Below are 112287 nucleotides of genomic sequence, written 5' to 3' on the forward strand. Positions count from 1 at the left end.
GCGGGCTTGTTGTGGCAAGCCCGCTCGCCACAATAGAGGCTCGCCCGACGAGCATTAATCTTCGCTGATCGGCAACACGTAGTTCTTGAACTCCGTGTCTTCGCGAAACCCAATCGACTCGTAGGTCTTCTGTGCCACTTCATTGTCGCTGCTGGTCGACACCCGCAGCCGCACCGCATGGGTCTCCTTGGCCATCTTTTTCGCCGTGCGCATCAGGTTGTCCGCCACCAGTTGCCGGCGTGCGTCTTCAGCCACGTAGATGTCATTGAGGATCCACACCCGCTTGAGCGACAACGACGAAAAGCTCGGGTACAGCTGGCAAAAGCCCAGCAGTTTTTTGTCGTCATCATCCGCCAGGGCCAGGTAAATCACCGATTCCTTGCGGCGCAGGCGCTTTTCCAGGAAGTCCCGCGATGAATCCGGGAAGGGCAACGCCCCGTAGAACTCGCGGTATTTGACGAACAACGGGGTCAACAGGTCCAGATGTTCCAGGGTCGCTTGAGTAATCCGCATGCCAGGCCTCAACTTCCAAATGGGGTATGACCACACAAGCGGCCGTGACTCGATGCTGCCTAATGGCGCGAAAAAGCGCAATCATGCAGCGATCAGTCATCCGGTGAACTGAGCAGGAAATTGCCTTTCATCAGGTCCGGATCATCCGACTCGATGGTCTGGACCTGCGCCTCGTCCTTGAGATTGACCCCCGACAGCTGCCGACGACACGCCTCTCGCATCAAGTACAGCAAACGATGGGCCGCCATGCCATAGCTCAGGCCTTCCAGACGCACATTGGAGATGCAATTGCGATAGGCGTCGGTGAGGCCGACCTTGGGGTTGTAGGTGAAATACAGTCCCAGGCTGTCCGGCGAACTGAGCCCCGGCCGTTCGCCGATCAGGATCACCACCATCTTGGCGCCGAGCAATTGCCCGATTTCATCCGCCACCGCCACCCGGCCTTGTTCCACCAGAATGACCGGCGACAACGACCAGCCTTCGGCGTGGGTTTGTTCTTCCATGCGTGTCAGAAACGGCAAGGTGTGTTTATGCACGGCCAGCGCGGATAAACCATCGGCCACCACCACGGCCAAGTCGACGCCGCCGGGATTGGCCGATGCGTGATCGCGCAGCGCTTGGGCGGAGTCATCGCTCAAGCGCCGCCCCAAATCCGGGCGTTGCAGGTAGCTGTGGCGGTCGGCAGCCGCGCTGTGCAGCAACAGCGTGTCACGCCCGCGTTCGGCCAACTGGCTGCTGAGACCCGCATGGTCGAAGGGCAAATGCACCGCGTCCCGCGCCTGGGCGTGGGCAAATTGAAAGTCCAACTGCGCGTTGGTGGGAATGCTGGTGCCGGTTCGGCCCAGGGCAATGCGCGCCGGGGTCAGGCGGCGCAGTTCCAGCCAGGGGTTGTCAGGCAGGTCGAGTTGCACAGGCGGCTCCTTCATCCCAGTTGCGCCAAGGCTTGGCGAAAGGCCGGTGGCAGGCTGTTGCCGAAGTGCACCTTGCCGTCGGCTTGCGTGAAGATGCCCATTTTTGCCAGCCACTGTTCGAATTCCGGCGCCGGTTTTAAACCCAATGTTTGCCGGGCGTAGAGCGCGTCGTGGAATGAAGTGGTCTGGTAATTGAGCATGATGTCGTCGGAACCGGGGATGCCCATGATGAAGTTGATCCCGGCCACGCCCAGCAGGGTCAGCAGGGTGTCCATGTCGTCCTGGTCGGCTTCGGCGTGGTTGGTGTAGCAGATGTCGCAACCCATCGGCACGCCCAGCAGCTTGCCGCAGAAGTGGTCTTCGAGGCCGGCGCGGATGATCTGCTTGCCGTTGTACAGGTACTCCGGCCCGATAAATCCTACGACGGTATTCACCAGAAACGGTTTGAAATGTCGGGCTACCGCGTAGGCGCGGGTCTCGCAGGTTTGCTGGTCGACGCCAAAGTGCGCGTTGGCCGACAAGGCGCTGCCTTGGCCTGTCTCGAAATACATCAAATTCTGGCCCAAGGTGCCGCGATTGAGGCTCAACCCTGCTTCATAACCTTCCTGCAGCACGCTCAGGCTGATGCCGAAACTGGCGTTGGCCGCCTCGGTGCCGGCGATCGACTGGAACACCAGGTCCAGCGGCACGCCACGGTTGATGGCCTCGATGGAGGTGGTGACGTGAGTCAGCACGCAGGCCTGGGTCGGAATCTCGTAGCGCTGGATGATCGCGTCGAGCATCTCCAGCATGGCGCAGATCGAGGCGATGCTGTCGGTGGCCGGGTTGATGCCGATCATGGCGTCGCCATTGCCATACAACAGGCCATCCAGAATGCTCGCGGCGATGCCCGCCGGTTCGTCTGTAGGATGGTTGGGTTGCAGGCGTGTGGATAAACGCCCGCGCAGGCCCATAGTGCCGCGAAATTGCGTGACCACGCGGATCTTCTGCGCCACCAGTACCAGGTCCTGCACGCGCATGATCTTTGACACGGCGGCGGCCATCTCTGGCGTCAGCCCTGGCGCCAAGGCGCGTAGGGAATGTTCGTCGGCCGCATCGCTGAGCAGCCAGTCGCGCAGGCCGCCGACGGTCAGGTGGCTGACGGCGGCAAACGCCTGTTTATCGTGGGTGTCGATGATCAGGCGGGTGACTTCGTCGTTTTCGTAAGGGATCAGCACTTCTTGCAGGAAGTGTTTCAACGGGATATTCGCCAACGCCATCTGCGCCGCCACGCGCTCACCGTCGTTCTGTGCGGCGACGCCGGCGAGGAAGTCCCCGGAACGCGCGGGGCTGGCCTTGGCCATCACGTCCTTGAGACTGTCGAAGCGGTAGGTTTGTGCACCCACCGTGTGGGAAAAGCTTGCCATACAGTGTCTCCTTGGCGACGCGAGCAACTGCCCGCGTCGAGGTTTACGGCAGTTAGTGCAGGGCGGCCTCTGCGGCCTGGATCGCCGCGAATTCCTCTTCGGGCGTGCCTGCTACCAAGTGATGCCGGCTGTAGAAAGCAAAGTAAGCAATTAATACTCCATAGATGATCGCGGCGCCAATCACCACCCGCGGATCCACCAGAAAGCCCGCCACCACGGCCACACAGGCCAGCACCAGCGCAACGCCGGAGGTGAAAATGCCGCCTGGCGTGCGGTACGGACGGTCCATTTTGGGGCGACGGATGCGCAGGGTGATGTGCGCGGCCATCATCAGCACGTAGGAAATGGTTGCACCAAACACTGCCACCAGAATCAGCAGGTCACCCTGGCCGGTCAGCGATAAGCCAAAGCCGATGATGCCGGGGATCACCAAGGCCAACACTGGCGCCTTGCTTTTATTGGTCTGGGACAGTTTGCGCGGCAGGTAGCCGGCGCGGGACAGTGCAAAAATCTGCCGCGAATAGGCGTAGATGATCGAGAAAAAGCTCGCGATCAAACCGGCAAGGCCCACGAGGTTGACGAAGCCGCCCATCCAGGTGGAACCACCGTAGGACAACGCCAACGCTTCAACCAGCGGGTTGCCGGATTTGATCAGCGCATAGGTGCCGGCGCCACCCGGTGCAATAACCAGAATCAACAGGGCAAAACTGGTCAGCACCACAATGGCGCCGATCAGGCCACGCGGCAGGTCGCGTTTCGGGTTCTTGGTTTCTTCGGCGGCCAGGGGCACACCCTCTACGGCCAGGAAGAACCAGATGGCATAAGGAATTGCGGCCCACACACCGACATAGCCAAACGGCAGGAAGGTGCTGGCGCCCTTGGCTTCAGTCACCGGAATATCCAGCAGGTTGGCGACATTGAAGTGCGGCACCATCGCCACCAGGAATACGCCCAAGGCAATTGCAGCCACGGCGGTAATCACGAACATCAACTTCAGGGCTTCACCCACGCCAAAGATGTGGATGCCGATAAAGATGATGTAGAACGCCAGGTAAATCATCCAGCCGCCAATGCCAAACAGCGACTCGCAATACGCGCCGATAAACACTGCAATGGCGGCAGGGGCGATGGCGTATTCGATCAGGATGGCGGTGCCCGTGAGGAAACCGCCCCAAGGGCCAAAGGCGCTGCGGGCAAAGCCGTAGCCGCCGCCAGCGGTGGGAATCATGGAAGACAGTTCGGCCAGGGAAAAACACATGCACAGGTACATGGTGGCCATCAATAAGGTGGCAAGGAACATCCCGCCCCAGCCACCTTGGGCCAGGCCGAAGTTCCAGCCGGCGTAGTCGCCGGAGATCACATAGGCAACGCCAAGGCCGACCAGCAGTACCCAGCCGGCGGCACCTTTTTTCAATTCGCGTTGTTGGAAGTATTGGGAGTCGACTTTTTCGAAGTCGACAGATGAACTTGTAGGTTCGCTAGACATGGAAAAGTACCTTCCGTTGTTATTGTTTTTAACTCGGCCTCTTTGTGCCGAATGCAATTCGCAAGTACTTGTGAAGTTCTAAAACTGTGGAAGCTGGCTTGCCCGCGAAAGCGTTTTGTCAGCTAACACATACTTGGCTGATACACCGCTTTCGCAGGCAAGCCAGCTCCCACACTTGATTGCATTTCAAGTTGGAAACTGGTCGCCTGCTAGAAGGCTTAGTTAGAAGAAGCCCAGCGGATTAATGTCGTAGCTCACCAGCAAGTTCTTGGTCTGCTGGTAGTGATCCAACATCATCTTGTGGGTTTCACGCCCTACACCGGACTTTTTGTAACCGCCAAACGCGGCATGCGCCGGGTACAGGTGGTAGCAGTTGGTCCACACGCGGCCCGCCTTGATTGCGCGGCCCATGCGGTAGGCGCGGTTGATATCGCGGGTCCACACCCCGGCACCCAGGCCGAACTCAGTGTCGTTGGCAATTGCCAGGGCTTCGGCTTCGTCCTTGAAGGTGGTGATGCTCACCACCGGGCCGAAGATTTCTTCCTGGAACACGCGCATTTCATTGGTGCCCTTGAGCAGGGTCGGCTGGATGTAATAGCCGCCGGCCATGTCGCCTTCGAGCTTCTCGACCTTGCCGCCGGTGAGCAGTTGCGCGCCTTCGCCCTTGGCGATTTCCAGGTAGGACAGGATCTTGTCGAACTGCTGCTCGGACGCCTGGGCGCCGACCATGGTGTCGGTGTCCAGCGGGTCGCCGCGTTTGATCGACTCGATTTTCTTCATCACGACTTTCATGAAGTCGTCGTAGATCGACTCTTCCACCAGCGCACGGGAAGGGCAGGTGCACACTTCGCCTTGGTTGAAGAACGCCAGCACCAACCCTTCGGCGGCTTTCTCAATAAAGGACGGCTCGGCTTTCATGATGTCGGCGAAGAAGATGTTCGGCGACTTGCCGCCCAATTCCACGGTCGACGGAATGATGTTCTCGGCCGCCGCATGCATGATGTGCGAGCCCACGGGCGTCGAGCCAGTGAAGGCGATCTTGGCGATGCGCTTGCTGGTGGCCAGGGCTTCGCCGGCTTCTTTACCGAAGCCTTGAACCACGTTCAACACGCCAGGTGGCAACAGGTCACCGATCACCTCCAGCAACACGGTGATGCCCAGCGGAGTTTGCTCGGCGGGCTTGAGCACTACGCAGTTACCGGCGGCCAGGGCCGGGGCGAGTTTCCACGCCGCCATCAGGATCGGGAAGTTCCACGGGATGATCTGGCCGACCACGCCCAGTGGTTCATGGAAGTGGTACGACGCCGTGTGTTCGTTGATTTCGGCGCTGGTGCCTTCCTGGGCGCGGATGCAGCCAGCGAAGTAGCGGAAGTGGTCGGCGGCCAGTGGGATGTCGGCGTTGAGGGTTTCACGCACGGCCTTGCCGTTGTCCCAGGTTTCGGTGATGGCCAGCAGTTCGAGGTTCTGTTCGATGCGGTCGGCGATTTTCAGCAGGACCAGCGAACGGTCCTGGGCCGAGGTCTTGCCCCAGGCGTCGGCGGCGGCATGGGCGGCGTCCAGGGCCTTGTCGATGTCTTTGGCGGTGGAGCGCGGGAATTCGGCAATTGCCTTGCCGTTGACCGGCGAGGTGTTGGTGAAATAGTTGCCATCGACCGGCGCAACGAACTCGCCACCGATGTAGTTGCCGTACTTGGCTTTGAACGAAACGATGGCGCCTTCAGTACCGGGGTGTGCGTAACGCATGGTGGGTATCTCCTGGCTTTTATGTTTATTGGGAGCGCAGCGCAGCAAGCGCTTGATAAAGCGTAGAGCAAAGGTTGGGCCACCGCCTTGCTGGCTAGGCAAATCAAGGGGTTAGGCTTTGTAGCAAGGCGTTGCTGTGGCAGGCTCGATACACCCCGTGTGACAATTTGTGCCACAAACGGTACAGCCTGTGACCGGTGAGTCGCTCCGGGATTGCATTGCCTGGAGGGCTGGGGGATGCTGGTGGTTCTCACGCAGGGAGAATAATAAGAAATGCACAACGATCATTTCAGCCGCCATGCCCAGCAAGTCCTTACCGTGGCGCATGGCCGCGACCCGTCCAGCGATCCGTCCATCGCCCGCTCCTGGCTGCGTTGTCTGGAGGACTACCACCTCGACCCTGCGCAAACCATTGCTCCGACTGTGCTTGAACATGGTCGCTTGCTGGAAAGCCGCGAGCGCCTGCAACAAGTGCTGCACATCGCCGGCAACGAGATGAACAGCCTGCATCAGCAGCTCTCGGGCGCCGGCCATGCGGTGTTGCTCACGGATGCACGCGGCGTGATCCTCAACTGTGTCACCGCGCCGTCCGAGCGCAAGATCTTCGAGCGCGCCGGGTTGTGGCTGGGCGCGGATTGGAGTGAGGCCTGCGAGGGCACCAACGGCATCGGCACCTGCCTGGTGGAACGCCAATCCCTGACCATTCATCGTGACGAACACTTTCGTGGCCGGCATACCGGGCTGACCTGCTCGGCGAGCCCGGTGTTCGATCCCCATGGGGATCTGCTGGCGGTGCTGGATGTGTCCTCCGCGCGGGAAGCGGTGTCGCGCCAGAGCCAGTTTCACACGATGGCGCTGGTGAACCTGTCGGCGAAGATGATCGAGAGTTGCTACTTCCTGCGTCATTTCGAGAACCACTGGCTGCTGCGTTTTCACTTGCAAGCCGAGTCGGTGGGGCTGTTCAGCGAAGGGCTATTGGCGTTCGATGGTGAAGGGCGAATCTGTGCAGTGAACCAAAGTGCCCTGAACCTGCTTGGGCAGCTACGGGGCGGTTTGCTGGGACAGCCTGTGGAAGCGTTTTTCGACTGTTCCCTGGATCAATTACTCGGCCGCGCCAGCGCCAATGCCACGGCCAGTTGGCCGCTGCGCACCCGCGATGGTCGACAACTGTTTGCCGCATTACGTGGGCAAGCGCGCAGCGCACCAGCACCTTTCATTAAGCCTGAGCCTGCTCCGTTGCCAGGCATCTGCCTGGGCGATCCGACGCTGCAACAGGACTTTCGCAAGGCGCTGCGGGTGTTCGAGCGTGATGTGCCGCTGTTGATCAATGGCGAAACCGGTTCCGGCAAAGAGGCCTTCGCCAAGGCGGTGCACCTGGCCAGCCAACGTGCCGACAAGGCATTCGTCGCGCTCAACTGCGCCGCCATCCCGGAAAGCCTGATCGAAAGCGAACTGTTCGGCTATCGCGGCGGCAGCTTTACCGGTGCGCGCAAAGAAGGCATGCAAGGCAAGTTGCAGCAAGCCGACGGCGGCACCCTGTTCCTCGATGAAATCGGCGACATGCCCCTGGCGCTGCAAACCCGACTATTAAGGGTACTGGAGGATCGGCTGGTGGTGCCGCTCGGCGGCGAGCCCCAGGCGGTGAATGTACGAATTATCAGCGCGACCCACCGCAATCTACTGGAGCGCGTGCAGGACGGCAGCTTCCGCGAAGATTTGTACTACCGGCTCAATGGCCTGGAAGTCGGCTTGCCGCCGTTGCGCGAGCGTAGCGATAAGTCCCAGTTATTGGATTTCCTGCTGGCCCAGGAGGCCAATGGCGAGTCGGTGGCTCTCGACCCATCGGCGCGTGGCGCGTTGTTGGCGTTTGCCTGGCCGGGTAACGTCCGCCAGTTGCGCACGGTACTGCGCACCCTGGTGGCGCTGTGTGATGGAGGACGTGTCGGCCTGGAGGATTTGCCCGCGCAGATTCGTCAGGCCCGACCCGTGCCGGTTGCGCAGGCCAAACCGTTGGAATCACCGCTGGAAGACGCCGAGCGCCTGGCCTTGCTCGCCGCGTTGCAGCAGCAGCGCTGGCACATGACGCACACGGCAGAGCAACTGGGCGTCAGCCGCAACACGCTGTATAGGAAGCTGCGCCGGCACGGCATCGCACGTCACACCCTCAGCTAAAGGGTGCGATTTTCGCCCCCCTGCGCTAACCTGCCTCGATGTTTTACGAGGTCGACTATGCACATTCATATTCTCGGTATTTGCGGCACGTTCATGGGCTCGATGGCGGTTCTGGCCAAAGAGCTGGGCCATCACGTGACAGGCTCCGACGCCAACGTCTATCCGCCCATGAGCACGCAACTCGAGGCCCAGGGCATCGAGCTGACCCAAGGCTACGACCCGTCGCAATTCGACCCGGTCCCGGACCTGGTGGTGATCGGCAATGCCATGTCCCGTGGCAATCCGGCGGTCGAATACGTACTCAATAAAGGTTTGCCTTATGTGTCCGGCCCGCAATGGTTGGCTGACCATGTATTGCAAGGCCGTTGGGTACTCGCGGTCGCCGGCACTCACGGCAAAACCACCACCAGCAGCATGCTGGCCTGGGTGTTGGAACATGCGGGCATGAGCCCGGGCTTCCTGATCGGCGGCGTGCCGCAGAATTTCTCGGTGTCGGCGCGCCTCGGCGACACGCCGTTCTTCGTGATCGAGGCGGATGAATACGACAGTGCCTTCTTCGACAAACGCTCCAAGTTCGTTCACTACCGCCCGCGCACAGCGATCCTGAACAACCTGGAATTCGATCACGCTGACATCTTCCCCGATTTGCCGGCTATCGAACGTCAGTTCCACCACCTAGTGCGTACTATCCCAAGCGAAGGCCTGGTGATCCACCCGACCACCGAACCCGCCTTGCAGCGTGTGATCGAGATGGGCTGCTGGACCCCGGTGCAAACCACCGGCGCGGGTGGGCAGTGGCAGGTCAAGCTGCTCAGCGAAGACGGTTCCAGATTTGAAGTGCTGTTCGAAGGTGAGGCCCAAGGCGTCGTCGAGTGGGACATGACCGGCCAGCACAACGTCGCCAACGCCTTGGTCACCCTGGCGGCTGCGCGGCATGTGGGCGTGGTGCCGTCCATGGGCATTGCCGCGTTGAGCGCTTTCAAAAGCGTGAAGCGCCGCATGGAAAAAGTTGCCGACGTGAATGGGATTACCATCTACGACGACTTTGCCCACCACCCGACGGCCATTGCGACTACGTTGGACGGCCTGCGCAAGCGTGTCGGCGATGCGCCGATCATTGCGATTGTCGAGCCGCGCTCCAACTCCATGAAGCTAGGTGCCCACCGCGATGGTCTGCCGGAAAGCGTCAACGATGCCGACCAGGTGGTCTGGTACGCACCGGCCAACCTCGGCTGGGACCTGCCGGGAATCGCAGCGCGGTGCACCGTGCCATCAACCGTGTGCGACTCCATTGACGGCATCATCGAACACGTCAAGCAACAGGCCGAACCCGGTACTCACGTGGTGGTCATGAGCAACGGCGGCTTTGGTGGCCTGCACGGCAAACTGGCCGAGGCGCTGAAATGAGTGGCCCGGAACGCGTCACGCTGGCGATGACCGGCGCCTCCGGTGCGCCTTATGGTTTGCGCCTGCTGGATTGTCTGGTGCGCGAAGACCGTGAGGTGCACTTCCTGATCTCCAAGGCGGCGCAACTGGTGATGGCCACCGAGACCGACGTGGCGCTGCCGCCCAAGGTGCAGACGATGCAGGCCTTCCTCACCGAATACACCGGGGCTGCGGCGGGGCAGATCAAGGTCTACGGCAAAGAGGACTGGATGTCGCCCGTGGCGTCCGGCTCCGGTGCGCCGGCGGCGATGGTGGTGGTGCCGTGTTCCACTGGCACCCTGTCGGCCATTGCCACGGGAGCCTGCAACAACCTGATCGAGCGCGCAGCGGACGTGACCCTGAAGGAGCGCCGCCAGTTGATCCTGGTGCCCCGTGAAGCGCCGTATTCGAGCATTCACCTGGAACACATGCTCAAACTGTCGAACATGGGTGTGACGATTCTGCCGGCCTCGCCGGGTTTCTATCACCAGCCGCAGACCATCGATGACCTGGTGGATTTTGTGGTGGCGCGCATTCTCAACCTGCTGAACATTCCCCAGGACATGCTGCCGCGTTGGGGCGAGCACCATTTGAGCAGCGATGAATAAGGCACTGCTGATCGTGCTGGCGCTGCAACTGACGGGCTGCGCCACGGCGCGCACGTTGGACGCGGCGCAACCTGGCGCGCCGGTGGTGTATGCCGGTACGCGGTTGGATTTATATGCAATGAATGGCGGTTGCTGCGCCAAGGACAGGTTTGGTGCAGAGGCGCCGGCTTATCCCGGTGTGGATCTGCCGGCGAGTGCGTTGCTTGATACCTTGCTGTTGCCGCTGTCGGTGTTGACGGTGTTGGGGGTTGGCTTCAATGCTACAGGCGGCCTATAGAGGTGTATTGCCTGTGCTGGCCTCAACGCAGGCCAGCCAGGTCACCGCAGAATTACTTACCTAACTTGCGCAACTCATCCGACTCCACCACCCGCACCCCGTCCTGCTCTTCCAGCGCCAGTCGCCACATGGCCCGGGCCAGTTCGCACACTTCAATGCCGTGGTATTTGCCCGGAATCAGTCGCGACAACGGCCCGGCCAGTTGCTCCGCCAAACGCGGTTCCAACCGTTCCCCCAATAGCAACGACGGCCGCACGATGGTCAGTTGTGGCCAGCCTTGGGCTTTGAGTGCTTCTTCCATTTCCCCTTTGACCCGGTTGTAGAAGATCGAGGATTTCGGGTCGGCGCCAATTGCACTGATCACGATCAGGTGGCGTGCGCCCATTTCCCGCGCGCGTTTGGCGAAGGCCACGACCATGTCCAGATCGACGGCGCGAAACGCCGCTTCGGAGCCCGCCTGTTTGATGGTGGTGCCCAGGCAGCAGAAGGCCAGGTCCACCTGGCCACTCAGCTGCGGCAGGAACACCGCCGGGTCGCCCACCGGGTTTTCCAGGTGCGGGTGTTCGGCCAGTGGCTTGCGGCTGGGCGCGAGCACGCGGGTCACGGTGGGTTCGTTGAGCAGGCGATCGAGCAGGTGTTCGCCGGTAAGGCCGGTGGCTCCGGCGAGCAAGATATGCTGAGGCGTCAGGTACATGGTGTCTCCCCCTTGTTACACAGTTCAGCTTAGTTGCCTTTGGCTTCCTTGCTATTCATTGAGACGCTTTCGAGCGCCTTTCGTGCCTGCTGTTTGCGTAATAATTGCCAATGGGCGATCACACCCTTGGGGGCCCAGATCTGCGGTTCTGAGGCTTCGAAGCTGTCCGCCTGCTCGCGTTCGGCCACATGCAGCTGTGCCAGCTTGAAGGCTTGCTGCAAGTCGTCGGTCTGGTTGAAGGCTTGGGCGAAGAGGGCGTCGCCGAAGTAGGTGAAGTCGGCTTCTTCGGAGCAGCCGAAGGACACGCGATCGGCACGGGACGCGGTCATGATCAGGGTGCGCTCGTCCTTCAGGGCCGGGATGAAACCACCGGAGTAGCAGGCCGAGATCACCACGATCTTGTCGCGGTTCTTCAGTGGTGCGAGCACGGCGGCGAGTTCATCGGCGGGCAGGTCGGCCAGTTCCATGCGCGGTTGGTCGAGCACCAGTTCGTGTTCGTGGGTGCCGTGGCTGGTCATGTAGATAAACACCAGGTCTTCCGGCCCGGTGCGGTCGGCCAGGGTCTGCACGGCGCGGCGCAGGCTTTCGCGAGTGGCCAGCGGGCGGTCGGCAATGTGGTCGCGGTGGTTGACCAGGCGAATCTGCCCGCGTGCACCGAAACGGGTGGCGAGCATGTTGCTGACGTAATCGGCTTCGCGCAGGAACACGCTCTGCTTGCCATCGCCGGCCACGGCCAGGGTGTACAGCTCCACGGCAGGGGTGGAGGCGGGCACGGCGGCGAGGGCGGCGTCGAGCAGGCGACCCTGGGCCAATACGCCGATTTCCAACGGGTCGGGCAGCAGCTTGCCGTCGGCATCACGCACGCGCATGCCGTTGACCCAGGTGCCGGCCTGCACGGTGCCGTCGGTGAGCACCAGGGTGCCTTTGCCTTGATAGCTGTCGCTGTCGAAACCGCCGATATAGAAGCTGCCGTCGGTGAGGTTCAGGCGACCTTCACCGGTGAAACGCCAATCGCTGAACTGGCCGACATAGTGGCTGCCATCCACGCCGATCAATTCGCCCTTGCCGCTGAGCGCACCCTCCTTGAACTGGCCGATCCACACGTCGCCGTCGGCGTTCTCGTAGCGGCCCTTGCCGTTCAGTTGGTTTTGTTTGAACTGGCCGACATAGATGTCGCCATCGGCGCTGTTGAATGTGCCATTGCCTTCCAGCTGGCCATCGACGAAATGACCGCTGAACTGGTTGCCGCTGTCGTCGTTGCGCTGGCCTTCGCCATTCGGCTTGCCGTGGGCGAACTGGCCTTGGTATTGGCTGCCGTCGGCCAGCTCCAGGCGGCCGAGGCCGGAATACTGGTCGTCCTTGAACTCGCCGCGATAGGTCATCTGCCCCTCTTTGAGGGTGCCTTCGCCATTGCGTCGACCATTTTTGAAGCCGCCGACATAGTGGCTGCCCGCCGTGGTCAAGCTGCCTTGGCCGTCGAACAGGCCCTGTTGGAACTGGCCTTTATAGACTTCGCCGTTGCTGCCATGCCACTCGCCCTGACCGTGCCACTGGCCTTTGTCGAACTGGCCGGCGTACCAGCTGCCGTTGGGGTAGTCCACGCGGCCCTGGCCTTGCAGCAAGCCATCGACCACGTCGCCCCGGTAACGGCCGCCGTCGGGCAGGCGCGCATCGGGCGGCAACAGCGATTCGCCGTCTCCGCAAGCGGTGAGCAACAGGGCAAGGGCGAGGGGGGCGAGTGGGCGCATAGCGGGATCCGGATAATTGAGCGCCGAGTATGCCGCAGCTGCGAGTTTCATACATAAATTTACATACACTGTGGTGAGGTTTATATCCCCACCACAGGCACGGGCTCACACGAAGTAGAGTGACAACGACTCGGCAATGTAAGCCGGTTTTTCCTGGCCTTCGATCTCCAGGGTGGCGGTGGCCTTGAGCAGCCATTGGCCGGGTTTTTTCTCGGTGACGTCATTGAGTGTCACGTTCAGGCGCACTTTTGAATTGACCTTGACCGGCTGGATGAATCGCACGCTGTCCAGGCCATAGTTGACCGCCATTTTCAGGCCTTCGGGCACGATCAGCAGATCTTCCATCAGCTTGGGCATCAGCGACAGCGACAGGAAGCCGTGGGCGATAGTGCTGCCGAACGGGGTTTGCGCGGCCTTGACCGGGTCGACGTGGATGAACTGATGATCGCCCGTGGCCTCGGCGAACAGGTTGATACGCGCCTGGTCGATGGTGAGCCATTCGGAACGTCCCAGTTCCTTGCCGACATAATCTTTGAGCTGCGCTACGGGTACATAGGGCATTGCGTCTCTCCTTGGTTCATCACGCTGTGTACAACGTCTGGTTTTTTATGGGTTACAGAGAACCAATGTAGATCATCATGGCCAATCGGCTCGGTCAACCCACCATGCTTTTGGCGAATGCCGGTGTATAGGGCGGGCGTGCTTATAATGCGGGCGAGTCTTGAGGGGGAAGAACGGATGCTGTTACGTGGCCTGACCTGGCTGGTGCTGTTTCAACTGATCGGCACGGCGATCAATCATTTGCTGTTGCCGGTGCTGCCGGGGCCGATCATCGGCCTGCTGCTGATGCTGGGGTTCCTGATCTGGAAGGGCGAGGTCGGCGAGCCCTTGAGCCTGGCGGCCAGCAGCCTATTACGGTACTTGCCGTTGCTGCTGGTGCCGCCGGCGGTAGGGGTGATGGTGTATGCCAAGGACATTGCCGCGGATTTCTGGGCCATTGTCGGCGCGCTGGTGCTGTCGCTGGTGATTGCCATGGGCTTCGTGGGCGTGTTGATGCAGCAGATGGTCAAGCGCAAGGAGAAGGATCAATGATCGTCGACTGGCAGGGCGCGTGGACGGCAGTCATTCATCACCCGCTATTCGGCATCGGCATCACCCTTGGCGCCTATCAACTGGTACTGGCAGGGTTCGAGAAAACCCGCTGGATCTTCCTGCAGCCGGTGCTGGTGTCCATGCTGCTGGTGATCGGCGTGCTGATCAGTTGTGGCCTGAGCTACGCCGAGTACCGCAAGAGCACCGAGATCATGGGCATCCTGCTCGGCCCGGCAACAGTGGCCCTGGCGGTGCCGCTTTACCTGAACCTGCGGCGCATTCGCCAATTGTTCTGGCCGATTTTTACTACGCTGGTGATAGGTGGGGTCCTCGCCACCGGCCTGTGTGTGCTGCTGGGTTGGTGGTTCGGTGCCGAACACATGATGTTGATGACCATGGCGCCCAAGTCGGTGACCTCGCCAATTGCCATGCTGGTGGCCGAGCAGATCGGCGGCGTGGCGGCATTGGCGGCGGTGTTTGTGCTGATCACCGGGGTGATCGGCGCGATGATCGGCCCGGCGTATTTGTCCAGCCTGGGGGTGCACAGCCCCGAGGCGCGCGGCATGGCGCTGGGCATGACGGCCCACGCCGTCGGCACGTCGGTGGCCCTGCAGGAAAGCGAAGAATGCGGCGCCTTTGCAGCGCTGGCGATGAGTCTGATGGGCGTGGCCACGGCAGTGTTCCTGCCGCTGGCCGTGTCGGTGATCGTTTAAACCAGGTTTAAGGAAACCTTTATGAGTCTGGCGCTGTTCCCGCTCAATACCGTGCTGTTCCCTGGCTGCACCCTCGACCTGCAACTGTTCGAGGCGCGCTACCTGGACATGGTCGCCCGTTGCATGAAAAGGGGCGAAAGCTTCGGCGTGGTGTGCATTCTTGACGGCCAGGAGGTGGGCACGGCGCCGGATGGCTACGCATTGATCGGCTGTGAAGCGCTGATCCGCGACTTCAAGCAACAGGACAATGGCCTGCTGGGGATTCGCGTCGAGGGCGGACGCCGGTTCCGTGTACGCGATGCCGGTGTGCAGAAGGACCAGTTGCTGGTGGCCGAGGTGCAATGGCTCGAAGAGCTGCCGGACCAACCGCTGGAAGAGGAAGACGCCGACTTGCTGGCGCTGCTCCAGGCGTTGGCCGAGCACCCCATGGTGGCCTCGCTGGACATGGACGCCCACGCCGACGGCCAGCAAGCCTTGGGCAATCAGTTGGCGTATCTGCTGCCCTTTACCGAGGCCGACAAGATCGACCTGCTGCAACTCGACGACCCGCAACAGCGCCTGGACGCGATCCAGATGCTGCTCGACGAGTTGCAGGGTGAACTGTTCACTTAATAGGCATAGCGCAGCAGGGCGTGGGGCGTGCCGGTGAGTGCAATGAAGCTCAACACCGCGACCAGCGCCGGCAGCAACAGCCACCAGGTTTTTTGCGACATGGCCGGCAGCGGGCTTCGATACTGGGTGATGCCCAGGCTGAACGCACACACCGTCATCGCCAACAGCGTGCCCGCCAGGATATCGGTAGGCCAGTGGGCCCCAAGGTAGACCCGCGACAGCGCAATGAATGCCGCAGGAATGCAGCCCAGCAGCATCCAGGTCAGGCGCAATCGCACGGGTTGTCCGCGACCGGCCAGGATCGCCAGCGCCAGGAAAAACGCGAACGCACCGGACGCATGGCCGCTGGGCATGCTGAAACTGGTCAGTGGGTCTGTCAGGATTTCCGGGCGGCCGCGTGCGAAAAACAACTTAGTCCCGGTGTTGATCACCGCAGCCCCGGCCAGCGTCGCGCCGACAAACACGGCATGGCGCCATTGTCGCGCCAGCAGTAGCAGGCCAGTGAACACGGCGCTGGCGAAGAACATCTTCTTGAATTCGCCCAACTGGGTGATGCGCACCATGACTTCGTCCAGCCACGGGCTGCGGTGTTCCTGCACCAGGGCGCTCAGGCCCTGGTCGAAGTCATTGAGGTGGGGGTAGCCGATAAACAAGGCGATCAACACGATCAGGCTGGCGCAACCGATCCACAAGGTGGCGCGACGATGGCCGCGCAGGCTGCTGTTCAAACTCAGGCCCACCACCACCGCGATACAGGCGGCAACGATGCCGGCTTCCGGCCAGAAACCTTCGGGCAATGGCAGGCGGAAAGCGGCGCCGGTCGCCCAGCCTGGCAGCAGATACGCCACGGACCAGCCCGCGGCCGCGACGATGCTGACAATCGCAAAGCGCGGGAAGGGCATATCGCACATCCCGGCTACCATCGGCAGCATGGGGCGCAGCGGGCCGATGAAACGGCCGACCAGCAGGCTGGCGATGCCGTACTTGTGGAAGTAGGTTTCGGCGCTGTTCATCCATTCTGGGTGGTGGCGCAAGCCGGGTAAACGCCGGATGTTCTGATGGAAATGTCGGCCCAGGAAGTAGGAAACCGCATCACCCAGCAAACCGCCGAGGAAGCCCAGCAACAACGTTTCGCTGAGTGACAGCGCACCGCTGCCGGCGAGGGCGGCAATGGCAAACAACAACACCGTGCCCGGCACGATCAACCCGGCGATGGCCAGGCACTCCACGCAGGCGACGATAAACACCGCGACCGCCAGCCATTCGGGGTTCAGCGTCAACCAGCCGGTAATGCTATCGAGCCATTGGCCCATACAATTCACTCCCTGCTCAAATCAAAAAATAATCGCGGCCTTCGACCTGGCCCCGGCGCAAGGGGTTCCGCGTGCAATAAGGCGCGTAGCCCGCATCGACGAAGCGGTACATCAGGTGTTCATCACGCCCGCTGGGAATGCCCAGGCGGGTGGTCTGGATGATCTGGGTCGGGGTTTGGCCCACGTCTTCAACGTAGAGCCGTTCCTGATCGAAACGCTTGGCGTCCCACATCGGCACCTTCAACCCCAGGGCTTTGCACAGCAGGGTCTGGCCGGCGCAGAGTTTCTGCGAGGCGCGTGGGCTGCCGTCGGCATTCGGGTTGTTCAACAGCATTTGCGCCAGGCTCGCCGGGCCGGATAATTCATCGACCCACGGATAGGCCGATTTGATCAACACGGCATTGCCCGGCCCATGGGCGCTGAAGTTCAGCGAGTCGCCGCCACGGGCGTAATACATGTAGATATGGCCACCATCCAGAAACAAAGCCTTACGCTTTTCTGTGTAGCCCAATGACGCATGGCTGCCTTTTTCGGCCACGTAATAGGCTTCGGTTTCAATAATTCGCGCCGAAAGCCAGATTTTTCCCACGCGATGACGGATGATTTTTCCGAGCAATGCCTGCGCAAGAATTTGCGCGTCACGGTCGAAGAAGCTGTCGGGCAGGGCGCTGGCGGGGAGTTGGGGCGATGAGCTGGGCATGGCAGTCAGGGGTAAATACGGCTAAATGTGACGGAATCATAACAACTCCCACCTTAATTACCGCTGAACCCCAGGTTTTTACAGTTCATTTCGACCATCCGCCCCTCACCGCTGTCAGTCGAGCGGCGTCACAGCTATAATCTGCCGCTTTCCTCCCTGCCAAGACTCCCTGACCATGACTGAGTCCGTTCTTGACTACATGACCCGCCTGGGTCGCGCTGCCCGTCAGGCCTCGCGGTTGATCGCCCGTGCGAGCACCGCGCAGAAGAACCGCGCCCTGCTGGCCGCCGCCGACGCTCTGGATGCTTCGCGCTCCGAGCTCACTGCCGCCAACGAGCAAGACCTGGCCAACGGCCGCGCCAATGGCCTGGAACCGGCCCTGCTGGACCGCCTGGCGCTGACCCCGGCACGTATCGACGACATGATCGAAGGCCTGCGTCAGGTAGCCAAGCTGCCTGACCCCATCGGTGAAATCCGCGATATGCGTTACCTGCCGTCCGGCATCCAGGTCGGCAAGATGCGCGTGCCGTTGGGCGTGATCGGCATCATTTATGAGTCGCGCCCGAACGTGACCATCGACGCCGCGAGCCTGTGCCTCAAGTCCGGCAATGCCACCATCCTGCGTGGCGGTTCCGAGGCGATCAATTCCAACCGTGCCATCGCCGCGTGCATCCAGCAGGGCCTGGCCGTGGCCGAGTTGCCCGCCGAAGTGGTGCAAGTGGTGGAAACTACCGACCGCGCCGCTGTTGGCGCGTTGATCACCATGCCGGAATTCGTCGACGTGATCGTGCCGCGCGGTGGCAAGAGCCTGATCGAGCGCGTCAGCCGTGATGCCAAGGTGCCGGTGATCAAGCACCTGGACGGCGTGTGCCATGTCTATATCGACATCGCCGCCGACATCGACAAGGCGATCCGCATCGCCGACAACGCCAAGACCCACCGTTACGCCCCGTGCAACACCATGGAAACCCTGCTGGTGCACGCAGGCATTGCCGAGCGCGTGCTGCCGCCGCTGGCTGCCATCTACCGGGACAAAGGGGTTGAGCTACGTGGTTGCGAGCGTACCCGTGCGCTATTGGGCGCGGACGTGATCGAGGCGACCGAGCTGGATTGGTACACCGAATACACGGCGCCGATCCTGTCGATCAAGCTGGTCGACGACCTGGACGAAGCCATCGAACACATCAACACCTACGGCTCCAAGCACACCGACGCCATTGTCTCCGAGCATTTCAGCGATGCCCGGCGCTTCCTCAACGAAGTGGATTCCGCTTCGGTGATGGTCAACGCCTCGACGCGGTTTGCCGACGGCTTCGAGTATGGCCTGGGGGCGGAGATCGGTATTTCCACCGACAAGCTCCACGCCCGTGGCCCGGTTGGCCTGGAAGGCCTGACCAGCGAGAAGTACGTGGTGTTCGGCGATGGTCATGTGCGCACTTGATGGGTAAACGCATCGGGTTGCTCGGCGGTACTTTCGACCCCGTGCACATCGGCCATTTGCGCAGCGCCCTGGAAGTCGCGGATGCCCTGGCGCTGGACGAGTTGCGCGTGATGCCCAACGCTCGGCCGCCCCATCGCGATACGCCGCAAGTGTCGCCGCAGCAGCGCCTGGAAATGGTGCGCCTGGCGGTGGAGGGCATAACGCCGCTGGTGGTGGACGACCACGAGCTCAAGCGTGACAAACCGTCCTACACTGTCGATACCCTGGAAGTGATGCGCGCTGAAATGGCCGCAGATGACCAGTTGTTTCTGCTTTTGGGCTGGGACGCATTTTGCGGCCTGCCCTCTTGGCATCGCTGGGAGGAACTCCTCCAGCATTGCCACATCCTGGTTTTGCAACGCCCGGATGCCGACAGCGAACCGCCGGATGCCTTGCGCAACCTGCTGGCCGCGCGGTCGGTAAGTGACCCCTTGGCCCTGACCGGGCCGAACGGGAATATTGCATTCGTCTGGCAGACCCCGCTTGCGGTGTCCGCCACCCAGATCCGTCAACTGCTGGCCAGCGGTAAGTCGGTACGTTTCCTGGTGCCTGACGCGGTCCTGGCCTACATCGATGCGCACGGGCTTTACCGTGCGTCGAACTGAAAAGGCGCGCTTGAATGCACGAAATGTCGTGCAGCGAGCGCCCGAACATACGAGCAAAACGAGTTTTATATGACGAACAAAGACGTAAGCAAAGTTAAGCGCAAAGGCACCTTCAAAAGCGCCCCGCTGCCGGTAGAAGCCCACGTTGGCCCAGAACTGGCTGGCGAAGAGCTGGTAAAAGTCGCCGTGGCTGCCCTGGAAGACGTTAAAGCCCAGGACATCCAGGTGCTGGACGTGCGCGACAAGCAGAGCATCACCGACTACATGATCATCGCCACCGGTACTTCGAACCGCCAGATCGGCGCGATGCTGGACAAGGTCCGCGAAGCCGTCAAAGCCCAAGGCGTCAAGCCACTGGGTGAAGAAGGCAAGGGCGACAGCGACTGGGTGCTGCTGGACATGGACGACGTGATCGTTCACATGATGACCTCCAACGCCCGTCAGTTCTACGACCTGGAGCGTCTGTGGAAAGGCGCCGAGCAGAGCCGTGCCGCCGATGGCAAGCACCACAGCCCGGAAGTGGGCCACGCGCACTTCGACAAGCTGAACAAAGACCAGGAATAAGGAACGGCTGTGCGCCTGCGTCTGATCGCTGTCGGTTCACGCATGCCCAAGTGGGTGGAAGAAGGCTGGCACGAGTATGCCAAGCGTCTGCCCGCTGAGCTGTCGCTTGAACTGGTGGAAATACCGCTTAACACCCGGGGCAAGAATGCCGATGTGGCGCGCTGTATCCGTCAGGAAGGCGAAGCCATGCTGGCCAAGGTCGGCCCCAACGAGCGCATCGTCACCCTGGAAGTGCACGGAAAACCCTGGAGCACCGAGCAGTTGGCGGTGGAGCTGGATCGCTGGCGCCTGGATTCGCGTACGGTCAACTTCATGGTCGGCGGCCCCGAAGGGTTGGCGCCGGAAGTCTGTGCGCGGGCGGATCAGCGTTGGTCGCTGTCGGCGCTGACGTTGCCGCACCCGTTGGTACGGATTCTGATCGGTGAACAGCTGTATCGCGCCTGGACAGTTCTGTCCGGGCACCCTTACCACAAATAATCTGCGCCCCTCCCGATGACCCAGCCGATCCGCATCAAGGACCACGAGAAAGACGCACGTCTTGTACGCGCTCGCGTGGTGTTTGGCGCAATCATGGTGGTGGCGTTGTTGGGTGTGCTGATCGCGCGCCTGTATTTCCTGCAGGTGATCCAGTACGACTATCACTCCACCTTGTCGGAAAACAACCGGGTGCATGTGCAGCCGATTCCGCCAACTCGTGGGCTGATTTTCGACCGCAATGGCGTGGTGGTGGCGGATAACCGGCCCAGTTTCAGCCTGAGCATGACCCGCGAGCGCTCCGGCGACTGGCAGCAGATCCTCGATGTGATCGTCGAGGTGCTGCAACTGACGCCGGAAGACCGAGTGATCTTCGAGAAACGCATGAAGCAGGGGCGCCGGCCGTTCGAGCCGGTGCCGATCCTCTTTGAGCTGACCGAAGAGCAGATCGCACGGATCGCGGTGAACCAGTTCCGTTTGCCGGGTGTGGAAGTGGTGGCGCAGTTGGTGCGCCATTACCCGCAAGGGCCGCACTTTGCTCACTCCGTCGGCTACATGGGGCGGATCAACGAGAAAGAGCTGAAAACCCTCGATCCGGTCAATTACAGCGGTACCCACCATATCGGCAAGACCGGCATCGAGCGTTTCTACGAGCCGGAGTTGCACGGCCAGGTCGGTTACGAAGAAGTCGAGACCAACGCCCGTGGCCGCGTGCTCCGGGTGCTCAAGCGTACCGACCCGGTGCCGGGCAAGGACATCGTCCTGAGCCTGGACATCAAGTTGCAGGAAGCCGCCGAGATGGCCCTGGGGGGGCGTCGTGGCGCGGTGGTGGCGCTGGACCCGAAGACTGGCGAAGTGCTGGCGATGGTCAGCCAGCCAAGCTTTGACCCCAACCTGTTTGTGACCGGCATCAGCTTCAAGGCCTACGCCGAGTTGCGCGATTCCATCGACCGCCCGCTGTTCAACCGCGTACTGCGCGGCCTGTATCCGCCGGGGTCGACGATCAAACCGGCGGTGGCGATTGCGGGGTTGGACGCGGGTGTGGTCACAGCCTCCAGCCGGGTGTTCGATCCGGGCTATTACATGCTGCCCAACTACGATCACAAATACCGTAACTGGAACCGCACCGGTGACGGCTATGTCGACCTGGACACCGCGATCATGCGCTCCAACGACACCTATTTTTATGACCTGGCGCACAAGCTGGGGATCGACCGCTTGTCCACCTATATGGGCAAGTTCGGCCTCGGCCAGAAAGTCTCCCTGGACATGTTCGAGGAATCCCCCGGCCTGATGCCGTCGCGGGAATGGAAGCGCGCGACCCGTCGCCAGGCGTGGTTCCCGGGTGAAACCCTGATTCTCGGCATCGGCCAAGGCTATATGCAGGCCACACCGCTGCAACTGGCCCAGGCCACGGCGCTGGTGGCCAACAAAGGCATCTGGAACCGTCCGCACCTGGCCAAGACCATCGAAGGTGAAAAACCGGTGGACGACAACCCGATCCCCGACATTGTGCTGCGCGACGCGTCGGACTGGACCAAGGTCAATCACGGTATGCAACAGGTGATGCACGGCGCCCGTGGTACCGCGCGCAAGGCAGCCGTTGGCGCGCAGTACCGTATTGCCGGCAAGAGCGGTACCGCCCAGGTCGTGGCGATCAAGCAGGGCGAGAAATACGACCGCACCAAGGTCCAGGAACGCCACCGAGACCACGCCTTGTTTGTTGGCTTCGCGCCGGCGGATGACCCGAAAATCGTGGTCGCGGTGATGGTCGAGAACGGCGAGTCCGGCTCCGGCGTCGCGGCGCCGGTGGTGCGCCAAGTGATGGACGCTTGGCTGTTGGCCGACGACGGCAGGCTCAAGCCCGAATATGGCGGCCCCCCTTCAAGCACTGAGGTTACGGCCCGTGAAGAGTAATTTTGACCGCATCCTCTCCAGCGAAGATGTGATGCGTCGCCGTGCGACGTTGCTGCAACGCATGCACATTGATGGCCCGTTGCTGATCCTGCTGCTGACCCTGGCGGCCGGCAGCCTGTTCGTCCTGTATTCGGCCAGCGGCAAAAACTGGGACCTGCTGATCAAGCAGGCCTCGTCGTTCGGCCTGGGCTTGTTGTCGATGGTGGTGATCGCTCAGCTTGAGCCACGCTTCATGGCGCGGTGGGTGCCCTTGGGCTATGTGGCAGGCGTATTGCTGCTGGTGGTGGTGGACGTGATGGGCCACAACGCCATGGGCGCGACCCGCTGGATCAACATTCCGGGGGTGATTCGCTTCCAGCCGTCGGAATTCATGAAGATCCTGATGCCGGCGACCATCGCCTGGTATTTGTCCAAGCGCACCTTGCCGCCGCAACTCAAACACGTGGGCGTCAGCCTGATTCTGATCGGCATTCCCTTCATCCTGATCGTGCGCCAGCCGGACCTCGGCACCTCGCTGCTGATCCTGGCGGGCGGTGCGTTCGTGCTGTTCATGGGCGGTCTGCGCTGGCGCTGGATCCTCAGCGTACTGGCCGCCGCCGTGCCCGTGGCGGTCGCCATGTGGTTCTTCTTTATGCACGACTACCAGAAGCAACGGATCCTTACCTTCCTTGACCCGGAAAGCGACCCGCTGGGGACCGGCTGGAACATCATCCAGTCGAAGGCCGCCATCGGTTCCGGCGGAGTATTTGGTAAGGGTTGGTTACTGGGCACCCAGTCGCATCTGGACTTTTTGCCCGAGAGTCACACCGACTTCATCATTGCAGTAATGGGCGAAGAGTTCGGTCTGGTGGGCATTTGCGCGCTGTTGCTGATCTATTTGTTGTTGATTGGTCGCGGCCTGGTGATCACTGCGCAAGCGCAGACACTGTTCGGCAAATTGCTGGCCGGTGCCTTGACCATGACTTTTTTTGTTTACGTTTTCGTCAACATCGGTATGGTCAGTGGCCTGTTGCCGGTGGTGGGGGTGCCGTTGCCGTTCATTAGCTACGGCGGAACTTCGCTGGTGACATTGCTGTCAGCGTTTGGGGTTTTGATGTCGATCCATACGCATCGCAAATGGATCGCGCAGGTTTGAATAAGGTGAAGATGTCAATGCAAGTAATGCGCGGCTGGGCGACTCGGCACGCGTCCTGGATGGGCCTGATTGGCCTGCTGGGCGCAACGCAAGAGGCGCAGGCCGGTGACTACGATGGTTCACCCCAGGTCGCCGAGTTTGTCGGTGAAATGACCCGCGACTATGGTTTCGCCGGTGAACAGCTGATGGGTGTGTTTCGCGAAGCCCAGAAAAAGCAGGCGATCCTCGACGCCATCTCCCGCCCTGCCGAACGGGTGAAGCAGTGGAAGGAATACCGCCCGATGTTCCTCACCGACGCCCGCGTGGCACGGGGTGTGGACTTCTGGCGCCAGCACGAAGCGGTACTGGCCCGTGCCGAACAGGAATACGGCGTACCGGCCCAGGTGATCGTCTCGATCATTGGCATCGAAACCTTTTACGGGCGCAATACCGGTAGCTACCGGGTGATCGACGCCTTGTCGACCCTGGGCTTCGATTACCCGCCACGTGCTGACTTCTTCCGCAAGGAGCTGCGCGAATTCCTGCTGCTGGCCCGCGAAGAGCAGGTCGACCCGCTGACACTCAAAGGCTCCTACGCCGGAGCGATGGGCTTGCCGCAGTTCATGCCGAGCAGCTTCCGCGCTTATGCAGTGGACTTTGACGGCGACGGGCATATCAATATCTGGAGCAACCCCGACGATGCTATTGGCAGCGTGGCCAGCTATTTCAAGCGCCACGGCTGGGTAGCCGGCGAACCGGTGGTAATCCGCGCCGATGTCACCGGTGACCGCGCCGATGAAGGCCTGACCCAGGGCATTGAGCCGGCCAAGACGGTCGGGGAGTTGCGGGCGCTGGGCTGGTCGAGTCAGAATGCGCTGCCGGACGATATGCCAGTCACGGCGTTCCGCCTTGAAGGCGAAAACGGCCCGGAATACTGGATGGGCCTGAAGAATTTCTACGCAATCACGCGTTATAACCGCAGTGTGATGTACGCCATGGCCGTGCATCAGCTGTCAGACATGCTGGTCCAAGCACGGGGCAACAAGTAATGCGGGCATCGCCGTTCAATCAACCGCTCAAGCTGGTGGCGTTCGCCGCGTTGTCCCTGCTGGTCGTCAGTTGCTCCACCAGCCGTGGCCCGGCGCAGAAGTCGGGGGGGGCGGTCGTCCGTTCCCAGCCGGGCCTGGACATCAACCGCGCACACAAAGACGGCGCGCCGTGGTGGGACGTCGACGTGTCGAAGATCCCGGATGCCACGCCGACCCTGCACACCGGTCCATACAAGGCCAACCCCTATACCGTGCTGGGCAAGAGCTACTTCCCGCTGCAGGAATCCAAGACCTACGTGCAGTCGGGCACGGCGTCCTGGTATGGCACCAAATTCCACGGCCAGAACACCGCCAACGGCGAAGTGTATGACCTGTACGGCATGAGCGCCGCGCACAAGACCTTGCCGCTGCCCAGCTATGTCCGTGTGACCAACCTGGACAACAACCGCACAGTGATCCTGCGTGTGAACGACCGTGGCCCGTTCTACTCGGACCGCATCATCGACTTGTCCTACGCTGCCGCGAAGAAACTCGGTTACGCCGAAACCGGCACCGCACGTGTGAAGGTCGAAGGTATCGACCCGGCGCAGTACTGGGCCCAGCGTGGCAAACCCGCGCCGTTGATGCTCAACGAGCCGCAAACCCAACAGCCGCAAGTGACCGCCTCTACCGGCAAGATCGAGCAGTGGACGCCGCCACCGGCACAGCACGCGCCTGACACGGTGGTCGTGCCCCATGCCGCGCCTGGCGCTTCGATGGCCGGCGGGCAATACCTGCAGGTCGGCGCTTTCGCCAACCCGGATGCGGCAGAACTGTTAAGGTCCAAGCTCAGTGGCATGGTCAACGCGCCGGTCTTCATCAGCTCCATCGTGCGTAACCAGCAGACATTGCACCGTGTGCGCATGGGCCCGATCGGCTCGCCGAGCGAGGTGGCACAAGTACAGAACAGCGTACGCATGGCCAACCTGGGGCAACCCAGCGTGGTCACTGCCGAATAATAGAGAATTGATGGTTCAGGCTCGTGCGCGGGCTCGAACCCTGGTTGTTGGCTCGTTGAACAATAAAAACCCAGGGGCAAGGGGTGAGCGGGCAACCGAACACGCGACAGTCTGGCAACGGGCTGTCTGAATAAGTTTTGCCCGCGAGGGCAAGTTTCCATAAGCAATTTCGAGAGACGGATGAACATCACCACCTTAGCCAAACGCACGTGCCTGCTTCTTTCGCTGATCATCACCCCGGCCGCCTGGGCCGTTGAAATGGTGCCGGCTTCCCCGCAACTGGCCGCCAAGTCCTGGGTCCTCATGGATGCCGCCAGTGGCAACGTGCTGGTCGAGAGCAACGGTGACCAGCGCCTGCCGCCGGCCAGCCTGACCAAACTGATGACCGCCTACATCGCGACCCTGGAAATTCGTCGCGGCCAGATCGGCGAAAACGACCCGGTCACCGTCAGCGAAAACGCCTGGCGTACCGGCGGTTCGCGGATGTTCATCAAGGTCGGCTCGCAAGTCACTGTGAGCGACCTGCTGCACGGCATCATCATCCAGTCGGGTAACGACGCCAGTGTCGCCCTGTCCGAGCACATCGCCGGCAGCGAAGACGCGTTCGCCGACATGATGAACAAAACCGTGGCCGACCTGGGCATGACCAACAGCCACTTCATGAACCCGACCGGTCTGCCGAACCCAGAGCACTACTCGTCGGCTCACGACATGGCGATCCTGGCACGCGCGATCATCCGCGTTGACCCGGTGCACTACGCGATCTACTCCCAGAAGGAATTCTTCTGGAACAACATCAAGCAGCCTAACCGCAACCTGCTGCTGTGGCGCGACAAGACCGTCGACGGTCTGAAAACCGGCCACACCGACGAAGCCGGCTACTGCATGGTATCGTCTGCTGTGCGTGACGGCCAACGCCTGATCGCCGTGGTCTTCGGCACCAACAGCGAGCAGGCCCGTGCGGCCGAGACGCAAAAATTGCTGACCTACGGTTTCCGCTTCTTCGAAACCCAGACCTTCTACCAGAAGGGTGCTGAACTGGCGACCGCGCCGGTGTGGAAAGGCGCGACCTCCCAGGTCAAGGCCGGCCTGGCCGAAGACCTGACCCTGACCATGCCTAAAGGCCAGCTGAAAAAGCTCGCGGCCAGCATGACCATGAACCCGCAATTGGTTGCTCCAATCGCCAAGGGTGATGTGATCGGCAAGGTCGAAGTGAAGCTGGACGACAAGGTGGTGCACAGCGCCGACCTGATCGCGCTGGACGCCGTCGACGAAGGTGGTATCTTCCGCCGCGTCTGGGATAGCATCCGTCTATTCTTCTACAGCTTGTTCAACTGATAGTGTGCACCTGCAAAGCCCCGTGTTGATCCGACGCGGGGCTTTGCCCGTCGCCACGGCTTACGCTTACGAGGCCGTTACGCCATGACCGATAAAGAAGTAAAGGCGCCAAAGATCGAATTCCCGGTGGTGGACTATCCCATCAAGGTGATCAGCGATACCGGTGTCGGCCGTAAAGACCTGATCCTCGAGATCGTGCGCAAGCACGCAACGATCAACGACCAGCGCGTGGACGAGCGATCCAGCTCGACCGGCAAATACACCACGATCCAGTTGCACATCGTTGCGATTGATCAAGACCAGCTCTACAACATCAACAGCGAACTGCGGGCCACCGGCTTCGTGCACATGGTGTTGTGATGTCTCAAATCCTGGGCTTTCGCGAGCTCGGCCGGATGGACTATGAGCCCGTCTGGCACGCCATGCAGCGGTTCACCAATGAACGCGGCACGTCGGCCCCCGATGAAATCTGGCTGGTGGAACACCCGCCGGTCTTCACCCAGGGCCAGGCCGGCAAAGCCGAGCATCTGTTGCTGCCGGGGGATATTCCGGTGGTGCAGGTCGACCGAGGTGGCCAAGTGACTTACCATGGCCCCGGACAACTTGTCGCATACCTGTTGCTGGACGTGCGCAAGCTGGGGTTTGGCGTGCGTGACCTCGTCAGCCGCATGGAGGCTTGCCTGATCGAGCTGTTGGCCAGTTACGGCGTGACCGCCGCGGCCAAGCCCGATGCACCGGGTGTGTACGTCGACGGCGCGAAAATCGCTTCCCTGGGGCTGCGGATTCGCCATGGTTGTTCCTTTCATGGCCTGGCCCTGAATGTGGACATGGACCTGGCCCCGTTCCGGCGGATCAACCCGTGTGGCTATGCCGGGTTGGCGATGACGCAACTGAGTGACCATGCTTCACCGATTAAATTTGCCGAGGTGAGTGCCCGGCTGCGTGCGCAGCTCGTCAAACACCTCGACTATGCTGAGCAGACGACCCTTACGGGCGGAATCGACTGATTATGACTACTGATGCAGTGCAAACCATGATCCCGACGGTGGACGTTACCGACCGTCCGGCCCCGGCCCCGCGTGCCAAGGTGGAAGCCGGCGTCAAGCTGCGCGGCGCCGAGAAGGTTGCACGCATCCCGGTGAAGATCATTCCGACCACCGAACTGCCGAAGAAACCCGACTGGATCCGCGTGCGCATCCCGGTTTCGCCGGAAGTCGACCGTATCAAGGCGCTGCTGCGCAAACACAAGCTGCACAGCGTGTGCGAAGAAGCGTCCTGCCCGAACCTGGGCGAGTGCTTCTCCGGCGGCACTGCGACCTTCATGATCATGGGTGACATTTGCACCCGTCGTTGCCCGTTCTGCGACGTCGGCCACGGCCGTCCGAAGCCGCTGGACGTCAACGAACCGGAAAGCCTGGCCATCGCCATCGCCGACCTGCGCCTCAAGTACGTGGTGATTACCTCGGTAGACCGCGACGACCTGCGTGACGGCGGTGCTCAGCACTTTGCCGACTGCATCCGCGAGATCCGCAAGCTGTCGCCGAACGTGATGCTCGAAACCCTGGTGCCGGACTACCGTGGCCGCATGGACGTGGCGCTGGAAATCACCGCCGCCGAGCCGCCGGATGTGTTCAACCACAACCTGGAAACCGTGCCGCGCCTGTACAAGGCCGCACGTCCGGGTTCGGACTACCAGTGGTCGCTGACCCTGCTGCAGAAATTCAAGCAGATGATGCCGCACATCCCGACCAAATCCGGCCTGATGCTGGGCCTGGGGGAGACCGACGAGGAAGTGATCGAAGTCATGAAGCGCATGCGCGAACACGACATCGATATGCTGACCCTGGGCCAGTACCTGCAACCGTCCCGCAGCCACTTGCCGGTGCAGCGTTTCGTGCACCCGGACACCTTCGCCTGGTTCGCCGAGGAAGGTTACAAGATGGGCTTCAAGAACGTGGCGTCGGGCCCGTTGGTACGCTCTTCGTACCATGCGGACGAGCAGGCCAAGCTGGTCAAGGCGAGCCTGGTTTCGTAAACCGTACCGAAATTGAACGTGCATGCGGGCTTGTGTGGGAGCGGGCTTGCTCGCGAAGGCGGTGTTTCAGTCACCTGATTAGTTGACTGACACTCCGTATTCGCGAGCAAGCCCGCTCCCACATTTGGTTCCGCGTCAGCCAAGGAGAGCTGTGGATGAGCATCGCCGTACCTGCCTTGCGATCCGAAGGCACCATCGCCCTGATCGCCCCCGCCGGCCCCGCCACCCTGGACGTGGAAAAAGCCGGTCAATGGATGCGCGCTCGCGGCTACGACCTGCGAATCTTCCCCGGCGTCTATGAGCGCGACGGCTACCTTGCCGGTAGCGATAAAACCCGTCTCAACGACCTGCACAACGCCTTTGCCAACCCTGACATCGACGCCATTTTCTGCCTGCGCGGCGGTTACGGCACGCCACGCCTGCTCGATAGCCTGGACTTCGACCTGCTGCGTGCCAACCCCAAGCCCTTCGTAGGCTACAGCGACATCACCGCGTTGCACCTGGCCATCAGCCGCTATGCCGGTTTTGTGACCTTCCACGGTCCGATGCTCAACGCTGACCTGTTGGGTGACAAGCAACAACCTACCGAGTCTTCATTGTTCAGCATGCTACGCGGTCAACTAGGTACCGGGAGCGTGCTCGCGCACCCGGCAGCCTATCCGCTGACCACCATTGAGCCTGGCATCGCCTGTGGGCGCCTGTTGGGTGGCAACCTGTCGATGATCGCGGCGGTCATGGGCACTCCTTTTGAGATCGACGCTGAAGGCATCATTCTGCTGATCGAAGACGTCAACGAGCCGATCTACCGCATCGACCGCCTGCTGACGCACCTGCGTTTGGCCGGCAAGCTGGCGCAGGTTGCCGGCGTACTGGTGGGGGATGTGGCGGGCGTGGAGGGCGTTGCGCTGGAGCGGCTGCTCAAGCAGACCTTCGAACCGTTGCGCATTCCGGTGTTGTCCGGCTGGCGCAGTGGGCATTGCGATCCGAACCTGACGCTGCCGATGGGCGCGTTGGTGCGGTTGGATGCGGGGGAGCAGCGGTTGGTGTTGGAGCAGGATGTGGTCATCCGCTGAACTTTGTTGGAGCCGGCTTTCCGGCTCCAACAAAAGTTTTGCGTCAGCGGTTCTGCAGCGACTCCAGCAACTTCACCGTCGGATACCCATCCGCCGGCCAGCCCAGCGCTTGCTGCGCCGCACGAATCGCCTTGCGCGTATTGGCGCCGATAATCCCGTCCGGGTTACCCGCGTCGTAGCCATTGGCGCTCAAGGCCGTCTGCAAGTCGATGCGCTGCGAGCGGCTCAATGGCAGCTCATCCTTCGGCCAATCGCCACGAATCACGCCACCACCACCGAAGCGTTCCGACAACAAGCCGACCGCCAGTGCGTAGGACGATGAGTTGTTGTATTTGAGGATCGCGCGGAAGTTATCCAGCACCAGGAACGCCGGGCCACGGTAACCGGCCGGCAATAGCAGGGCGGCGGACAGTTGGTCGACATTTGGCGGCATGCTTGCACCAAAGGGCAACTGGATACCGAGTTTCATCCACTCGGCAACCGTCTTGCGTACACCACCATCGGCCAGGGCGTAATCAAAGTTCGCCGGCAGTTGTTTCACCTCGAAACCCCACGGCTGGCCTTTCTGCCAGCCGGAGCTTTGCAGGTAGTGCGCGGTGGAGGCGAGGGCGTCGGCCGGGCTGTTCCAGATATCGCGGCGACCGTCGCCATCGAAGTCCACGGCGTGGGTGTTGTAGGTGGTCGGGATAAACTGGGTCTGGCCCATGGCGCCCGCCCAGGAGCCTTTCATCTGGTCGGCCTGGATGTCGCCGTGCTGGATGATCTGCAACGCGGCCAGCAATTGCGCCTGGGCGAATGCCGGGCGACGCCCTTCGTAAGCCAGGGTCGCGAGTGAGCGGATCACCGAGTTATTGCCCTGGAACTGGCCGAAGTTGCTCTCCATGCCCCATACCGACACCAATGCCTGGCGGTCGACGCCATAACGTTGTTCGATGCTCTGCAGGATGTCGGCGTACTTGATCAACAGCGCCTGGCCATTACGCACGCGCAGGGGCGAGAGGGCCCCGTCGAGGTATTCCCACACCGGGCGGGAAAACTCCGGCTGGCTGCGGTCCGCGCGGATGACCGCCATGTCCGGGGTGACGTTGGCGAACGCGTTGTCGAACACGGCGGCAGTGATGCCGGCCTGCAGGGCTTGCACACGGAAACCCGCCTGCCATTCGGCGAAGGTCTGGGTCGGTTGGATATCCAGATTGTCCACAGCCAGCGGGGCCACGACAGCGGGCGCTACCACAGGGGCGGTCTGGAGCTTGGGCAGGGGTTGAGCGTCGGCGGCGGTGGGTTTTTCCGCGCAGGCGACGAGCAGAATGAGGCTGGAGGCAGCGATCAATTGGCGAAGGTGCCAACGACGGGAAAGACTAGAGGGCATGCACAGGTCCAGGGATTACAAATCAGGTGCAGACCTTATCATGCCAGAGGGGGGCTTGCCTTCAGGCAGCCAGAAAGTAAGAAGCCTCCCAGCTATTAGACTGGAAGGCTTCGCGGCGGTAGCTGCCTTTGCCCTTGCCGGCGCGTTCTTGACGGCTGCGGAACAGTGGCTGGGCGATGATGGATTTGGCCTTGTTGGGGCCATGCTTGGATGGCTTTTTACTCATGGTCGTTACTCTCGGTAGGTGGGATGAAGCGGTGCAAATCATCTGCCGATGTTGCGCCGCTGTAAAGCCCTTCGAGAGGTAGGACTATTCTGCCGGCAGTGTCAGGCGCTGGCCGGCCATTAACAGCGACAAACGGCTCAGGCTCATCCACGGCGAACCGGCCGCCTGGCCCTTGATCTGCGCGTCAATGCGCTGCGCTTCCAGCAAGAGCTGCGCCCAGCGTTGCGCCGAGTGCCGTTGCAGGGCTTTGCTCATCAGCGGTTTGCGCTTGTCCCACACCGGTGGTCGGGCCTGGCTGAAGCATTTGTCCAACGGCGTGCCCTGGCTGTATTGCAGCGCAATATTAGCCAGGACTCGCAACTCCCGGGCCAGGGCCCAGAGAATGACCGGTGGTTCCACGCCTTCGCCGCGCAGGCCTTCGAGCATGCGCAGGGCGTGGGCGGGTTCGCCATTGAGGATCGCGTCCACCAGCCCGAACACATCAAAGCGCGCGCTATCGGCCACGGCACCTTGGACGGTCTCGACGGTAATCTGCCCGTCTTCGGCCATCAGCTTGAGCTTTTCGATCTCCTGGGCGGCGGCCAGCAAGTTGCCTTCGACCCGGGCGGCGATCAGCTCCACCGCGTCCTGGGTTGCCGACAGCCCCGATTGGGATAGGCGCTGGCGAATCCACTGCGGCAACTGGTTGCTGTCCACTGGCCAGATCTGGATGAACTGGGTTTGCGCCCCTTCCACTAGGGCCTTGCCCCACTTGGTTTTCTGCGCACTGCCGTCAAGCTTGGGCAGGCTGATCAACAACACCGTGTCTTCGGCGGGGCGTGAGCAGTATTCCATCAGGGCGGCGGCGCCTTTGTCCCCAGGCTTGCCCGAAGGCAGGCGCAGTTCCAGCAGGCGCTTTTCGGCAAACAGCGACATGCTCGCGCCGGCTTGCAGCAGCGTGCCCCAGTCGAAACTGGCGTCGGCGCTGAACACCTGGCGTTCGTCAAAGCCTTGCTGGCGTGCAGCGGTGCGGATGGCGTCGGCGGCTTCCTGGCACAGCAACGGGTCATCGCCGCTGACGATATAGACAGGCGCAAGGCCACCTTGCAGGTGTTTGGCGAGTTGGGCGGGAGCGAGTTTCATAGGCAGGGCGAACGGGGCGCTTGGGGCGCCCCGTCTGGCTTACTCGACAGGGACTTCAACAGGCGATTGCTTCGGCGTGTTGTCTTCGTACTCTTTGGCGGCTTTCAGCGCGTCGGCGTCAGCCTTGGCCTTGTTGTCAGCCTGTTGCTGCAAGGTCTCCAGTTGCTCCGGAGTGATCATCGACAGACGCAGCACCATGCGCTGTACCAGTTCGCGACGCATTTCCTTGCGTACCTGGATGATTTCGGAGTCCGAACCCACCAGGTTGTTGCCGTCGTGGCTGACGATTTTCTGTACCTGGATGTTGTCACCCATCAATGGCAGGTGGTCACGGCCCTGGATTTCGAAGCTGAGTACCGTGCTCAATTCGATATCGGACGCGCGGCCAGCACTGGCGTAGCTCAGGTTGCGCTGGTTTTCTTTTTCATTGGCCAGGAACAGCTTATAGGTCGCGCCGGTGTAGACGTGAACGCCGCTGTTTTCCAGGACCTGGCGCAGCTGGGTCACGGTTTCGCTGTAGGCGTCGCGGGCACTGACGTCCAGTTCCTTGATCGCCAGTTCGTTGGTGCCGGTGCCGCGCAGCTGGAAGCCGCAAGCGCTCAGCAGTACGGCAAGGCCCATCACCAGCAAATTGCGTTTGATCATTGTGTTGCTCCCCTTGAAACCATGTGGGCCTTATCGAGGCCCTGAAGGCTTTGTTCGGCGCAGGGTGCGAACCCTGCGCCCGATCCGATTAGCTAGCGACGATATTGACCAGTTTGCCAGGCACCACGATCACTTTGCGGATCGTCAGGCCTTCGGTAAAGCGCAGCACGTTTTCGTTGACGCGGGCAGCCGCCTCGACATCTTCGCGGCTGGCGGTGGCCGGCATGTCGATCTGGCCACGCAGTTTACCGTTGACCTGGATCACCAGTTGCAGCGTGTCCTGTACCAGGGCGCTGTCATCCTGCACCGGCCAGCGTGCGTCGATGACGGCATCGCTGTGGCCCAAACGGTTCCACAGGTCGTGGCTGATGTGCGGCGTGATCGGCGCCAGCAGCAGGGTGACCGTTTCCAGGCCTTCCTGTACCAATGCGCGATCCTGTTCGGTGGCTTGTGGCGCCTTTTCCAGCACGTTCATCAGCGTCATCACCTGGGCGATGGCGGTGTTGAACTTGTGGTTCTGGCCCACGTCCTGGCTGGCTTGCTTGATGGCCAGGTGGGTGCTGCGGCGAATCAGTTTCTGCTCGTCGCTCAAGGCGGCCACGTCCAGCTTGCCCGGCAGGCCCTGGCTGATATGGGCATGCGACAGGCGCCAGACGCGCTTGAGGAAACGGTGCGAACCTTCGACGCCGGAGTCGGACCATTCGGCGCTCATGTCAGGCGGCGAGGCGAACATCATGAACAGGCGGCAAGTGTCGGCGCCGAACTGGTCGATCATCGACTGTGGGTCAACGCCGTTGTTCTTCGACTTGGCCATCTTCTCGGTGCCACCGATTTCCACCGGCAGGCCGTCGGCGATCAGCTTGGCGCTGATGACCTTGGCTTTGCTGTCGCGCTCAAGCTCCACGTCAGCCGGGTTGAACCAGGTGTAGGCACCGTTGGCTTCGCGGCGATAGTAAGTCTCGGCGACCACCATGCCCTGGGTCAGCAGGTTCTTGAACGGCTCATCGGAGCTCACCAGGCCTTCGTCACGCATCAGCTTGTGGAAGAAACGCGCGTACAGCAGGTGAAGAATGGCGTGTTCGATACCGCCGATGTATTGATCCACCGGCAACCAGTGGTCGGCTGCGGATTTTTCCACCAGGCCGCCCTCGTAGTGCGGCGAGGCGTAGCGGGCGTAGTACCAGGAGGACTCGACGAAGGTGTCCATGGTGTCGGTTTCACGCTTGGCAGGCTGGCCGCATTTCGGGCAGCTGCACTCGTAGAACTCAGGCATGCGCGCCAATGGCGAACCGGCGCCGTCCGGCACCACATCTTCCGGCAGGACCACCGGCAGTTGGTCTTCCGGTACTGGCACGTCGCCACAGCTTTCGCAGTGGATGATCGGGATCGGGCAGCCCCAGTAGCGCTGGCGGCTGATGCCCCAGTCGCGCAGGCGGAACTGAGTGCGCGAGGCGCCCAGGTTCTTCTTGATCAGTGCAACTTCGATCGCATCGAAAGCGCCCTGGAAGTCCAGGCCGTCGAACTCGCCGGAATTGATCAATTCACCGTGCTCGCCGTAGGCGTCTTGCCACGGGGCCGGGTTGGTATCGCCCGAGCTGGTGCGCACCACGGATTTGATCGGCAGGCTGTATTTGGTGGCGAACTCGAAATCGCGCTCGTCGTGAGCTGGCACAGCCATTACGGCACCATCGCCGTAGTGCATCAGCACGTAGTTGGCGACCCATACCGGCAGCTTCTCGCCGGTCAGAGGGTGCTCGACAAACAGGCCAGTTGGCAGACCTTTTTTCTCTTGGGTGGCGACGTCGGCTTCGGCCACGCTGCCGCCTTTGCATTCAGCGATGAACGCCTGCAGCTCTGGGTTGTTCTGGGCGGCCTGGGTAGCCAGCGGGTGCTCGGCGGCCACGGCGACGTAAGTCGCTCCCATTAAAGTGTCCGGACGGGTAGTGAAGACTTTGAGCGCGCCCGCTTCGCCGATCGAGTCGACGTTGTAAGGGAACTGCACTTCCATGCCCTTGGATTTGCCGATCCAGTTGCGTTGCATGGTCTTGACCTGTTCAGGCCAGCCCGGCAGGTCGTCGAGGCTCGACAAGAGTTCATCCGCGTAGGCGGTGATCTTGAAGTAGTACATCGGGATTTCGCGCTTTTCGATCAGCGCGCCGGAACGCCAGCCGCGACCGTCGATCACTTGCTCGTTGGCCAGTACGGTCTGGTCCAGCGGGTCCCAGTTCACGGTGCCGCTCTTCTTGTAGATCACGCCTTTTTCGAACAGGCGCGTGAACAGCCATTGTTCCCAGCGGTAGTAGTCCGGCTTGCAAGTGGTCACTTCGCGGGACCAGTCCACCGCCAGGCCCAGGCTGCGCAGCTGGGACTTCATGTAGGCGATGTTTTCGTAGGTCCACTTGGCGGGAGCCACGTTGTTTTTCATCGCGGCGTTTTCCGCCGGCATGCCGAAGGCGTCCCAACCCATGGGTTGCAGGACGTTCTTGCCTTGCATGCGCTGGTAGCGGGAAATCACGTCGCCGATGGTGTAGTTACGCACGTGCCCCATGTGTAGCTTGCCGCTGGGGTAAGGGAACATCGATAGGCAGTAGTAAGTCTCCTTGCCTGGCTGTTCACTGACTTCAAAGGACTTTTGCTCGTCCCAGAAGGTTTGGGCGGCATTTTCTATTTCACGGGGCTGATATTGTTCGTGCATGGCTACTTTTGAACTGAATAGGGGTGGCCTAATCCTCTTCGGTGCAACGTTCAGGTTGATCGACACCAAAAAGCGGCGCGTCCGTGCCCAAACCCTGCGGGAAGTGGAGTTACAGGAAGCGCCGTAGCATACATGACCCCACTCTATCGAGGGAAACCCTGATTGCGCAGGCAGGGCCGTCTGTCGCGGCGCCAGGCGTGCCCGGCCACGAGGACTACGCTGTTTATTGGGGAGCAAGTCTTTCTTCAATGAGGTGAGGGGATGGTTGAATCGCAAAGAATCGTATCGAAACCGGATGTCTACGAAGGACTGATCGACCGCTTGGGTCGTGCATTGGATGCAGCGAGGACAGCGGGCCGATTGCGTGATGAACGGCCTGTGGAGTTGGAACTGCGCGGTCTGAGTCGCGCGGAGCTGGAACTGATCAAGGCGTATCTGGAAAGGAATGGGCGCAGTGCGACTCCTTGGGTGGCAACCCCGCCAATCAAGGAGCCTACGCATTCAGCCAAGGTGGTGTGGCTCAAGGACTTGTCGGCCGGTCGTGGCCCGGAAAAGCTCCGGTCCGCCCGCTACAAGTAATTCATTGCCCCCCTGAACGGCTTCACCACGCCGTTTCACTGTAAGCATGTCACCGTAAAGATTGTCGCTAAACCCCGTTACACCTTAGGCTTCGGGCATCTATGGAGATGCCCGATGCCTATTCGTTATTTCATCAAACAACTGCTTCTGCCGCCCGGCATTCTATTGTTGTTGCTGGCGCTTGCCTGGTGGTTTCGCCGTAGTCGCCCGCGTTTGGCGGCGTGCTGCTTTACCCTGGGTTTTGGGGGCATGTGGCTGATCAGCTTGCCAGTCATGGTGGAGTGGGGCGCTCGGGCCCTGGAAACCGAACCGCCATTGGCCCGGGAAGACTGGTCGACCTTGGCCCAGCGCGCTGACGCCATTGTGGTACTGGGTTCCGGACGCGAGCGCGGTGACCCGGCCTGGGGCACCGACCAGCCCACCGGGATCGGCCTGGAACGCCAGCGCTATGCCGCACGACTGGCCAAGGCTTCCGGGCTGCCGGTGCTGACTACCGGCGGCCTGCATTACGGTACGCCGCCCAGCGAAGCGGAGTTGATGGCGGTGTCGATGCAGGATGACTTCGGCGTAGCGGTGCGCTGGAAGGAAGAGCGCAGCCGTACCACTTGGGAAAATGCGCAGATGAGTGCCGAGATTCTATTGCCGGAGGGCATTAAACGCGTGGTGGTGGTGACCCAGGCCTGGCACATGCCGCGTTCGGTGTGGAGCTTTGAGAAGGCAGGCTTCACCGTGGTGCCAGGACCGGTCGGTTTCCTCGGTGTGGACAACGCCCGGCCATTGGGCGGCTGGATGCCGGAATTCAAATCGATCTGGCAGAGTGGGCAGTTGATCAATGAAGCCGTGGGGCAGTTGGGTTACCGGCTGTTCTACCGATAACCCCGTCGCGAAACCTACAGGGTCTTCGACATCCTGCCCGCCAGCAGCGCCCAGCCAAACAACCCCAGGCACAGAATGATCAACGGCCACGAACGCCATTGCAGGTACGGCGTGAGGTTGTGCATCGGCACCACTTCACCGTAGAGGATGCCGCGCTCGAACTGCGGGATCTGCGCGGTGATCTGCCCGAACGGGTTGATCAAGCCGGTCACCCCATTGTTGGTGGCGCGGATCATCCAGCGCCCGGCTTCCAGTGCACGCATCTGCGCCATTTGCAGGTGCTGCAACGGGCCGATGGAGCGGCCGAACCAGGTGTCGTTGCTGATGGTCAGCAGCAGATCGCTCTGGGCTGACAGGCCGGCAGCGAACTCCGGGTAGACCACTTCGTAGCAGATGAACGGCGCGATCTGATAGCCCTTGGCCTGCAGCATTGCCTGGTCGGCAGGGCCGCGAGCGAAGTCCGACATTGGCAGATCAAAGAACGCAATCAGGCCGCGCAGCATGTCCTGCAGCGGCACGTACTCGCCAAACGGCACCAGCTTCTGCTTGAGGTAGGTGCCGTCGCCTTCGCCGACCACGGTGATGCCGTTGAAGTAGCGCTTCTGGTGATGCACTTCCTGGCGGATCGGTACGCCGGTGATCAGCGCAGTGTGCCGGTCCGCAGCGAACTTGCCCATCATGCCCAGGTAGCCTTCGACAGACTCCTTGAGCACCGGCACGGCGGTTTCCGGCCATACCAGCAGGTCGACGGGCTTGGAGCTGAAGCTCATGTCGCGATACAACGCGAGCTGTGCGTTGAGCTGCTCCGGATCCCACTTCATGCTTTGTTCGACGTTGCCCTGGAGGGCGGCCACGGTCAGTGGCGCACCGGACGGGCTGGTCCAGGCGTGATGCTTGAGCGCCAGGCCGATGGCCCAGGGCGCGACCAGCAGCACCAGGCCTGCGCCGATAAAGGCGTTGCGCTTGCCGGCCAGCAGGCGCGGCAGGTTGCACAGCAGCGCCGCCGTGAGTGCCAGGGCAAAGGAGATCAGCCACATGCCGCCCACGGGGGCCAAGCCAGTCAGCGGGCCGTCAAGCTGGCTGTAGCCGGAGTACAGCCACGGGAAACCAGTGAGGAACCAACCGCGAAACGCTTCCTGGCCCACCCACAACGCGGCAAACGTCAGTGCATCCGCCAACGGCGCCTCATTGCGCCGTAACCAGCGCGCCCACAGCCAGGCGGGCAGGGCGAAGAACCAGGCGATGGCGGCGGTAAACAGCAGCATCAGGAAACCCGCCAGCAGCACCGAAGCACCGCCGAAGTGGTGGATGCTGTAGTAGATCCAACTGGTGCCGGCGCCGAACAGGCCGAAGCCGAAACACCAGCCGCGACCCAATGCCTGGCGCGGGCTCAGGTCCCGCAGCCCGACATAGAACAGGCCGACCGCGACCAGCGCAAACGGCCACAGGTCGAACGGCGCCAGCGCCAGGGTGGTGATGGCGCCGGCCACCACGGCCAGCAAATTACCGGGCCAGCCGGGGCGGGTTAGGCGCTGCATGTCATTCCTTAGCGGGCAATAGGTGTCAGGCGAATCAAGTGAATCCGGCGGCTGTCGGCATTCAGGATGCGAAAGCGATACGCGCCGATCTCGGTGGTCTCGTTACGTTTTGGCAGATGCCCGAACGCACTCATCACCAGGCCGCCCACGGTATCGAACTCGTCATCGGAGAATTCGCTGTCGAAGAACTCATTGAAGTTCTCGATCGGCGTCAGCGCCTTGATCAGGAAGTCACCGCTGGGTAGTGGCTTGATGTAGCTGTCTTCTTCGACGTCGTGTTCGTCTTCGATGTCGCCGACGATCTGTTCCAGCACGTCTTCAATCGTCACCAGGCCGGCCACGCCGCCGTATTCGTCGATCACGATGGCCATGTGATTGTGGTTGGCGCGGAATTCACGCAGCAACACGTTCAGGCGCTTGGACTCGGGCACGAAGGTGGCCGGACGCAGCAGGTCCTTGATGTTGAAGCTGTCGCCGTTCTCCTTGAGGATCAACGGCAGCAGGTCCTTTGCCAGCAGGACGCCCATGACGTCGTCATGGCTTTCACCGATCACCGGGTAGCGCGAGTGCGCCGAGTCGATCACGGCCGGGAGGAATTCCCGTGGGGTCTGGGTCGCCTTGATGCTGATCATCTGCGAGCGCGGGACCATGATGTCGCGTACTTGCAGGTCAGCCACCTGGATGGCGCCTTCGACGATGGCCAGCGCTTCGCTGTCCAGCAACTTGTTCTGATGGGCCTCGCGCAGCAGCTCAAGCAGCTCCTGGCGGTTTTTCGGCTCGTGGGCAAAAGCCTGGGTCAGTTTACCCAGCCATGACTTCTGCCCGTTGCTCGATCGGTCTTCGCTCATAGCGATTACTCTGAATCCTTTATTGTTACAGTTGAGTGTTTTTAAACTTCGTCGTCGGCATACGGGTCCGGATGACCCAATTCTGCTAGCAACGTTTGTTCCAGTGTTTCCATTTCCTCGGCTTCGTCATCGTCTATATGGTCGTAACCCAAGAGATGCAAGCAGCCGTGGATGACTAGATGGGCCCAATGGGCCTCAAGTTCCTTGCCTTGTTCCTTCGCCTCGCGCTCCACCACGGCGACACAGATGACCAGATCGCCCAGCAGCGGGATATCCAGCAGCTCATCCGGTACGTCGGCGGGAAAGGACAGCACGTTGGTCGCGTAGTCCTTCTGGCGCCAGGTGTGATTCAGTTCGCGGCCCTCGGGCTCGTCCACCAGACGAATGGTCAGCTCCGAGTCGGCGGTGCGCTGGCGCAGGGCCAGGGCGCACCATTGGCGGAACTGCGCTTCGCTGGGGGCGGGCGCGTCGGTGGCCAGCTGCAGGTCAAGCTCAAGCATCGCGGCGAACGTCCTTGGACAGCCCGTCATCGCGGTGTTCAAAGCGCTCGTAGGCTTCGACAATGCGCTGCACCAGCGGGTGACGCACCACGTCCTTGGGCGAGAAGTGCGTGAAACTGATGCCCGGCACGTCCTTGAGCACTTCAATCACGTGGCTCAAGCCCGACTTGGTGCCCTTGGGCAGGTCAACCTGGGTAATGTCGCCGGTGATAATGGCCGTGGAGCCGAACCCGATGCGGGTCAGGAACATCTTCATTTGCTCGACCGTCGTGTTCTGGCTTTCGTCGAGGATGATGAAACTGTTGCTCAAGGTGCGGCCGCGCATGTAGGCCAGCGGGGCGATCTCGATCACCTGGCGTTCGATCAGCTTGGCCACGTATTCAAAGCCGAGCATCTCGTACAGCGCGTCGTAGAGCGGGCGCAGGTACGGGTCGATCTTCTGGGCCAGGTCGCCAGGCAGGAAGCCGAGCTTTTCGCCAGCCTCGACCGCTGGGCGCACCAGCAGGATGCGGCGTACTTGCTCGCGTTCCAGCGCGTCGACCGCGCAGGCCACGGCCAGGTAGGTCTTGCCGGTACCGGCGGGGCCGATGCCGAAATTGATGTCGTTACCGAGGATTGCCTTGACGTACTTCTGCTGATTCAAGCCCTTTGGGCGAATCATGCCTTTCTTGGTACGCAGGGCCACGCTGGCTTCAGCGACTGGGTTGTTGGCCAAGTCTTCCACAGCCGATTCCTGCAAATACAGGTGCACGATTTCTGGCGACAGCTCGCTACCCTTGGTTTCGCGGTAGAGACGGCGCAGCAGGTTTTCTGCAGATTTGGTGTGTTGGGCTTCACCAATGAGCTCGAACTGATTGCCGCGGTTGCGGATCTCGATGCCCAGGCGTTGTTCGATCAGGCGCAGGTGCTCGTCGAACTGTCCGCACAGGTTGGCGAAACGGAGAGCCTCAAAGGGCTCGAGAATAAAACGATGGGGTTCTGCTATGGGTGCGTTCAAGGTCGCTTTTAGCCGCCCTTTGGCTGTTGAGGTGAAATAGAGAATAACGCCAGCCGGCTGTGTGCGAAAGCACTTAAACGGCACATGTTGGCTGGCGATAATTCAAAGAGTGATTACGGGATCAACGACCCGCGCAGCGAATGGGGCTGTGCCGCGTCGATGTGCACATCAGCAAACTGGCCGATCAGGGTCGGATTATCGCAACGGAAGTTTACGATTCGGTTGTTCTCGGTACGGCCTTGCAGTTCGCCCGGGTCTTTTTTCGAGTAGTCGGTGACCAGGATGCGCTGGGTGGAACCGACCATTTGTCGGCTGATCTCGAAACCCTGCTGATTCAAGCGGTGTTGCAGCGCGTTGAGGCGCTCTTTTTTCAGCGCTTCCGGGGTTTCATCCGCCAAGTCGGCCGCCGGCGTGCCGGGGCGCTGGCTGTAGACGAATGAGTAGGAGAAGTCGAAGCCGACGTCTTCGATGAGCTTCATGGTCTGCTGGAAGTCTTTCTCGGTTTCACCGGGGAAACCGACGATAAAGTCCGAGCTGATGCAGATACCCGGCACCGCCGCGCGCAATTTGCGCAGTTTGGATTTGTATTCCAGGGCCGTGTGGTTGCGCTTCATCGCCGCGAGGATGCGGTCCGAGCCCGATTGCACGGGCAGGTGCAGGTGCTTGACCAGTTCCGGCACTTCGGCGTGGGCCTGGATCAGGCTGTCGGAGAATTCCAGTGGGTGCGAGGTGGTGTAGCGGATGCGCTCGATACCGTCCACGGCGGCGACCACGCGGATCAACTCCGCCAGGTCAGCGAGGCGGCCATCATGGGTCTGGCCGCGATAGCCATTGACGTTCTGGCCCAGCAGCGTCACTTCGCGCACGCCGTTTTCAGCCAGGTGGATGATTTCCGACAGCACGTCGTCAAATGGCCGGCTGACTTCTTCGCCACGGGTGTAGGGCACCACGCAGAAGGTGCAGTACTTGCTGCAACCTTCCATCACCGACACGTAGGCGCTCGGACCGTCGATGCGTGGCTCGGGCAAATGGTCGAATTTTTCTATTTCAGGGAATGACACGTCGACCTGGGGCAGCTTGGTCAAGCGCGCGGCGTCGATCATTTCCGGCAGACGGTGCAGGGTCTGCGGGCCGAACACCACGTCGACATAGGGCGCGCGGTCGCGAATGGCGGCACCTTCCTGGCTGGCCACGCAACCGCCGACGGCGATCACCATGTCCGGGTTGGCCAGTTTCAATTCGCGCCAGCGGCCCAGCTGGGAGTACACACGGTCCTGGGCCCGCTCGCGGATCGAGCAGGTATTGAGCAGGATCACGTCGGCATCTTCGGCGCGGGCGGTGACTTCCAGGGCCTGGTGTTCACCCAGCAGATCGACCATGCGCGAGCTGTCGTACTCGTTCATCTGGCAACCGTGGGTTTCGATGTAAAGCTTCTTGGCCATGGGAATCGTCAACTGGTGGTAAAGAACCGCGCATTATAGGGGGCATGCCCATTGGTTCCTAGCGTTGTGCATCGGGTGCCATGCTATAGTTCGCGCCCTCTTTTATATCCCCGATGTGTTATTCACCCACCATGACCAAACGTGAAGCTCCAATCTACAAGGTGATTTTCCTCAACCAGGGCCAGGTGTTCGAAATGTACGCCAAGCAGATCTATCAGAGCGATCTGTGGGGTTTCCTGGAGGTGGAAGAGTTCGTCTTTGGCGAGCGCACCCAGTTGGTCGTCGATCCGGGCGAAGAGAAGCTCAAGGCGCAATTCGAAGGCGTGGTGCGCAGCTTTGTGCCGATGCATTCGATTGTGCGCATCGATGAGGTCGAGCGTTTGGGCACGCCGAAGATCAGCGAAGCGCGTGGCACCAGCAATGTGATGCCATTCCCGATGCCGATGCCAGAGAAGTAAAGGCGCTGTCAGGGCAGGGGTGAGAAGGGCGAACGCCCGTCGGCACTCTGCAGTTCCTGAAGGTAATTGCGGAAGATCTGCCCCAGCACCTGGGTCGCTACTTCCAATTCATCGCGCTGCATGTGCTCGGCGACTTCGTCGGCGGTGTCCAGCGCGTCTTCGGCGCCGTTGACCGCGGCCATTTTCAGCACGATATACGCCTGGACATTGTTGGCCGGCACGCCTTCGCCTTTGAAGAACATGGTGCCCAGCTTGAATTGAGCTTCGGCGTGGCCCTGCAGCGAGGCTTTCTCGAAGTAACTCAAGGCCTTGTTGAGGTCGCGGGCGGGGTTTTTGCTGTCGTGGAAGTACTCGCCCAACTCGTATTGCGCCTGCGCATCCCCGCCGTCGGCCTGTTTCTGGCACGCGCTCAGGGCTTCGGCCTGGCTGTCTGGCTGGGTATTGAGGGTGCAACGACCCATCGCTGGGATTAACAACGAGTTGCCGCCTGCTTGTGCGTGTGCCAGCAGCGGCTGAAGGAGCAACAGGCAGCCCAGAACCAGGGTGCGGCCGGTGCGTTTCATGGGAATCGACTTACCTCTGACGGGGCGCGCGGACCCTCGGGGGATCCAATAAGCGCGCATTATGAAATAAGCAGGCCTCTGCTTACAAAGTCTTTACTCGTTTTTCTGCTGCTTGGGCAAGTTATCTGCCGGATTGCAGGTGATTTCTCTAAAAAACGCGGAAATCTCTGTAAGCAAAGTAGCAAATCAGACACCGTTTGCGCGGTGCCTGATTTGTACGACCCATTATTTCAATGCGGCAAACGCGCGTTCGGCGGCATCGAGGGTCAGTTTCAGCTCGGCTTCGCCGTGGGCGATCGAGGTGAAGCCGGCTTCGAAAGCGCTTGGCGCCAGGTACACACCGCCTTCCAACATCAGGTGGAAGAAGCGCTTGAACAGATCGGCGTCACTGCCCATCACGTCATCAAAAGTGACGATATCGTCGGCGCCGCTGAAATACAGGCCGAACATCCCGCCCGCCTGGGTGGTGACAAACGGGATACCGGCGGCATCGGCACGCTGTTGCAGGCCGTCGAGCAGGCGCGTGGTGTAGTCGGTCAGCTCGGCGTGGAAGCCCGGGCGGCTGATCAGGCGCAGGGTGGTCAGGCCGGCGGCCATGGCCAACGGGTTACCCGACAAGGTGCCCGCCTGGTACACCGGACCCAGTGGCGCGATGTGCTGCATGATGTCGCGCTTGCCGCCGAAGCAGCCCACCGGCATGCCACCGCCGATGATCTTGCCGAAGGTGCTCAGGTCCGGCGTGACGCCGTAGTGAGCCTGGGCCCCACCCAGGGCAACGCGGAAACCGGTCATCACTTCGTCGAAAATCAACACCACGCCGTGCTTGTCGCACTGCTCGCGCAGGCCTTCGAGGAAGCCTGGCGCCGGGGGCACGCAATTCATGTTGCCGGCCACCGGCTCGACGATGATGCACGCCACGTCCTGGCCCACTTCATTGAGCATTTGCTCGACGGCGGCGATGTCGTTGAACGGCAGGGTCAGAGTGTGTTTGGCGAACGCCGCCGGCACACCGGCGGAGCTTGGCACGCCTTGGGTCAGCAGGCCGGAACCGGCTTTCACCAGCAAGCTGTCGGAGTGGCCGTGGTAGCAGCCTTCGAACTTGATGATGCTGTCGCGGCCGGTGAAACCACGGGCCAGGCGGATCGCGCTCATGGTGGCTTCGGTGCCGGAGCTGACCATGCGCACCATTTCCATCGACGGCACGATCGAGCAGACCAGATCGGCCATCTCGGTTTCCATGGCGGTCGGCGCGCCGTAGGACAGGCCGTGTTCCAGTTGCTTGCGCACTGCGTCCAGCACGTCCGGATGGCTGTGGCCGAGGATCATCGGGCCCCAGGAACCGACGTAATCCACGTAGCGCTTGTCATCTTCGTCAGTAACGTAGGCGCCTTCGGCGTGCTTGAAGAACAGCGGCGTGCCGCCCACGCTCTTGAACGCACGCACGGGGGAGTTCACACCGCCGGGGATGTGTTTCTGGGCATTGGCAAACAGCGTTTCGGAACGGGACATGATCGGGCTCTCTTGAATCAAATCTGAAAAAGGGCGTTGAACGCACGGGCGCGGCGCGTGACTTCCTGGGTGCTGTCGGCGCCAAACAGGCCATGCACCACTGCCAGCAGGTCGGCGCCGTGGGCCACCAAGGGCTGGGCGTTCTCCAGGGTGATGCCGCCAATCACGCAGATCGGCAGCTGCAAACGTGTACGGGCCTGGGCCAGCATCTCTGTGGTGGCGGCCGGTGCGCCGGGCTTGGTGTTGGAATTGAAGAAGCGGCCGAAGGCGACATAACTGGCGCCTTCCTTGGCGGCCTGCTCGGCCAGTTCGATCTGGCTGTGGCAGGTGGAACCGATGATGGCTTTGGAGCCAAGCAGGGCGCGGGCCGGGGTCAGCGGGCCGTCGGTCTGGCCCAGGTGCACACCGACGCCGAGGCGCGCGGCCAGTTCGGCGTCGTCGTTGATGATCAGCTGGGTCTTGTAGCGCGAGCACAGCTCCCGCAGTTTTTCTGCTTCACGCAGGCGCCGGGCTTCGTCGCTGCTTTTGTCGCGGTATTGCAGCAGGGTCACGCCACCGTCCAACGCGGCTTCGACGTAGGCGAGGAATTTACCGGCCAACAGTTGGCTGTCGGTAATGGCGTAAAGGCCACGTAATTTCATCGGGCAGGCCCCTTGATCTTAAGAGCAGAAATCCAGCGGCAACCGGCGCGGTACGAACTGGCCCTGGCCGAGTTGTTCGGCGTCACGCAGGGTGCGCCAAGTGTAGTCGAGGGCCGATTGAACGGCGCTCACCAAGCCTTCGCCCTGGGCAATCCGACCGGACAACGCACTGGCCAACGTACAGCCCGAGCCGTGATAGCTGCCGGGCAGGCGCTGGCAGGTAAAGGTCTGGCGCGTGCCGTCGCGGCTGTAGAGGCGGTTGTGCACTTCGTGCTCGTCGCCATGGCCGCCGGTGATCAGCAGGTGCTTGATGTACGGCAACAGTTTCTCGGCGCATTCGTCCGCCGTGCCTTCAGGCAGCTCCGCGAGGATGCGCGCTTCCGGCAGGTTGGGCGTGGCGATCAACGACAGCGGGAAAAGCCGCTCGCGCATTGCATAACCGACTTCGTCCTTGCCCAGGCTGCCACCGCCGCCGGCGCGCAGCACCGGGTCGCACACCACTGGCAGGTGCGGATGCGCTTGCAACAGTTCGACGACGGTGTCGACCATCGCGGTGGAGCCGAGCATGCCCAGCTTGACCGCCGCCACTTCGGAATCGCCGAGCACGGCATTGGCCTGGGCCAGTACCCACTCGCGGTCGAGCACGCGGAAATCGCTGACATTGACGGTGTTTTGCACGGTCAAGGCGGTGACGGCCGCAGCGGCATGGCAACCCTGGGCGAGCAGGGCTTCGATATCTGCCTGCAAGCCGGCGCCACCACTGGGGTCATGGCCGGAGAGACAGAGGACAACGGGACGAGAGCTGTAGATATTCATGGTGCGCGAGCTTACCACCAAACGCTTTTGGCGGGGCCGTCTGGCGATGGTTGAATTTTGCCATCGCCGTGACGCTTTTTTGGCGGTTTTACGGTCGATAAAAATCGCTGAAAGCCGCGTTCTAGAGCCTTTCAAAAAATTATTTCAATGGTGCCTAGTGGCCTTTAGCAGCTATGCTAGAGTGGATCCAAACGACTAACTGTATTGCCGGTGTACGTCTTCTCAAAAGGAATGGGGGGCTTTTTGACATAACCGGACAGGCCACGCTGGGGCTCTATGCGCTATTTGCTGATTTTATTGTTGTGCGGGCTGCCGCTGCTCGCCAACGCCATCGAGTTCAACCAGGACACGCGAAGCCTGCCGTTGGGCCGAGCCATGCAAGTGCTCGAAGACCCGACCGATGCCCTCACCATCGCGGATGTCAGTGCGCCGTCCGCCACTGCGCAGTTCAAACCCCACGATAAAGACACCCTGAATGCCGGCTACTCGCGCTCGGTGTTCTGGCTCAAGGTCAACCTGCAGTACCTGCCCACGAATCCCGAAGCGCAGCGCACCTGGTTGCTGGAGCTGGCGTACCCACCGCTCGACCATCTTGACCTCTACCTGCCCGATAACACCGGCACCTACCGCCTGGCCGGGCGCACCGGGGATGCGCTGCCGTTTTCCGCCCGTGAGATCCGCCAGAACAACTACCTGTTCAAGGTCGACTTCACGCCGGGCGAGGCAAAAACCCTGTACCTGCGCCTGCAAAGCGAAGGCTCGATCCAGGCGCCTCTGACGCTCTGGTCCAGCACCGCTTACCTGGAGCAACAGCCGCTGCGCCTGTATGTACTGGGCCTGATCTATGGCGTGTTGCTGGGGATGCTGGTCTACAACCTGTTCATCTACCTCAGCGTGCGCGACACCAGCTACCTCTATTACATCTTCTATATCGCCTCGTTTGGCATGTATCAGCTGTCGGTCAACGGTGCGGCGGTGGAGTATTTCTGGCCGAACAATCCCTGGTGGGCGAATGCCGCGACGCCATTCCTGATCGGCTCGGCGGCGTTGTTCGGCAGCCTGTTTGCGCGCAGCTTTTTGCACACGGCCCAGCACAGTCGCTGGATCAACCGGCTGCTGCTGGCGCTGGTGGCCTGCGGCGGTGTGGTGATGCTGCTGTCGTTGATGACCAGCTACGCCCTGGCGCTGCGCCTGGCCACCGGTTTGGCGCTGGTGTTTACCGTGACTATTTTTGTCGCCGCCATCAAGGCCTGGTACTGCGGCCAGCGCGTGGCGCGCTATTTCATCATCGCCTGGTCGGCGTTCTTGCTGGGTGGGGTAGTGAATACGCTGATGGTGCTGGGTTATCTGCCTAACGTATTCCTGACCATGTACGCCAGCCAGATCGGCTCGGCGATTGAAGTGGCGCTGCTGTCCCTGGCCCTGGCCGACCGCATCAATTCCATGCGCGAGCAACAGGCGCAGATCCTGTTCGATGCCAGTCAGAAGCTTGAAGTGCTCAACCAGCAATTGGCGCGCAGCAACCGTCTCAAGGATGAGTTCCTTGCCACCCTGACCCATGAACTGCGCACGCCCATGAACGGCGTGATCGGCTCCCTCGAGCTGATGCAGACCGTGCCTCTGGACGCGGACCTGGCGCAATACCATCAAACCGCCGCCGGTTCGGCGCGGGACATGATGCGCATGGTCAACGGCATCCTCACCCTCACCGAATTGCAGGCCGGCCGCTTGAGCGCGCAGTCCCAGGTATTCAGCCTGCGCGGCACGCTCGACACTTTGCGCCAGCAGTTCACCGCCAGCGCCCAGAGCAAAGGCCTGGCGTTCTCCATTGATGTGGCGGACGAGTTGCCGGACCGCGTACTGGGCGACGTCGACAAACTGCTGCAGTGCCTGGATTGCCTGCTGGACAACGCCTTCAAGTTCACCCATGAAGGCTCGGTGCGCCTGCGCGTGGTCGGCGTGCCCCAGAGTGACGGTGGCTTGCGCTTGAGCTTTATCGTGACCGATACCGGCATCGGCTTTGCCTTCCTTGACGAGGCGACCCTGTATCAGCGGTTCTTCCAACTGGATGGTTCCATGACGCGCGAGTACGGCGGCCTTGGTATTGGCCTGGCAATCTGCCGGCAACTGATCGAGCTGCTGGGCGGGCGTCTGACCCATCATTCCGAGCCGCGTAAAGGCAGTCGTTTCCAGCTGGAAGTGGAGGTCAGCCCGTTAGCACCTGAATCCAAGCCTGCGCCGGACAAGCAGCGTGCACCTCAGGAGTGTTCGGTATTGTTGGTGGACGACAACAGCGTCGGCCAACTGGTGGTGCGCGGCATGCTGCTCAAGCTCGGATACCGGGTGAAAACCGTGGACACCGGCCCGAACGCGTTGGCCGCCTTGCAAGCAGGAGATTTCGACGCGGTACTGTTGGATATTCCTGAAGGTGGTTTCTCGTTGTGCTGTCAGATCCGTGCTCTGCCTGGCTGCGGTGAGCTGCCGGTGATTGCTTTGAGTGCGTCGCTGAATGTTTCAGAGCGCGAGCACTGTCATGGTATCGGCCTCTCTGAGCGCCTGGCCAAGCCTGTGCGTTTCGAGGCTTTGCAGGCGGTGTTGGCGCGTCGGTTGTTGTGTCCGGTAGAGGGCGAAAGCGCCGGACATTCGGCGGGTATGCCACTTTTTTAAGCGGTATGTCGGTGCTTAACTGAATTTAAGGCCTCAACTGAACGGGGCCTTTTTCCAGGAGGCCCGTCATGAACCTGCATCAGTTTGCCGAAACCCACGACGTCACCAACCAGCCACCGTCCCTGGACGGCACCAACCTGTACCGTATCGATTTACCCCTGCAAGACTGGTCGCGCCGCTTTGGCGCGGGTTGGGCAGAGGCGCGTATCGATGCCTACGGTGCGCTGGCGGGTGGGCCGCTGATGGAAGCGGGGTTCCTGGCGAACCAGAACAAACCGGTGTTCAGCAGCCATGACCGTTATGGTCATCGCATCGACCTGGTGGAGTTTCACCCGGCTTACCACGAACTGATGCGCACCGCCGTCGAACATGGCTTGCCGTCGCTGCCTTGGGCGCATCCGCAGTCCGGCGCCCATGTGGCCCGCGCCGCCATGACCTACCTGCACAGCCAGGCTGAAGCCGGCACCGGTTGCCCGCTGACCATGACCTTCGCCTGTGTCCCGGCCCTGCGCTTGCAACCGGACCTGGCCAAGACCTGGCTGCCGAAAATCCTCAATACCCAATACGACCCGCGCAATGTCGGCATCGCCCACAAGGCGGGCGCCACCATCGGCATGGCCATGACCGAGAAACAGGGCGGTACCGACGTGCGCGCCAACACCACTCGCGCCTACCCGGTGGGCGTCGGCGGTCCGGGCCAGGCGTATGAACTGGTGGGCCACAAGTGGTTCTGCTCGGCGCCGATGTGCGATGCCTTCCTGACCCTGGCGCAAACCGACAAGGGGCTGACCTGCTTCCTGCTGCCCCGGCACCGCCCGGATGACACGCGCAACGAGTTCTACATCCAGCGCCTGAAAAACAAACTCGGCAACTGCTCAAATGCCTCCAGCGAAGTGGAGTTCCGTGGCGCCCTGGCTTGGATGATCGGTGAAGAAGGGCGTGGCGTGCCGACCATCATCGAGATGGTTGCCATGACCCGCTTCGATTGCATGGTCGGTTCCAGTGCATTGATGCGCCAGGCGCTGACCCAGGCCAGCCATCATTGTGCCCACCGTTCGGTGGGGGGCCGGGTACTCAGTGAACAACCCTTGATGCAAAACGTGCTGGCGGACCTGGCGCTGGAAAGCGAATCCGCGCTGGCCCTGAGCATGCGCATGGGCCGCGCATTGGATCATTTGGGCGATGAGCAGGAAGCCAAGTTCGCCAGGCTGGTGACAGCCGTGGGCAAGTATTGGATCTGCAAACGCGCCCCGGCCATGATCAACGAAGCCGCCGAGTGCATGGGCGGTGCCGGGTACGTCGAGGACAGCATCTTGCCGCGCCTGTACCGTGAGGCGCCGGTGAATTCGACGTGGGAAGGTTCCGGCAACGTGCAATGCCTGGACGTGCTGCGCGCGTTGTCAAAAGAGCCGGGCGTGCTGGAAGCGCTGTTTGTCGAGCTGGGGGATGGGCATGGCGACAAGCTACTGGCGCGGCATATCGAGCAATTGAAGTCAGCCTTTATGGACACCCAGGACATCCAATACCGCGCGCGGCAGCTCACCGAAGTCATCGCGGTGGCGTTGCAGGCCAAGCTGTTGCTGGAAGCCGGCAATGCGGCAGTCAGCGATGGGTTTATCGCCAGTCGCTTGGGCGAATCGTCCGGTCGGGTGTATGGCACGTTGCCGCGAGGTGTGGATGTAGCGGCGATTGTCGCCAGGTCCACACCTTGTTGATTGCATTCAAAGTTTGCGTCTGACGGGGATACAGGCAAGATAAAGGCCTGCACGTCAGAACACAGGATGCTTACCGTGACCGAAGCTTTTGTTGTCGTTCAAACCGCCGAAGAAGCCGTGGATCGGCTGGCGGCCCTGCATGAGCGCGCCACGGGCGCGCTCAATCAAGCCCTCAAGCAATACCTCAAGGACCGCGTCGAACCCGACGCCGAGCAACGTGCGCTGTTTCGCTACCCGGAACTGCGCCTGACCTACCACTGCCACGGCGAAGTCCCACAGACCACTCGCGCATATGCCAAGGTTCAGTTGCCGGGAACCTACAGCGTCACCGTCACCCATCCTGCGGCGTTCCGTAAATACCTGCTGGAGCAACTGGTGCCGCTGATGCACGACTTCACCGTGACGGTGGAAGTCGGCGTCAGCCAACAGAACATCCCGTACCCGTACGTGGTGGAGCAGGGCGATGAACTGGCCGGCTCCGGCGTGACCGCAGCGACCCTGGCCCGTGTGTTCCCGAGTACCGATCTGTCTGCCGCCACCGATGGCATTGCCGATGGCCTGTACGACTGGGAAAACACTGACCCACTGCCCCTGGCGCTGTTCGATGCGGCGCGCGTGGACTTTTCCCTGCGCCGCCTGGTGCACTACACCGGCAGCGATTGGCGCCATGTGCAGCCGTGGATCCTGCTGACCAACTACCACCGTTATGTCGACCAGTTCATCCTGCATGGTCTGGAGCAATTGCGCAGCGACCCGCGTTTTATCCGCATGGTGCTGCCGGGCAACGTGGTGATCGACAAGAGCATGGACCACGGCGAGGCCTCCGCCATTGCTGCCGGGGTGGTGTGGCATCGCTACCAGATGCCGGCTTATCACTTGCAAGCCACTGACGGCCACGGCGTGACGTTGGTCAACATTGGCGTCGGTCCGTCCAATGCGAAGAACATCACCGACCACCTGGCCGTGCTGCGTCCGCATTGCTGGCTGATGATCGGTCACTGCGGCGGCCTGCGCCAATCCCAGACCATCGGCGACTATGTACTGGCTCACGCCTACATGCGCCGCGACGGGATTCTCGACCGCGTGGTGCCGCCGAACATCCCGATCCCGGCCCTGGCCGAAGTGCAGATGGCGTTGCAGCAAGCAGCAGCCAACGTTACCGGCGAAAAAGGCGAAGAACTGAAAAAACGCCTGCGCACCGGCACCGTGCTGACCTACGACGACCGCAACTGGGAACTGCGTTGGGCCCAGGAACGGCCGCTGATCAACCTGTCCCGCGCCGTGGCCGTGGACATGGAAAGCGGCACCATCGCCGCCCAGGGTTATCGCTTGCGGGTGCCGTACGGTACTTTGCTATGCGTGTCGGACAAACCGCTGCACAGCGAGATCAAGCTGCCGGGTTCGGCCAACGCGTTCTATGAGCGCGCAGTGAGCCAGCACTTGAAGATCGGCATCGAAGCGGTGGATTTGTTGCGCACCGAACTCAATTCGCTGCACTCGCGCAAACTGCGCAGCTTCGACGAGCCGCCGTTCCGCTAAGCGGTTGGGATGGTCATTTAACGGTCAGGCCACTAGCATTGTCGGTCCTGACTGTTAGATGTACCGAAGCCATGTCCCGTCCCACCCGTCCCGATTCGCGCCGCCCTGGCGTGAAACCTCCGTATTCCGCAGCGCGGCGTGTCGCCAAGGCGCCACCGGCCGAGCCGAAACTGATCCTGTTCAATAAACCCTTTGACGTGCTGACCCAGTTCAGCGACGAAGGCGGACGCGCGACGCTCAAAGATTTCATCGACATTCCCGGCATCTACCCGGCGGGCCGCCTGGACCGCGACAGCGAAGGCTTGTTGCTGCTGACCAACGATGGCCAGTTGCAGGCACGGATTGCCGACCCCAAGCACAAGCTGGCGAAAACCTATTGGGTGCAGGTGGAAGGCGAACCGACCGAAGAGCAACTGCAACGCCTGCGCGATGGCGTCGAGTTGAATGATGGCAAAACCTTACCGGCCGAAGCACGGCAGTTGGATGAGCCCGAGTTATGGCCACGCAACCCGCCGGTGCGCTTTCGCAAAAATATACCGACATACTGGCTTGAATTGGTGATTCGCGAGGGGCGTAACCGCCAGGTACGGCGCATGACCGCTGCCGTGGGGTTGCCTACCTTGCGCCTGGTGCGGGTGCGCATTGGCGAGTGGACGATCGACGGCCTGGATCAAGGCCAGTGGAAGGAAGTACCGGCGCGTTTATAAGGCGCCGGACTCGATCAGGCCGATCACCACGCTCTTGATGATGAACGCGGCCACGCCCAAGCCCAACACGAAGAACAGGATAAACGAGCCAAAACGCCCGGCCTTGGACTTCTTCGCCAGGTCCCAGACGATAAAGCCCATGAAAATGATCAGGATGGTGACCAGGCCGGTCATCATCCATTCTTCAAAGAGGGCGGGGTCGATGTTATTCACGGGGTCTTTTCCGACGGAGTAAGCGGCGAGTATAAGGCAGCGTCACAGGGCGGGAATTGACCTGCGTCGGTCAGTCGCACCTCAAGTACGCAGGTGCGTCAGCGGCAATTCGGTGCTGTTGAGCACCTGGTTCAGCACAAAGCTGGAGCGCACGCTGGTCACGCCTTCAATGCGGGTCAGGTGTCCCAGCAGCAGTTTCTGGTAGTGGTCCATGTCCGGCACCACTACTTTCAGCTGATAGTCCGCATCCATCCCTGTCACCAAACTGCATTCCAGCACCTGGGGCAGGGTGCGGATCGCCGCTTCGAAATTCTCGAAACGTTCGGGCGTGTGGCGGTCCATGCCGATCAATACATAGGCGGTCAGGCTCAGGCCGAGCATCTTGCGGTCGAGCAAGGCGACCTGGCGGGCGATGTAACCGTCGTCCTCCAACTGCTTGACCCGGCGCGAGCACGGCGACGGCGACAAGCCGATGCGTTCGGCCAGCTCCTGGTTGGAGATCCGCGCATCACGTTGCAATTCCGCCAAAATACTCAGGTCGTATCGGTCAAGCTTGCTCATTGGGTTGGCCTTTGTCGTAACTATTGCGGTTAATTATCCATGAAGGGTTAAAAATTGCGCAAGCACTGTTTATTGACGCAATCTTCGCAATCATCTGCCGGGCGCTGGCGGGTATCTTTATCAACAGAATCACCGCCTGGACAACAGTCCAAAGCAGCCCGCCCAATCAGGCCCGCTGCGGCCGCCACCCCAGCAGGGTTGAGCCGGCCTCCAGGCTGCACACTGTCCACAAGACGGCGTGAGGTGAGCCAACGTCAAAAGCGTTGAGCCAGGACGAAGTTCTCAAGGGGTGGCCGACGGGTCACCCCTTTTCTTTTGCCTGCTGATAACCTGTCCGAGAACCGGGCCTGGCTTTTCCAGTCTCATGGACAGGCCCTAATCCGCAGTGAGGAATAGCATGAAGCGCATCTGGCGTTTGGCAGGTGTAGGTTTGCTGGTGGTCACCGTTGGCGCCCAGGCAGTGGCCGACGAACGGGACAACGGGCCGCGCGGTGAGGGCGGTGGTCAGCATGAAAGAGGGCCGGAGGGCGGACGGCCAGGGGGCGGTAATGAACAGCCGCGTCCGCAGAACAATCAGCCACGGCCGGAAAACAACCAGCCACGCCCGCAGAATCAGCATTTTGATCGCGCAGGCCAGAACGGTGGTGGCCAATGGCAAGGGCGTCCGCAAGGCAATGAGCAGGGGCGGCCAGTGCAGCAGCCACAACCCCAGCCTTCAAATAACTTGCCGATCCAAAGCCGTCCGGACACCGTGCGCCAGACCCAGGAACCACGCCAGGGCTATTACCGCGACATCCCTCGACGCAATGACGGCAACCAGCACTGGGAAGCCGGCGGCCCAGGCTCACGTCCCGGTAACAATGGCGGTGGGTACAACAATGGCAATGGTCATCCCGGCGACAACCGCTGGCCCGGTCGCCCCGACGGCCATGGCAACGGCTGGGGCCCTGGCCCGCAACATCGCCCAGGCTACGTGATCGACCGCTTCCCCGACCGCAATTACCGCGTGCCTTACCGTGGGCAGGATTACTTCTACTCCGGCGGCTATTGGTATCGCCCGCAAGGCCCGCGCTATGTGGTGGTGACGCCGCCCTATGGCATCCGTGTGCATTACTTGCCGGACTACGCGCGTGAAGTGTGGATCGGCAGCGCGCTGTTCTTCCTCGCGGCGGGTTCCTACTACACCTACGAAAGCAGCTCCCAGCAGTACGTGGTGGTGCAACCGCCGGCCGCCGTTCCGGCACCGCAGCCCGCGCCGCAAGGCAATGGCTATGACGTGGTGGCGTACCCCGCCAACGGCCAGTCACCGGCCCAGGTGCAGCAGGACGGGTATGACTGTTATCGCTGGGCCGTGCAGCAAAGTGGCTTCGACCCGCAGCAAGTCACCTACGCCCCCGATCCGGCGGTGGTGCAAACCTACCGCCAGGCCCAGGGCAACTGCCTGAGCAGTCGTGGTTATCAGGTGCAGTACTAGGTTTTATTGCCGGTGACCACTTCCCGCGGGTCGGCGTGCACCAGCACTTCGGCGCGCGGGTATGCCTTGTGAATCGCATCGGCGGCCTGGTCGCTGATGCCGTGGGCCACTGACAGCGTCAATTCCCCCGGCAACTCCAGGTGCAATTGCACAAACCAGTGACTGCCGGAAATCCGCGTGCGCAAATCATGCGCGCCCAAGACGCCCGGTACGCCACGGGCCAGTTCCAGCATGTGCTGGCTGACGTCCGGTGGTAGTTCTTCATCCATCAATACCGCAAAGCTTTCACGGGCGATCTGGATGGCGCTCCACAAAATGTAGGCGGCAATGCCCAGGCCGAACCAGGCGTCGACCTGATGGTAGCCAAACCCCGCCAACACCAGCGCCACCAAAATGCTGCCGTTGAGCATCAGGTCAGAGCGGTAGTGCAATGAGTCCGCGCGCACGGCGTTGGAGCCGGTTTCGCGGATCACCCGGTGTTGCAGCATCAGCAACGCCACGGTCAGCACCAGGGAAAACACGATCACACCAATGCTCAACCACGGCGCGCCCACCGGTTCCGGGTGTTGCAGACGCTGATAGGCCTGGAACGCGATCAACACCGCACTGCCACCGATAAACAGCGCCTGGGCCATGCCCGACAGCGACTCCGCCTTGCCGTGCCCATAACGGTGATCGTCATCGGCCGGGCGCAGGGCGTAGTGCACTGCCAGCAGGTTCAGCAGCGAGGTCACGCCGTCCAGCAGCGAGTCGGTCAACCCGGCGAGCATGCTCACCGAGCCGCTGAGCCACCAGGCGATGGCCTTGGTGATGATCAGCGCACAAGCCACGCCCACCGAGGCGCGGGTGGCCAGGCGCAGGAGCCTGGCGTGTTCGGGACTGCTGGTCATAGGCGGCTCGAATCCTTAAGCGGCGGGTTGCAGGCCCAGGCTGGCGAGCTGTTGCACGCTGCCCTTGAACTGGATCATGCGCGGGTCGTCGAGCGGCAGGCTGCGGCCGGTTTCTTTCTGGATGATGCTTTGCAGCTTGGCGTTGTCGACCTTGCCGTCGGCGCCGATGGCTTCGTGAAGTTTTTGCGGGTCGACCTGGGCGGTCTTGCCCGGTTCGAAGTAGATGGCACCGGTGGCGAAGTCCACGCCGAACGCGATCAGGCCGGGGATCACATAGAACAGCAGGCCCACGGCGTCGAGCACGGCAATGGTCGGGTCGATCTTGCCGTCGATCTGGCCACGGCGGTCCGGATAGAAGATCGAACCGCAGGCCGTCAATTGGCTCAGCAGGGTGACGGCGAGGACACCGCCAATGACACGGGAAGCGATACGCATGGAGACTCTCCTGAACACGGTTGATACGGGACTATATAGCAATGGCCTTGAGACCATCGTCGGCACTCGGCAGTTCGCCGTTATACTCGCCGCTCTGCTTTGGAGCCAGTATGAATTCGTTGCCGATTGATGAAGTTTTACCTGCACTGCGTGACGCCTTGGCGAATCGCCATGAAGCCGTGCTCGAAGCGCCCCCCGGCGCCGGTAAAACCACCCGCGTGCCCTTGGCGTTGTTGAACGAGCCCTGGTTGGCCGGGCAGACCATCCTGATGCTCGAACCCCGCCGTCTCGCAGCCCGTGCGGCGGCCGAACGCCTGGCCAGTGAGTTGGGCGAAAAGGTCGGTGAAACTGTCGGCTATCGTATCCGTCTGGACAGCAAAGTCGGCCCCAATACACGCATCGAAGTGGTCACCGAAGGCATCCTCACGCGCCGCCTGCAGGATGACCCGGCGCTGGATGGCGTGGGTTTGCTGATCTTCGACGAGTTCCACGAACGCAGTCTCGACGCCGACCTGGCGCTGGCCCTGAGCCTCAACGGCCGCGAACTCTTTCGCGACGATCAACCGCTGAAAATCCTGCTGATGTCCGCCACCCTTGAAGGCGAGCGCCTGGCCAGTCTGCTCGATGACGCGCCGATCCTGCGCAGCGAAGGCCGCATGTTCCCGGTGCAGATGCGCTGGGGGCGCCCCTATCAACCCGGTGAATTCATCGAACCGCGTGTGGTGCAGACCATTCTCGAAGCCCTGCATGACGAAACCGGCAGCGTGCTGGTGTTCCTGCCGGGGCAGGCGGAGATTCGTCGGGTCAACCAGCAACTGGCCGACGCCCTCGGCGAACGCACCGATGTGCTGCTGTGCCCGCTGCATGGCGAACTGGACCTCAACGCCCAACGCGCCGCCATCGACCCGGCCCCGGCCGGCAAACGCAAAGTGGTGCTGGCGACCAACATTGCCGAGACCAGCCTGACGATCAACGGCGTGCGCGTGGTGATCGACGCCGGGTTGGCGCGGGTGCCGCGTTTCGACCCCGGCAGCGGCATGACCCGCCTCGACACTCAACGCATCTCCCGCGCCAGCGCCACCCAGCGCGCCGGTCGGGCGGGGCGCCTGGAGCCGGGCGTGTGTTATCGCCTGTGGTCCGAAGACCAGCACGAAGGCCTGGCTGCTTATGGCAGTGCGGAAATCCTCGCCGCCGACCTGGCCGGCCTGGCCTTGCAACTGGCGCGCTGGGGCGTCACGCCCAATCAACTGGTGTGGCTGGATGTGCCGCCAACCGCCGCGTATGCCCAGGCCCAGGACTTGCTGGTGCGCCTCGGTGCGTTGAATGAAGACAAACTGACCGCCCATGGGCAGAAAATGGCCGAGCTGCCGGCCCATCCGCGTATCGCCCACCTGCTGCTGCGCGGGCAGGATCTTGGGTTGGCCGCGACGGCCTGTGACGTGGCCGCCTTGCTGGGAGAGCGCGATATCTTGCGCGGTGGTGGTGCGGATTTGCACAGTCGCTTGGCGCTGTTGTCCGGCGAAGAACGCGCACGCGGCACCCAAGGCGGCGTGCAGCGGGCCAAGCAACTGGCGCGACAATATCGTGGTTACTTAAGAGGCCAGGCCACTCAAGCCGTTGCCGACCCCGACCACCCGCGCTGGCTCGGTGCCTTGCTGGCGCTGGCCTACCCGGACCGCGTCGCCCAGCAGCGTCGCCCCGGCGGTGCTGAATATCGCCTGGCCAACGGCCGCGCGGCGCTGTTCGCCGAAGCCGACAGCCTGATGAAACAAGCCTGGCTGGTCATCGCTGACCTGGGCAGCCGCCAGGGCCAGCGTGAAGAGCGCATCTACCTGGCGGCGGATTTTGATCCGGCGCTGTTCGACACGGTGCTGGCCGAGCAAGTGCGTAACGTCGACCAACTCGATTGGGACGAACGCGAAGGCGTCCTGCGCGCCGAACGCCAACGCAAAGTCGGTGAACTGGTGCTCAGCCGCGAACCGCTGACCGGCCTCGATGAGTCCGCCCGCAGCCAGGCACTGGTCAACCTGGTCCGCCGCAAAGGCCTGGAACTGCTGCCGTGGACGCCGGAACTGCGCCAATGGCAGGCCCGCGTCATGTTGCTGCGCCAACTCGACGCCGGTAAAACCAGCGAATGGCCGGATATCAGTGACAAGGCGTTGCTCGCCAGCCTCGAACACTGGCTGATGCCCTACCTGGGCAAAGTCTCGCGCTTGAGCCATTTCGCCAACCTGGATATCTCAAGCTTCCTGCACAACCTACTGCCCTGGCCGCTGCCCCAACGTTTGGACGAACTGGCGCCGCAACATGTGAAAGTGCCGTCGGGTTCGTCAGTGCGTCTGGACTACAGCGAACAGCCGCCGATCCTGGCGGTGCGTTTGCAGGAACTGTTCGGGCTGGCCGACACCCCGCGCATTGCTGGCGGCCGCCAAGTGGTGAAGCTGCATTTGCTATCCCCGGCGCGGCGGCCGGTGCAGGTGACGCAGGATCTGGCGAACTTCTGGCGCAGTACTTATGCCGAGGTGAAGAAGGATTTGAAGGGGCGGTACCCCAAGCTATTCCATAAGTTAGACCCTTGGGTCGAATCGCTTAACAAGAAAGACATTGACAAGAAGCCTTGATTTTTAGCGCTTAACATCTAGGGTTGACTCAGTCCTTTGAGGGTGAGTCATGTCCTACTCAAATCGGCGTTACGAAGGTCGCCTCGTTCTCATCCCTCACGCGCAGAGCGCCTTCGCGACCCTGCATGTCGGTATCCAGCCCGTTGACTCAATTAAATCGGTACTTGAAGGGGCTGAAACCAAACAGCTCTACCAGGTTGAGGAAATCGGCTCTTCGTTTACCTCGGGAGATATCTACAATCTCCCGTTTCTGTTTCATAAGGAAGGTGAGCCTTGGCATGAAGCCAATTCATACCTTTTATCCTTGATTGAAAATAAAACGTTAAGCAATAGGCCTACCGATGATCTGCGCCGTCGAGCCAGCAAATTATTAGACTACTTGATCTACTGTGAAAGCGAAGGACTTAACTGGCTCGACTTTTCGGGGCGTCGCCCTGTGTTGAGACCTACATATAAGTATTTTGCTCATTTGATAAATCATAGTGGGCGTAGTTCGGCAGTCGTAAATCAATACACAGGCGTGGTATTTGATTTCTATAGATTTGTTTGTGCCAATTGGCATGACATTGACTTGCAGCGAGTAGATACAGTCAAGGAGGTAAAATTTTTAATTAAAAATGCTTACGGGGCCGCTAGGGTGATTACGGCTGAAAAGCGTAGTCAAACTAAATCAACGGTTCCAGGAAGGCTGGTATCAATAGGGTATGTGCGAGAGGACAACGAAGATCTTCGTCCTTTGTCTAATGTTGAGCTGGCTGAGTTTTTGAAGGTTATTGAAGGTGAGGAGTGGTCAGCACTAGAACGTCTTATACTGTTGACGGCTTTGATGACTGGCGCCCGTAAGCAGACCGTGCTTACGATGCGGTTAAAGCATCTAAAAGGGTTCATTTCAGAAAGGCTGCAGTTAGATGGCACCTATCTGTTACATGCCGGTCCAGGCACAGGGATGGATACCAAGAAAGACCGTAGCCAACGTTTGCACGTGCCAAAGCAACTTGCTGAGGAGTTACGGGTGCTTGGAGATAGTCCGATGATGAGGCAACGGCGAGATAAGTTTAGAACCGCTCTGTCTTTATATTACCCAAATATACAGATAAAAGACGAGGATATGTACGTCTTTTTATCTGATCAGGGAGGGTGTTATTACATGGCAAAAGATGATCCGCGCTACCCTATTGTCAAATCTAGACCCATTGGCCAAGTCACAGACACAATAAAGCGAAAAATATTGCAAAAGACATCTGATAAGTACCCTCAGGACTTTTCGTATCACTGGTTGCGTGCGACTTTTGGGTTTCAGCTCTATCAAAGATTGCAGGCCCTTATTGTTGTGGGGCTTATGCGTCCAGGAGATGATATTGATTTTATAATGGAGCGAATGCACCACGCCACACGAGAGATGACAGAGCATTACCTTCAACTATTCAAGATGCTTCCTCAGAAAACTGTCGCGCAGGAAAAGTTTGAGGCTAGTCTATTTTTAGGTAGTTATTCAAGTTTTATACTGAGTGCTCAAGATGAATAGTCATGTTGATTGGTCATTTCGTGAAACAAAAGTCATCACGGTAGATGAAATCAGTCAGGAGCATGTGTTTCCGGAGCGCTTGCGTCTAAAGCTTGCCAATGCAAAGGGGTATAAGTCGCCTATCGATATTGGGAGTATCGCATATGCAACGCGAGGCGAAGCTAGATCGAGGGAGTTTGACAATGCCGGTACTATATCGGTTGTCGAGTCATCTCTTGTGGAAAGTAGGCGTGAGCTAGTGGTGAAGCTCCTCGATTCTCTAATAGGTTTGCGCGATAATTCGATAGTAACCCAGTTTAGAGTGTTGCACATTGTCGTGAATTGGTTAAATGCCAATGGTTATGTGGAGGTTTTTACTGATGTAAGTTGTGCATCTAGAGCATACGCTGACTACACATCTTATCTTAATGATTCAATCAGAAAAGGGGATTTTGCTCCTCAGCATGCCGCTAAATGTCAGAAGACCTTACAGTTCATAATTGGACTCCAGTTTTCATCAGTAGTGGATTATGTAGTTCGTAGTGCCGTGCCAATTGCTAGGCAAAGAAAAGCAATAAAGCCGCCTAGAGAATCCGATGTACACTTTTTTACGGACGTATGTATTGCCATTGCGCGTGATTACAGTAATTTTATTCTTGAGCAAGAGCCATTTCCATGCGTAGTCCGGATAAGAAATTATGAAGTTGTTAAGTTTCCTTCTAATGGTGGAATGAATAGTCCTTTTCGACAGGGGCATGATTGTTATAACGTGGCAGAAAGACGTGTTGCAACAGTCGAAGAATACATGTCCAAATATGCTGGAAGAGGTCAGACAATTAGGCTTTGTGAAGCAGAGCGTGCTATAGCAGATGCGCAGGCTAGCGTAGAATTTGCTAATTCTGAATCTCGTAATTATGTCCGGTTGCAAATGGCCGCCTTTGCTGTAAAAGCATATATTTCTCTTTTTATGTTGATGACAGGTGCATCACCTACTGAACTGGAACAGTTTAGTTATGAGGATGCTCTGGGGATTGATAAGTCAGTATTGAAGAAAGAATTAACGGCTGTAAAATTTCGTGCTAGAGGAAAGATGACCGGATATGTCTTAGGGCGAAAAAAAGGGTTAACACTGCTTCGAGAGTATTTTAAGTTGCGTGATTGGATTCTCAATGGAGAATATGTTGATAGATTGTTTTTCAAGATAAAGATTTCTAAAGGCGCTGTTTGTCTATCATTTTCTGATCTTGATGCCGGGGCTGCGGCAACTAGGTTTTACTCATCGATTTCGGGCGTTTTTGTAGATGGCAAATATCCAAAAATAACCTATAACAAGGCGCGTAAGCATAAAAGTTCCGCTCATCACGCGGCTAAGTACTCCCTGGAAACAGTTGCGCGGGCGTTAAATCATTCCAGTGGGGTAAATATTTCGTCGTACTCAGAAGCCACTGTTGAACAGCAGGAAAGTGAGTTTGGTACTTACTGGGATTCAGTGCGTAAAGCTGCTCAAATGGTACGTGAGCGAAGTGTTACAGCGTCAGATAAACTTGACTCAATTGCCGTTGGTCATTGTGACTCGTTCAGGTTTCCAGTTCCCGTCAGCGATACCGAAGCACCGGTGATTCAGCCGAATTGTCGTAATCAGTACGGTTGTTTGTATTGCACTCATTATTTCTGTCACGCCGACGAAGATGATATTCACAAGTTATTAAGTCTCCATTATGTGGTTAACGCTGTACGCAATACTGCTCAGGATAGTGGTCACGCAGAAGTACTCTATAAGGACTTATCCATTCGGGTCGAGTTTATCTTAGAGGCAATTGCAAATCGCTCGGAGTCTGTTTCGCAGTTAGTATCTGCCATGAGGAATAAAGTATTTAATCTTGGGGTGCTAACGCCATTTTGGGAGCGACGCCTGCAACGCTATGAAGCAATGGGGGTTGTATTTTGAGTGCCTCTGCGGTAAGTGGTTTATATGCCGCCATGGGTAATTTGGGTGCCGTTGCTCCTGATGCTGCAATGCTGGATATAAACTTTAAACCCTCATCTGAGTTTGTTCTGTGTCGAAATAAACATGGTACGCCAACGGCAATATATAAAGAGTGGATATGGGACTTTAATCCATATCGACTTGGAGCGACGAGGGTCACGAAGTTTAGATTTGATAAGATTTTAAAGTCGATTGGTCCCGAAAACAAAGCGTTGATCGATGAGGTGAAATACATTATCTATTGTCTTGCATATTTCGCAGGAGGTGGTCGTCTGGGGCGGTTGAGTGCAAAGACATTAGAGCAGCGCTGGGTGGTTTTGCGGAGCGCGGTGTTGTTTTGTTATGAGCAAATCCAAAAGCCTTTAGTTGGTGTGTTGTCCTTGCAACAACTTTTCAGTACCCCGGTCTATTTGGCAGCGTTTATTGCTGAGAGGGCGCAGCCACATTTTCCGCAAATGCTATCAGCTTTGCTTGCCAATTTAATTTCTGTTGGTGATGATCGATTGGGTTATCGCGTTATTAGTTTGCGTGATATTGAATTGCGTCGACATGAGCCTAATCAACATCCGGTTATTCCAACTAGGATCTATTTGGAGCTAATAAACGTTCTCCAAGATATGCTTGATCAGATTCACCGAGGCGTAGAAAGCCTGGAGTGCTTTGTATCTAAGTTTTGCGATGAATTCTATGGGCTCGCTCATGATGTTCAGAAAAGTCTGTTGCCTGGCGGAAAGGCTAATTACAGACCAATTATGACTGAGGTGCTTCAGGCTCATTGTCTGAATGAGGTTTTTTCTGGAGTTTTTTCTTGTTCTCATAAAAGAGGGTTGAGCCCTGCGCTATTGAAAATGCAATACATTGTAAAAAACGTAATTCACTTATACACAGGCATGAGAGAGCAAGAGGTGCTGCGCATGCAGTATGATTGTTTGTCTGATGAGATCTATTTAAAGGAGGTCGTTGATGATAATGGAGTGACTCGCGACTTGGCGAGATCAGTCTCAGTTCTGTCGACGACCACAAAATTTACAGGGTACAAAAAATCAGAATCGTGGTTCGCGCCGAGCGAAGTTGTCAAGGCTGTAAAAATTGCGCAGGCAATTTGTCGAGGACTAGCAAGTATCTATAAAATTGATGTGGATAATGACTGTCCATTATTTCTAAATCCCGCAGTCCTTCGAAAACGCAATACCGATGTTGGTGTGGGGAAGTTAGGGAATTTTTATAATAAAATTCCTCTAATAGAAGGTGTCAGGATTGAGCTTTCTGACATACAGGAGTTGGCGCAAACTGATACGAAGCGTGACTTTTACAGTGAGCCAGAGTTTGCGGTAGGTCGTTCTTGGCCGCTGACAGGTCACCAGTTTCGCCGTTCATTAGCTTTCTATGGTAGCAATAGTGGATTTATTTCGTTGCCCAGTTTGAAGTCGCAATACAAACAAGTGACTCTCGAAATGGCTCGCTATTACAGTAATGGGTTTCAAAATCTAAAGACTATTTTTGGATACTACGATCCGAAAAGTAATGGCTTTGTCTTGCCCAACTCGCATGTTGCGTTGGAGTTTCAGATGGGGATGCCGATGGCTGTTGCGAATCAACTGCTGTCCGATGTGCTGTTCAGGGAAGCACCATTGTTCGGAGGCACGGGGTCTTATATTGAGAAACAGAAAGCTCGTTTGAAGAATGGTGAAGTATGCATTGAGGATGTTAGGGCAGACACTTTGATTCGTGTGAAGAATTGCGAGATTAGCTATCGGCCAACTTTTTTAGGTGGTTGTTCTAAGGTTGGTCGATGTGATTATTTTTTGCTTGGTGATTTCACAGAATGTTTGATATGTGAAGGCGCAATAATACAGCCTGAAAAAGTTGGCCATGCCATTGAGGCTATGACTGAAGAGTTAACGCTATATTCTTATGGTTCGGGAGAATATCAAGTAGCCAATGGGGATCTTGAACGACTCCTGAGCTTTAAGGCGCGCTTTATTGATAAGGATGTGTAGCTATGCGTTCTAATAAAGTAGTTGGTCGTGGTTTGCTTGAGTGTGAAGAGGCGTTGCAGCGCCTTCTCGAAGGCAGGCCAGTTGTGGCGGAGCATGTAGGCTTATCTCGTTCGAAAATCACCGCGAGCATTGTAAGTTTCGAAGCCGGATTTGATCGTGGCTACCTCAAGAAATCTCGTAACGCACATTTGCCCATATTAGCCAGGATTGAGGCTTTTCGTGCAGAGGCAAATCGGGGGGGCAGTCATTCAAACACTAAAAAAATTGACAGTTTGGAAGATAAGCTTGATGCCTTGGCGACTGAATTAGCAACTGTTCGTGCGCAGCGCGACCGGGTCCTCACACAAAATCTACAGCTATGGGAACGCGTAAGGGAGTTAGAGTTGGCGGAGCGCCAAATCAAGCCTTTTCAGGTTAGGTTGCATCCTTAAAGTCAAGGTTTGTCTCTACCTCAATGAGGTTGCTAGGGGGCAATTCCTGACCTTATCAATCGCTAGCATCTTTGGCTGTCGGCAGAAGTGACCCTGGTTCACACCCTAGGCTCAAAGCAATCTGATAAAGCTTCTCGACCGTTATGTTTACCTCTCCACGTTCGATGCGCCCCATATAGCTACGATCAACCTTGCAGACGAGAGCTAGGACGTCTTGGGACAAGCCCTTAGCCTTCCTTGCTTCCCGTATCTTCGTTCCCAAGGCCTTCGCCAATTTCCCCATAGCTGCCTCAACCTGCTTGAGGCAGCACTATCGGGCGTTTGCGGACGAATCAGCCACGGACTATAATCCGTATTTTTGTTCGCGGAACTCTGGGTGCCTGCATGAAACATGATTCATTCGAATTCGACAGGCAGTTGTACGACTTGCTTTGCCAAGAAATACATCAGCGGTTCACGACTCGCCAGCTTCGAGATGCCTATGCAGCGACTCTAGACTTCCCTGGCTATGAGCTGGGCGCAGTTCGGATTTACGTTTATGAGCAAATCCGTCGACTGATTCGTGCCGGCTGGGTTGTGAAGTCGCCGAAACTCAGTAAGCGTGGACAGCTCTTCCATCTGTTGGAAATGCCGGCCCATATAAACCTTGTGCTGGTTGCTTCCCGATTTCAAAGACCTGACAACTCATCCCCTTTTCACTCTGAAAGCGTTGAAGGTCCGTTGGTCGAGCTGCCAACACGATCAGCACAAAATGAATCGGACGACCAAGGCCGTCTTCAAGAAATGCTAAAAGAGACTCGCCTAGACCTCCTGTCCTCAATGGGGGAAACGGAGCGTTACAAACAGCTCTTTGAGGAGATCCCTGTTTTAAGAGCCCGGCTTCAAGGCGAATACCATGAGGTTCGAGACCGCAGCTCTCGGTTGCTGGGGCATCTTCGTGCGCTTGAAAACTCGCTCAAGGCAATTGCCGCGGCATGACAAAATCTCTTCGAGAGTGGCAAAGGGAATGTATAGAAACCGCGCTTGAGCACTATCGCGGTAACCCTCACTTCTTCTGCCAAGCAACACCAGGTTCGGGAAAAACGCGAATGGCAGCAGAGCTAGCCAAGGTGCTGCTCGAGCGCAATGAAATTGATTTGATCCTTTGTTTCGCTCCATCTCGACAAGTGGTAGATGGCTTCCGTCGGACGTTTGCCGAAGTGCTCGGGAGACGGCTTGATGGGTTAATCGGCGCTGTGGGTGCTGTGTGTACCTATCAAGGTATGGAGTATCGGGATGAGGCGTTTTGGAGGCTCTTCGATGACCATCGTATATTCGCCGTATTTGATGAGATACATCACTGTGCAGGCCACGATGCGCTGTTAAGCAATGCTTGGGGCCAACAGATCATTCAGAGAGTTCAAGATCGCGCAGCATGCACGCTTGCACTTTCGGGTACTCCTTGGCGATCTGATCAAAAGGCAATCGCCTTGGCACGCTATTCCACGCCTGAGGCAAATCTTATCTGCGATTATCGATATGGATTGCCAGAGGCAATCGCGGACCAAGTTTGTCGATCGCCTCGGATAGTCATTCTTGACAATCAAATGGTTAGGTTTTCTGAGGCCGTTGCAAGCGAGAATACGGTCACGATTTTCCCAAACATAGCCAGGCTTTTGGCCGACTCTCCTGTGTCCTACGAAGATCTTTTATGTCATGAGGATATTCTCAAGCAGCTACTGCTCTTGGGGTGTAACAAGCTTAATTCGATTCGCGAGGTGAAGCCTGACGCCGGCGGCCTAGTGGTAGCAACGAACATTGAACATGCCCATCAGATCGCGGCTATGCTCCGGCACCAAGGTGAGATGTGCCAAGTCGTAACCAACAAGACTCCCAATGCTCAGCAGGTAATCAACGACTTTCGCTACAGCAGTTGTCCTTGGATAGTCGCTGTTGGGATGATCAGTGAAGGGACGGATATCCCTAGGTTACAGGTGTGCTGTCACCTGAGTCGGATCAGGACCGAATTATACTACCGACAAGTTCTAGGACGGATCCTGCGTCGTTCAACTACGACTGACAACGAAGCATGGCTTTACGTCCTGGCGGAACCAACGCTTCAGCAGTTTTCTGAGCGGGTAGCTGATGACTTGCCAGATTCCCATGCTGTGCTCAGCTTGGTACGGGGGGCGCCGAGTGACTCCGTCAGCTACGAGTTTGGAAGTGGCGATGCTGAGTCGAGGAGCGATCTGGAGATCGGGTTCGGCCTTATGCATCCAGATCAAGCTGGTCATAGCTCTTCAGCGTCTCTTAAAGACTTCGTGATTGGACCTGCATACGAGCTTAGTTTTTCGCAACACTACCGCACGCAGTTACTTCGAGTTTGTTAATCCCCGGCCACTCATCTGGTGCGCGCGAGCGGGTTTTGGCTTATGCGGAAATGGACCTTCACGGGTGTCCTCGTTTCATGGAATGTGGATACGCGGAATTTTGCCCAATCGCGTAGTTGTTGACCCTTTAGTCGCCGGACTCCAGGTGGTGGTATAGATTATCCCGGGGTCGATACTGGTTCAAAACTTGAGGACGGTACGGGGTGAGCTTCAGTTGCCCTGCAGCTTCATACGCTGAAATAGAATGTCTGTGGACGATTTACTTGATGTCGCTGCAGAATTGTTAGAAAAATGTTGCGATCGGTGCCCATTCTTAACTGGACTCGACTCGAAAATGACGATGCTGTTTGTTTTTCTCCGGCTGACCTCGCCTAGTTTTGCCTCACCACCACCGTCCCGAATTATTTTACGAGCGCAGGAACCGCATGCAAGCGGTCCAGTTTAAAAGCTGAAAACCGAAATTGTGGATGGGAGCTTGTCTCGTGATGACGCTCTCCTGGAACAACGCGCTGCATTGCCTTGACGCTACGGCCGGACTCGTTATGTTCCGGTTGAACTTATCGGATGCTGTCAGTCCCCGTCATCGGGTTTGACTGTCAGTGCACATCTACAAGTGAGGTTAAAACATGATTTGGTTTCTCGAAGGGCAGTCTAGCCAGCGCGACATTATTCAAGGTGCGCGTGATGCGCTTCCACCTGAGGTGAAGATTTTCGCCTCGCATCGCGACGATCGCCCTGAAATCACGGCCGGTGCAGATATTAGTTTCACCGAGCCTCGTGGTGCTGAAGAGCGGATCTCGTGGGTGATTTCGACTGCACGCACCTATGGCATCAAAGTAATCCTGGCAGGTCGATTGGGGGGTGTATTTGAGCAGGCCCGGGCTCGATTCGAGGAAGCTGGCCTGGTGCTGGTAACCGGTGGGACATCGATGCGAACCTTCGACCTCGTTGATGACAAGAGCAGGTTTACTGCTGAGGCAGAGCGTGCTGGCTTGGCTTGCGTGCCGGCGATCACTGCTACGAATGCTGAGGATATGTTTGCTGCTTACGAAACTCTTTCGGCGTCGGGTGAGGTCTGCGTAAAACCTGCAGTCGGCATCTATGGCCAAGGCTTTTGGCGTTTCAAAGAGGGTGCTGATCCCTTTCGCTGCTTTGCTGATCCCGATGCACGGGTTGCGAATTTCGCTACATACATGCGTGCTTACAGCGAAAGAGCAACGCCGCCAGCGATGCTTGTGATGCCTTACATGCCCGGGAGCGAGTGTTCGGTCGATATGGTCTGCGAGGCTGGCCGAGCGATCGCGTTCGTGGCCCGGAGGAAGACCGGCGTCCATCAGATTTTTGAAAACGATGGTGCAGCGGTTGAGCTTGCACTCAAAGCGGCCGAGCATTTCCAGTGTGACGGCATTGTGAACGTTCAGACAAAGGATGATGCGCAGGGTATACCCCACTTGTTGGAAATCAACCCGCGCTACTCTGGTGGCGTTGGTTATACCCGGGAGGCTGGCGTCAATTTGGCGGGCATATTTGCTACTCGCCGCCTGAATCTCCCTGAGCCAGCTACCGTTTGGCGGCCAGACGTACGTGTGAAAGGGGTCACCGTTGCAGCTGTAGTGCCAAAATGACATCCTGAGGCATCGAGAAACCTGAAGTTTGGTACCATTGCAGCGCGGTGGTTTTAGCACTCAAGGAGTAATCAAGGAATGATGGTGCTCGCGCCAGGCGTAAACACCGCGGTATCAGGTGCACGGAGTGAATGGACTCTGGAATGCGGAAACTCCTCGGCTTTCGGGGAGTACGCGGCGATTGCCATACTGCCGGTAAATGACAAACGCCAACCCACTGGTGAGGCTGCACTATTCCAGACTACACAGTCATGGATGGAGTGGGGCGGCGACCAAGCGAAGGTTGGTTGTAAGTTGAACCTGTCATCCCTCCCGCCCGGCAGCGATCGGGTGCTTCTTATCGCGTACACATTTTCCGCAGCCGGCCCGGTAAGCGAGCTTCGTTCGTTGCATTTGCTTGTGGACGAACAGATCGAATACCGATTGGACCTTCACGATAACGGTGAAGCGGCGATCATCATCGGCGAGTTCTACATCCGTAATCAGCAATGGAAGTTTCGTGCCCTAGCTGAGGGTTCGGCTTATGGGTTGGCAGCCCTTGGGCGTCGGATTGGCATCGATATCAATGACGCTCATCCCAAAGGGCGCAGTCGTACAGGTGATCCTGATCGATCGCGCACGGGAGCAACCGGTACCGGCTTCGCTGTTTCGCAGAACCATGTGCTCACCTGTGCCCACGTAATCGAGGGTATGAGTGAGATATCTATTTCCTCCTTTGAGGGTCGTTATCGTGCGGAGCCAGTCGTAATCGATCAGCGTAACGACATCGCTCTCCTCAGAGTCATGGAATCCCCCACATTGAAACCAGTGTCCTTCAAAAAGGGCTTTGGCTGTGACCTAGGCGAATCTGTTGTTGCTTTGGGTTTCCCGTTGTCAGGTTTTGCCGGCGGCGGTGTGCACGTTACCCAGGGGGGTGTGTCGGCGTTGTTTGGCCTCCACAACGATTCAAGCCTTTTGCAATTTACCGCGGCCATTCAACCAGGCTCTAGCGGATCTCCCTTGTTTGATTCATCAGGTGCCGTAGTCGGTTTGGTCACGTCGACAATGCCTGATGCTCAAAATATGAATTTTGCGGTTAAGGCGTCGTTGCTCCTCTCCTTTCTGGATGCGTGCCGCGTCGATGCACCTCAAACATCCAACAGCAAGACGTTCACAACTGCTGAATTAGCTCGCTCGGCCCAAGCATCTATGTGGCGCGTCGAAGCCAAGAATTTTTAGCCCCTGTTTTGACTTGAAAGCTGCGGACGAGACGTTAGGTTATCGACCTCACGCTAACCTAGGAATTTGTTTCATGGAAAGTAACGCAGTAACAAAAGCGCTAAGCGTACAACTGATGCGCGGGCGTCTCGATGTCACCGTCGATGCCTCACAGATCGACCCGGGCTCATTGTTCGGTTTCGCCGAGCGCCGTAATCCCAAGCGTGCGTTTCTATTCGTGTCCAAAGTACTGGGCCGCCATATCCCTGTGCGTCCTTCGATCATGAACGCGAGCTTTCACAGTCTCGCGGCGCAAATACCTGAAGATCTGCCAGGGCCTGTGCTCGTTATCGGCATGGCGGAAACAGCAGTTGGCTTGGGTGCCGGCGTACATCGTGCCTTCAGCGCGACCCGCCCTGACACCGTCTACATGGTCAGCACACGTCACCCGACGGGCAATGAATTGTTCGCCCGTTTTGAAGAAGAGCATAGCCACGCCAGCGCTCATCTCATTCATCTGCCTGTCGCTCCCGATGTTCGGGAAATGATGTTGAATGCCCGTTCGCTGGTGCTGGTCGACGACGAAGCCTCCACCGGCAAAACTTTCATCAATCTTCACCGTGCGCTGGTCGATGCCGGCCTGACCCAGGTCGAGCGCGTGGTGACGTGCGTACTGACGGATTGGTCCGGCGATGCTGTTCGCAAAACCATTGGGGACTCAGCACATCAGGTATCGCTGTTGCAGGGTTCGTACACCTTCCACGAGGACGCTGAGGCGCCGCTACCGGAAATGCCGGCCGTTGGTACCATCGAGCCTGGTGAGTGGCCGTTGACGGCGGAGAGTGACTGGGGGCGTCATGGTATTCGCGTCGTAGAAGACACCCTGGCTCTGGACCTGAACGTCAAAGCAGGTGAGCGCGTACTTGTGGTCGGTACCAGTGAATTCGTCTGGCGTCCATTTCTGCTCGCTGAACGCTTAGAGCGTGCTGGCGCAGATGTGCATTTCAGTTCAACCAGTCGCTCGCCAATCGCTCTGGGCCATGCCATCGGTCACGTATTGTCTTTCGCGGACAACTACGGTCTCGGTATCCCCAACTTCCTCTACAACGTGAGCCCCGGACAATTTGATCGCGTCCTGATTTGCTCGGAAACACCTGTGCAGGCTGTGTCCGCCTCGCTGATTGAATCCCTGAACGCGGAGGTGATTGTCGATGGTCAATAAGCGCCCCCTCGCCCTGGTCGATCTCGACGACACCCTGTTCCAGACTGCTCGCAAAATGCCAGAAGGTTTGCCGCGGGTCACTGCGACTCTCGATATCGAGGGTCAACCCAATGGCTACATGAGCACTGTCCAACATTCCCTTGCCCATTGGCTCCTATCCACAACCGACGTGATCCCAGTTACAGCGCGCAGCGTTGAAGCATTCAGTCGTGTGCAACTGCCTTTCATGCACGGTGCCGTCTGCTCCCATGGCGGCGTGATCCTTGGTCCTGATGGAAAGCTTGACGAGGAATGGCAAGCACGCATGAGCGATGTTCTTGCTGACTATCAGGCTCGCTTGCCAGGCCTCAGTGAAGCAACCCTCGCCATTGGTAAGGAGCTTGGCATTTCCTTGCGCGGATGGGTTGTCGAGGAAGAAGGCCTGCGCCACTACGTGGTGACCAAGCACAACGAATCCAACGATGAAGTCCTACAAACGGTACTCGCGGAAGTACAGGCTCGCGGTTTACTGGAAGGGATGCACATCCACGGAAATTCCAACAACCTCGCGTTCTTGCCGCTGGGCCTGTCGAAGGAAGTGGCCGTTCAAGAATTGTTGCGCCGTGATCGTGAGGCCAATGGTGAGCGTCCTGTGCTGGGCTTTGGGGACAGCATCACTGACCTCGGTTTCATGCAGGAGTGTCATATGTGGGCGACCCCTGCGCGTAGCCAATTGGCCAAGCTGGTTGGGGTGAAAATCCATGACTAAGGCCGTTGCGGGTCTGGTTACCGTAGGGAGCGGCAGCTATGCAGCAGATGATGTTCAGTTTCTGCTGCAGGCCGTTCAGATGGAAACCACTGATGTCTTGGAGAAGGAGCGTCTGATTCAGTCGAAGCAGAAGCACTACTCCGAAATGATCAGCCTGGAGAGTGCGCCGACTGACGTGCATAAAGCCCTATACGAGCGCGCACTTGAACAAAACGGTACCCGCATGGCCATGGACGTTCAGTCCCTGGCGCTGGCGCTGAGCGAGGCATGCACGGGTCCGTCAATTGTGCTCGTGTCTTTCGTTCGTGCTGGCCTGCCGCTCGGCGTGTTGTTGCGTCGGGCCCTGCTCGACATGGGTCGAGATGCGCACCACTACGGAATCAGCATCGTTCGGGATCGGGGGATAGATAAGGTCGCCCTCGAAGCCATCATTCAGGCACATGGTGCCGAGAACATCGTCTTCGTCGATGGCTGGACAGGGAAGGGCGCTATCTCTGGTGAGATTCAGCGCAGCCTCAATGGCGACTCACGCTTTCCTGAGGAACCTCGGCTTGTTGTGCTGGCAGATCCCTGCGGCCGGGCGTGGTTGTCCGCGTCGGCTGAAGACTGGGTTATCCCCTCCGGCATCCTTGGTGCGACGGTGTCTGGTCTGGTTTCGCGCTCCATCTGGCCCGCGAATGGAGGCCTGCATGGTTGTGTGGTTTACGACCATCTGCGTGAGCACGATTTAACCCGCGAGTTCATCGAGCAGATCGACGAGAAGCGAAAGGCGCTGGGGGCGGTTCCTCAAGCCTCGCCATGGACCGACACCCAGCGTTTTGAATTGCAGGGTGCAGCTGCGCACGTAGTCAAGTCGCTGGCCTCTCAGTTCGGCATTACTAATCTCAACCGAGTAAAGCCAGGTATTGCCGAAGCAACCCGCGCGGTACTGCGTCGCGTACCGGATCACGTCTTGGTTCGCAGCCGTAGCGACAGCGATGTTCAGTTGCTCATGCACCTGACTGAGGGCGCTGGGGTGGCTGTGGAAGCGGTCGGTGCTGCATTGGGCCCTTACCGGGCGGTTACCATCATTCGGAGTGTGAGCTGATGAAAGTCCTTTCTCCTTATGCCCTGGGGGCAACGCTCTACATGCCGGCCACACGTGCGGATCTGCTGGAAGTGGTTTTCCGCACAAAACTGCCTGAACTGCGTTCTCTGGTTGTTTGCTTGGAGGATGCGGTCGCGGAAATTGACGTCGACACGGCGTTGAAAAATCTGCATGGCCTGTTGACCGCGATCAACGAGCGCGGTGGGCGTCCGTCTGATGGTCCGCTGCTGTTTGTTCGCCCCCGAGACTCGGTGATGGCTGCCGTGCTGAATGAATGGCCAATAATGGCCCACGTCGATGGGTTCGTTGTGCCGAAATTGACCCTGCGCAACCTTGGAGATTGGGAACAGGCCGTTACAAACCCGGCGCTGTACCTCATGCCGACGCTGGAAACTACAGACGTGTTCAACCCAGGTGGAATGGTCGAGTTGGGCCAGGCGCTGAAGGCGAACCTGAATCAGCGAATTATCGCCCTACGTATCGGCGGGAACGACCTGATGGGAAGTCTTGGACTTCGTCGCAATCCCGCAACAACGCTCTACAGCACCCCAATGGGCTACGTGATCCCAATGTTGGCAGGCGTCATGGGGTCTCAAGGTTTCGCACTGACGGCACCGGTGTTCGAACAACTCGCGACACCGCATTTGCTGATGGAGGAGCTGGAACTCGACATCGCCCATGGCTTGGTAGGGAAGACGGCGATTCATCCATCTCAGATCAACACGATCCAGGACGCGTTGCGCGTAAGCCTCGAAGACCTCAACTGCGCCAGGATGATTGTCAGTGAAGTTGCTCCGGCAGTGTTCAAGCACAACGATGCCATGTGCGAGCCTGCGACCCATTACAAATGGGCGGTCAACATCCTTGAAAGAGCAGAGTGGCACGGAGTTCGGCAACCGGATGTAGGACCTATTGAGGCGCCTATCCGTTTGGCCGAGGCCGCGCGATGACAATGGGATTTGACGATGCTGGCGGGCAAAGGCGTCAGGTGCTGTCGGTTTTTGACTTCGACGGCACGCTGACCCGGCACGATAGCTTCATCCCATTCCTGAAGTTTGCCTTCGGACCCCGGGAATTCAATCGACGCATTTTGCGGCTTGCGCTGCCAAGCGTTCGATTCCTGGCTCGGCGTTTGAATCGTGATGAGTTGAAAGCACAGCTGATCAGCACGTTTCTTACAGGCGTAGAAATGAAATGGGTGCAGGAGCAGGCCGTGAAATTCTGCGGGTTGTTTTGGGAACAGCTCATGCGCCCTTCAGGTTTAAAATCTGTCGCCGCCGAAGTAGAGGCAGGTGCAGTAGTTACTCTCTGCTCCGCGTCCCCAGCGTTGGTGCTCCAGCCGTTTGCGGATCGACTTGGCATCAAGTTGATCGGCACCGAGCTTGAGGCGGTAGACGGTCTGTTGACCGGGCGCATGACTGGCAACAACTGCAGATGCGAGAACAAAGTACTCAGACTTGGGGCTGTGTATGGGCCGCTCGGCCAGTACCGGCTTAAAGCATGGGGTGACACCCGCGGTGATTTTGAGTTGTTGGCCGCGGCGCAAGAAGCACACTGGCGACACTTTCACCCCGCATGGCGCCGTCTTCGCCTGCGGGCAGATAGAAGCGGGAATTTGGGTGTGAGCAATGTCGCGCACGCTAACCTGCAAGTGGCGGTCAACCCTGATCGACACGCGAACACTGATGACCAACAAGGAGCGTAACCATGGCACTTACCCTGCAAAAACAGCAATCCATCTCCCTAGCTAAAACGGCCGGCAGTTCGCTGACCAGCATCAGCCTTGGTCTGGGTTGGGACCCAGTCAAGGCGGGCGGTTTCCTCGGCAAGATGTTTGGTGGTGGTTCCGAGATCGACCTCGACGCTTCCTGCATTTTGCTGAACAGCGATTACCAAAAAATCGACCTGGTGTGGTTCCGCCAACTGAAGTCCCAGGACGGTTCGATCAAGCACTCCGGTGACAATCGTACCGGCGATGGCGAAGGCGATGACGAGACCATTAATGTCGACCTGCAGCGCCTGCCCGCCTCCGTTAAGTACTTGATTTTTACCGTTAATTCATTCACGGGCCAGTCTTTTGAGAAGGTCGAAAAGGCCTACTGCCGTATCGTGAATGGCAGCAACAACACCGAGCTGGCACGCTTCAACCTTTCTGAAAAAGGTGGGCACACCGGCATCGTCATGGCGAGCCTGGCTCGCGAAAATGGCGACTGGGAATTCAAGGCGATCGGCACCACCACGAATGGTCGTACTGCTGACGACCTGATCACTCTGGCCGTTCAGGCGTTGCGCTAATGGCTAATCTCGTACCTGGTGGTAATGCGCCGGTTGCCAGCGGCCAGCTTCGCGTTGATATCAATTACTCGCCTATCCCGGGGGCCGACATTGACGTATCGGCCTTCGCACTGGGCGCCTCGGCCAAAGTCCGAGGCGATGGCGACATGTGTTTCTATGGCCAGCCTCAAATTCTGGGTGGCGCTGTTCAGCTGACCGAATCCTCGGCTGGGCGCGCAGTATTTTCACTCGATACGAGTCGTCTTGAGTCTGCAGTTGAGAAAGTGGCGCTCACTGCCACGATCTACGAGAACAAGGCGAGCTTTGAGCGCGTGTCACAACTTTCGGTTGTGGTGACGGGTGGAATTGAAGCTCAAATCCCAACCGGTGGCATGAAGGAAACAGCACTCATCCTCGGCGAATTTTATCGCCGAAATGGTGACTGGAAATTCCGCTGTGTGGCCCAGGGCTTCAATGGCGGCCTTGAGCCGTTGGCCAAGCACTTTGGTGTAGAGGTCGCCGCACCAGCGCCGGCCCCTGCACCTGCACCTGCTCCAGTGGTACAAACGCCGCCGCCTGCTCCGGCCGCTGCACCTAAATCTACGATTAGTCTGAGCAAGGTCACCCTCGATAAAACACGATCGTCTATCAGTCTTGAAAAGACGGCAGCCGGTTTCGGCGAAATCAAGGTGAACTTGAACTGGAACAAAGGCAGCTCGGGCGGCTTCTTCAAGCGAAGTCAATCCGTCGACCTGGACGTTGGTTGCCTGTACGAGCTGCAAGACGGCGAGAAGGGCGTTGTTCAAGCCCTCGGGGAGTCCTTCGGCAGTCTCAATCGGGAACCATACATACAGCTGATGGGCGATGACCGTACTGGCTCTGTTTCCGGTGGCGAGTGGTTGCATATCAATGGCAAACAATGGAGTGAAATTCGCCGCATTTTAGTGTTCGCCTTCATCTATGAGGGCTCGCCTTCTTGGAAAGAAACCGATGGAGTGGTGACTATTTACATTCCTGGTCAGCCTGACATTGAGGTGCGTCTCAATGAAGAGGGTGGCCGTGAACCAATGTGTGCCATAGCGATGCTTGAAAACGTGAACGGTGCCGTTAAGGTCTCTCGGCGGGTGGACTTCCACCGAGGCCACAAACTCATGGACCAGGCTTATGGCTGGGGCATGAGGTGGACTGCAGGGTCCAAATAGAAATCATGGCGGGGTCATACGACCCCGCCCTTGGGGGAACACAACATGTTTGCATGGCTTAAGCAAAACGCAGCAGCAGCGCGTGAAGCACTAACTACCGAAGTTTCGAAGTTCAAGAATCAGAAATTTCTAGATGCGATGACCGCCAATTGCGCTCTCATCTCAGCTGCATCCGGCGGTATCTCTTCTGAGGAAAAACAGAAGATGACCGGCTTCATCCAAAACTCGCCTGAGTTGAAAGTTTTCGACATGGGCGATGTGATCAAGGCGTTCAACGCACACTGTGAAAAGTTCGAGTTCGACTTTCAACTCGGCCAAGCCGAAGCACTGAAGGTCATCGGCAAGATCAAGAACGATGCCGGCGCGTCCCGACTCCTGGTGCGCGTGGGCTGTGCCATCGGTGCGTCGGACGGCGACTTTGACGCCCAAGAAAAAGCGGCCTGCCGTTTGGTCTGCCTTGAGCTGGGCCTTAACCCAGCTGATTTTGAACTCTAAGGAGCGTTACTTTGGACACTCAAATCGGTTTCCCTCCGCTGACCATGGCGGTATTCGTCGGGATCGCGCTCGGCGCGCTTCTCCTCGACATGGTTACTCACCGCGGTGACAAGCCAATTTCCCTGGCTAAGGCTTCGATTTGGTCGATCTTCTGGATCGCTATCTCGTTAGTGTTCGCCGGCTTCTTATACGTACAGCACGGCCCTGAAGTCGCCAGCCTGTTTGTAACTGGCTACGCCCTTGAAAAAGTTCTGAGCGTCGACAACCTGTTCGTGTTCATGGCGATTTTCGCATGGTTCAAAGTGCCAGATGGCATGCGTCACCGAGTCCTGTATTGGGGCATTATCGGCGCCATTGTGTTCCGCGGCATCTTCGTTGCCATTGGTACCGGCCTGTTGGCTTTCGGTCCGTGGGTCGAAATCGTCTTCGCAGTGATCGTGGCTTGGACCGCAGTTATGATGCTGCGCGCCGGCGGTGATGATGAAGAGGAAGAGGACTACTCCAAGCATATGGCTTACCGCTTCGCCCAGAAGTTGTTCCCTGTGTGGCCGAAACTCCATGGCCATAATTTCTTCGTCAGCCGTAAGCAGCTGGAGGTGGAACTCCAGAAGCCTGAGAACAAAGGCATGACACTGGCAGCAAAAGGAACGATTTTTGCGACCCCGTTGTTCCTTTGCCTTGTAGTGGCCGAAGTGTCTGACGTGTTGTTCGCGTTCGACTCTGTGCCGGCGGTGATCGCGGTTAGCCGTGAGCCCCTGATCGTCTACTCTGCCATGCTGTTTGCGATCCTGGGTCTGCGTACCATGTACTTCGTGCTCGAAGCGCTGAAACGCTACCTGGTCCACCTAGAAAAATCTGTAGTCGCGCTGCTGTTCTTCATCGCCATTAAACTCGGCCTGAACGCAACCGACCACATGTTCCACCATGGCTACACAATCGATGCAAACACCAGCCTGCTGATCGTTATGGTTGTACTGGCGATTGGTGTGGTTGCAAGCCTTGTCTTCCCAGGCAAGGAAGAAGCTCAACCTGAAACCGCTGAGTAACAGCCCATACCACAAGGAGTAATACCCATGGCGTTGACCCTACAGAAAGGTGGCAATCTTTCGTTGACCAAAACCGACCCGAGCCTGACCAAAATCTTGGTAGGCCTGGGCTGGGACCCGCGTGCTACTGATGGTGCTGAGTTCGACCTGGACGCCAGTGCGCTATTGCTGGCAGCAAATGGCAAAGTACGCGGCGAAGCCGACTTCATTTTCTACAACCAGCTGAAAAGCGTTGACGGTTCGGTTGAGCACACTGGCGACAACCGCACCGGTGCGGGCGACGGCGACGACGAAGTAATCAAGGTAGACCTGAGCCGCATCCCGGCCGACGTGGACAAAGTGGTCTTCATCGTTACCATCCACGATGCAGAAGTACGCAAGCAAAGCTTCGGTCAGGTCGGCGGCTCCTTCATTCGCATCGTTAACGATACGACCAATGCGGAAGTCGTTCGTTACGACCTGGCAGAAGACGCGTCGACTGAAACTGCGATGGTGTTTGCTGAGTTGTACCGCAACGGCGGCGAGTGGAAATTCCGCGCTGTTGGCCAGGGTTATGCCGGCGGCCTGAAAGCTCTGGCCAATAACTACGGCATGAATTTTTAACGCCTAAGTCGTTAATTTAATTATTTTTTGTTTGCTTGGTCTTGATTTCAAGGCCTTGTTTACCTCACTTAAAGGAATCGAAAATGGCCGTATCTTTGCAGAAAGGCGGGAACGTAAGTTTGTCTAAAGAGGCCCCAGGCCTGACCGAAGTCACTGTAGGTCTGGGTTGGGACGCACGAGTTACCGACGGTTCGAAATTCGACCTCGACGCGTCGATCTTCATCCTGGGTGAAAGCGGCCAAGTCCTCGACGACGCCAGCTTTATCTTCTATAACAACAAAAAATCGGCAGACGGTTCGGTTGAACACCTGGGCGACAACCAGTCCGGTGAAGGCGCTGGTGATGACGAGCAAGCCAACGTCAAGTTGACCGGTCTGGCTGCCGCTGTGAAGAAACTGGTATTCGCTGTGACCATTCACGACGCTGAAGCACGCAAGCAGAGCTTCGGCCAGGTTGCTAACGCTTACATCCGTGTAGTGAACAAGGCTGACGGCAAAGAACTGGCGCGCTACGACCTGAGCGAAGACGCTTCGACCGAAACCGCGATGATCTTCGGCGAGCTGTACCGCAATGGCGACGAGTTCAAGTTCAAGGCGATCGGCCAAGGTTTTGCTGGCGGCCTAGCCCCGCTGGCTAAATCGATGGGCGTGAACATCGGCTAAGCCGCAAGGCTTGAGAAAGCCCCCGCGAAATGGGGGCTTTTTCTTGCCTACAGAAAGACCACGGAGTGGGTCCTGTGGGCGGTATCTACCACTTCTTCACTAGGAGCGACTGCTGGCGATCGCCATGACAGTCCACTGGTTCTCGGTTTCAAAAGGATATTTGGATGGGCATGTTTCGTGGGGTTATAGCTGCAGGTGTTTTGGTGTCCATGTCAGGCTGCGGAGCCTACAACGACTTCAAGGCCAACAATGCAGTTCAAGAATATAGGCAGGCATGCCTTGGAAATTATACGAACGAGTGCGAAAGCAAACTGGTCGACACGAACATTGTCATGCTCGAGCTCGCGCGCAGTAACATCGACAGGGAAAAGGATACGATCGTGCAGGTCGTGGGCAAGGACGGGTTTGATCGCTTCTCAAAAACCGCCAACGAGCTAATTGACCACCTGGTCGATCAACAAGAAAACAAACGTCCCGGTTTTTTTGCGCGATGGTTCCTGGGTGAAGCCCAACCGTTCGGAAATACCCGCAACCAACTCTTCGACATTTCAGACATGCAAGAACTGCGTGCTGCAGTGCTTCAAAAAGTCAGCGCTGGTGTTCAAGCGAGCAAAATATCTGCTAAGCCTGACGAACCAATGACTGAGACCGAGGCAATTTTGTTGGGCAAGGTACCTCAAGCACCGAGTCAAACTCAGGTCACCCCGACTGCCCGGCCGGCGGAGCCAGCGAGCCAGTCGGTTGAGCCAGCAGTTCAGGCAAAAGCATTAGTGCCATCCGACCTTGCTGCATCTGCAGATCGGATGATCTCGAGTGAGATTGATCAGGATGGTGGGGATGAATACAAGGACGGTCGTCAGATCATCTTTGCTGACTTGAATAACGACGGTATCAAGGATGCCGTGGTGCTTTACACGATCGAAGGTCAAGGCGGCGGTAATGGCTACTTCCAAACACTTGCCGCGTTCATTGGCGGTTCGGCAGGCTGGGAGTTCCGTGGGAAAGCTGTAGTCGGCAATGGTGTCCAGGACATCCAGGTGGTTGATCCCCAAACCGTCAGGCTGACTGTTCTCTCCGTCGGTCCGGATGATGCTGATTGCTGCCCGAGTGTTCAGAGCACCGAAAACTACAAGTGGGACGGCACGACATTTCTTCAGGCCCCAACGTCGTAAGTAAGAGCCAGGCATCAGGCACCTAGCCGCGTGCATGCGAGCGCGGTTAGGCAGGGCTCTGGCGAAACGCGGGAGCAAACAAAAAGAAGGAAAAATCTGATATGTCGCGCTTCAACATCGGCTCTGGCCTTTTCGCCATGTTGCTCACCCTGGTATCAGCCCACTCCAACGCCACCAGCTTTGATTGCACCAAAGCTGCAAGCTTTGCTGAGAAATCGATTTGCACAGATTCTGCACTCAGTCGTCTGGATGAGCAGATGAACTCCGAATATGTCCGCGCATTAGACGCAGCGCCGAACAAGGCCCAGGTCCGTCAAGATCAACGAGACTGGTTGCGTCTGCGCGACAACTGCAAGACCGCCAGTTGCTTAACCGCTTCGATGACTGATCGGCTCAGTGTTCTATTACGCACCAAGGTTGATCATCCATCTAAAGCGCCAACCTCCGTTGCCGCTACCCGGGTTGATCAATCTGAAACGAATGTGATTTCAAAGGCCGCTACTTCTCCAATGGTTCCCGCCGCGGTGAAGCCGGCAGCGACGCGAAGTGCAGCGGATGATCATCAAGCGATCCTGAACTTGAAGATTGGCCTGTTCGTGATGGCAATGTTGCTGCTGGTCTGCATTTACCTGCACCGCCGGGGGACCATTACGATCTATCAGGACTACACCGACGCGTTTTGGACAACCTTGACTCCGATCTTGGGGATTGGTGCGTATTTCGTCGCGAGCGCCTGGCTCGAGGTCCCACGCAACTACTCCATCATTGCTGCCTGCGTCCTCGGTGGTCTTATGTCCTTGCAGGTGCTTATCCAAACGTACAGAAGCAACAGCATCTGGTTTTTCCTTCTATCCCTCTTTGCAAAGGTCATTCTGCTGACCTTCTACTTCCTTATGATGGCTCTCCTGCTGTGCGGTGGTGCCCGCACCAAAAGTGAGGCCCGGCGGCGGCGCGGCTGGGCAGTTCTTGCCACGACCGTGTTCGTATTCCTCTCAGGCTGGATGTGCCGCAATCGGCAATTCAGTTCGATCGACGATTACATTTCCGGACGGGCATAAGTGACATATCGGTGGTTGCGCTATTGCCACAGGCGCGACCTCCGATGTAAATGAAAGTCGAGCCTGTCGTAGGGGCCCCAACCGATGCCGGCATTTCAAGCAACAAAGAATCCAGGAATAAGGATCAAGGAGTAGTCATGGGATTTCGTTTCAGCAAGCGAATCACGATTGTGCCTGGCGTACGCCTTAACATCAGCGGAAAGGGGGTCAGTACTTCGATTGGGCCCCGTGGTCTGAGTATGACGATGGGCCGCAACGGCACTTATCTCAATGCGGGTTTACCCGGTACTGGTCTTTCATACCGCGAGAGGATCGACCGGCCCAGTAGATCGAGTAGTTCCCAACCAGGCCCTGCCGGAAGCGAATACTCGGGCCAGGTAAAGGTGAAAGTAAACGACGACGGCACGTTGTTGATTACGGACATGGATGACATCGAGTTGCCGACTGCTGTCATCAAACGTGTCAAATCGGAGATGGCCGATTCCATTCAGGACTTGCTGGCGAAAGCTGCTGATAAGGTCAATCAGGATCTCGAATCCTGCCTAGGTGTGCACCTACTTACGCCTCGGCCGGGTGCCATGCCGGTAATCCCAGCTCCATTCGCCATTGAAGAACCCACGAGGCCCACTCAGCAGACGCCAGGCTTGATGGATCGAATGCTCCTTCGCAGCGCGAAGATTGAGCGTGAGGCTGAGTCGGCGGAAGAGCAGTATCGACAAGACCTCGCGAACTGGCAGTCCACGCGGGACGCCCATGAACTTGAACGCACCGAAATCGAGAAAGCATTCCGGCTGGCGGCAAAGGGCTTCAGTGCTCAGATGGAACGTGCCCTGGACTATGTGTTGAGCGGCATTGCCTGGCCAAAAGAAACCCAAGTGGCCTATGAGTTCTCACAAGACGTTACCGGCGTCGCGCTCGATGTTGATTTACCTGATGAGGGCGATATCCCGCAGCGCAGCGCTGAAGCCCGGGGTAACGGCAAACTAACCTTCAAAAATCGTTCGGATGCCCAGGTACGCAGAGACTTTGTCGCGCTGTGCTATGGCTCTCTGTTTCGAGTTGTAGGAGAGGTATTTGCTCTACTGCCAGCGATCCAGAAGATCCTGGTGTCGGGCTACATTCAGCGTAACAACACCGCAACCGGTGCGGTGGATGATCACTACGTGCTCTCGGTCTTAGTAGGCCGAGATCAGTGGGATGCGATTGATTTTAATCGTCTGGATGCGATCGATCCTGCAGCGACCCTGAACGCGTGTGGCGCAGTGGTAAAGCTGGACCGCTCTGCGCGTTTTGTTGAGGTGACGCCGATGGATATGTTGGTCTTGAACTGAAGACAACCGCGGCGGCTTGAGCCGCCGCGGTGTGAGGCAGGGCAGTGCAGGAGAGGATTAGCGAATGATTCCTTCGCGCTTTGCCTCCAAGATCCACATCGGGAATTCCTGCATCAGCCGGTCGTACAACTGCTCTTCCGTCATGTCGTGAAGGTCATCCAGGGCAAAGAATCCGCAGTTGTCCACGACTCTCCCGGGCATGGTGTCCAGTTTTTCCAGAATGCCGTAATTCCGGCCTGCTAAACCAACGTATTGCCAGAAGATTCCCAGCTTCGCTGCATCCACCATCAGTTGCGTGATCTTGCGGTTTTCAGAAACGCCACCGTCGCTGATGAAAACGACAAACATAGGGGTTTTGTCTTTGGACGCCTGGAAGGATTCGATCACTTTTTGGATCGCTCTCGGTTCATCATTGTAACGCCGACCGACGTCCCACTTGGTCCAGCCATTGTTGTCGGATTCGACAAAGTTCTGGTAGTTGGTAAGCGTCACAGGTGAGAGTCGCAGTGGCCGTTCGGCGAATGTCCAGCACTCAAGTTCGGCATCTGTATCCATGGCTACGGCGATGGGCACAAGACGATTGAGGACTTCCTGTACGCGGCCGGTTTTGTATTGATTTCGCATCGAGTCGGTGACGTCGAGCACGAGCAAAACACGAGCTTTCATCCCAACCAAGCAGGCTTTCTCGAGGCTTACCTGTGCCTTCTTGGCCAGACTGACCAGTTCCGGCGCGACAGCAGCTACACGTTTATCCAGAGAGATTGTGGAGGGAGATGGGGCAGGTGCTGGTGCCGGTGCAGCTTCTTCAGTAACTTCGCCGCCAAAGTGCCTCACGAGAGCGTCCAGGCCCTCAGCAAAACCCTGAAGGTTAGAGGCCAACCGCCACTCCCCATTCTTTCGGTAAAGCTCAACGATCATTACCGCTTTCTCGGTTGTGAACGTGAGCCCTGAGAACGCGCAGGTCGCTCCTATCTCACCAACGGGGCTGATTACTTTGAAGTTGCCATTCCGGATGTCACTCATCGCCCCGGCACCGTCGATGGAGGCAGTGAAGATCAAGCGATCGATAGTGGCGGGCAGGGTGGCTAGATTAATTTCAAACTGGCCACCCGCAGCAAGCTTCACACTGCTGCAAGGCGTAACAGGTTGATTGAAGAAGACCATATAGCGATCATCAGAAAGCTTGCCTTGGTCGTCGACACCGAAACAGACGAAGTCGACTACGCTGGGGCTTTCGATGTTGACCGAGAGAGTGAAGGATAGACCGGGAAGAATATTTGCCAGCGACATGCGCTGGCCTTGGGTGATCTGCATGCATGGTTCCTTTGTGACGATTAGAGCGCCTGATGATGAGATGGCCTTGGTGAAACAGCCGTATCTGCACCGGCGGCTGGTTCATCCGTCGGGTTAAACCTAACGGCGCTCGAAGTTCCTGCAAGTCTTATACGGCCAGTGAGGTCGCCGCGGGAAGTTCCTATGGGAAGAGCTGTTTTGTTCGAGGGCGCGGGGCGATTCAACATGGGTTTATGAGGCCGATGATGCTGGCATACAACCAAAATAGAAATCCCGCGGCGGCCGTGTGCCGTCGCGGGAGTACTGGTCAGGCATGAAGCTGCTTAAAGCGCCTACTAGCACGAAAGCTTAGACGTACTGCTTTTTGCCGCTCCTTTCGATTGGGCGTCCTTTGAATACGTGTGGGCCGTCCATCGTTAGCTCAATTTTGTCTCCCTTCCGAGTCAGCCAGGGGGTGGCTTCACTGCCGGCTTTGGAGGTAACTCCGGATGGACTTAGATGGATACCATCTTGGTCAATTTCGATTTGACCGATTACATAGGTGAACACCATTGAGCTGAAAAACCCGGACTTGAATTCGAATGCGCACTCTACGACCTGGTCGCCGTATTCCATCCGCATCTTTGGTTTCAGCGATGCCACCGAAACCGCACCGTTGTCTACTGCTGAATAAACGCTGCAGACCAGCACTACCTTGCCCCCCATGAGCTGCGAGATTGCCGGATTAATTTCGACGGTTTCAATACCTGGAGCGGAGGCGCTGGCGCAGACTACGTCACCGGTATGGAAAACGAAGGGATCGACGTCAAAAGCCCCACGCTTGTCAGGTGCCTGGATGATGGACATTCGCCCATCAGGACGAAGGATGCCGATCCGCAGATCGAGGTCGTCATTGTCAGATCCGTCGCCGTTATCAACCCACGTTGCGCTGACCCGAATAACCTTTGGAGCGGACGGCCCTTTTTCGAGGGACACCTTGTGGCTGCTGCCAGGTTTGTCCAGTTTAACCACGGTCTTGGCGATGTTGACGGGCTTTGGAGGCGGTGCAGGTGTCGCCGCCGGCGCGGAGGATGCAACGTCTTCAACTTCGATGCCATAAAACCCGCAGAGTCCGGCAAGACCTGAGGCGAAACCTTGCCATACAGAGCGCGCCTTGAGCAGGCCGTTCCGGACGTACAACTCAAGCACGATGATGCCCGTCTCTTGTGAAAAGGGCTCAGGTGCCAGTTCCAGGGTTTGGTCCCCGGCAATGACGATAGCGCGAAGGTCTTTGACTGCTTCGAAGCCGCCGGCGTTGCCGTCTTGCGTCAAAGTGATCGCGATCTTCGTGATATTGGACGGGAGTCGAGACGAGTCGAAGCTGATGCTGTGACTGACCGTGTCGCCATGAGCGATCGGGGGCGCGAATGTCGCCGCGCCTGAAGAGTGCACGGGTGCATTGAAGAAAACCATGCCGCTGTCATCCACCACCTTGCCAGTGTCGGTGACCAAAAACGCAGTAAGGTTTACGTCCAGGTTGTTACCTGCCGCATGGGTAACTTCCACCCGCCCTTGGGAGGAAGAGATCGTTGTGTTCTCGCCGGGTTTGAGTGACTGATTCAATTCATGCCGCCTATTCCATGGGTTTTCGCAATGCATTGTTCATGCGCTGCGCTTTCGTTGTTTGAGCGCGAACGCCGGCCAAGGGGAAAGATCCCCTCATTGGGACTGCTCGCATTGATGCAGTTTAACGGCTTGGCCGCCGGCGACCGCCGAGACATCCATTCTCCATTTACACACCGTCTGAAACCCAGAATTGGAACGTGCGGGAGGGAATGTTGTGCCCGGCATTGAAAGTCCTCTCAGTCCCGTTAAGTTCTGATCGTAGGTAACGAAAACATCTGCACGGCGTTCTGCATCGGAATTCGACGGAGCATTTTGAGTGGTGCCGTCTGCTGCTAGATGGCAATATGCTACATCTATTTGCGCTCCCCCTTATCATCCAGGGCCTGGCGTTTAATTTCTGACAAGGACCCGTTGGATGCTAATCGCACTTGTTGTTTTGAACGCCCTTTATTTGATCTGCAGTCTGCTGTTCAACGCCGAGCTGCTCAACTTCGTTGGCGCTGATATCCCCCTCCGAAAACTCGAAGTCCTTGAGACGTATAGCCAGATCCTGGCGGCTACGAGCATGTGCTTGCTGGTATGGCGAATCTGCTATCGACGTTACCAAGGCAAGGGGAGGGTGCTGTGGGTTTGGCTCGCAGCATCGACACTTGTTGTCACTCCGTTGACTTGGTGGTTTCAGGGGGCCGCTCCGGATTGGATCGCCGAGCAATTCCCCGGCTCGCTGCGGGTTAGCAGCCTCTACGCATACGTCACCAAAAAGGGGTTGCTTTACGACTCCCTGACTATTCCGCAGATACCCTACAAGGCCTACAAGGACCAGGGAGAGGGCAAGGCTTTCATAGCAAACCTCGGCGTTCTGATGAGTGTTCAAGGCTCCTACGTCGAGCGCATCGACAAGAACTTCCAAGGCTTTTCAGCTGCAGTTTTTCGTGGCTACACCGTCCGTAATGGAGACGCGTTATACGAGCGGCTGCAAGAAACTGTCGTGCCCTCCATCAGTGACATCAGCAGGGCGTATGCACAGCTCGAAGGTTTTCGTGCAGGGGGAATTCCGGGGAGTGAGTGGCGACCGATCAAGTGGCCGAATGCTGGGGCAGATCTGGGGTACCAGCCGACCATTGACGAGTATGCCCGGTCAATCAATCCCGGTGTGCGGACACGAGATGCGCTGGCCAACACCACCGAGGTTCGCCACATGGCGAAAACCAAGCTCGGTCCTCTCTATGTGAAGGGCATGAACCTTCTGGCTACGCGAGAGCAGTACCAGGCTTATCTGCCTGGCATTGCCGACAACATGGCCTATGACGTCGCTCACACCGACATCCACGGCGCTGAGGGTTTGAACGTCCTCAAGAATATGTGGTTTATCCCCTTCTCCCTTCTTAGCGGGTTGTTCTTCGGCGGCATCAGTCTTGTGGTCTTGATCATCTCGGGTATTGAGGCGCTTCGAAGCCTCCCCGGGCGAATTCGCTTCGTTCGACCGGTCGCCGTGATTTCGATCGTTATGCTGCCTCTCGTTGTTGGCAACGCAATTGTCGATAGCCCCGGTTATAGAGATGCGTTCAGGAGCTTGGGCAAACAGCCAGTTGTGCTTGCCACCGTTTTCCATTGGGCCATGTCCTCAGAAGCAATGCTTTACAACATCACAAGGCCTCTGCTGAAAGCAGAGTGACTTACACAAAGGGAGAGTCACCGTGCGTAAAAAGTTTCTCGTTTCAGTACTGGCATTGGCCATCGCAGCATCAACCTCTGGCTGCGCTGAGTTGGGCATCAACAAGCAACAGGCTGGTACCGCAGTGGGTGTCGTCGCTGGCGCTGTCATCGGGCAGTTCATCGGGAAAGGCAACGGACGGATCGTGGCAACCCTGGTCGGCGGTGCACTGGGCGGTTACATCGGTAACAAAATCGGTGCAAAACTCGATGAGCAGGATCAGCAGGCCTTGGCGCAACGCACGCAAGATGCTTTGAACGCCTCGCCGAGCGGGTCCAGTTTGCCTGTGTCCTGGACATCGGCGCATTCCGGCGCTTCGGCGGAGATCGTTCAGGGCCAAGAGTTCACCCAAACCAAAACGGTTGAAGTGAAACGTGCACCTAAGATCGTTGCCGTCCCTTCGATGAAACTCATTAACGAGCAGTACGTCACCAAAAGCAGTTCGAACGTCCGCGCCGCGCCTGAAAAAGGCGCAGACAAAGTGGGTGGTTTGAAACCCGGCACCGAGTTCACTGCCGTTGGTTCGACAGGCGACTGGATTCTTGTCGGCCGCAAGGGTGTCACTGTCGGCTACGTCCACAAAGATTTGGTTGAACCAAAATCAGTAGCCGTTGCGAAGAGTGTGAAGCCCGCGGCCAACCTGGACGAGATGAACGTCGCTGCCGACAAGGAAACAAAGGCCTTCGATCTGGATTCGATCCCGACGTTGCCAACTCAGCAGGTCGCTGCTGAAACGTCTTGCCGGCCGGTGACCGTGAGCCTCAAAGCGGCCGACGGAAACACTGAGCAGGAGAAGAACACCTTCTGCAAACAAGCCAACGGCACCTGGGAACTCATCTAAGGGATCTTCATGAAAAACCGCGCACTCGCTCTCGTTGTAGTGGGTGCTTGCGGCATCGCGCCGCAAGCCTGGGCTCACCAGCTCGCCTACTCGAAGACAGAACAGATCCAGGTGAACGTTGATGGTGAGGCGACCACCTGGTGCAAACCAGAAGTGGCCATCACCATGCAGCGCCCAACGTGGGATGACCAGAAGCCGCTGAACACTCTTCTATCGAAGCTCCCGTATATTCTCGGACAGGAATGCCCGACGGCCAAGGTCACCTGGAAAGCAGTCGACGCAAAGGGGGCGGTTTACGCCACCGGTGCGGGCAATGCGACCAATCTGGGCCTGGCCACGCTGACTTCACCGCCTGCCGCTCCGGCCGCTGCCGCGCCCGCTGTTTCGGTAGCCCCCGTGGCTTCTCCTCCTACGCCACCAGCAGCTGGGGCGGCTGCGTCTGTACTACCAGCCGCCGCTGCGCCTACTGAGCCTGCCGTCGCAGCGCCTGTGGCTGCTGCACCGGCCCCAGCGCCTGTAACGGCACCTGTGATACCACAACCAGCACCAGAGGCTTCACCCGCGCCAGTGCAACCGGTGCCGGTGGCTCAAGTACCTGTGACGGTTGCGCCCGTTGCCCCTGTTGCTCCTGTAGCTGCCGTGGCCACAGTACCTGTGGAGGCAGCTCCAGCCGCCGCCCCTAAGCCTGCCGCTCCAGCTGAAGCGCCGGCCGCTGTTGCCGCCGTTCCTACCGGTGACTTCGGCCGCTCATTGGTGCTGGCCAACCAGAACCTGATGGGGATTACCGACGGAAGCGGATGCAAATGGGTTATCAGTAAGTCGATAACTGATGAGTCCGATCCAAGTCTGTCCTTTGCGTCGACACCCGCCATGCCTTGCTCTGCATCAGGCTATGCCGAGGGGTCCTTTGACAAATTGCGTTGGGCGGTACCGAACACCTATCGCGGTGATACCTGGTCAAAAACAACCGTGCACCCGAGCGGTCTGATGTTCAACCAGGCACTGGTCCCAGCGGTGAAAGGCAAGGCGCTTTCTTTCCTGAATAGCCGGGCAGACCAAGCACTCTTTCAGGTGGGTGAACTGCCTGCGCGTAACATGAAGGTGTATTTGGCCTTTGAGCGCCCCAACTACCGTGTCCTTTCGCCGTTCTCCAGTGATCCGTATTACGTAGTGATCACTGCAGATGAGGCATTTGCTCTTGATGCGGTTGAGTTGAAGCGCGCTGTGGTTGAGGTCTACCAATTGGTGAAGGCAACGTCGCCAACGACCGTCGGCCTGTCGAACCTCTTCTTCGCCAAGAACTTCGAAGCGCTTTACCCCGAGGGATACGCGTCGGAAACCAAAGACAACATTCTCAAAACGCGTATGGGCGAGAACCGTGGTGAGTTTTACTTCGATGCTCGCCAAGGCAATAACTTCGCCCTGCGTCGCGAGGAGATCCGCCTGAGAGAAGTACGTCGCCTGCAGCAGCAAATGGCTGAGCTGCACACACGCGTCTTAGAGCGTTACGAACAACTCAAATCCGGGATGAAGGAATTCGAAGGTCGGGAGGCTGAAGCGCTGGCGCAGATGGCCGGTATCAAAGTCACCTTCCCATCGCCGATCGCAATGCAGGACCCGAGCTCTTCAAAGTCCGCTGTGCCGATGATGATTCACGTCACCGGAAAGAGCGGCGACTTCTACGAGGTCGACTTCCCACGTAAGGGGCGTGTACAGGCTGATGCTGAACTGGAGAGCCAGTGGTACGTGCTGCCGGCGGCAAACATGACACCCTTCCTGCCGCTCGAAGACGGTCGCGCCGTTCCTACGTATCGCGTGTATACCGCAGGCGCGGCTGAGGCCTGCAAGCAAGACCACTGTGCTGACAGAGTGTCATTTGGTGCCGTACTGGCCAAGGAATTTCCTAGCGCCGGGATCGACTTCAACTGGACGCCTGCAGTCTCTCAGCAGCACGTGATTGATTGGCAGCAAGCATCTGCTCAAATTCAGTAAGGCAACCGACTATGAAAACGATGAACAAGAAGCACATCCTCATCGCCGCTGCGGTCGCCGGTATTGCGATTCTTGCGGCTGGTGTGGGGTTATCGAGCTCCGGCAAGAAGCAAGCGCTGCGTCAGTACGATGAGATGAAGGAACAGTACTTCCTCGAGAACGTTCTGAGCGAGGGAGATATTTCCTATTCCTTCTGGTCGGGAAACGTCACCGTTGAAACACCAGAAATCCGCCTGGTTGCAGCAGAGACCAACGGCGCAGATAAATTCCTGAAAGGGATTATGGGGCTGCTCGGTGGAATGGACTCCGGGGCAAAAGAGTCTGCCCTGGTCGAATGGTCACGGTATCTGCTTTCGTCCAGTACTGGTGGCGGTCGTGCCGGTGGCGTTTACTTGAAGGCCGACGCCCTCAAGGTTAGCCGCGAAGGTGATAACAAGAAGGGCGAGATTCATGTCCAATTGTTGGGCATGGACATGAGTACTCCTTACCTGTCGCACAAAGGCACAGATGTGGTCCTGCCTTCGGAAGTAGCGGATGAGATCCAGCCGCGCGCGGAGATGGATCAGTACGGAGGCGTGGTCAAGTCGCCCTACTCGTGGGGTAGCAATATCGTCCAACGTCTGCCGTTCACTGGTGCATTTATCACCGGCGCTACAGGGGAGTTCGGCACCAAAGTTGACTTGGACTTCAAGCTCACGCGCTCCAGCGACGGCGAAGGCTCGGTCGAGTTTGTAGTGGTGCATCGTAATGACGGCAGCGAAGTTGGCCGGATTGTGCGCGAGGCTAAATTTGCGTCCATCCCAGAGCTTGACGATGTCCAGGCGCAACTCAAGAGCGCGCTAAGTGGCTTCATCATGGGGGCTTACAGTACGTCCATGGGCCAGGCCGTAATTGCGGAAGCCGCAGGTGACTTTGCTCGTAAGACCAAGGTGGCCAGCTACTCGCTGACCTACAAGGGCTTCGACCAGTTAAAGGAGTCGTTCGACGAATTCAAGGCCGCTACCAAGCGTGAGGAGTTCACCGGCTTTTGCAATGAAACAGGCCTATCAGGTTATCAGAGTGACTTTGGAGTCAAGGGCAAGGATCACAGCGATTCGGAGTGCGCGATCGCTCAAAAGCTGGCCACCGATGCCAAGTTTGAAGAGTCCTACATTTTCAAGGAAGACAAGTCGTTATTTTCCGGCCTGTTCGTGAGCAAAAGCTTCACGCTTGAGACGAACTGATCACCACATTTCCTAGAGCCTGGAGTGCGGTCCGCCGTACTCCACGGTCACCAAAAAAAATCTCAAGACAAAGGCAGGCATTTCATGACGAACGTTTCCAAATGGGCCATCACGGCGCTCTGCTCGGTGCTGCTGGCCGGTTGCGGTTCAAGCCAGGACAAAGCTGAAGAACTGGTCAAGTTGATGGGCATGGACGTCCAATACAAGATGGTAGTGCAAGTCGCCACGTCGGGTTATGCATCCAAATATCGCGAAGTCGCGCCAGAAAAAATCAAGGCCGTGATCGAGGACAACATTTCCCAGGACCTACTGAAAGACACCCTGGTCCAGGTCTACGCAGATCACTTTGATGCCGACGAACTCGAATTGATGATCGAGGCCAACAAGCATCCGGATCAGGCGATGAAAATTATCATGGGCTCTAAGGACGGCATGAAATTGGCCAAGAAAACCATGGAAGTCCAGGTTGATCTACAGCGTGATATGGCCAAGGCGTTCGAGGATCGTGATGAAGACATCGTGGACGAGTTGGACGACCTTCAGAAAGAAGCTCGCGGCTGATCCGTCATTTGCCTTCTTGTGCCCGAACCTCGGTTATCGAGGCGGCAATTACGAACAGTTTCAGGTAGCGTTTGGCAATTAATGGAGGGTGGGATGAGGCTATTTTGGTAATGCTGCTGGCGCTCAGCGGCTTCGCTCACGCCGGTTGCGGCAGCATCAACAACGACGATCAACGCGCCTACTGCTACGTCAAAGAACGGAATGGGAGTTGCGCGAGCATTAAGGACGACGATCTGCGCGCTACCTGCTATGTGGAGGCCGGCAATGGCAGTTGTGCGAGTATCCGTGATGATGAAAAGCGCAAATACTGCTACGTGAAAGAGGGCAACGGAAGCTGTGCAAGCATCAACAATGACGACTTGCGTAACGCCTGCTACGTCGAAACAGGCAACGGCAGTTGCGCGAGTATCCGCGACGACGACCAGCGATACCTGTGCTACGCCAAGACTGGCAATGGCAGTTGCGGGAGCATCAAAAACGATGACATGCGACGTCAGTGTGAAATGGTAAAGCGCTGACTGGCTTGCTTTAGCCTAGCCGTAACAAGAAATCGCACCTACAAAAAAATGCCAGTCAGGTAACTGACTGGCATTCATTCTGCGGTTAACGAATTTTCCAAGCTGAAAAGGCGGGTGGTTCAACTGTTCAACCCAGTACTTCGCCCCTGGTCTTGCGCTTGAATCGCCGGCGCATGAAAAACACCACAAACAAAATCAGTAGCGTGCCTACGCTGAGGAAGATCGTGTTGAACCAAGGAAACGGCTCTTCGCGACTGTTTGTGGCTTCGATGTCTGTGATGTTTGGGAACACGGACAAGATTTGAATGCGCCAGCCGTAGTAACGGATCAGCGCCAGTTGCTGGGCATCTCGTGAGTAACCCTGAGCCTTTGCCTGAACGTCGGCCGAATCAAACTTGAAGTACCACGGAAAACTCCAGCCGGTGTCGTCGTTTCGGTAAACTTTTACCACTTTCGATGTTGGGTGTTCAGTGTTAATGAAATACACGTCCCGGGTCGGGCCGTCGGCCGGGTTTTCAGCATTGATGACGCCGTCATCGTCCACACGTTTTACCTCAACGCCGGTGATGGCCACCACGTCGTACTGCGGCAAAACATAAAACAGACCCAGTCCCGCACCAGTGATTACGAGCAAGAATGCGCCGACAATCACCCCTTTAATCCACTTCATTTATGTGCTCCATTTTGATCGTCGAATTCTGCCCCAATTTGATCTTGGGTATTCACCTTTGACCGCTGGGGTGCTACTAAACTTGGTTAGCAAATGTGTAGGTGCTGCAGTGATAGTAACGTGGCACAAAAAAAGCCCAGGAAATCTCCCGGGCTACTTGTTTACTAAAGCACGCGATCGCGTTCCGATCGCCCTGGCTTATGCAGGTGCTGTATCAAATTCCAGGCATTCGGAAAGTGAGGTGAACTCAGGTCGCCGGCAGACCCAGGCAGTAAAAGCGGTGTAAGCCACCGACAAGCCTGTGATCAGAGCCATCGTTTGCTTCTTCTCTCGACTGTTTCTAGCAGCAGCACGCGCTTGGGATTCACCTTTGCGTCTGGCACTGTTCGAAAAGAGAGACGCGATCAGCATTCCAATCAACGCGTAGAACACTGTGATGAGAGTGAGCTTGGCAACAATAACTAGGGTGATACTCAGAGCTCCCTGGTTTGTCCGGAAGGTCGCGAATACAGCATATGCAATGGCCAAGATAATCCCGGTACCCAACGCTATCCCTGAGACCAAGCCAGGCATTTCAAGCCAGCGAAGGATCAGAGCCGCAACCGCTCCGATCGCGGGCAGCGCATTCGTGATCGCAGCATCGGTGTAGTCGGTGTAGATCGTGGCAGCCTCTGTGTGGTGTCTCCAGATCGCCAGGCAGGTGATCAAAGATCCTATCAAGAGCGTGTATTTCCATGTCGGGCCTGCCCAGAAGGCCTGCCACATGCGTAGCACTGCTGGTTTCCCAGCTACAGGCTGAGCAGGGCGCACTTGCTGTGCCGAAACCACATTGGCTGGGCTCTGAGAGGAGGGCGCCGGTTGCACACTTTGTGATTGTGTTTGAGCCACCTGGTGCGGCTGAGCAGATTGCTGTTTTTGTTGACGGAATTGTTCCTGAGCGATCCGGTACTGCTGATCTCTTTGTGAGTTGGCAAGATCCTCTGCCTGGCGCTGAGCTTCATACTCATCCTTGCGCAGCTTCTCTTCTGCAGCATATGCCTTACTTTTTTCAACGCGTGAATAACTATCCAGAAAGGTGACACGAGCTCCCAAGGTTTGATCGAGACACTTCTGGGTGGTGCACTGGTCTCGCACCGATAGCCATTCGCGTTGTGATTGCCGTAGCTCATCCGGGTGTTCCGTTTCAGCGAGGGCTTTTTGATAGGAGCGCGCCAGAATGCTGTCGACGCCACTCAGATAGCCGTCATTACAGATGCTGGATTCCGCAAAATTTGCGGCCTTAGAACAATCAAAGCTTGCTGCTATTGAGTTACAGGCCACTAATGCCAGCGTAAATGCGAGAGCGTTGCGAAACATCATCCGGTTCATCCCTAATTCCGTTATCCAGTGCCCAGCAGGGCATAGTGGTTATCGGCCGGGCATGTGAATACGTGAGGAGAACCTGCATGCTCGTGTGGACGCCTCAGTTGAAGTCTTGAGCAGCAACATTTTCTTCCCGGGGAATTTTTGTTGTCAGATGCCGACGTTGACAGGGCTGTACTACCAGCCCATCTTTCCTATAAGAACGTCACCCGTCGTGGAACATGGCCGGTCAAGAAGCGACCTATGTTGGCTGAATTGCTGCCTAAACCGGTGTACCGTCACTACCGACGTCATCTTGGAGTTTCACTTCAAATTGGCGTAGGGGCATCAGAGCAAGAGAACCACGAGATTATCGCGGCAGGATTCGCAGCCGAGAGATTCAAATTGCTTAGCGAATCTGGCGTGTACGACGCAGTCGCCCTTGAAAAGATTATGCCGGTTGGGACCCTTAACGCCCGATTGGCTCGCCGACAACGCTTAAATCTGGACGAGAGTGATCGGTTGTTCCGACTTGCACATGTGACAGCAATGGCAGAGGCGCTGTTCGGAGACGTCAAAAAAGCCCAGCGCTGGCTGAGCAAGCCTAAGCAACGTTTTGCCAAGGAACAGCCCCTCGCACTGTTATCCACTACCCAGGGCACTCGGATGGTCGAGAAACTGCTGATTCAGGTTTGCCGAGGGGATGGTCTTATAACGGGTGCACTGATCTTTGGTGGCAAGTCGATGAGCCACGCTACATCGGTTTTACAGAAACCAACTCTACAAGGCGGTAATTCTTCCTGGCCGCTTTGATCGCTTCCTGTTCTGCGAGACGCGTACTGAGCGTATCCTCCTCATGGACCATTGTGTGCTTCCTACCCTCAAACTCATTACCGACCCGCAGCGTGACCCTTAACACGGGGGGTGAACGCTTTCATCGATCTTCTTTTTCTCCGCAGCCTTCACTGGCTGGATGTTCGAGTTATCCGAAAGATTGTCATGTTCATGTAAGGCATGAGTCTGCGCAAGTGGCTGCACCGCCAAACAGCGCTCGGCGCATATCTGCTTCAGTGAGGTCGTGATTTTTGTATATAGCCTCGGCGTAGGTTTGAACTCGCCGCTAGTGCTTGGCTCGGCCGCAAATTGTCGTAATTCTCATCGGCTTCGGCACTGCCTTTTCAAAGGCACGTTTGCATTCACTCAAATAAAACTGTCAATGTTTGGAGGCGTTAAGAATCTGAGCCCGGATGCCTCTGTCAATCCTCCACTTTTGGCGTTCCTGATGCGTCAATATCAGGCGCAAACATTGACTGTCAATGAGCAGTTCACTGACTCAGTGGTAAAGCCCAATCTTGCTGGCCTACTGAAGTGTCAATGGTTAGAGACGTAGCTGATACGGGTGACTATTGGCCGGATGATCCATTGGTGGCCGAGGCGACGGCGCGGATCAAACCGCGCAAGTGACTATTGCGCGGCCGGTAGCAGGAACCGCGCAATCACCGGCAAATGGTTGGAAATACGCAACGTATCCTCCTGCCGCACCTTGGCCTCCACCCGTTTGATCCGCGGGCTGTAGAACAGGTAATCCAGCGTACGATCCGGGCCGTCCACGCTCGGGTCGTTGGGGAAGTGCGTCAGCCATTGCTCACGGTCAATCCCGCTGGATTGGCTGTTGCTCGGGATCATCGGGTATTTGTCCCACAGCAGATGCAGCTCGCTGTCCGGCGAATACTGCCCGCGTTTGGTGGCGTCCAGGCGCAGGAACTGGCCGAGGGGCAGCAGGTTGAAGTCCCCGCCGATCAGCCAGGGCGTGCCACGGCCTTCGAATTTATCCAGCAGTTTGACCGTGGTTTTGACCTGCTCCAGCACTGCGCTGCGGCCAGGAGCAACGCCGTCCAGGCGGGTGTTGAGCACCGCCAGTTGGCCACCGTCGCTCAGGGGCAGGTAGGTCAGGAGCAAGGCGGGCTTGGGCTGGAACTGGCGGCTAAGGATGTTGGCCTCGGGCGCTGGCAGTTGCAGGCGTTCGGCGTGTTCGATCTGGTAGCGGCTGAGGGTCGCCAGTTTGCGGCCGACGCTGCCGAAGATGTGCAGGTCTGGCACGAAGTCGGCTTTCCAGTCGAAGGCCTGGGCGCTGCACGGGTAGAGGTCGACCAGGCGCTCCTGCAAAAGGGCCAGTTGGTCCTGATAGTGGGAGGGCTTGGCGTTTTCGTCGAGTTCCTGCAGCAGGAGGATGTCGGGTTGTTCATCGCGAATCACCCGCGCCACTTCGTCGAGGCTGGCGGCCATGTCTTCCACGGTGGGGCGGTCGTCGGGGCCGCTGCCGTCGGCGGTGTCGTACCAGAACACATAATTCTTGCCGGCCAGGTATTGCACGTTCCAGGTCATGACCTTGAGCGCCTGCCCCGGCAACAGCGTGGGCGCGCGGGGTGCGACGCAGCTTACCGGCAGGGTTTCCTTGGCCTCAGGGCGCCAGGTCAGGCTGTAGATCAGGGCGGTGAGCAGGCCTGCGATGATCAGCAGGCCCAGCAAGGTGATGCGCAATAAACGGGTCATCGGCTCGGCTTATAGCGTTTCAGAGGTGGCACGGAGCATATCACCGCGCGTCGGCATCGCCACCGATCAGCATGAATAAACGGAACAGCACCACGCTGGTAAACAGCTGCAGGAAGCTGTGGGCGCTGTCCAGAAACAGCCCCAGCAGCGGCGCGGGCGTTGGATAGGCCGCGACGCTGGCGCCTTTGAGCAACCACAGCGGCGTCATCACGCACAGCAGGCACACCAGGATCAGCCAGAAATGCCCACGGCTCAGGCGGAAACTTTCCTTCATTGCCGCCAACGCCGGCATGCCGCGCAGCACCAGCAAGTACTCGGCAAACGCCAGCACCACCATCAGCCACAGCCCCGGCAGGAAATACAGCGACAGCCCCAACAGAATCAGCAGCGTGCTCATGGCCGTCAGCAGAGCGAAGCGCGGCCACAGCGTGAGGGCCATGGCCCACACATCTTTAGTGCGCGGCGATTCGCCACGGGTGCGAGCATCCAGAAACAGGATCAGCGCGCCGGTATACAGCGGGTACACCAGCAACCCCACCACCACGCTATAGCCGGGAAACGCATCCGGGCCGACGACGTGGTTGAGCACCTGTTGCAGCAGGGCTTCGAAAATCACCAACGGCAGACACAGCTGGACGATGGCGCCCAGGTTGCGTTGGGTGAAACGGAAGGAGTCGCGCAGCACGTCTAACGGATTCATCAAGTTCATCGCAGGCCTGAAAGCAAGGGCAACACTTTAACCGATCATCACCGCAGGTAAGCAAACGTAAACCTTGAGTAAAGACCATTGAAACAACTCGTAACACCCCCATAACTAGGACGGCGCCTGATTAAAGGCGAGACCACGATTTCTACCGGCAATCTAACGAGGTCGCCATGAACAGCGAAGAGCAAACCCTGATCGATGGACTGTTTTCACGGTTGCAACAAGCCGAAACGGACTCAGCCCCCCGCGACGCCCAGGCCGAAGCGCGGATCAAGGAGCACATGACGCGCCAACCGGCGGCCGGGTATTACATGACCCAGTCGATTTTGGTGCAGGAACATGCGCTCAAGAGCCTCGACGCGCAGAACAAGCAGCAGGCGCAACAGATCCAGCAATTGCAGGACGAGCTGCAGCGGGCTAAATCCGCGCAGCCTGCTCCGGCGAGCAGCGGTGGTTTCCTGTCGAGCATCTTTGGCAGTGGCGCTTCCCGTGATCAGCAGCCGGCTCAAAGTGCACCGCCGTCTTCCGGTGGCGGCTGGCGCGAACCGGCGCGGCCTGGGTTCAGCCAGCCTGCACCGCAGCAGAATTATCAGCAACCTGCTCCGGCCGCTCCGGTGGGCAGCGGCTTTCTCGGCGGCGCGATGAAAACCGCTGCCGGCGTGGCCGGTGGTGTGTTGCTGGCCGAAGGCATCAGCAGCCTGTTCAACCACAACTCGCAACAGCCGCAAGTCGTGGAAGAAATCATCCGTGAAGAGCCAGCGCCTGCCAGTGACAACGGCAACTGGGGCAACGACGACCAGAAGTACGCTGGCAATGACAGCTGGGGCAGCAACAACTCGGACAGCTTTGCCGACAGCGATTATTCCGACGACTCTTCTTCCTTCGGCGACGACGATTCCTTCGTCTGACCCACGCAGACCGGGGCGGCTAGTCGCCCCGGTCTGATTTTTCCCGGAAACCTTCTCGCGGCTGGCATACTGGCACCCTTTCCGGGCCCAGGCGCCTGGCTGTCATGAGGAAGTGCGGTGAAGAAAATTGCAGTGTTCGCCGATGTGCAAAACCTCTATTACACCGTCCGCCAGGCCTATGGTTGCCACTTCAACTACGCCGCGCTGTGGGCTGACATCAGCTCGCGCGGGCAGATCGTCGAGGCGTACGCGTATGCCATCGACCGTGGCGACAGCAAGCAGCAGCAATTCCAGCAGATCCTGCGCAACCTGGGCTTCACGGTAAAACTCAAGCCCTACATCCAGCGCAGCGACGGCTCGGCCAAAGGCGACTGGGACGTGGGTATCACCATCGACATCATGGACGCCGCCGACCACGTCGACGAAATCGTGCTGGCTTCCGGCGACGGTGATTTCGACATGCTGCTCGACCGGGTTATCCACAAGCATGGCGTCGAAGCCGTGGCTTATGGCGTACCAGGGCTGACGGCCAATTCATTGATACGCGCCGCCAGCCGTTATGTGCCGATCGAAGGCGCGTTGTTGCTCAAATAAATGCCAAGACGGAGTTGGAACAGGTTTGGAACGTATAGCGGTCATCGACTTTGAAACCACCGGCATCACCCCGAGCAGCCACTGCCGGGCCACGGAAATCGCGGTGGTCATCCTTGAGCGTGGCCAGATCGTGGACCGCTACCAGAGCCTGATGAAAACCGGCGTGCATGTGCCCGCGTTCATCGAACAACTCACCGGCATCAGCAACGCCATGCTGCGCAGCGCGCCGCCGGCGGAGCGGGTGATGAATGAGGTCAATGAGTTCGTCGGCGTCACACCGTTGCTGGCGCACAACGCCGCGTTCGACCAGAAGTTCTGGGACTTTGAGCTGGGTCTGATTCGCCGGACGCGCTTGCAGAAGTTCGCCTGCTCACTGCTACTGGCCCGCCGCCTCATGCCATCGGCGCCGAATCACAAGCTTGGCACGTTGAACGCCTTCGCTCAGCTGCCCCACACCGGCAAGGCCCACCGGGCGATGGCGGATGCGGAGATGGCCGCCAATCTCACGGCCCACCTGGCCCAGGAACTGCGCGGCACCCATGGCTTGCGTGAACTGTCCCACGACCTGCTGTGCACCTTGCAGAAAGTGCCGGCGGCGAAGATCAATGAGCATCTGAAGAAGCATCGCGGGTTCTAGAACCCCGTAAACAGAGCATCTGTGCCGAGCGGGCTTTCTGTGGCAAATGGGCTTTTTTGTGGCAAGCCCGCTCGCCACAAAGTTAGGCTATCGCGGCTGCACACACTCCAACGCCCGATCCACCACCCCCTTCGCCATCCCCACCAAATGCATCACCGCCCGCTGCTGCGCACTCAGCACCTCACCCGAATCCTGCACCGTCTCCACCGCGCAATGCAGCAAATCCGCCGCATGGGCGAGCGCGTCTTCGAAGCTCAGGTTGTCATTCAGAATGAAATTGGGTGCATCCGGGGCGCATGCTTTGAGGTAGTAGTCGATAGCTCGGCGGTTGAGCAGGGCGTCTTCGCTGAGGAATCGGGGTGGATCGGGGGTTACTTTGATCATGATGTAGCTTCTCCGTCAGGTAAGAAGCTGCAACCGTTCCGCTCGCACACGAATTAGGGTGGCAGCAGTACGCGGGTGTGCAAGACCGTGACGGTGTCCGGTAGATCCGAAGATCTCCCGCGTACAGCTGCCATAACGAACTAACGCCCTGAGTAAAAGCAGGCGTTGGGAGCTAAGGCTTTTGCGTATTACCGTCGTCGGACTTGCACGTCCGATCACCGAACATTCGATGACTGAGCGAGACTAGCTACCTGATCCGACGGAAACAAGGCCGTGGGATTCTCTCGGAAACGTCCTTCAAATGAAAGAGATGGGTCTTGCTGGCCATTGAAAACTTGGCTTTTGAAGGCAGGCTTCTGAATGGTCAGTAGGTCGAATCCTATCGCTGCCTAGGACCCTTCTGTTTTTCCGCTTCATCCGACTACCACCTCTTTTTGCGACCTACCATCCCGCTTGCCATTTACGTACAGGGGTTACAGGCATGCAGGAAAGCGATCTTCATACAGCAATCATGAGAAGTCAGCTCGAGCTCGGGTTAAATCGTGTTGATCTTGGCTCAACCTCTAGCCTGGCGTTTCACTTGGGTAACACGATGACAAGCTGTCCTGCGGTCATTGCACTACCGAACTCCCCAGGTATTAGCAGTGGCGGCAGTTATCACCTGCTTAAACCCATTCATGCCGATTCTATGGGGCCAAACACCACGGCCGAGGACCTCTGGAAATGCACTCAGGAGCACTATGGGTTGACGGCAGCAACATTTGTCACCGCGTCGGCAGGCATACCAATCAGCAAAATAGCCGTGGGTACTTGGGTTCACGTGGGTTCAAGCAAAACGACAAACCTGGCTAGCCTCATTGGCATGCGCTTTTTCCCTCGCACGCTGATCAGGCAGCCCACAATGGCTAGGATGGCTAAGGCAACGTTTGGCACAGTCCGGATATTTGGCATTATTGGGCGAGGCATTCCCTTCGTTGCTGCAGGACTGGCCGTTTTTGATTTAATCAGTATTGGTAAGTGTGCCTATGAGGCAAGAAATGGACGGTAATCTGAACAGGGCCGAGATCAGCGAAAAGGTGATTCAACTGTTCGTCGACATCATTGGCTTCATCGACCGAAGCCAGGTGACGGAACAAACGGATTTCATCCGCGACTTCAAGATCATTGATGACGACCTGACCTGCTTCGTCATGCAGATCAAATGGCAGTTCAATCTGCAAGCCACTCAGGCTGACTGGGATCACATCACCACGATCAAGCAGATTGTCGACTTAATTGCCCGGCAGTGAGAAATCTATGACTATCGCTTGTAGTCTCCTTTGGTGCGCGTCCTTGTCCTCCAAACGGCTTATCAGCGATAGTGATCGTAGGAGAAACCTCTCTTATAGAACTCGGAATCTCCTGTGGTTTACGGCGGATTGGTTTGTACCTTTATCCTCTCCTGTGATTTTTTGCGAACCGGCGCAGTTTCCTTCATTACGCTGTTGTTCTCTTCGGACTCAACGGTGTCGTACGAGCGAAGGAGGGGAGACGGATTTGATTGGGGGCTAGTTCTCTTTCTGCTTGATAATCGCCATCACTGACGCTGGCGATCCCGATCCGCCTTCAAGCGCCAATACACCGATTACCAGCGTCGTGCCTTTGGCCGGCAACTGATCCAAGTTAGTCAGGCACTCCAGCACAATTCCATTCCCTACCAACACCGCATGGTTTGTCGCGAACGTGCTGCTCTGTCCCCGATCAACCCCGTGAGTATCAATGCCCACCCCCGCAATCTGACGCTGTTCAAGCAAAAACCGAATCGCCGCCTCGCCAATTCCAGGGAAGTGCAAACCTTGCGCATCCTGCCCGAAGAACGCCGCCGGATCGTTCCAGAGATGCTGCCAGCCGGTGTACATCAGCACCATGCAGCCAGGCTTGATAAGCCCGTGCTGGCGCTCCCAGTCTTCAATGTCCCGCACACTGATTTCGTAGTCCGGATTGCAGCGGGCCCGCACATCAATCACCACCGCAGGCCGCACCAGGTCTTCCGGTTTATAACCATCAATGCCCATCCCATCGGCATAAAAGCTGTTCGGCGCATTCATATGGGTGGCGCTGTGTTCACCCATGCTGAAGCGACGCAGGAAGTAGCCGTCCTTTGCCAGCGAGGCGACGTCTTCAAGTTCCACCGGGGGATCGCCCGGCCACAGTGGAATTCGCGGGCTGATGGAATGACTGAGGCTGACAACCCTGTTGTGCTTAACCACCATTCTTGCCCTCCAACTGCCCCAACGGCACCCGTCGCTCTATCGCGCTCGACAAAATAATCGAAGTCTTGCTGAACCCGAACTTCGCCACGCGGTTGATCAAGCTCTCCAACTCCGGCATCGACCCCACCGCCGCCTGCATGATCACGCACGGATCGCCGGTCACCCGATGGCACTCCGTCAACTCCGGAATTTCCGCCAGCGCGTCATACACCTTCTGGCTGCCGTGATTGGTCAAGCGCAGCTCAATCACGCACTGAATCGGCAAGCCCACTTTGGACAGGTCCACCTTGGCCTGATACCCGGTGATCACGCCACTGGCCTCCAGTTTGGCCACGCGCTCGGCCACGGCGGGGGCGGAGAGGTTTACCGTGCGGGCCAGTTGCGCGTAGGACGCGCGGCCGTCTTCGAGCAGGGCGCTGAGGAGCATACGGTCGTATTTGTCCATGATAAGGCTCCGGTTGCGCGTGACTTTCGAAAGCACGGTTTATAGCCTTCACAACCATGCTTTGAAAAGTGTATTGGCGTTTTAAACAGGTTTTGTAACTTATGTTTAACGACCTGCCTTTTTAGAATAAGCCTCCCATCTCCTGCCATAGAGCCGCCCAATGCCTGGCCCACGTCGCTTTCCCTTACCGTTGATCGCCGCCTTTTTTGCGCTGTATGTGATCTGGGGTTCCACCTATCTGGTGATTCGCATCGGCGTGGAGTACTGGCCGCCGTTGCTGCTGGCGGGGATTCGGTTTTGCACGGCGGGGGCGTTGATGTATGGCTTCCTGCGCTGGCGCGGGGTGCCGGCACCGACGTGGCCGCAGTGGAAGGCGGCCGGGATGATCGGTCTTTTGCTGCTCACCGTGGGCAACGGCGGCGTCAGCGTGGCGGAACACATGGGCGTGTCGTCCGGCGTGGCGGCGTTGGCCGTGGCGACGGTGCCGTTGTTCACCTTGTTGTGTGGGTATTTCTGGGGCGCGCGCAACACTCGCTTGGAGTGGGCGGGGGTGATCCTGGGGATCATCGGCATCGCCATGCTCAATATGGGCAGCACGTTGCAGTCGAGCCCGATGGGCGCTGTGCTGCTGTTGGTGGCGGCGGCTTCCTGGGCGTTCGGTTCGGTGTGGAGCCGGCAATTGCCGTTGCCCCAAGGCGCCATGGCGAGTGCTGCGGAAATGCTGGTGGCGGGCGTCGCGCTATTGATCATCAGCGCGCTGTCCGGTGAGCGCCTGCAGGCCGTGCCACCGCTGGAAGGCTGGCTGGCCCTGGCCTACCTGACGGTGTTCGGCTCGATCATCGCCTTCAACGCCTACATGTACCTGCTCAAGCATGTGCGCCCGGCGGCGGCGACCAGCTATGCCTATGTGAACCCGGCGGTGGCGGTGTTGCTGGGGATTGTGTTCGTCGGTGAGACCATTGGCCTGGAAGAAGCCCTGGCCATGCTGGTGATTATCAGCGCCGTCCTGCTGATCAGCCTGCCCCAGTGGCGTAAGCCGAAGGCGGAAATAAGGTAAACTGCGGCGCATTGCGACCTTGCGCTGAATTTTTCCTACGGTAAACACATGACTTTCGCCACCCTTGGCCTGATCGAACCCTTGCTGCGCGCCCTTGAGACGCTTGGCTACCAGACCCCGACGCCGGTGCAGGCGCAAGCCATTCCGGCGGTGCTGGCCGGTCGCGACCTGATGGCTGCGGCCCAGACCGGCACCGGCAAGACCGCCGGTTTCGCCGTGCCGTTGTTGCAACTGCTGACGATGGAAGGGCCGAAAGTCGCCGCCAACTCGGCACGCGCGCTGATCCTGTGCCCGACCCGCGAGCTGGCCGAGCAGGTGCACGCCAGCGTTGCCGAGTACGCGCAAAACCTGCCGCTGACCACTTACGCGGTGTACGGCGGCGTGAGCATCAACCCGCAGATGATGAAGTTGCGCAAAGGCGTCGACATCCTGGTCGCCACCCCTGGCCGCCTGATCGACCTGTTCCGCCAGAACGCGCTGAAACTCAACCAGCTGCAAACCTTGGTGCTGGACGAAGCCGACCGCATGCTCGACCTGGGTTTCTCCGAAGAGCTGGCGAACATCTACCGCATGCTGCCGAAAAAGCGCCAGACCCTGCTGTTCTCCGCGACCTTCTCCGATGAGATCCGCACGCTGGCCGGGCAGATGCTCAATGACCCGCTGAGCATCGAAGTCAGCCCGCGCAACGTCGCTGCCAACACGGTCAAGCAGTGGATTGTGCCGGTGGACAAGAAGCGCAAGCCGGAGCTGTTTGTGCACCTGATGCGCAAAGGCCGCTGGAAGCAGGTGCTGGTGTTCGCCAAGACCCGCAATGGCGTGGATGCGCTGGTGGATAAGTTGCAGGGCCTGGGCATCAATGCCGACGGCATCCATGGCGACAAGCCGCAAGCCACGCGCCAGCGTGCGCTGGACCGTTTCAAGTCGAGTGACGTGCAGATCCTGGTGGCCACCGACGTGGCGGCCCGTGGCCTGGATATCGAAGACTTGCCGCTGGTGGTCAACTTCGACCTGCCGATCGTGGCCGAAGACTACATCCACCGTATCGGCCGTACCGGGCGTGCTGGCAACACCGGTGAGGCGATTTCCCTGGTGTGTGCCGATGAAGTGAACATGCTGTCGGCCATCGAAATGCTGACGCGTCAGACCTTGAGCCGCCACATGGAACAAGACTTCGAACCGGAACACCGCGTGCCGGACACCGATGCCAGCGGGCAGGTGGTGAAGAAGCCAAAGAAACCGAAAAAGCCTAAAACCTCGGGCGGTGGCGGTAAGCGCAACCTTGGTAAGTGGGTGGACAGCGGGGAAGTGGCGCCGTCGGAGCCTTCGATCAAACCGGTGCGCAAGGTGCCGGTGTTCAATACTGGGCCGCGTAAGAAGAAGTGATGTTGCGGGGCTGCTGATGGCCTCTTCGCAGGCAAGCCAGCTCCCACATTTGACCGAGTTCCAACATGGGAATGCAGTCAAATGTGGGAGCGGGCTTGCCCGCGAAGGCGGCTCTGAATTCACCGCAAATCTCAGCGATTAAGCCACTCCAACATTCCCCGCCCAGCCGCTCTGCCGCTGGCAAAGCACCCCGTCAGCAAATACCCGCCCGTAGGCGCTTCCCAGTCCAGCATCTCTCCCGCACAAAACACCCCCGGCAATTGCTGGAGCATCAAGCGCTCATCCAACGCCTCGAACGGCACGCCGCCCGCTGTGCTGATCGCCTCATCCATCGGCCGGGTCTTCACCAGCGTCAGCGGCAACGCCTTGATATCCACCGCCAACTGCGCCGGATCATTGAAGTGGTCAGACGGCGCCAACTCGCGCAGCAGTGCGGCTTTGACCCCATCCAAGCCCAACTGACTGTGCAGGTGTTTGCTCATCGAACGTGAGCCACGGGGTTTGGCCAAGGCGGCCTGAACCTTGTCCAGCGCCTTGCTCGGCAGCAGGTCGATGTGCACGGTGGCCGAGCCGTCGCGGTTGATCGCTTCGCGGATCGGCGCCGACAACGCGTAGATCAGGCTGCCTTCGATCCCGCTGGCGGTGATAACGCATTCACCCAGACGAGGCTTGTCGTCACCCAAACCCATCGCGACGTTTTTCAACGGCGCGCCAGCGAATTTGCTGACCATCAATTCGCTCCAGGCCGACACCTCAAAACCGCAGTTGCTCGGTTGCAGCGGGGCGTAAGGCACGCCTTTGTCCTCCAGCAACTTGAGCCAGGCGCCGTCAGACCCCAACCGTGACCAGCTGCCGCCGCCAAGGGCCAGCAGCACGGCGTCGCTGTGGACCGTTTTTTCGCCGTCGGGGCTGTGGATAAGTAAGTCGCCCTCGGCAGTCCAGCCCAGCCAGCGATGACGGGTGTGGATAACCACGCCTTGGTCGCGCAGGCGTTTGAGCCAGGCGCGCAACAGGGGCGCGGCTTTCATGTCGGTGGGAAACACGCGGCCGGAGGTGCCGACAAACGTCTCGATGCCCAAGCCATGAATCCATTCACACAACGCCTCGGACCCGAAACTACGTAGCAACGGCGCCATGTGCGGCGCGCGTTCGGCGTAGCGTGACAGGAATGCCGGATACGCTTCGGAGTGGGTGATGTTCATGCCGCCCACGCCGGCCAGCAGGAACTTGCGCCCCACTGAAGGCATGCCGTCGTACAGGTCCACCCGCACGCCCGCCTGGCTCAGGACTTCGGCGGCCATCAGGCCGGCAGGGCCACCGCCGATAATGGCAACGTGGGAAGGAGCAGTAGCGGACATCGGCAGGCCTGGTCAAAAACAAAGGGCGCCCATTGTAAGCAATGCTGCGAAATTGTGGTGAGTGGGGTTGTTGTGGCGAGCGGGCTTGCCCCGCGTTGGGCTGCGAAGCGGCCCCAAAAACGGCTACCGCATTTTTTCTGAGAAAATGCGGTGGCTCTATTAGGGCTGCTGCGCAGCCCAACGCGGGGCAAGCCCGCTCGCCACAACAAGCTGACCGGGCTTTAGGCAAAACCAGTGTTGGCGTACGGCGGGTATTCATCCTTGCGGTCGGCGTCGGTGATCGGGCCGCCGGTGAGACCATATTTATCCAGGGTCGGCACCAGGTTGCCAAAGAACGCGTCCTGTTGTTTTTCCCGTTTCACCACCTCGATGATCGGGAACACAAAGCTGGTCACGATGCCCACACCGGCTGCCGCCCAACCCAATACCCCGGCGAAGGTGCCGGCGATGGCCGCCGCGTCGGCAATGCCGAACAGGCCCGCGCCGCCTTCGATGATCGAGGCCACTGCCGCGCCGGTGCCCAAGGCGCCGCTGGTGAGGGAGAAGCCGGCGTTGAGTTTATCCCCGGCAAACGCGCTGTTGACCCCGCTGATCAGGCCGAACACACCGCCGATAAAGCTGCCGGTGCCGCCGACGATCTTGCCCAGGTTGCCCAGGCGGTTGAGGCCGTCGGTGTTCTGCACCATTTTGCCGGTGGGGAAGTCGCCGATCCCTTGGGGTTTGTTCGGGTCGATCGGCGTAGGTTTCCAGGTCATGCCGTAGCCGGCTTCCTTGGCGTATTTGGTGCCGCCTTCGGTGATCAGGCCGGCAAACTGCATGCCTGCCGCCACGCGCCCGGCGTTGTCTGCCGGGCTGTTGCCGCCCGTGGCCGAGCGCGCCGCCAGTACGCCGCCGGCCAGCAAGGCGCTGCCGATGTGCAACAGGCCCTGTTTGTACGAATCGCTGACGTTGAGCTTCAGCCCATCCACGGCCTTGGGCAGCACGTCGCTGATCTTCTCGCCCTGGCGGTTCACGTCCCACATCGAGCGGATCAACGAGATCACGTCCTGCGGCTTGATCTGCGCCCCCGTGGCGTCCTTGAACATCTCTGGGTCGTCGGCCATGGCTTTTTCGATGATGGCCGTGGTCTTGGCCTCGTCGAAGTTGCCATTGGCATCGCCGAACGCCCCCTTGAGCACGTCGTCGTTGGCGCCGTTGACCAGGGAGTCGGACACCGCCTGGTTAACGTATTGCTGCACCGTCGACGAGTCCTGGGCCGAGACCTTGTCACCGAGGAACTCCTTAAGCAACTCGGCATGGGCGGCGTACTGGCCGATGGCGGTCATCGGGTCGGCGTTCGGCTGGGCGAGAGCGTCTTGCAGGTCTTTGCCGTTGAGGATGTGGTCCTTGAAGAACTGCTCGATGTCCCCGGATTTTCCCGATTTTTCGGCGATGACACTGAGGTCCACATGCCCATCGCCGCCCAGGGCCAGGTCGGTGAGGGTGGCGTCGGTGCCGGCCAGGCTCAGGGCGTCCATGAGCGACAGCGGTTTGCCATCGGCGCCTTTGGTGTTCAGGGCGGTGTTGAGCACGTTGCCGCTGTTGATCTGGCCGTCTTGGTAGGCCTGCAGCTCATGCTTGATCGCCGGGTCGCTGTTGACGATATCGCGCATGCCGGACGCCTGGTTCTGCGCCAAGAAGGTCTTCACGTCCGGGTCGCTGGACAGCTGGCCGATGGCGGCGTCGAGCTGGTCGGTGACTTTGGATTTGGTCGGGTTGAGGTGGTATTCGGTGTCCGCCGTAATCCCCGCATACAGGTCGCCGTCGCCCACTTTGTCACTGGCGGCCATGCGCGCGCGGGCGTCGCTGATTTCCATCATCACGGCGGCTTTGGTCTTGCCGTCGTAGTTCTCCGGGTGTTCGAGCACGTCCTTGGTCAGCTTGGAGGTGTCGACATCGGCCACCGAGCTGCGCACCGCGGCGTTGCTGAGCATCATCAACACGCCGTGGTCGTCCTTGGGCGCCTGGTTTTCCAGCCAGGCGCCGAGGTTTTTCTGTTGGGTGATGCCGTCGGCCTTGGCGGTGGCGGGCAGGTCGCCGGCCATGTCGAGGGTGCGCAGCATGCCGGGGGTGGACCAATAGCCTGCGGCGCCGGTCAGCTCGGGGCTCAGGCCCGAGTCATCCTTGATCGCCTTGAGGTTGGCGGTGTTCAGGCTGCCATTGTTGGCGCGCTGGTTGGGCCCCTGCATTTCCGGACCGGCGCTGCTCACCAGGGAAATATTGGCCATGACGATGGCGGCGGACTTGGCGTTTTCCTTGGCCAAGCCGGTGGCGTCGGGGTTCTTGCTGAGGAAGGTGCTGTAGGACTTCGAAGCGGCCGACAGATCCTTGTTCGATTGGCTGATGAACTTATCCACATCCGCGTGGGTAATCACCCCATCGCTTTTGCCCAGGCCGCCGCTGTCGAGGGCGTTCATCAGGCTCGGGCTGCCGGCCAGGTACTTGAGGCAAGCCTGGGCTTCGGGTGGCAGGTCGGTGGGCGGGTTGGAGAAGTCGATGGGGCGGTCGTGCAGGCCCCATTTGTCCCAGTTGTCGCTGAGCATTTTCGACGCGGCGCGCGGGCGGTCGAGGTCGCGTTCTTCCTGGGTCGGTGTGCCGCTGGTGTTGCCGACGATCTTGTCCCAGTCCTTGGCGCTGGCGTACTTGGAGTTGTCGATCCAGTTGGTATCCACGGCGCCGTCGACGCCAAAGATGCCGTTGGACTCCTTGACCACCGAGGCGTACAGGTCGGGGCTGATGGCCTGGGACACGATGATCTTGTCGCCGGAAGCGGTCTCGTAGCGGATCAGCCCGTGGCCGAGTTCTTCCGGCGTGCCCACCAGGCTCACGCTGCCCGCCTCATTGGCACCGGCCAGGCGATACCCTTCGTTTTTGCTGTCGTTGATCAGGCCCCAGGTTTCGCCGTCGGACTTAACCTTTTCGTACAGGTCGCTGTTGGTTTCCTTACTGACGATGACCTTGTCGCCTGACAGGGTTTCGTAACGGATCATGCCCGGCCCCACTTCATCGGCCGGGCCGATGCCCTTGTAGGTGTCCAGGCCCGGCGCGGTGTCGCCGGCCTGGGCGATGCGGTAGCCGTCGGCCTTGCTCTTGTTCAGCGCGTCCACGGCGTCGACTTTGCCAGCCATGCCGTCGAACAGGTACGGGGTCATCTGCTTGATAATGATGATGTCGCGGCCGTCGCGGGTTTTCAGCTCCAGGACGTTGTCGGAGATCTTGGTGATGCTGGCGATGTTGGCCAGAGGCACACCGGTGTTGCTGATGTCGGCCAGGTTCGGGTCGTTGAGGCGCTTGATCGCTTCCTGATCACCGGTGGCTTTGACGTCGGCGATCTTTTTGTCCTTGGTGTTATCGGTTACCCCGGTGCCGTCGGTGAAGAACGGCTTGTCGTTGCTGGCCAGCACCTTGAAGTTGCCGGGGTGGGCGGCTTCCTTGAAGCCGGAGAGGGCGCGGGACATCGCCACGTCGAAGGTGGCGGCGACTTTCTTCAGGGCGTCGTCATTGCCGGGCGTCGCGCTACTGCCGATCTTGTAAGTTGCCATCGCTGGGTACTCTGAAAGCGGGAGAGGCCTTCAGGTTGACGACGGCGTGCGGCAGTTTTGTTGCAAAACGGCCGCCAGAGCCAAGTTCCACAACGTTTCACGGCTGTGGAAAAGTGTCTGGTCAAAAAACGTACAGTTTCTTACAGGCTATACGGCTACTGGCTTTCAGGCCGTTACGCTCAAGTTATCCACAGGTGGTTCCACAGGGATTGTGGGTAACGCCCACATTTCAGTGACAACCTGATGACGTCCACACCCGTTGCGCGCTGTGATGCAGGATGCCGTGGCGGCGGGCGAGGGCCGGGCGGTCCTTGCTGTAGCCGCCGCCGATCACGCCCATCACCGGGATATCGCGGCCCAGGCAGTGGCGCATCACGCTTTCATCACGGGCGGCGACGCCCTGGTCTGTCAGTTTGAGGTAACCGAGGGCGTCGTCCTTGTGCACATCGACGCCAGCGTCGTATAGCACCAGGTCGGGTTGGTAGAGCGGCAGCAAGTAGTTGAGCGCGTCGTCCACCACCTTGAGGTAGTCGTCATCACCCATGCCCATGGGCAACGGGATGTCCCAGTCGCTCTGGGCCTTGCGCGCGGGGAAGTTCTTTTCGCAGTGCAGCGACACGGTGATGGCGTCCGGTGTGTCGTGGAGGATGCGCGCGGTGCCGTCGCCCTGGTGCACGTCGCAATCGAAGATCAGCACGCGATTGACCCGGCCGCTGGCCAGCAGGTAATGGCTGATCACCGCCAGGTCATTGAAGATGCAGTCAGCATGACCATTTTTTGGATGTAAATTTATCTGGTAAATAGTTAATGAAAACAGAGAGTTATTGTTATTTTTTGCGCAAAAGTAAATTGTAATCTAAAGTTGATTATTGTTTACCTGTTGGGTGTGTAAACAATGAATCCTGGCGGCGGCAAAATCTGAGTGCAACACCTGACCTTTCCGGTACGGTGC

105 protein-coding genes and 1 pseudogene are annotated in these 112287 nt (G+C 58.7%); 65 read left to right on the forward strand and 41 right to left on the reverse strand.

Going from position 1 to position 112287, the window contains the following annotated elements; translation table 11 throughout:
- Nucleotides 1-54: 54 nt before the first annotated feature.
- The 5 genes from H096_RS01560 to H096_RS01580 all read right to left on the reverse strand — a co-directional run bounded on the left by H096_RS01560 (nt 55) and on the right by H096_RS01580 (nt 6059).
- Complete coding sequence (locus H096_RS01560; RefSeq protein ID WP_016978562.1) at nt 55-513, reverse strand: GNAT family N-acetyltransferase; 459 nt, start codon at nt 511-513, stop codon at nt 55-57.
- 92 nt (nt 514-605) lie between these two features.
- Nucleotides 606-1439 carry an ethanolamine ammonia-lyase subunit EutC gene (gene eutC, locus H096_RS01565; RefSeq protein ID WP_033896422.1) on the reverse strand — a complete coding sequence of 278 codons (834 nt, stop codon included), beginning with the start codon at nt 1437-1439 and terminating at the stop codon, nt 606-608.
- Nucleotides 1436-2830 (reverse strand): ethanolamine ammonia-lyase subunit EutB, encoded by a 1395-nt coding sequence (locus H096_RS01570; RefSeq protein WP_033896423.1) that lies wholly within the window; start codon nt 2828-2830, stop codon nt 1436-1438. The genes eutC and H096_RS01570 overlap by 4 nt, the downstream gene beginning before the upstream one ends.
- Nucleotides 2831-2882: 52 nt before the next feature.
- Nucleotides 2883-4316, reverse strand: a complete 1434-nt coding sequence (gene eat, locus H096_RS01575; protein WP_033896424.1) for an ethanolamine permease — start codon at nt 4314-4316, stop codon at nt 2883-2885.
- A gap of 222 nt (nt 4317-4538) precedes the next feature.
- Entirely contained in the window at nt 4539-6059 is a 1521-nt protein-coding gene (locus H096_RS01580) for an aldehyde dehydrogenase family protein (RefSeq protein ID WP_033896425.1), read from the reverse strand.
- Nucleotides 6060-6332: 273 nt separating this feature from the next.
- Here H096_RS01580 and H096_RS01585 point away from each other — a divergent pair, with 273 nt between their 5' ends.
- From H096_RS01585 to H096_RS01600, 4 genes are read left to right on the forward strand one after another with little or no spacing between them, the layout of a single operon-like run.
- The gene (locus H096_RS01585; protein WP_033896426.1) at nt 6333-8231 is read left to right on the forward strand and encodes a sigma-54-dependent Fis family transcriptional regulator; all 1899 of its coding nucleotides are present in this window, start codon (nt 6333-6335) and stop codon (nt 8229-8231) included.
- Nucleotides 8232-8288: 57 nt separating this feature from the next.
- Complete coding sequence (gene mpl, locus H096_RS01590; RefSeq protein ID WP_033896427.1) at nt 8289-9638, forward strand: UDP-N-acetylmuramate:L-alanyl-gamma-D-glutamyl-meso-diaminopimelate ligase; 1350 nt, start codon at nt 8289-8291, stop codon at nt 9636-9638.
- On the forward strand, nt 9635-10264 hold the full coding sequence (gene ubiX, locus H096_RS01595) for a flavin prenyltransferase UbiX (RefSeq protein ID WP_028618086.1): 630 nt from the start codon (nt 9635-9637) through the stop codon (nt 10262-10264). Before mpl ends, ubiX begins: the two co-directional genes overlap by 4 nt.
- Entirely contained in the window at nt 10257-10541 is a 285-nt protein-coding gene (locus H096_RS01600; protein ID WP_028618085.1) for a YceK/YidQ family lipoprotein, read from the forward strand. Before ubiX ends, H096_RS01600 begins: the two co-directional genes overlap by 8 nt.
- Before the next feature lie 52 nt (nt 10542-10593).
- On the opposite strand, the gene H096_RS01605 is transcribed toward H096_RS01600, so the two are convergent.
- From H096_RS01605 to H096_RS01615, 3 genes are all read right to left on the reverse strand, one after another.
- Nucleotides 10594-11235, reverse strand: a complete 642-nt coding sequence (locus tag H096_RS01605) for an oxidoreductase (protein WP_033896428.1) — start codon at nt 11233-11235, stop codon at nt 10594-10596.
- 29 nt (nt 11236-11264) lie between these two features.
- The gene (locus H096_RS01610) at nt 11265-12983 is read right to left on the reverse strand and encodes a C13 family peptidase (protein ID WP_033896429.1); all 1719 of its coding nucleotides are present in this window, start codon (nt 12981-12983) and stop codon (nt 11265-11267) included.
- Nucleotides 12984-13088: 105 nt separating this feature from the next.
- Nucleotides 13089-13544: a MaoC family dehydratase gene (locus tag H096_RS01615; protein WP_010206803.1), complete on the reverse strand. Its 456-nt coding sequence runs from the start codon at nt 13542-13544 to the stop codon at nt 13089-13091.
- 177 nt (nt 13545-13721) lie between these two features.
- Here H096_RS01615 and H096_RS01620 point away from each other — a divergent pair, with 177 nt between their 5' ends.
- From H096_RS01620 to H096_RS01630, 3 genes are read left to right on the forward strand one after another with little or no spacing between them, the layout of a single operon-like run.
- Nucleotides 13722-14075 carry a CidA/LrgA family protein gene (locus tag H096_RS01620; RefSeq protein ID WP_016978575.1) on the forward strand — a complete coding sequence of 118 codons (354 nt, stop codon included), beginning with the start codon at nt 13722-13724 and terminating at the stop codon, nt 14073-14075.
- Entirely contained in the window at nt 14072-14788 is a 717-nt protein-coding gene (locus H096_RS01625; protein ID WP_033896430.1) for an LrgB family protein, read from the forward strand. The genes H096_RS01620 and H096_RS01625 overlap by 4 nt, the downstream gene beginning before the upstream one ends.
- Before the next feature lie 21 nt (nt 14789-14809).
- Nucleotides 14810-15400, forward strand: coding sequence for an LON peptidase substrate-binding domain-containing protein (locus tag H096_RS01630; RefSeq protein ID WP_033896431.1), 591 nt, complete (start codon nt 14810-14812; stop codon nt 15398-15400).
- Here H096_RS01630 and H096_RS01635 read toward each other — a convergent pair.
- Nucleotides 15397-16713 (reverse strand): bifunctional DedA family/phosphatase PAP2 family protein, encoded by a 1317-nt coding sequence (locus H096_RS01635; protein ID WP_033896432.1) that lies wholly within the window; start codon nt 16711-16713, stop codon nt 15397-15399. The two genes, H096_RS01630 and H096_RS01635, sit on opposite strands and share 4 nt — an antisense overlap.
- Nucleotides 16714-16729: 16 nt before the next feature.
- On the reverse strand, nt 16730-17413 hold the full coding sequence (locus H096_RS01640; protein ID WP_033896433.1) for a DNA-3-methyladenine glycosylase: 684 nt from the start codon (nt 17411-17413) through the stop codon (nt 16730-16732).
- Between the two features lie 175 nt (nt 17414-17588).
- On the opposite strand from H096_RS01640, the gene H096_RS01645 reads away from it, so the two are divergent.
- The 13 genes from H096_RS01645 (at nt 17589) to H096_RS01705 (ending at nt 30060) form a co-directional block, all read left to right on the forward strand.
- Nucleotides 17589-18854 carry a glutamate-5-semialdehyde dehydrogenase gene (locus H096_RS01645; protein WP_033896434.1) on the forward strand — a complete coding sequence of 422 codons (1266 nt, stop codon included), beginning with the start codon at nt 17589-17591 and terminating at the stop codon, nt 18852-18854.
- Nucleotides 18854-19498: a nicotinate-nucleotide adenylyltransferase gene (gene nadD, locus H096_RS01650; protein WP_033896435.1), complete on the forward strand. Its 645-nt coding sequence runs from the start codon at nt 18854-18856 to the stop codon at nt 19496-19498. The genes H096_RS01645 and nadD overlap by 1 nt, the downstream gene beginning before the upstream one ends.
- 69 nt (nt 19499-19567) lie before the next feature.
- On the forward strand, nt 19568-20062 hold the full coding sequence (rsfS, locus tag H096_RS01655) for a ribosome silencing factor (RefSeq protein WP_003237041.1): 495 nt from the start codon (nt 19568-19570) through the stop codon (nt 20060-20062).
- 9 nt (nt 20063-20071) lie between these two features.
- Nucleotides 20072-20539, forward strand: coding sequence for a 23S rRNA (pseudouridine(1915)-N(3))-methyltransferase RlmH (rlmH, locus tag H096_RS01660; protein ID WP_033896436.1), 468 nt, complete (start codon nt 20072-20074; stop codon nt 20537-20539).
- Between the two features lie 15 nt (nt 20540-20554).
- Entirely contained in the window at nt 20555-22453 is a 1899-nt protein-coding gene (gene mrdA, locus H096_RS01665; RefSeq protein WP_033896437.1) for a penicillin-binding protein 2, read from the forward strand.
- A 31-nt stretch (nt 22454-22484) separates the two neighbouring features.
- Nucleotides 22485-23588 (forward strand): rod shape-determining protein RodA, encoded by a 1104-nt coding sequence (gene rodA / locus H096_RS01670; RefSeq protein ID WP_017735626.1) that lies wholly within the window; start codon nt 22485-22487, stop codon nt 23586-23588.
- A 17-nt stretch (nt 23589-23605) separates the two neighbouring features.
- A complete protein-coding gene (gene mltB / locus H096_RS01675; protein WP_010206788.1) occupies nt 23606-24616 on the forward strand; it encodes a lytic murein transglycosylase B in 1011 nt (336 codons plus the stop codon).
- Nucleotides 24616-25614: a septal ring lytic transglycosylase RlpA family protein gene (locus H096_RS01680; protein WP_033896438.1), complete on the forward strand. Its 999-nt coding sequence runs from the start codon at nt 24616-24618 to the stop codon at nt 25612-25614. The genes mltB and H096_RS01680 overlap by 1 nt, the downstream gene beginning before the upstream one ends.
- Nucleotides 25615-25794: 180 nt before the next feature.
- Entirely contained in the window at nt 25795-26952 is a 1158-nt protein-coding gene (locus tag H096_RS01685) for a D-alanyl-D-alanine carboxypeptidase family protein (RefSeq protein WP_033896439.1), read from the forward strand.
- Between the two features lie 84 nt (nt 26953-27036).
- On the forward strand, nt 27037-27312 hold the full coding sequence (locus H096_RS01690) for a DUF493 domain-containing protein (protein WP_010206784.1): 276 nt from the start codon (nt 27037-27039) through the stop codon (nt 27310-27312).
- The gene (lipB, locus tag H096_RS01695; RefSeq protein ID WP_033896440.1) at nt 27312-27959 is read left to right on the forward strand and encodes a lipoyl(octanoyl) transferase LipB; all 648 of its coding nucleotides are present in this window, start codon (nt 27312-27314) and stop codon (nt 27957-27959) included. The genes H096_RS01690 and lipB overlap by 1 nt, the downstream gene beginning before the upstream one ends.
- A 26-nt stretch (nt 27960-27985) precedes the next feature.
- Complete coding sequence (lipA, locus tag H096_RS01700) at nt 27986-28987, forward strand: lipoyl synthase (RefSeq protein ID WP_017735632.1); 1002 nt, start codon at nt 27986-27988, stop codon at nt 28985-28987.
- 155 nt (nt 28988-29142) lie between these two features.
- Nucleotides 29143-30060 carry an LD-carboxypeptidase gene (locus tag H096_RS01705; protein WP_033896441.1) on the forward strand — a complete coding sequence of 306 codons (918 nt, stop codon included), beginning with the start codon at nt 29143-29145 and terminating at the stop codon, nt 30058-30060.
- Between the two features lie 43 nt (nt 30061-30103).
- Here the strand turns inward: H096_RS01705 and H096_RS01710 are convergent, their stop codons facing one another.
- From H096_RS01710 to leuS, 5 genes are all read right to left on the reverse strand, one after another.
- On the reverse strand, nt 30104-31429 hold the full coding sequence (locus H096_RS01710; RefSeq protein WP_033896442.1) for a lytic murein transglycosylase: 1326 nt from the start codon (nt 31427-31429) through the stop codon (nt 30104-30106).
- Between the two features lie 61 nt (nt 31430-31490).
- Nucleotides 31491-31655: an alternative ribosome rescue factor ArfA gene (gene arfA / locus H096_RS01715; protein ID WP_003176285.1), complete on the reverse strand. Its 165-nt coding sequence runs from the start codon at nt 31653-31655 to the stop codon at nt 31491-31493.
- Between the two features lie 84 nt (nt 31656-31739).
- Nucleotides 31740-32777, reverse strand: coding sequence for a DNA polymerase III subunit delta (gene holA, locus H096_RS01720; RefSeq protein ID WP_033896443.1), 1038 nt, complete (start codon nt 32775-32777; stop codon nt 31740-31742).
- A 39-nt stretch (nt 32778-32816) separates the two neighbouring features.
- Nucleotides 32817-33422, reverse strand: coding sequence for an LPS assembly lipoprotein LptE (gene lptE / locus H096_RS01725; protein WP_033896444.1), 606 nt, complete (start codon nt 33420-33422; stop codon nt 32817-32819).
- Between the two features lie 88 nt (nt 33423-33510).
- Nucleotides 33511-36117: a leucine--tRNA ligase gene (gene leuS, locus H096_RS01730; RefSeq protein ID WP_033896445.1), complete on the reverse strand. Its 2607-nt coding sequence runs from the start codon at nt 36115-36117 to the stop codon at nt 33511-33513.
- A gap of 261 nt (nt 36118-36378) precedes the next feature.
- Here leuS and H096_RS01735 point away from each other — a divergent pair, with 261 nt between their 5' ends.
- Together H096_RS01735 and H096_RS01740 are read left to right on the forward strand one after the other, a co-directional pair.
- Nucleotides 36379-36696, forward strand: coding sequence for a hypothetical protein (locus H096_RS01735; RefSeq protein WP_033896446.1), 318 nt, complete (start codon nt 36379-36381; stop codon nt 36694-36696).
- Between the two features lie 114 nt (nt 36697-36810).
- Nucleotides 36811-37572 carry a YdcF family protein gene (locus tag H096_RS01740; protein WP_033896447.1) on the forward strand — a complete coding sequence of 254 codons (762 nt, stop codon included), beginning with the start codon at nt 36811-36813 and terminating at the stop codon, nt 37570-37572.
- A gap of 14 nt (nt 37573-37586) precedes the next feature.
- On the opposite strand, the gene lnt is transcribed toward H096_RS01740, so the two are convergent.
- From lnt to miaB, 5 genes are all read right to left on the reverse strand, one after another.
- Entirely contained in the window at nt 37587-39110 is a 1524-nt protein-coding gene (gene lnt / locus H096_RS01745; protein ID WP_033896448.1) for an apolipoprotein N-acyltransferase, read from the reverse strand.
- 8 nt (nt 39111-39118) lie between these two features.
- Nucleotides 39119-39958, reverse strand: a complete 840-nt coding sequence (locus H096_RS01750; protein ID WP_010206772.1) for an HlyC/CorC family transporter — start codon at nt 39956-39958, stop codon at nt 39119-39121.
- A 41-nt stretch (nt 39959-39999) separates the two neighbouring features.
- Entirely contained in the window at nt 40000-40458 is a 459-nt protein-coding gene (gene ybeY / locus H096_RS01755; protein ID WP_010206771.1) for an rRNA maturation RNase YbeY, read from the reverse strand.
- Entirely contained in the window at nt 40451-41455 is a 1005-nt protein-coding gene (locus tag H096_RS01760; RefSeq protein ID WP_033896449.1) for a PhoH family protein, read from the reverse strand. The genes ybeY and H096_RS01760 overlap by 8 nt, the downstream gene beginning before the upstream one ends.
- Before the next feature lie 113 nt (nt 41456-41568).
- Nucleotides 41569-42897 carry a tRNA (N6-isopentenyl adenosine(37)-C2)-methylthiotransferase MiaB gene (gene miaB / locus H096_RS01765; RefSeq protein ID WP_033896450.1) on the reverse strand — a complete coding sequence of 443 codons (1329 nt, stop codon included), beginning with the start codon at nt 42895-42897 and terminating at the stop codon, nt 41569-41571.
- Nucleotides 42898-43028: 131 nt separating this feature from the next.
- On the opposite strand from miaB, the gene H096_RS01770 reads away from it, so the two are divergent.
- Nucleotides 43029-43355: a DUF1820 family protein gene (locus H096_RS01770; RefSeq protein WP_003194436.1), complete on the forward strand. Its 327-nt coding sequence runs from the start codon at nt 43029-43031 to the stop codon at nt 43353-43355.
- An 8-nt stretch (nt 43356-43363) separates the two neighbouring features.
- On the opposite strand, the gene H096_RS01775 is transcribed toward H096_RS01770, so the two are convergent.
- From H096_RS01775 to H096_RS01790, 4 genes are all read right to left on the reverse strand, one after another.
- Nucleotides 43364-43918, reverse strand: coding sequence for a tetratricopeptide repeat protein (locus H096_RS01775; protein WP_033896451.1), 555 nt, complete (start codon nt 43916-43918; stop codon nt 43364-43366).
- Nucleotides 43919-44143: 225 nt separating this feature from the next.
- Nucleotides 44144-45427, reverse strand: a complete 1284-nt coding sequence (hemL, locus tag H096_RS01780) for a glutamate-1-semialdehyde 2,1-aminomutase (RefSeq protein ID WP_033896452.1) — start codon at nt 45425-45427, stop codon at nt 44144-44146.
- 17 nt (nt 45428-45444) lie between these two features.
- Complete coding sequence (gene thiE, locus H096_RS01785; RefSeq protein WP_033896453.1) at nt 45445-46068, reverse strand: thiamine phosphate synthase; 624 nt, start codon at nt 46066-46068, stop codon at nt 45445-45447.
- Nucleotides 46069-46086: 18 nt separating this feature from the next.
- Nucleotides 46087-46884 (reverse strand): hydroxymethylpyrimidine/phosphomethylpyrimidine kinase, encoded by a 798-nt coding sequence (locus H096_RS01790; protein WP_033896454.1) that lies wholly within the window; start codon nt 46882-46884, stop codon nt 46087-46089.
- Between the two features lie 276 nt (nt 46885-47160).
- Here H096_RS01790 and H096_RS01795 point away from each other — a divergent pair, with 276 nt between their 5' ends.
- From H096_RS01795 to H096_RS01810, 4 genes are all read left to right on the forward strand, one after another.
- Complete coding sequence (locus H096_RS01795) at nt 47161-49551, forward strand: 7TM diverse intracellular signaling domain-containing protein (RefSeq protein WP_033896455.1); 2391 nt, start codon at nt 47161-47163, stop codon at nt 49549-49551.
- 68 nt (nt 49552-49619) lie between these two features.
- Nucleotides 49620-51266, forward strand: coding sequence for an acyl-CoA dehydrogenase family protein (locus tag H096_RS01800; RefSeq protein ID WP_033896456.1), 1647 nt, complete (start codon nt 49620-49622; stop codon nt 51264-51266).
- 66 nt (nt 51267-51332) lie between these two features.
- A complete protein-coding gene (gene amn / locus H096_RS01805) occupies nt 51333-52805 on the forward strand; it encodes an AMP nucleosidase (protein ID WP_162240105.1) in 1473 nt (490 codons plus the stop codon).
- A gap of 71 nt (nt 52806-52876) precedes the next feature.
- Nucleotides 52877-53512, forward strand: a complete 636-nt coding sequence (locus H096_RS01810; protein WP_033896458.1) for a pseudouridine synthase — start codon at nt 52877-52879, stop codon at nt 53510-53512.
- On the opposite strand, the gene H096_RS01815 is transcribed toward H096_RS01810, so the two are convergent.
- The gene (locus tag H096_RS01815) at nt 53507-53716 is read right to left on the reverse strand and encodes a DUF2788 domain-containing protein (RefSeq protein ID WP_025999909.1); all 210 of its coding nucleotides are present in this window, start codon (nt 53714-53716) and stop codon (nt 53507-53509) included. The genes H096_RS01810 and H096_RS01815 overlap by 6 nt on opposite strands.
- 90 nt (nt 53717-53806) lie before the next feature.
- Nucleotides 53807-54286 carry an Lrp/AsnC family transcriptional regulator gene (locus H096_RS01820; protein WP_003194418.1) on the reverse strand — a complete coding sequence of 160 codons (480 nt, stop codon included), beginning with the start codon at nt 54284-54286 and terminating at the stop codon, nt 53807-53809.
- Between the two features lie 397 nt (nt 54287-54683).
- Between H096_RS01820 and H096_RS01825 the strand changes: the two genes are divergently transcribed.
- Nucleotides 54684-55760 carry a DUF6515 family protein gene (locus H096_RS01825; RefSeq protein WP_033896459.1) on the forward strand — a complete coding sequence of 359 codons (1077 nt, stop codon included), beginning with the start codon at nt 54684-54686 and terminating at the stop codon, nt 55758-55760.
- Here the strand turns inward: H096_RS01825 and H096_RS01830 are convergent.
- Both H096_RS01830 and H096_RS01835 read right to left on the reverse strand, forming a co-directional pair.
- A complete protein-coding gene (locus H096_RS01830; protein WP_033896460.1) occupies nt 55757-56650 on the reverse strand; it encodes a cation diffusion facilitator family transporter in 894 nt (297 codons plus the stop codon). The two genes, H096_RS01825 and H096_RS01830, sit on opposite strands and share 4 nt — an antisense overlap.
- Before the next feature lie 15 nt (nt 56651-56665).
- The gene (locus tag H096_RS01835) at nt 56666-57085 is read right to left on the reverse strand and encodes a hypothetical protein (protein ID WP_010206751.1); all 420 of its coding nucleotides are present in this window, start codon (nt 57083-57085) and stop codon (nt 56666-56668) included.
- A gap of 110 nt (nt 57086-57195) precedes the next feature.
- Here H096_RS01835 and hrpB point away from each other — a divergent pair, with 110 nt between their 5' ends.
- The 5 genes from hrpB to H096_RS01855 are packed head-to-tail and all read left to right on the forward strand — an operon-like array spanning nt 57196 to nt 65628.
- Nucleotides 57196-59706, forward strand: coding sequence for an ATP-dependent helicase HrpB (hrpB, locus tag H096_RS01840; protein WP_033896461.1), 2511 nt, complete (start codon nt 57196-57198; stop codon nt 59704-59706).
- Between the two features lie 49 nt (nt 59707-59755).
- Nucleotides 59756-61231 carry a site-specific integrase gene (locus tag H096_RS01845; protein WP_033896462.1) on the forward strand — a complete coding sequence of 492 codons (1476 nt, stop codon included), beginning with the start codon at nt 59756-59758 and terminating at the stop codon, nt 61229-61231.
- A complete protein-coding gene (locus tag H096_RS34170) occupies nt 61224-63158 on the forward strand; it encodes a hypothetical protein (protein ID WP_143519838.1) in 1935 nt (644 codons plus the stop codon). Before H096_RS01845 ends, H096_RS34170 begins: the two co-directional genes overlap by 8 nt.
- Nucleotides 63155-65197, forward strand: a complete 2043-nt coding sequence (locus H096_RS01850) for a hypothetical protein (protein ID WP_033896463.1) — start codon at nt 63155-63157, stop codon at nt 65195-65197. The genes H096_RS34170 and H096_RS01850 overlap by 4 nt, the downstream gene beginning before the upstream one ends.
- Before the next feature lie 2 nt (nt 65198-65199).
- Entirely contained in the window at nt 65200-65628 is a 429-nt protein-coding gene (locus tag H096_RS01855) for a hypothetical protein (RefSeq protein WP_033896464.1), read from the forward strand.
- A gap of 55 nt (nt 65629-65683) precedes the next feature.
- On the opposite strand, the gene H096_RS01860 is transcribed toward H096_RS01855, so the two are convergent.
- The gene (locus H096_RS01860; protein WP_033896465.1) at nt 65684-65911 is read right to left on the reverse strand and encodes a helix-turn-helix transcriptional regulator; all 228 of its coding nucleotides are present in this window, start codon (nt 65909-65911) and stop codon (nt 65684-65686) included.
- A gap of 101 nt (nt 65912-66012) precedes the next feature.
- Here H096_RS01860 and H096_RS01865 point away from each other — a divergent pair, with 101 nt between their 5' ends.
- The 18 genes from H096_RS01865 to H096_RS01950 all read left to right on the forward strand — a co-directional run bounded on the left by H096_RS01865 (nt 66013) and on the right by H096_RS01950 (nt 83719).
- Nucleotides 66013-66606, forward strand: coding sequence for a hypothetical protein (locus tag H096_RS01865; RefSeq protein WP_033896466.1), 594 nt, complete (start codon nt 66013-66015; stop codon nt 66604-66606).
- The gene (locus H096_RS01870; RefSeq protein WP_033896468.1) at nt 66603-67997 is read left to right on the forward strand and encodes a DEAD/DEAH box helicase family protein; all 1395 of its coding nucleotides are present in this window, start codon (nt 66603-66605) and stop codon (nt 67995-67997) included. Before H096_RS01865 ends, H096_RS01870 begins: the two co-directional genes overlap by 4 nt.
- 626 nt (nt 67998-68623) lie before the next feature.
- Nucleotides 68624-69622: an ATP-grasp domain-containing protein gene (locus H096_RS01875; protein WP_033896469.1), complete on the forward strand. Its 999-nt coding sequence runs from the start codon at nt 68624-68626 to the stop codon at nt 69620-69622.
- A 78-nt stretch (nt 69623-69700) separates the two neighbouring features.
- Nucleotides 69701-70840: a trypsin-like peptidase domain-containing protein gene (locus H096_RS01880; RefSeq protein ID WP_033896470.1), complete on the forward strand. Its 1140-nt coding sequence runs from the start codon at nt 69701-69703 to the stop codon at nt 70838-70840.
- Between the two features lie 73 nt (nt 70841-70913).
- On the forward strand, nt 70914-72041 hold the full coding sequence (locus H096_RS01885; protein ID WP_033896471.1) for a phosphoribosyltransferase domain-containing protein: 1128 nt from the start codon (nt 70914-70916) through the stop codon (nt 72039-72041).
- A complete protein-coding gene (locus tag H096_RS01890) occupies nt 72031-72789 on the forward strand; it encodes a hypothetical protein (protein WP_033896472.1) in 759 nt (252 codons plus the stop codon). The genes H096_RS01885 and H096_RS01890 overlap by 11 nt, the downstream gene beginning before the upstream one ends.
- Nucleotides 72782-73876 carry a cysteine protease StiP domain-containing protein gene (locus H096_RS01895; protein ID WP_033896473.1) on the forward strand — a complete coding sequence of 365 codons (1095 nt, stop codon included), beginning with the start codon at nt 72782-72784 and terminating at the stop codon, nt 73874-73876. The genes H096_RS01890 and H096_RS01895 overlap by 8 nt, the downstream gene beginning before the upstream one ends.
- Nucleotides 73876-74826 carry an HpcH/HpaI aldolase/citrate lyase family protein gene (locus tag H096_RS01900; protein ID WP_033896474.1) on the forward strand — a complete coding sequence of 317 codons (951 nt, stop codon included), beginning with the start codon at nt 73876-73878 and terminating at the stop codon, nt 74824-74826. The genes H096_RS01895 and H096_RS01900 overlap by 1 nt, the downstream gene beginning before the upstream one ends.
- Nucleotides 74823-75581, forward strand: coding sequence for an HAD family hydrolase (locus H096_RS01905; protein WP_033896475.1), 759 nt, complete (start codon nt 74823-74825; stop codon nt 75579-75581). The genes H096_RS01900 and H096_RS01905 overlap by 4 nt, the downstream gene beginning before the upstream one ends.
- A gap of 2 nt (nt 75582-75583) precedes the next feature.
- Nucleotides 75584-76171, forward strand: coding sequence for a TerD family protein (locus tag H096_RS01910; protein WP_033896476.1), 588 nt, complete (start codon nt 75584-75586; stop codon nt 76169-76171).
- Nucleotides 76171-77352 (forward strand): TerD family protein, encoded by a 1182-nt coding sequence (locus H096_RS01915; protein ID WP_033896477.1) that lies wholly within the window; start codon nt 76171-76173, stop codon nt 77350-77352. The genes H096_RS01910 and H096_RS01915 overlap by 1 nt, the downstream gene beginning before the upstream one ends.
- A 45-nt stretch (nt 77353-77397) precedes the next feature.
- Nucleotides 77398-77847 carry a tellurite resistance TerB family protein gene (locus H096_RS01920; protein ID WP_033896478.1) on the forward strand — a complete coding sequence of 150 codons (450 nt, stop codon included), beginning with the start codon at nt 77398-77400 and terminating at the stop codon, nt 77845-77847.
- 44 nt (nt 77848-77891) lie between these two features.
- Nucleotides 77892-78893, forward strand: coding sequence for a TerC/Alx family metal homeostasis membrane protein (locus tag H096_RS01925; RefSeq protein WP_047303561.1), 1002 nt, complete (start codon nt 77892-77894; stop codon nt 78891-78893).
- Nucleotides 78894-78920: 27 nt separating this feature from the next.
- Entirely contained in the window at nt 78921-79496 is a 576-nt protein-coding gene (locus H096_RS01930; RefSeq protein WP_033896481.1) for a TerD family protein, read from the forward strand.
- A gap of 83 nt (nt 79497-79579) precedes the next feature.
- Complete coding sequence (locus tag H096_RS01935; RefSeq protein WP_033896483.1) at nt 79580-80158, forward strand: TerD family protein; 579 nt, start codon at nt 79580-79582, stop codon at nt 80156-80158.
- Nucleotides 80159-80322: 164 nt separating this feature from the next.
- Complete coding sequence (locus H096_RS01940) at nt 80323-81330, forward strand: hypothetical protein (RefSeq protein ID WP_033896485.1); 1008 nt, start codon at nt 80323-80325, stop codon at nt 81328-81330.
- Nucleotides 81331-81431: 101 nt separating this feature from the next.
- Nucleotides 81432-82388, forward strand: coding sequence for a lysozyme inhibitor LprI family protein (locus tag H096_RS01945; protein WP_033896487.1), 957 nt, complete (start codon nt 81432-81434; stop codon nt 82386-82388).
- A 137-nt stretch (nt 82389-82525) separates the two neighbouring features.
- On the forward strand, nt 82526-83719 hold the full coding sequence (locus tag H096_RS01950; RefSeq protein ID WP_080963954.1) for a DUF4236 domain-containing protein: 1194 nt from the start codon (nt 82526-82528) through the stop codon (nt 83717-83719).
- Nucleotides 83720-83776: 57 nt separating this feature from the next.
- Here the strand turns inward: H096_RS01950 and H096_RS01955 are convergent, their stop codons facing one another.
- Both H096_RS01955 and H096_RS01960 read right to left on the reverse strand, forming a co-directional pair.
- A complete protein-coding gene (locus H096_RS01955; RefSeq protein WP_033896488.1) occupies nt 83777-85033 on the reverse strand; it encodes a VWA domain-containing protein in 1257 nt (418 codons plus the stop codon).
- 327 nt (nt 85034-85360) lie between these two features.
- A complete protein-coding gene (locus H096_RS01960) occupies nt 85361-86614 on the reverse strand; it encodes a TerD family protein (RefSeq protein ID WP_033896489.1) in 1254 nt (417 codons plus the stop codon).
- A gap of 418 nt (nt 86615-87032) precedes the next feature.
- On the opposite strand from H096_RS01960, the gene H096_RS34175 reads away from it, so the two are divergent.
- The 6 genes from H096_RS34175 to H096_RS01990 all read left to right on the forward strand — a co-directional run bounded on the left by H096_RS34175 (nt 87033) and on the right by H096_RS01990 (nt 93466).
- The gene (locus tag H096_RS34175) at nt 87033-88292 is read left to right on the forward strand and encodes a hypothetical protein (RefSeq protein ID WP_033896490.1); all 1260 of its coding nucleotides are present in this window, start codon (nt 87033-87035) and stop codon (nt 88290-88292) included.
- 22 nt (nt 88293-88314) lie between these two features.
- Entirely contained in the window at nt 88315-89172 is an 858-nt protein-coding gene (locus tag H096_RS01970) for an SH3 domain-containing protein (protein ID WP_033896491.1), read from the forward strand.
- A 9-nt stretch (nt 89173-89181) separates the two neighbouring features.
- A complete protein-coding gene (locus H096_RS34180) occupies nt 89182-91164 on the forward strand; it encodes a hypothetical protein (protein ID WP_033896492.1) in 1983 nt (660 codons plus the stop codon).
- Between the two features lie 11 nt (nt 91165-91175).
- Nucleotides 91176-92387, forward strand: coding sequence for a hypothetical protein (locus H096_RS01980; protein ID WP_033896493.1), 1212 nt, complete (start codon nt 91176-91178; stop codon nt 92385-92387).
- 84 nt (nt 92388-92471) lie between these two features.
- Complete coding sequence (locus tag H096_RS01985; protein ID WP_033896494.1) at nt 92472-92948, forward strand: hypothetical protein; 477 nt, start codon at nt 92472-92474, stop codon at nt 92946-92948.
- A gap of 110 nt (nt 92949-93058) precedes the next feature.
- Nucleotides 93059-93466 (forward strand): hypothetical protein, encoded by a 408-nt coding sequence (locus H096_RS01990; protein ID WP_033896495.1) that lies wholly within the window; start codon nt 93059-93061, stop codon nt 93464-93466.
- 127 nt (nt 93467-93593) lie between these two features.
- Here H096_RS01990 and H096_RS01995 read toward each other — a convergent pair whose 3' ends face one another.
- Nucleotides 93594-94136 carry a DUF1523 family protein gene (locus H096_RS01995; protein ID WP_033896496.1) on the reverse strand — a complete coding sequence of 181 codons (543 nt, stop codon included), beginning with the start codon at nt 94134-94136 and terminating at the stop codon, nt 93594-93596.
- A gap of 198 nt (nt 94137-94334) precedes the next feature.
- Nucleotides 94335-95504, reverse strand: a complete 1170-nt coding sequence (locus H096_RS02000; RefSeq protein ID WP_173647482.1) for a lysozyme inhibitor LprI family protein — start codon at nt 95502-95504, stop codon at nt 94335-94337.
- Between the two features lie 237 nt (nt 95505-95741).
- Here H096_RS02000 and H096_RS02005 point away from each other — a divergent pair, with 237 nt between their 5' ends.
- The gene (locus H096_RS02005) at nt 95742-96290 is read left to right on the forward strand and encodes an antitoxin Xre/MbcA/ParS toxin-binding domain-containing protein (protein ID WP_017849609.1); all 549 of its coding nucleotides are present in this window, start codon (nt 95742-95744) and stop codon (nt 96288-96290) included.
- A 651-nt stretch (nt 96291-96941) separates the two neighbouring features.
- Here H096_RS02005 and H096_RS02010 read toward each other — a convergent pair.
- Together H096_RS02010 and H096_RS02015 are read right to left on the reverse strand one after the other, a co-directional pair.
- Complete coding sequence (locus tag H096_RS02010; protein ID WP_033896497.1) at nt 96942-98030, reverse strand: endonuclease/exonuclease/phosphatase family protein; 1089 nt, start codon at nt 98028-98030, stop codon at nt 96942-96944.
- A gap of 40 nt (nt 98031-98070) precedes the next feature.
- Complete coding sequence (locus tag H096_RS02015; RefSeq protein WP_033896516.1) at nt 98071-98730, reverse strand: YciC family protein; 660 nt, start codon at nt 98728-98730, stop codon at nt 98071-98073.
- 176 nt (nt 98731-98906) lie between these two features.
- Between H096_RS02015 and H096_RS02020 the strand changes: the two genes are divergently transcribed.
- The 3 genes from H096_RS02020 (at nt 98907) to H096_RS02030 (ending at nt 100875) form a co-directional block, all read left to right on the forward strand.
- On the forward strand, nt 98907-99644 hold the full coding sequence (locus H096_RS02020) for a DUF2076 domain-containing protein (RefSeq protein ID WP_033896499.1): 738 nt from the start codon (nt 98907-98909) through the stop codon (nt 99642-99644).
- 117 nt (nt 99645-99761) lie between these two features.
- On the forward strand, nt 99762-100238 hold the full coding sequence (locus tag H096_RS02025; protein ID WP_033896500.1) for an NYN domain-containing protein: 477 nt from the start codon (nt 99762-99764) through the stop codon (nt 100236-100238).
- 25 nt (nt 100239-100263) lie between these two features.
- A complete protein-coding gene (locus H096_RS02030; RefSeq protein WP_033896501.1) occupies nt 100264-100875 on the forward strand; it encodes a 3'-5' exonuclease in 612 nt (203 codons plus the stop codon).
- Nucleotides 100876-100962: 87 nt separating this feature from the next.
- On the opposite strand, the gene H096_RS02035 is transcribed toward H096_RS02030, so the two are convergent.
- Complete coding sequence (locus H096_RS02035) at nt 100963-101259, reverse strand: DUF3077 domain-containing protein (protein WP_033896502.1); 297 nt, start codon at nt 101257-101259, stop codon at nt 100963-100965.
- Nucleotides 101260-101740: 481 nt separating this feature from the next.
- Here H096_RS02035 and H096_RS02040 point away from each other — a divergent pair, with 481 nt between their 5' ends.
- A complete protein-coding gene (locus H096_RS02040; RefSeq protein ID WP_033896503.1) occupies nt 101741-102307 on the forward strand; it encodes a hypothetical protein in 567 nt (188 codons plus the stop codon).
- Nucleotides 102297-102548: an acyl carrier protein gene (locus H096_RS02045; protein WP_033896504.1), complete on the forward strand. Its 252-nt coding sequence runs from the start codon at nt 102297-102299 to the stop codon at nt 102546-102548. Before H096_RS02040 ends, H096_RS02045 begins: the two co-directional genes overlap by 11 nt.
- A gap of 258 nt (nt 102549-102806) precedes the next feature.
- Here the strand turns inward: H096_RS02045 and H096_RS02050 are convergent, their stop codons facing one another.
- Complete coding sequence (locus tag H096_RS02050; protein WP_033896505.1) at nt 102807-103511, reverse strand: cyclase family protein; 705 nt, start codon at nt 103509-103511, stop codon at nt 102807-102809.
- Entirely contained in the window at nt 103501-103956 is a 456-nt protein-coding gene (locus H096_RS02055; RefSeq protein WP_033896506.1) for an Lrp/AsnC family transcriptional regulator, read from the reverse strand. Before H096_RS02055 ends, H096_RS02050 begins: the two co-directional genes overlap by 11 nt.
- A 160-nt stretch (nt 103957-104116) precedes the next feature.
- Here H096_RS02055 and yedA point away from each other — a divergent pair, with 160 nt between their 5' ends.
- Together yedA and H096_RS02065 are read left to right on the forward strand one after the other, a co-directional pair.
- Nucleotides 104117-105013 carry a drug/metabolite exporter YedA gene (gene yedA, locus H096_RS02060; RefSeq protein WP_033896507.1) on the forward strand — a complete coding sequence of 299 codons (897 nt, stop codon included), beginning with the start codon at nt 104117-104119 and terminating at the stop codon, nt 105011-105013.
- 48 nt (nt 105014-105061) lie between these two features.
- Nucleotides 105062-106396, forward strand: coding sequence for a DEAD/DEAH box helicase (locus H096_RS02065; RefSeq protein ID WP_033896509.1), 1335 nt, complete (start codon nt 105062-105064; stop codon nt 106394-106396).
- A 131-nt stretch (nt 106397-106527) separates the two neighbouring features.
- Here the strand turns inward: H096_RS02065 and H096_RS02070 are convergent, their stop codons facing one another.
- The 3 genes and pseudogenes from H096_RS02070 to H096_RS02080 form a co-directional block, all read right to left on the reverse strand.
- Nucleotides 106528-107754: a TIGR03862 family flavoprotein gene (locus tag H096_RS02070; protein WP_033896510.1), complete on the reverse strand. Its 1227-nt coding sequence runs from the start codon at nt 107752-107754 to the stop codon at nt 106528-106530.
- 221 nt (nt 107755-107975) lie between these two features.
- Nucleotides 107976-111335, reverse strand: coding sequence for a type III effector HrpK domain-containing protein (locus H096_RS02075; RefSeq protein WP_033896511.1), 3360 nt, complete (start codon nt 111333-111335; stop codon nt 107976-107978).
- Nucleotides 111336-111564: 229 nt separating this feature from the next.
- Nucleotides 111565-112095, reverse strand: a pseudogene (locus tag H096_RS02080) (histone deacetylase); the annotation flags it as partial.
- Nucleotides 112096-112287 lie beyond the last annotated feature (192 nt).

This window comes from Pseudomonas sp. FH1, from assembly GCF_000510895.2.
Taxonomy (GTDB): Bacteria; Pseudomonadota; Gammaproteobacteria; order Pseudomonadales; family Pseudomonadaceae; genus Aquipseudomonas; species Aquipseudomonas azotoformans_A.

Bases quoted from the DNA above. Each gene is read 5' to 3' on its own strand.
- H096_RS02005 (WP_017849609.1), top strand. From the start codon at position 95,742: ATGTTGGCTGAATTGCTGCCTAAACCGGTGTACCGTCACTACCGACGT.
- lipA (WP_017735632.1), top strand. From the start codon at position 27,986: ATGATCCCGACGGTGGACGTTACCGACCGTCCGGCCCCGGCCCCGCGT.
- H096_RS01710 (WP_033896442.1), bottom strand. From the start codon at position 31,429: ATGCCCTCTAGTCTTTCCCGTCGTTGGCACCTTCGCCAATTGATCGCT.
- H096_RS01615 (WP_010206803.1), bottom strand. From the start codon at position 13,544: ATGCCCTATGTACCCGTAGCGCAGCTCAAAGATTATGTCGGCAAGGAA.
- H096_RS01630 (WP_033896431.1), top strand. From the start codon at position 14,810: ATGAGTCTGGCGCTGTTCCCGCTCAATACCGTGCTGTTCCCTGGCTGC.
- H096_RS01855 (WP_033896464.1), top strand. From the start codon at position 65,200: ATGCGTTCTAATAAAGTAGTTGGTCGTGGTTTGCTTGAGTGTGAAGAG.
- H096_RS02000 (WP_173647482.1), bottom strand. From the start codon at position 95,504: ATGAACCGGATGATGTTTCGCAACGCTCTCGCATTTACGCTGGCATTA.
- H096_RS01890 (WP_033896472.1), top strand. From the start codon at position 72,031: ATGGTCAATAAGCGCCCCCTCGCCCTGGTCGATCTCGACGACACCCTG.
- arfA (WP_003176285.1), bottom strand. From the start codon at position 31,655: ATGAGTAAAAAGCCATCCAAGCATGGCCCCAACAAGGCCAAATCCATC.
- mrdA (WP_033896437.1), top strand. From the start codon at position 20,555: ATGACCCAGCCGATCCGCATCAAGGACCACGAGAAAGACGCACGTCTT.
- H096_RS01905 (WP_033896475.1), top strand. From the start codon at position 74,823: ATGACAATGGGATTTGACGATGCTGGCGGGCAAAGGCGTCAGGTGCTG.
- H096_RS01980 (WP_033896493.1), top strand. From the start codon at position 91,176: ATGAAAACGATGAACAAGAAGCACATCCTCATCGCCGCTGCGGTCGCC.
- H096_RS01870 (WP_033896468.1), top strand. From the start codon at position 66,603: ATGACAAAATCTCTTCGAGAGTGGCAAAGGGAATGTATAGAAACCGCG.
- H096_RS02075 (WP_033896511.1), bottom strand. From the start codon at position 111,335: ATGGCAACTTACAAGATCGGCAGTAGCGCGACGCCCGGCAATGACGAC.
- H096_RS01985 (WP_033896494.1), top strand. From the start codon at position 92,472: ATGACGAACGTTTCCAAATGGGCCATCACGGCGCTCTGCTCGGTGCTG.
- H096_RS01925 (WP_047303561.1), top strand. From the start codon at position 77,892: ATGGCGGTATTCGTCGGGATCGCGCTCGGCGCGCTTCTCCTCGACATG.
- H096_RS01645 (WP_033896434.1), top strand. From the start codon at position 17,589: ATGACTGAGTCCGTTCTTGACTACATGACCCGCCTGGGTCGCGCTGCC.
- H096_RS01605 (WP_033896428.1), bottom strand. From the start codon at position 11,235: ATGTACCTGACGCCTCAGCATATCTTGCTCGCCGGAGCCACCGGCCTT.
- H096_RS01770 (WP_003194436.1), top strand. From the start codon at position 43,029: ATGACCAAACGTGAAGCTCCAATCTACAAGGTGATTTTCCTCAACCAG.
- lnt (WP_033896448.1), bottom strand. From the start codon at position 39,110: ATGCAGCGCCTAACCCGCCCCGGCTGGCCCGGTAATTTGCTGGCCGTG.
- H096_RS01825 (WP_033896459.1), top strand. From the start codon at position 54,684: ATGAAGCGCATCTGGCGTTTGGCAGGTGTAGGTTTGCTGGTGGTCACC.
- ybeY (WP_010206771.1), bottom strand. From the start codon at position 40,458: ATGCTTGAGCTTGACCTGCAGCTGGCCACCGACGCGCCCGCCCCCAGC.
- H096_RS01885 (WP_033896471.1), top strand. From the start codon at position 70,914: ATGGAAAGTAACGCAGTAACAAAAGCGCTAAGCGTACAACTGATGCGC.
- yedA (WP_033896507.1), top strand. From the start codon at position 104,117: ATGCCTGGCCCACGTCGCTTTCCCTTACCGTTGATCGCCGCCTTTTTT.
- H096_RS01775 (WP_033896451.1), bottom strand. From the start codon at position 43,918: ATGAAACGCACCGGCCGCACCCTGGTTCTGGGCTGCCTGTTGCTCCTT.
- H096_RS01570 (WP_033896423.1), bottom strand. From the start codon at position 2,830: ATGGCAAGCTTTTCCCACACGGTGGGTGCACAAACCTACCGCTTCGAC.
- ubiX (WP_028618086.1), top strand. From the start codon at position 9,635: ATGAGTGGCCCGGAACGCGTCACGCTGGCGATGACCGGCGCCTCCGGT.
- H096_RS01990 (WP_033896495.1), top strand. From the start codon at position 93,059: ATGCTGCTGGCGCTCAGCGGCTTCGCTCACGCCGGTTGCGGCAGCATC.
- nadD (WP_033896435.1), top strand. From the start codon at position 18,854: ATGGGTAAACGCATCGGGTTGCTCGGCGGTACTTTCGACCCCGTGCAC.
- eutC (WP_033896422.1), bottom strand. From the start codon at position 1,439: ATGAAGGAGCCGCCTGTGCAACTCGACCTGCCTGACAACCCCTGGCTG.
- H096_RS01795 (WP_033896455.1), top strand. From the start codon at position 47,161: ATGCGCTATTTGCTGATTTTATTGTTGTGCGGGCTGCCGCTGCTCGCC.
- H096_RS01810 (WP_033896458.1), top strand. From the start codon at position 52,877: ATGTCCCGTCCCACCCGTCCCGATTCGCGCCGCCCTGGCGTGAAACCT.
- H096_RS01790 (WP_033896454.1), bottom strand. From the start codon at position 46,884: ATGAATATCTACAGCTCTCGTCCCGTTGTCCTCTGTCTCTCCGGCCAT.
- rsfS (WP_003237041.1), top strand. From the start codon at position 19,568: ATGACGAACAAAGACGTAAGCAAAGTTAAGCGCAAAGGCACCTTCAAA.
- H096_RS01585 (WP_033896426.1), top strand. From the start codon at position 6,333: ATGCACAACGATCATTTCAGCCGCCATGCCCAGCAAGTCCTTACCGTG.
- rodA (WP_017735626.1), top strand. From the start codon at position 22,485: ATGCGTCGCCGTGCGACGTTGCTGCAACGCATGCACATTGATGGCCCG.
- H096_RS34175 (WP_033896490.1), top strand. From the start codon at position 87,033: ATGCTAATCGCACTTGTTGTTTTGAACGCCCTTTATTTGATCTGCAGT.
- H096_RS01865 (WP_033896466.1), top strand. From the start codon at position 66,013: ATGAAACATGATTCATTCGAATTCGACAGGCAGTTGTACGACTTGCTT.
- H096_RS01635 (WP_033896432.1), bottom strand. From the start codon at position 16,713: ATGGGCCAATGGCTCGATAGCATTACCGGCTGGTTGACGCTGAACCCC.
- H096_RS02045 (WP_033896504.1), top strand. From the start codon at position 102,297: ATGGACGGTAATCTGAACAGGGCCGAGATCAGCGAAAAGGTGATTCAA.
- H096_RS01690 (WP_010206784.1), top strand. From the start codon at position 27,037: ATGACCGATAAAGAAGTAAAGGCGCCAAAGATCGAATTCCCGGTGGTG.
- H096_RS01830 (WP_033896460.1), bottom strand. From the start codon at position 56,650: ATGACCAGCAGTCCCGAACACGCCAGGCTCCTGCGCCTGGCCACCCGC.
- H096_RS01880 (WP_033896470.1), top strand. From the start codon at position 69,701: ATGATGGTGCTCGCGCCAGGCGTAAACACCGCGGTATCAGGTGCACGG.
- H096_RS01580 (WP_033896425.1), bottom strand. From the start codon at position 6,059: ATGCGTTACGCACACCCCGGTACTGAAGGCGCCATCGTTTCGTTCAAA.
- H096_RS34180 (WP_033896492.1), top strand. From the start codon at position 89,182: ATGAAAAACCGCGCACTCGCTCTCGTTGTAGTGGGTGCTTGCGGCATC.
- H096_RS02040 (WP_033896503.1), top strand. From the start codon at position 101,741: ATGCAGGAAAGCGATCTTCATACAGCAATCATGAGAAGTCAGCTCGAG.
- H096_RS01915 (WP_033896477.1), top strand. From the start codon at position 76,171: ATGGCTAATCTCGTACCTGGTGGTAATGCGCCGGTTGCCAGCGGCCAG.
- leuS (WP_033896445.1), bottom strand. From the start codon at position 36,117: ATGCACGAACAATATCAGCCCCGTGAAATAGAAAATGCCGCCCAAACC.
- H096_RS01860 (WP_033896465.1), bottom strand. From the start codon at position 65,911: ATGGGGAAATTGGCGAAGGCCTTGGGAACGAAGATACGGGAAGCAAGG.
- H096_RS01600 (WP_028618085.1), top strand. From the start codon at position 10,257: ATGAATAAGGCACTGCTGATCGTGCTGGCGCTGCAACTGACGGGCTGC.
- H096_RS01945 (WP_033896487.1), top strand. From the start codon at position 81,432: ATGTCGCGCTTCAACATCGGCTCTGGCCTTTTCGCCATGTTGCTCACC.
- H096_RS01705 (WP_033896441.1), top strand. From the start codon at position 29,143: ATGAGCATCGCCGTACCTGCCTTGCGATCCGAAGGCACCATCGCCCTG.
- H096_RS01920 (WP_033896478.1), top strand. From the start codon at position 77,398: ATGTTTGCATGGCTTAAGCAAAACGCAGCAGCAGCGCGTGAAGCACTA.
- H096_RS01995 (WP_033896496.1), bottom strand. From the start codon at position 94,136: ATGAAGTGGATTAAAGGGGTGATTGTCGGCGCATTCTTGCTCGTAATC.
- H096_RS01740 (WP_033896447.1), top strand. From the start codon at position 36,811: ATGCCTATTCGTTATTTCATCAAACAACTGCTTCTGCCGCCCGGCATT.
- H096_RS02055 (WP_033896506.1), bottom strand. From the start codon at position 103,956: ATGGACAAATACGACCGTATGCTCCTCAGCGCCCTGCTCGAAGACGGC.
- H096_RS01640 (WP_033896433.1), bottom strand. From the start codon at position 17,413: ATGCCCAGCTCATCGCCCCAACTCCCCGCCAGCGCCCTGCCCGACAGC.
- H096_RS02020 (WP_033896499.1), top strand. From the start codon at position 98,907: ATGAACAGCGAAGAGCAAACCCTGATCGATGGACTGTTTTCACGGTTG.
- H096_RS02015 (WP_033896516.1), bottom strand. From the start codon at position 98,730: ATGAATCCGTTAGACGTGCTGCGCGACTCCTTCCGTTTCACCCAACGC.
- H096_RS01685 (WP_033896439.1), top strand. From the start codon at position 25,795: ATGAACATCACCACCTTAGCCAAACGCACGTGCCTGCTTCTTTCGCTG.
- H096_RS01910 (WP_033896476.1), top strand. From the start codon at position 75,584: ATGGCACTTACCCTGCAAAAACAGCAATCCATCTCCCTAGCTAAAACG.
- amn (WP_162240105.1), top strand. From the start codon at position 51,333: ATGCTTACCGTGACCGAAGCTTTTGTTGTCGTTCAAACCGCCGAAGAA.
- H096_RS01735 (WP_033896446.1), top strand. From the start codon at position 36,379: ATGGTTGAATCGCAAAGAATCGTATCGAAACCGGATGTCTACGAAGGA.
- H096_RS01750 (WP_010206772.1), bottom strand. From the start codon at position 39,958: ATGAGCGAAGACCGATCGAGCAACGGGCAGAAGTCATGGCTGGGTAAA.
- H096_RS02010 (WP_033896497.1), bottom strand. From the start codon at position 98,030: ATGACCCGTTTATTGCGCATCACCTTGCTGGGCCTGCTGATCATCGCA.
- H096_RS01835 (WP_010206751.1), bottom strand. From the start codon at position 57,085: ATGCGTATCGCTTCCCGTGTCATTGGCGGTGTCCTCGCCGTCACCCTG.
- H096_RS01930 (WP_033896481.1), top strand. From the start codon at position 78,921: ATGGCGTTGACCCTACAGAAAGGTGGCAATCTTTCGTTGACCAAAACC.
- H096_RS34170 (WP_143519838.1), top strand. From the start codon at position 61,224: ATGAATAGTCATGTTGATTGGTCATTTCGTGAAACAAAAGTCATCACG.
- H096_RS01900 (WP_033896474.1), top strand. From the start codon at position 73,876: ATGAAAGTCCTTTCTCCTTATGCCCTGGGGGCAACGCTCTACATGCCG.
- mpl (WP_033896427.1), top strand. From the start codon at position 8,289: ATGCACATTCATATTCTCGGTATTTGCGGCACGTTCATGGGCTCGATG.
- hrpB (WP_033896461.1), top strand. From the start codon at position 57,196: ATGAATTCGTTGCCGATTGATGAAGTTTTACCTGCACTGCGTGACGCC.
- H096_RS01620 (WP_016978575.1), top strand. From the start codon at position 13,722: ATGCTGTTACGTGGCCTGACCTGGCTGGTGCTGTTTCAACTGATCGGC.
- H096_RS01940 (WP_033896485.1), top strand. From the start codon at position 80,323: ATGGGCATGTTTCGTGGGGTTATAGCTGCAGGTGTTTTGGTGTCCATG.
- H096_RS01955 (WP_033896488.1), bottom strand. From the start codon at position 85,033: ATGCAGATCACCCAAGGCCAGCGCATGTCGCTGGCAAATATTCTTCCC.
- H096_RS01625 (WP_033896430.1), top strand. From the start codon at position 14,072: ATGATCGTCGACTGGCAGGGCGCGTGGACGGCAGTCATTCATCACCCG.
- lptE (WP_033896444.1), bottom strand. From the start codon at position 33,422: ATGATCAAACGCAATTTGCTGGTGATGGGCCTTGCCGTACTGCTGAGC.
- H096_RS01935 (WP_033896483.1), top strand. From the start codon at position 79,580: ATGGCCGTATCTTTGCAGAAAGGCGGGAACGTAAGTTTGTCTAAAGAG.
- lipB (WP_033896440.1), top strand. From the start codon at position 27,312: ATGTCTCAAATCCTGGGCTTTCGCGAGCTCGGCCGGATGGACTATGAG.
- H096_RS01845 (WP_033896462.1), top strand. From the start codon at position 59,756: ATGTCCTACTCAAATCGGCGTTACGAAGGTCGCCTCGTTCTCATCCCT.
- H096_RS01875 (WP_033896469.1), top strand. From the start codon at position 68,624: ATGATTTGGTTTCTCGAAGGGCAGTCTAGCCAGCGCGACATTATTCAA.
- miaB (WP_033896450.1), bottom strand. From the start codon at position 42,897: ATGGCCAAGAAGCTTTACATCGAAACCCACGGTTGCCAGATGAACGAG.
- H096_RS01610 (WP_033896429.1), bottom strand. From the start codon at position 12,983: ATGCGCCCACTCGCCCCCCTCGCCCTTGCCCTGTTGCTCACCGCTTGC.
- H096_RS01560 (WP_016978562.1), bottom strand. From the start codon at position 513: ATGCGGATTACTCAAGCGACCCTGGAACATCTGGACCTGTTGACCCCG.
- H096_RS01950 (WP_080963954.1), top strand. From the start codon at position 82,526: ATGGGATTTCGTTTCAGCAAGCGAATCACGATTGTGCCTGGCGTACGC.
- H096_RS01800 (WP_033896456.1), top strand. From the start codon at position 49,620: ATGAACCTGCATCAGTTTGCCGAAACCCACGACGTCACCAACCAGCCA.
- H096_RS02065 (WP_033896509.1), top strand. From the start codon at position 105,062: ATGACTTTCGCCACCCTTGGCCTGATCGAACCCTTGCTGCGCGCCCTT.
- H096_RS01680 (WP_033896438.1), top strand. From the start codon at position 24,616: ATGCGGGCATCGCCGTTCAATCAACCGCTCAAGCTGGTGGCGTTCGCC.
- eat (WP_033896424.1), bottom strand. From the start codon at position 4,316: ATGTCTAGCGAACCTACAAGTTCATCTGTCGACTTCGAAAAAGTCGAC.
- mltB (WP_010206788.1), top strand. From the start codon at position 23,606: ATGCAAGTAATGCGCGGCTGGGCGACTCGGCACGCGTCCTGGATGGGC.
- H096_RS01895 (WP_033896473.1), top strand. From the start codon at position 72,782: ATGACTAAGGCCGTTGCGGGTCTGGTTACCGTAGGGAGCGGCAGCTAT.
- H096_RS01820 (WP_003194418.1), bottom strand. From the start codon at position 54,286: ATGAGCAAGCTTGACCGATACGACCTGAGTATTTTGGCGGAATTGCAA.
- thiE (WP_033896453.1), bottom strand. From the start codon at position 46,068: ATGAAATTACGTGGCCTTTACGCCATTACCGACAGCCAACTGTTGGCC.
- H096_RS02050 (WP_033896505.1), bottom strand. From the start codon at position 103,511: ATGGTGGTTAAGCACAACAGGGTTGTCAGCCTCAGTCATTCCATCAGC.
- H096_RS02035 (WP_033896502.1), bottom strand. From the start codon at position 101,259: ATGATCAAAGTAACCCCCGATCCACCCCGATTCCTCAGCGAAGACGCC.
- holA (WP_033896443.1), bottom strand. From the start codon at position 32,777: ATGAAACTCGCTCCCGCCCAACTCGCCAAACACCTGCAAGGTGGCCTT.
- hemL (WP_033896452.1), bottom strand. From the start codon at position 45,427: ATGTCCCGTTCCGAAACGCTGTTTGCCAATGCCCAGAAACACATCCCC.
- H096_RS02070 (WP_033896510.1), bottom strand. From the start codon at position 107,754: ATGTCCGCTACTGCTCCTTCCCACGTTGCCATTATCGGCGGTGGCCCT.